Genomic DNA, 114,779 nt, shown 5'->3' with positions numbered 1-114,779 from the left:
GGGCCGGCAACGTGATGCCATTGATACATTGAATGCGCATCGTACACTGATACCCAATGGGGATTATGGGTTGGCAATTGCATTGGCCGGGCAAACGGAGCGCGGTGTGGACGTGTTGGTGCGTGAAGTGCGCAGCGGTGCAAACACCCCGAAAGTGCGTCAGAACCTAGCCATGGCATTTGCCCTGAACGGCAATTGGCGACAGGCCCGCGCCATGGCATTGCAGGATGTTTCGCCAGCCGAGGTTGGCGAGCGGTTATTGCAATGGGTGCAAATGTCACGCCCTGAACATTATCAGGTTCGTGTGGCTTCGATATTGGGTGTTACGCCGCGTGCGGATGCGGGGCAGCCACAGCGGCTTGCGCTTGCCAATACGCCTGATATGCCGGAGCTGGTTGAAAATATCGCGGATGACGATGCACAGACAGAGCTGTCATTCGTGGATTCACCTATAACCGAAGAATTCGCCATGGCGAGCGCTGCAGAAGCCAATAATACGGTTGCTCCGCTCATACCTGCGGTCAGGGAAGCGGTGAAGGTTGCACCTGCCGTGCAGCAATCGGCAAAGAACGCAGGAGTTCAGCGAGTACCCGCAAAAGCGGTCGAGGTTGAATCTACAGTACAGTCCAAAAAACAGCGCGTTGCACTTGCGAAGTCTGTGGCAAGCGCACCCGTATTTACACCGCGCAGGTCGGTAGCGAATGCGGATCGCGGAAATTATGTCGTGCAACTGGGCGCATTCTCCTCTCCGTCAAATGCAAAACGCGGCTGGGATATTTTGAGCAAACGCTACGGTAATCTGCGCGGCTTTAGCCATGCCAGCGCGACGGTCAATTCAAAGGGTCGTCAGCTTCACCGTCTGGCCGCAACCGGCTTTGGCAATGTGCAGGCGGCGCGTGCCATGTGTAACAGTATCAAGGCGCAGGGCGGCAACTGCTTTGTCCGTCATTCCGGCAGTTTCAAGCCTATGCGCATTAACGGCTCACGTCTGGCGATGCGCCACTAAAGCTGAAACTATTGAAACAGAGACAGGCCGGTTCAGCGCAATGCTGGGTCGGCCTTTCAGTTATCTTGGTATACCTGCTGTCCGCCCTTATAGACGGTTGTGACTTTACCCTGCACGGGCATGCCATCAAATGGTGTATTCCCGCCATGGGCAAGCATTTTGTCCGAATGGATCTGCCACGGGTCATCTGCGTTAAACAGGATGATGTCGGCGGCTATGTCTTTTGCCAGGCTGCCTGCAGACACGCCTAGTATCTTCGCCGGGTTGGCAGAGAGCAGATCAAAGAGCCTCCCCATCGAAACACAGCCATCCCGGACAAGACCTAATGATAGCGCAAGCAGGCTTTCGGCGCCTGCCATGCCCGGTGCGGCATCGGCAAAGGGAAGCCTTTTGTCTTCTGCGCCGCGCGGATCGTGGCCGGAACTGATGACATCGATTGTTCCGTCGGCAACGGCGGCAAGGCAGGCCTGCCGATCTGTTTCCGATCTTAGCGGTGGGGACAGGCGTGCGAAGGTGCGGAAATTGCCTATGGCAATATCAGAGAGGAAAAGGTGCGCAGGTGTGACGCCGCATGTAATGGCCAGACCGTCTGATTTGGCACGGCGGACATGTTCCAGTGCGGCCTTGGTCGTCACCTGCCGGAAATGCACTTTCGCCCCGGTCATCCGGGCGAGTTCTATGTCGCGCGCGACCGCAATAGCCTCGGCCTCGGCAGGGGCGCTGGCCAGGCCCAGCCTCGTGGCCATTTCGCCATCGGTGGCTACCGCATTGCCGGTGAGCCCGCTATCCTCACTATGCACAACCAGCGCAAGGTTCAGCGCGGCGCAATATTGCATTAACCGCCGCATCATGCCGCTATCGGTTATCCATGTGCGGCCTGTGCCGATTGCTTTTGCGCCGGCATCTTGCATAAGGGCAATTTCGGCCATTTCACTGCCATTCAAGCCGATTGTCGCTGCGCCAAGCGGGTGCACCCACAAATCGGGCTTTCCTGAATAGGCCGCGAAACGCACTCGTGCAGGATAATCGAGTGGTGGCGACTGGTCCGGCATCAATGCGGCGCGGGTAATGCCGCCAAAATGAAAGGCAGGTTTATCGATTGCAAATACGCCCAGATCGATAATGCCGGGCGCTATAATTGCGCCTTTGGCATCAACCGTATCCTTAATGTCTGTAATATCACCCACAGCGCTGATTGTATCGCCATCTGCCTGTATTCCGCCTGAAACAGGGGCATCCTGTCCAGGCAGGATCAACTGGCCATTTGTAATTGTCAGGTTCATGTCCAGCCCTCCACATTGCGCGATCTTCGCGTCAATATATCCAGACAGGCCATCCGCATGGCGACCCCCATTTCCACCTGTTCGGTAATGGTCGAACGTTCAGGATCATCGGCAATCGAACTGACAATTTCCACCCCGCGATTCATGGGACCAGGGTGCATCACCAATATATCACCACCCGCTTTTTCCAGCCTTTCCTCGGTGAGGCCATAGAGATGATGATATTCCGTAGGTGAGGGGATAAACTGCCCCTGCATGCGTTCATTCTGCAGGCGCAGCATCATGGCTACATCACAGCCTTTTAGCGCGGCATCAAAATCGGTGTACACTTCCACATCCAGCTCTTTTATTGCAGCTGGAAGCAGTGAGGGCGGCCCTACCACACGCACGATTGCCCCCAATGTACGCAGGCAGATAATATTCGAACGGGCCACACGGCTGTGCAGTATGTCGCCGCATATCGTGACTGTCTGCCCTGAGATATTACCCTTGCGGCGGCGGATGGTGAGGCCATCCAGCAATGCCTGTGTCGGATGCTCATGGCTACCATCGCCGGCATTGAGCACCGGGCAATCCACTTTGTCGGCAATTAACTGCACTGCACCCGAGCTGCCGTGGCGGATAACAATCGCATCGGCGCGCATGGCATTCAGTGTCACTGCCGTATCAATCAGCGTTTCGCCTTTTTTGATGCTGGATTGTGCGGCATGCATGTTCACCACGTCTGCGCCCAGCCGCTTGCCGGCAATTTCAAACGACAGCAACGTCCGGGTCGAGTTTTCAAAGAAAGCGTTGATGACGGTAAGGCCCGCGAGCCGGTCATCATGCTTGCTTGATTGCCTGTTCAAATCGACCCATTGCTCCGCCTCATCCAGAAGATATTCAATCTCCCAAGGCTGCAGGCCCGCTATGTCCAGCAGGTTATGGTGCGGAAACGCATCCGATCCATCCGGATAGGTGCGCGGCGAACTGTCGTTTGGCGATGTCATTAAAGGTGAGCGTGTAGGGTCAGAAGGGGGGAGGGGTCAAGATTTAATCGTGCACAGATACAGAGCTACACATTTACGAGCGCGTCAATTGCGCCCTGCAAAATATAAGCCGCTGCGCTGCTGTCTATCCGTTCCGCCCGTTTTCCCCGGCTCACATCCTGTTCGACCAGCGCGCGTTCCACCGCCTGCGTTGACCAGCGTTCGTCCCATAGCAGGATGGGCAGGCCCACGCCTTGCATATTTTGCGTGAATGAACGCACCGACTGCGTTTGCGGGCTGTTCGTACCATCAAGGTTGAGCGGTAGTCCGATGACAAGCCCTGTGACGGCCTGTTCCTGGATGAGCTGGACAATGGTTGCCCGATCCTGCCCAAACTTGCGCCGTTTGATGGTTTTAGCGGCGGTGGCAAAGGACCAGCCGGCATCGCAAAACGCCGTGCCGATTGTTTTGGACCCTACGTCAAGCCCCATTAACCGGCCAGCATCTGGCAATGCAGCGTAATATTCGCCTGTGTTTTCAGTGATCAGCGAGCTAGAAATGCGTCCACCCTCCGGTCTGCATCCGCGCGGGCATTGGCCCAGAACAGCGGATAGTCATAAACATGATAATTTTCACCCGGCAACACATAGGCACCAAGTTCAGGGGGATCGCCGATTAGCAGGAAACCGCGATCGTCACAGTGTGCAGGCACAGCAGCGGGCACAATCTTGCCATCTGTCAGTGTTTCGTTCGGGACAAGTGTGCCCAGGTTGGCACTGGCAGGAGCCTCACCGCCCATTTTACCCGTGAGCGGATTGGTGCACAGCATGGTGGAGCCCTTGCGCGGATTTCCATCAAAGCCGATGGTCGAATCATATGCCCTGATAACCATCGATGGATCCGCAGGTTCGCCATAGCTCTGCCAGCTTATGACGCAGCCTGTCTGTTCGGTATCGTCGCAAGCAGGCAGGCCGAGCGCTTCCAGATCGTTTTCCACCGAAACCGGCCAGCCAATAATATAAGCTGCGACGATGCGGTCTGCGAGCGGCTGGTTTTTAACAAATTCGCGCAGCAGTGAAGTGAGATGTAGCGCGCCCTGGCTGTGCCCAGCGAGTATAATGGGCCTGTCTTCCGGAATTTCAGCGATAAACTCTTCGAACGCAGTTTTGACATCCTGATAGGCGGCGTCAATTGCTTGCTGCCCCTCGGGTTTGTCGGTCAGAAATGCGCCCAGCACGGCCTGCCTGTAGCGCGGTGCCCAGATTTCGCCTGCACCGTTGAACACGCTGGCTTGGCTGCGCAGGAAAATCCTGGCACGTTCCTGCGATTCTTCATCGTCAAGCGGCGCATTCCAAAGCTGTGTGGTGGCAAAGGAAACAAAAGATGTCGGGTGCACATAAAAGACGGCAGCTTTTGGCTCTGCTACGGGTTCAAAGCCTTCGGGTGTCCATAGCGCTGGATTGCCCCCGACTGTACCGGGCCGTGAAAACCACATATCTGGCACGGCATAGGCGCTTTGTTCGACTTTTTCCTGTTCGACAAAATCTGCCCGTGGCACAAATGCCGCCTGTGTCGCTTCTTCCTGGAAAAATGCAAGTGCGGCCAGTGCGATTATCAGCGTAAAGACACAGAATGCTATGAAATAGAGAAACTTGCGGGCCAAATGTACCTCCGGCTTTGGGCATTGCAACACTATATCGATATATAGCGCAGCATAAATACAGGCTGAACCAGTGCGGCCTATACAGGCTATACCGGCAGGTGCAATGGTTTGCAGCCCGTAAGACAATAGCAAAAATTCGGTTTCGTCCACCTTCGCACTTGCCAGCTTTCGGGTGCAATGCTAGCGGCTAGGCCATGTCAGTAGATAGCAAAACAGTCAAGAAAATCGCCTCGCTCGCGCGCATCCAGATGGATGATGCCGAGGTGGAGGCTCTGGTGCCTGAGCTCAATAATATCCTGGGCTGGGTGGAACAACTAGGTGAAGTCGATGTGACCGGCGTTGAGCCGATGACAGCCGTTATCCCGAACACGCTGCGCCTGCGCGACGATGTCATTAATGCCGATCCGCTAACGGGCGGCGGTGTGCGCGACAAGGTGCTGGCCAATGCGCCTGCACCCGAACATGGTTTTTTCGGCGTTCCGAAGGTGATTGAATAGTGAGCAATATAACTGATCTGGGGATCAAGGCTATCCGCGACGGTGTGCGAGATGGCACATTTTCTGCACGCGAAGTGGCCGAAGCTTTCAACGCTAATGTGGCGGCGGGCAAGGAATTGAACGCATTTCTGGTGGAAACGCCTGAACATGCGCTGGCTGCCGCTGATGCAGCAGACAAGGCGCGTGCAGCGGGCGAAGAACTGGCCCCGATGGCGGGTGTGCCCGTGGGTATGAAAGACCTGTTTTGCACCGATGGTGTCGAAGCGACCGCGGGTAGCCACATATTGGAAGGCTTTACACCACAATATGAATCGACCGTGTCTGCGAATCTGTGGAAAGCGGGCGCGGGGATGCTCGGCAAGCTCAATATGGACCAGTTTGCCATGGGTTCGTCCAATGAAACCAGCGCATTCGGCAATGTGATTTCGCCGTGGCGGCGCAATGATGGTGGCAATACGGACTTAGCGCCCGGCGGTTCTTCAGGCGGTAGCGCTTCGGCTGTATCCGGGCGTTTATGCCCTGCGGCGACAGGCACAGATACAGGCGGCTCGATCCGCCAGCCAGCCGCATTTGTGGGCATTTCCGGAATTAAGCCTACCTATGGCCGCTGTTCACGGTGGGGTGTGGTGGCATTTGCCAGCTCGCTCGATCAGGCAGGTTCGATGGCGCATGATGTGACCGACTGTGCGATTATGCTGCAGGCGATGGCAGGGTTTGATCCGAAAGATGCAACATCGCTCGATCTGCCGGTTCCTGACTGGGAAAACGCACTTTCGGGCGATCTGAAAGGCAAGCGTGTCGGTATTCCGAAAGAATATCGCATCGACGGCACGCCGAAAGAAATTGATGATCTGTGGGAACAGGGGGCTGAGTGGTTGCGCGATGCAGGTGCAGAGATTGTCGAAATCTCACTGCCGCACACCAAATATGCGCTGCCCGCTTACTATATTATCGCTCCGGCGGAAGCTTCCTCGAACCTCGCGCGCTATGATGGCGTGCGTTATGGCCAGCGCGAACTTCCGGATGGCGCGGGGCTTCAGGATATGTATGCCGCGACCCGCGCGGAAGGCTTTGGCCCAGAGGTGAAGCGGCGTATCATGATCGGCACTTATGTTTTGTCTGCCGGTTTCTATGATGCCTATTACACACAGGCGCAAAAGGTGCGCAGTTTGATTGCACGCGATTTTGAGCAGGCTTGGGAACATTGTGACATGATCCTAGCCCCGACAGCGCCAAGTGCGGCCTTTGGGCTGGGTGAAAAGGCGGATGATCCCTTGGCCATGTATCTGAATGACGTATTCGCCGTGCCTGCCTCTCTCGCAGGTCTTCCGGCCATGTCGGTACCAGGCGGCCTGGACGGGCAAGGGTTGCCGCTCGGCCTGCAGATTGTTGGCAAGGCGTTGGATGAACAAAGCGTGCTCAATGCAGGTCTCGCAATCGAACAGCGCGCAGGGTTTACGGCACGTCCGGACAAGTGGTGGTAATATGACTGAATCAACATATCGCATACAGGGTGCAACCGGGGATTGGGAGGTCGTGATTGGCCTGGAGGTCCATGCGCAGATTACCAGTAGTGCCAAGCTGTTTTCGGGTGCCTCGACTGAATTCGGCGCGGAACCCAATACACAGGTGTCTCTGGTCGACGCGGCGATGCCGGGCATGCTGCCGGTACCGAACCAGGAATGCGTGCGTCAGGCGGTGCGTACTGGACTTGCGCTCAATGCCGAGATTCACAAATATTCGCGTTTCGACCGCAAGAATTATTTCTATGCCGATTTGCCGCAGGGGTATCAGATTTCGCAGCTTTACCACCCGATTGTGGGTGAGGGCGTGATCGAAGTCGCGCTCGATGAGAAGGACCCTGACAGCGAAGTCAGGCAGATTGGTGTTGAGCGTATCCATATCGAGCAGGACGCGGGCAAACTGATGCATGACCAGCACCCAACCATGTCCTATGTCGACTTGAACCGTTCGGGCGTGGCGCTCATGGAAATCGTGTCGCGGCCCGATATGCGCAGTCCGGTCGAAGCCGGTGCCTATGTCAAGAAACTGCGCTCGATCCTGCGCTATGTAGGCTCTTGCGACGGCAATATGGAGCAGGGTTCTATGCGTGCCGACGTCAATGTCAGCGTCCGCAAACCGGGCGATGAACTTGGTATTCGCACGGAAACCAAGAACGTAAATTCTGTCAGGTTTGTGCAACAGGTTATTGAAATTGAAGCTAATCGTCAGGTCGATGTTCTGGAAGCTGGCGGTGAGATCGTGCAGGAAACACGTCTTTACGATCCCGATCGCAATGAAACACGGTCGATGCGATCAAAAGAAGATGCGCATGATTACCGTTATTTTCCGGACCCCGACCTGCTGCCGCTTGAGCTGACGGATGATTTTATTGCGGACTGCAAGTCATCGCTCCCCGAACTGCCCGATGCCAAGCGCAAGCGCTATGAAACCGAACTGGGTCTCACCACCTATAATGCCGCTGTCCTGACAGCAGAGGCGGAGACGGCGCGGGCATTTGAAGTGTTGCTGAAAGAAACGGCGGGCAAGCAAGGCAAGGCCGAAACCGATGTGGCAACGCAAGTCGCTAACTGGTCGCTTTCGATTGCACCAGGTGTGCAAAAGGCGCTGGAAGTCACGGCAGATCACGAACACAATACGCCTGCCGCCAATGCAGCTATTTTGGCGATGGTGGCTGGCGGCTCGGTATCGGGCGGGCAGGCGAAAGAGATTTACGAGATTGCCCTGAAAACCGGTCGCGACCCCGAAGAAATTGCGGACACGGATGGCCTGAAACAGACCAGCGATACCGGTGCGATTGAAGAGGAAATCGAAAAGATTCTGGAGGCCAATGCGGATAAGGTCGAAGAATATCGCGGCGGCAAGGACAAGCTGTTTGGTTTCTTTGTCGGGCAAACAATGAAGGCCATGAAAGGCAAAGCCAATCCGCAGGTCGTGAATGAGCTGCTTAAAAAGAAGCTTGGTTGACCATTGCGGTATTTTCCAATCTATGGGTTGGAATAGTCATATCTCCCCTTGCCCTTTGGGTGGGCTTTGTATAGACGCACGCGCTTGACCGGGTGTAACTGATGTCCCAAGCGGGCGTGGCGGAATTGGTAGACGCGCCAGATTTAGGTTCTGGTATCGCAAGGTGTGGGGGTTCGAGTCCCTTCGCCCGCACCATCAGGCAGGCCGGTAGACACGAATTTATGTGCTCCATATGCGGGGTACGAAAAGCCTAACGACTGAAACGCTTTATAACTAGAGAGCAGACAAGCAGATGCAAACTTCCGAAACGCTGAACGAAGGCCTGAAACGCGCCTATAAACTGACCATAACGGCTGACGATATAAACAAACGTGTAGACGTTGAAGTCAAGAAACTCGCGCCACAGGTCAACATGCCGGGTTTTCGCCCTGGCAAAGTGCCTGCGAACCTGATCCGCAAGATGCACGGCGATGCCCTGATGCAGGACGCTCTGAATGCTGCGATTCGCGAAGGCGTTGACAAAACAGTAGCTGACAACAGATTGCGCCCTGCGATGCAGCCGAAAGTGGAAATGGCTGAAGGCTATGAGAGTGGCAAGGATGCTGAAATCACACTTGAACTTGAAGTCCTTCCTGAAATCAAAACGCCATCTGTCGATGGGTTGGAACTGGAACGTCTGACCGCCGATGTGCAGGACAAGGAAGTTGATGAAGCCGTTGAACGCCTGGCCGCGAGCCAGAAGAGCTTTGAAACCGCTGCCAAATCATACAAGGCCAAAATGGGTGACCAGGTCGTAATCGACTTTGAAGGCAAGGTTGATGGTGTACCATTTGACGGAGGCAAGGGTGAAGCCATGGCAGTTGAGCTTGGGTCAGGTCGCCTGATTCCGGGATTTGAAGACCAGCTTGTTGGTGTGAAAGCCAATGATGAGAAAGTGCTGAACGTAACTTTCCCAGATGATTACAATGTCGATGACCTGAAGGGCAAAGACGCGACTTTTGATATTGTCGTTGGCGAAGTTCAGAAACCAAAAGAGAATAAGGTTGACGATGATTTTGCAAAGTCTCTCGGCCTTGAGGGCATGGACCAGCTGCGCGAACTGCTGAAAGGCCAGATTGAGCAGGAGCTGAATGGCCTGACGCGTACGCAGATGAAGCGTGGTCTGCTTGATCAGCTGGCCGCCGACCATGACTTTGACGTACCGCCATCTATGGTGGAAGCAGAGTTTGACCAGATATGGCAGCAGCTGGAGCAGGAGTTGGTGGGCGAGGAAGATCCTGAAGCGGCCCGCAAGGAAATGGAAGCGGATAAAGATGAGTACCGTGACATTGCGGTGCGCCGTGTCCGCCTTGGCCTGTTACTGTCCGAAATTGGCCAGGCCAATGGTGTCGAGGTGACGCAACAGGAAATGAACATGCTGATCCAGCAGGCGGCCCAGCAATACCGCGCTGAAGATCGCGAACGTTTCATGCAATATGTGCAGCAGGAGCCTATGGCTGCTGCACAGCTACGCGCGCCTATGTATGAAGATAAGGTTGTCGATTTCCTGTTTGACAAAGCAGACGTTACAGACCGCAAAGTAACACGCGAGGAGTTGCAAGCAGCGATTGAGGCGGAAGAGACGCCAGCGCCAAAAGCAGCAAAGAAAAAAGCTCCCGCGAAAAAAGCTGCAGCTAAGAAGCCCGCTGCCAAAAAGACTCCGGCGAAAAAGGCGGCTGCAAAAAAAGCACCGGCTAAAAAAACAACGCCAAAAACCGCAGCTAAGAAGCCAGCAGCGAAAAAAGCACCGGTTAAAAAAGCAGCAGCAAAAAAGCCTGCTGCTAAAAAGGCACCTGCCAAGAAAGCGGCTGCAAAGAAGTAACCGCCTCGCTGAAATAGATCAAAATGTAAAAAAAGGCACTGGAGACATGCGCTCCGGTGCCTTTTTGGTTAATGCACTTGAACATTTATGACTTTGTCCCGATTTAGGGACAACGCCACTTGAAACAGGAAAGAAAGCCATTCCATGTCGAACCTCACGCACGATCCAATCCACGATGCCTTAGTCCCTATAGTTATTGAGCAATCAAACCGCGGTGAACGCAGTTTTGACATATTTTCCCGACTATTGCGTGAGCGGATTATTTTTGTGACCGGTCAGGTGGAAGACAATATGGCCGCACTCATCACCGCGCAGTTGCTTTTTCTGGAAGCCGATAATCCCAAAAAAGATATTTATATGTATATCAATTCACCGGGCGGTGTGGTGACAGCTGGCATGGCAATCCATGATACCATGCAATATATCCGCCCACGCGTGGGTACGGTGTGTGTTGGGCAGGCCGCATCCATGGGGAGCTTCCTCCTTGCTGCAGGTGAGCCAGGCATGCGCATTGCGCTCACCAACGCACGTGTCATGGTCCACCAACCATCAGGCGGTGCGCGCGGTATGGCGTCCGATATTGAAATCCAGGCAAAAGAGATCTTGCGTATCCGTACGCGCATGAACGAACTTTACGCGCAATATACCGGCCAGCCGCTTGAGAAGATTGAAAAGGCTATGGACCGCGATACTTTCCTGGAAGCGGACGAAGCCAAGGCATTTGGCCTTATTGATGAAGTTTTTGACAAGCGTCCGAAACCAGCTGACGACGAAAGTAAATAGAAACTATTTTTCTGTAAATAACAGGTTCAGCCAGCATGGATATTACCCGCATGCTGGCTGCTTTCTGTTTATAGCACAGGGGTTGTGTGGTTACGGCAAAGGGTTAACGGTTATTGAAAAATGACCATATGGCTCTACGATTATGAATTGGTGAAAGCCTAAAAGTGATTCCCGCAAGCTTTTCTGCGGGATTGAGGCGTAAGGAACGTTATGACGAAGTTAAGTGGTTCGGACTCAAAAAGCACGTTATACTGCTCATTCTGCGGCAAGTCGCAGCATGAGGTGCGTAAACTTATCGCCGGACCGACTGTGTTCATCTGCGACGAATGCGTTGAGCTGTGCAATGATATCATCCGTGAGGAAACCAAAGCGGGCATTGGCGGCAAGAAAGAGGGTGAAGTACCCACGCCTCAGGAGATTTTTGATACGCTCAATGCCTATGTGATCGGGCAGAACCGGGCCAAGCGCGTACTGTCTGTCGCTGTGCACAACCATTACAAGCGTCTTAACAATGCCAGCAAGAGCGATGGGGTGGAGCTTGCGAAATCGAACATCCTGCTGGTTGGACCTACAGGTTGCGGTAAGACGCTGCTTGCGCAGACTCTGGCACGTACATTTGATGTACCGTTCACCATGGCTGATGCGACAACACTAACCGAAGCCGGTTATGTGGGTGAGGATGTTGAGAATATCATCCTGAAACTTCTGCAGGCGTCTGACTATAATGTAGAAAAGGCACAGCGCGGCATTGTCTATATTGATGAAATTGACAAGATTAGCCGCAAGGCGGAAAACCCCTCCATCACCCGCGATGTGAGCGGGGAAGGCGTTCAACAGGCCTTGCTCAAGCTGATGGAAGGCACAACTGCTTCGGTCCCGCCGCAAGGTGGCCGCAAGCATCCGCAGCAGGAATTCCTGCAGGTTGATACGACCAATATCCTGTTTATCTGTGGTGGTGCCTTTGCGGGCCTTGAAAAAATTATCGGCGACCGGCTAGAGGCCAAGTCGATGGGCTTTGGTGCACATGTTGCATCCCCTGAAGAACGCAAGGTTGGTGAATTGTTGAAAGATGGTGAGCCTGAAGACTTGCTCAAGTTTGGCTTGATTCCTGAGTTTGTCGGCCGTCTGCCAGTTATCGCTACACTGGAAGATCTTGATATCGACGCGCTCATCAAAATTCTGCGTGAACCCAAGAATGCGCTGGTTAAGCAGTATCAAAAGCTGTTCGACCTTGAAGATGTGAACCTTACTTTCACTGATGACGCATTGGAGGCGATTGCGAAAAAAGCCATTGCCCGCAAAACGGGCGCGCGTGGCTTGCGCTCGATTGTGGAACGCATTTTGCTGGATACCATGTTTGACCTTCCTGGCCTCGATGGTGTTGACGAAATTGTAGTCGACAAAGACGTGGTGGAAGGTCGCAAGGAGCCAGTCCAGGTTTTCGCGAAGAAGGCCAAAGTGAAGAAAGATGATGCGGCCTAAGAATCGGAACATCCCCTCTTTTTCTGCACAAAACCCTAAGAAAACCGCGAGTCGCGATAAATTATAATTTGATTGCATGTGTGCCGCTCTTTTGAGTGTCGCTTTTTGGGCACAGTTGCCTGAAAAAATTATTTTATGCTGTCTGTATATTCCCTCCCTGTGGATAACCAATGATTGGCAATTTCATTTTATTTTAAGCAAAAACAAATGCTTAAATAAGAAAAATTATGATTGCGAAATATTGTTACAATATCAGGAATTTTCGTAACAAAATTGCAATAAAAATGCAGTTGCCCTGTCGCTCCAGAGCATTAGAGGCCTTCCCAACTCTTAGAGGAGTTTAAAGCTTTAGACCCGCACTAAGCCTATGGGGGCATGCGGACCAAATTTGAGGGACAAAGCAAAATGCAGCTTAAATATTTTCTCGCGGCGAGCGCCGCATCTCTTTCCATGGCAGTTGGCCTTGCGGCTCCGGCACACGCTCAGGAAATTACATCCGGCATCGAAGGTCGTGTTCTGGATGATAGCGGTTCTGCCATTCAAGGTGCGGCAGTTGTCGTGACTGATACACGTACCGGCAATGCACGGACATTGAGCAGTTCTAACGATGGTTCTTTTCGTACAGACAGTCTTGTTACAGGCGGTCCATACACTGTCACAGTCACAGCGGCTGGCTTTGAAGGGCAGACGGTTGAAGATATTAACATCAGCTTAGGCGGCAACACGTCACTGCGTTTTGAGCTTACTGGTGGTACTGCTGGTGATGTGATTGTTGTTACGGCAGCGCGTGCGAACCTAAGGCAGCTAGCAGTTGGTCCTGGGACCTCTTTTAGTCAAGAGACGCTTGAAGGCTTCCCATCAATCACTCGTGATGTTCGTGATATTATCAGGATTGACCCGCGCGTTAACCTGGACCGTGCCAATGCCGTAGATCGTATTAGCTGTCTTGGCGGCAATGATCGGACCAATACGTTTACAGTGGACGGTATCACGCAAGCTGATTCATTCGGATTGAACGGTACACCATTTGCCGCTCGTAACTCTCTTCCCATTCCATTCGATGCGATCCGCGAAACTTCGGTCGAGTTTGCGCCATTTGATGTAGAATACTCGGATTTCACCGGTTGTGCTGTGAACGTGGTAACAAAATCGGGTGAAAACAAGTTTCATGGTTCCGCATTCTATACATTCCGCAACGAGGATCTTCGCGGTGATACAGTTGACGGAATGTCTCGTGTCCCGGAAGCCTTTGAAGAAAAACGTTGGGGGGCGACGCTAAGCGGCCCAATTATTCCCGATAACTTGTTCTTTTTTGCAGGCTATGAGGAAACTGATCTCGGCGGTGCGAATGACTTCGGTCCCGCTGGCGGAGGATTTGCAAATAGTTCTAATTTCGTAACGCAGGGTCAGTTTGACCAATTCTCCAACATTGCTCAAAGTGTTTATGGCGTGGACATAGGCGGTTACCCACGCTCTCTTCCTGAAGCCAGCGTTCGGTATTTCGGCCGCCTGGATTGGTATGTGAATGATGATCACCGGATTGAGGCTACCTATCAGCGACTGGAAGAAACCAATGTTGAATCTGACACTGGTGATCAGGAACTGACTGGCCTTAACAGCTTTGAAGATGAAGGTACTGTTTCGGATTATTATTCGCTTCGCTTCTATTCAAACTGGTCAGATAATGTGTCCACAGAACTTCGGCTTTCGCGTTCTGATGTAACGGACGTGCAGGGACCAGTCGGCGGCGGTGAAGCGCAAGACGAAAACCCTATTCCCAGGTTGGTAGTAGGATTGACACCTGTAGCTGGTCAAACCACGCAAAACGGTATTCTTTCAACAGGCCCGGGCATTTTCCGTTCTGCCAATGCGTTGGAACAACGAGTTGATCAGGCAAAATTTCAGATGAACATCAGTTCCGGTGACCACAGCATCAAGCTGGGCGCTGAAATCAATGATCTAAGTGTGTTTAACCTGTTCGCAATTAACGCGACCGGCACTATCTATTTCCGCAACTTGACCGACTTCCAAAACGGTATCGCGGCAAGTGGTGGATTTAGTTCGGTATTTGGCGATATCGCAGATAATCTAGCTGGTGGCGGACTGGGCGGTGCTACAATTCGAGCAACACCTAGCGGTGACATCAACGAAGCTGCGGCAACCTTCGGCCGCCAGATATATTCCTTCTATGCGCAGGATGAGTGGCAGGCCACCGATAGGTTGAATCTGACCGGTGGTATCCGAATTCAGCTATATGATGGTGATGCGCCACGTCACAATCCGTTGTTCCAGCAACGTTTCGGTTTCACTAATGCTAACCCATTTAGCAAAATTGATCCGGTTGTTTTGCCACGCTTTGCGGCAACCTATGAAATGGACAATGACGGCTTCTTGTTCGGCACCAAACTTACCGGCGGTGTTGGCATGTTCTCGGGTGGTGATCCCGTGGTTTATTTCTCGAATGCTTTTTCCAACAACGGTTTTTCATCAGTTGATGGAAATACTTTTAGCAGCCAGTGTGCAGGTATAAGAAATGCCGATGGCAGCTTTAGTGTGTTGAACGGCGGTCAATTCAGTGGCTTCCCGCAATGTGCTGTGCAGGCAGCATCCGCACGGGCAGCAGCTGGTGCAGGCGATGTCCAATCCACGGACCCCAACTTCAAGAACCCTACAGTCTTGCGGGCTAACCTTGGACTCGACACCGGTTTTGGAACGGATGGCGGTTTCTTTTCAAACTGGAACCTGAAACTGGATTATATCTATTCCAGATTCCTGAATCCGCTCAACTTTGTTGACTTGTCACAGGTTGTTGATCCGAGCCGTGGTATTAGCGGATTTACCGTTGATGGACGTCCAATTTTCCGTCCTATTGATCCTAACAACACTGGTTGTAATGCGCAGCTGGTTGGCACAGGTGGAACGCCACCATCCTTTACAAATGTAACGGGTGCTTGTTTTGGAACGCGGATTGATGACTTTATTCAGCTGACCAATGGTCGGGATTATGACAGTCACGTATTCTCAATCGGCTTTGCAAAACGGTTTAACGAAGGTGTATTTACCGAAGGCGGTAGTGTGAACCTGAACTTCGGTTATGCATATATCGATTCCAACAACTTCAGGAATGCCAATAGCTCGACCGCGACTTCAAGCTTTGATGAAAGCGCTGCATTCAACCGGCAAAATCCGGCTAACTCGACGTCCAATTATGAAAATCGGCATAATTTTACGCTCGCGGCAAATTTCAAGGAAGAGTTTTTTGGAGACTTTGCTACGCAGTTGGGCTTCTTCTTTAGTGCTCGTTCGGGTCGTCCATACAGCCTGACCTTTGATGGCGGTGGAGTTTTTAACGACTCATCTTCTGGTAATGACAATGCGTTGTTGTATATTCCTACAGATGTGAATGATCCGAATATTGCGGCACCTATTTTCGATATGATGGGTGATCAGATAGGGGGATCAGACCTTGCGGCTGTGCAGTCATTGATTGACTATGCAGGTGCTTCGAATTGTGGCTTTACTCCTGGCAGGACGATCCGCCGCAATACATGCCGTGAAGATTGGTCGTTCGATCTGGACATGCGTATCAGTCAGGAAATTCCTGGACCTGGCCGTTTCTTTGGCGTGGAAGATACGATTGAGCTGTTTGCTGACATCGATAATGTTCTGAACTTGTTTGATAGCAGCTGGAACACCTTCTCACCGATCGGTGTGTTCGGCGATGGTCAGGTGGTTGATATTGTCGATCTGGGTAACAGGCTCCCGGATCCGGCTAACCCGGGGCAAACGATAAACGTCCCAGCAATCGACAGTGCAGGGCGTTATGTTATCTCTGGTTTCAATCCGGATGATCAACCGAATATCTCTACGTCGGCTTCGGCATGGAGGATTCAGTTGGGGGTACGTTACAACTTCTAACTGATTCAATAACAATAAGAAAAAGGGCGGAGCTGTGAGGCTTCGCCCTTTTTCTTTGTCATCTGCTATTTCACAATATCGACAACGCAGCCATCAAGCCCTTCATTTTGTACCACGCGGATGCGGGCGGCGATGGTGTTGCCATAACGGCGGACAAAGCCCGTGGGTGCTTTGACCGATCGTTTTTTGGGTAAGGGTAGGGCGGCGACAATACGGCCCGCTTCTATCCGGCTGAGTGATTGCGCGCTTTTGCCATAATAGCGCTGTGCGCCAGCCTCTACGCCATAGGTACCGATACCCGTTTCTGCGACGTTCAGGTAAACTTCCATAACCCGCCGCTTGCCCCAGATTTTCTCAATAAGGAAAGTGAACCAGGCTTCGAAGCCTTTGCGGACATAGCCGCCGCCCTGCCACAAAAAGACGTTCTTTGCGGTTTGCTGGCTGATGGTGGAACCGCCGCGTAGCGGGGCAGTGCCCTGTGCATTGCGCTTTAGTGCTTTTTCAATTGCCTGCCGGTCAAAGCCATTATGCGCGCAGAATTTACTGTCTTCGCCGCCAATTGCGGCGGAGATCATATCGCGGTCAATTTCATCAATGGCAAGCCATTCACGCTTTGCGCCATTTTCGTCCATCACCATGGTCACGGTTATGGGCGGATTGATATATTTATAGAGCAGCACAAAAGCCAGTGACAGCGCCACAAACCAAAGCAGCAGTTTGAAAAGAAAGAAGATAAGGCGTGCAAAAACGCCGCGTCGGGCCTTTTGCTTTCGTGATAAAGGTTTGGCCATGCCCTAAAATCTAGGGCACGGCCAAAAAATTGTCATTCATAAAATGCGTGCGCGGCGTTTAACCCGCAGGCAGCATGTTTTTCTCGCCGGCAATACGGTGCATCGCTTTTTGCAGTTTTTCAAACGCCCGTACCTCGATCTGACGGATGCGTTCGCGGCTGACGCTATATACCTGGCTTAGCTGCTCGAGCGTTTTCGGGTCATCAGTCAGGCGGCGCTCGGTCAGGATATGTTGTTCCCGTTCGTTAAGAGCTTCCATGGCTTCACCCAGCATCTCATGACGTACGTCGGCTTCCTGAGCATCGGCAATTGCCTTGTCCTGCAGCGGCTCATTGTCGGTAAGCCAGTCAAGCCACTGGCCTTCGCCGTCTTCGCGCATGGGTACGTTGAGCGATGCGTCACCGCCCATAGACATGCGGCGGTTCATGTTGACCACCTCATGTTCAGCTACGCCCAGTTTGGTAGCGATAGAATCTACATCATCAGGATGCAGATCGCCTTCTTCAAACGCCTGCAGATTGTTTTTCATGCGGCGCAGGTTGAAGAAGAGTTTCTTCTGTGCTGCGGTTGTACCCATTTTCACGAGCGACCAGCTGCGCAGGATATATTCCTGAATAGAAGCCTTGATCCACCACATTGCATAGGTTGCCAGACGGAAACCACGATCCGGCTCAAATTTCTTAACGCCCTGCATCAGGCCGACATTACCTTCGGAAATAAGATCCGATACAGGCAGGCCGTAGCCGCGATAACCCATGGCAATTTTCGCCACGAGACGCAGGTGGGATGTCACCAGCTGTGCTGCTGCTTCCGGGTCTTCATGCTCCTCATAGCGCTTGGCGAGCATATATTCCTGCTCGGGCTTGAGAATCGGATATTTACGGATTTCGCTAAGATATCGGTTGAGACTTGCATCACCACCCAAAGCAGGGATGGTGGTAGGCGCGGTACTAGATTTTGCCACTATGTATTTTCCTTTATTCGTCAACCCTTTACGCGAACCTCATCAAGCATTCACAGTCCGGGTCACATTACCATTTCTGGCCACTCAACTATTAAACACACAAGTGCGTTAAAAGTTCCTGCATATCAGCAGGAATTTTGGACTCGAAGAACATTTCTTCGTCCAAAGTAGGATGTATAAAGCCGAGCGTCGCCGCGTGCAACGCCTGCCGGGCAAATCCGGTCTCTTTCAGCAGCGCGCGATGCGCCTTGTGCGTGCGGGCATAATTGGGATCTCCCAGCAGGCTATGGCCTATGCTGGCCATATGCACACGCACCTGATGGGTACGCCCTGTTTCGAGCTGGCAGCGTACGAGTGCAGCCTCAGACAGTTTTTCCAACATTTCATAATGGGTGACGGCATGTTTCCCCTGGCCATCGGGTACAATGGCCATTTTTTTCCGATCACGGCGTGAACGGCCGATATTGCCTGTTACGGTGCCTTTGGCGGGATTGGGATAACCCTGCACGATGGCATAATATTGCCGCGTGACACTGTGGTCGGCAAACTGCTCGGCCAGCCCTACATGCGCCACATCGGTTTTGGCGGCTACCAGCAGGCCGGATGTATCCTTGTCGATCCGGTGGACAATACCGGGCCGGGCAACGCCGCCAATGCCGGACAATTGCCCTTCGCAATGATGCAGCAATGCGTTGACCAGCGTGCCATCTGCGTGACCGGCGGCAGGGTGCACCACCATACCTGCAGGCTTATCGAGCACGAGCAGCACTTCATCTTCATAAACAATGTTGAGAGGGATGTCCTGAGGGAGGGCTTTTGCAGCAATCGGAGCGGGTACGCCGAGGCAATAATGCGTATCTGTGCGTACTTTGGCCGATGACTGGGTTACGCTCTGCCCATCGATAGACAGTCTGCCGTCCTTGATCAGCGCTTTGATGCGTTCGCGTGACAGATCCGGGATAATATCGGCAAGTGCACTGTCGATGCGCTGCCCGGCATGGCTTTGTAAAAAAGTGCCTTCATATTTGGAAACTGGAACGTCCATGGTCTAACCTTGGGGCATGGCCGGACCCGTATCAAGAGCAGACATGCCCTGCGCAGCGGTTTACGTTGATGAATTGGTGTATGAACAGTTGCTTGCAGTTGCACACAGGTCAGGTGGGCAGGAATGTTGCGGGCTTTTGCTGGGCAGAGCCCCGGACCGGGTTGAAGAAATAATGATTTCCCGGAATATTGCGGAGGAACCCGAACGGCATTTTGAAATCCTGCCGCAAGACCTGATCGCAGCGGAAAAAGAGATGCGGCGCGGAGGCCGGCTGCTTCTTGGTTATTACCACTCACACCCTGTCGGTGAAGCTGTGCCATCACCAACCGATGCAGTGCTATCAGCAGGCGATGGCCGCATATGGGCTATTATCGCTGGAGCTACTGTGAGGTTGTGGCGGAACGAACCGGGAGGGACGCTGCATGATATGTTTACCGAAATCACCTGTCATGTCGGTGTGCCAGCTTCAGACGAGACTTGAATAAATTCATGTCTTTCGCCAAAGCATACTCGCGCTCCGATGAAACGGCTTCGGCCCCAGATTATGGATTGAATATGACCACACCTCCAGTCGAACTTGCCAGCCTGCTTTGCTCACGCCTTTGCCACGACCTGCTAAGTCCGGTGGGTGCGCTCAACAACGGGCTGGAACTGCTTGCAGACGAGACTGACCCGGAAATGCGGGCGCGCTGTTTTGAATTGCTGACCGACAGTGCTTCGGCATCGGCGCAAAAGCTGAAATTTTTTCGCCTGGCATTCGGCGCAGCGGGCGGTTTTGGCGAAAGCGTTGATAATCGCGAGCCCAAGGCACTTGTTGAGGGCCTACTTGCCGACAAGCCGCGCATCATGCTCAACTGGACACTGGATGAACAGACACTGCCCAAACCTGCAGTCAAGATCCTGCTGAACCTGGCGTTGATCGGCATCGAATCACTGGTGCGTGGAGGCCAGCTTGATATCGGCGCAGAATCGGGTGGTGGCCGCGCAGAAATTGTAGTGCGTGCGGCGGGCGAAAAAATTGCCATGGATGAAACCATTGGCCGTGCGCTTACTGGTGAATTACAGGACGATGAACTGAGTTCGCGCACCGCAGCGGCATATATGATTTCTGAACTGGCTGCATCAGCAGATGGCCAGATTCAGGTGGTTCTTGATGATGAATCACTCGTGATGGGCGCTGCACTCAACACATAAGCTATATCCTATACGCTTGGTGGTTTTTCCCGGATCAAGGTAAACAGGATTTTAACCATATTTTCCTATCACGGCTTTGAACAAGCCAAGAGCGGGACATATGGACGAGCTGATTCAGGACTTTATTGACGAAACATTTGAGACGCTGGACGCCCTTGGCGGGGAACTGGTGGCATGGGAAGCTAACCCTTCAGATGCTGAACGTCTCGATAATATCTTCCGTTTTTTTCACACCGTAAAGGGCAGTTGCGGTTTTTTGAATCTGCCGCGCTTCGAACGACTCAGTCATAGTGCAGAAGATGCACTGAGCAAGCTGCGGGATGGATCATTAGAACCATCGGCAGATTTAGTGACTGCCATTCTGGCAATCGTGGACAGGATTTCCAAACTTACCAGTGCACTTAGCAGCGGCGACGCTCTACCGGATGGCGAGGATCAAGAGGTGATTGTGCGTCTGGTTGAAGCATGTAGCGGCACAGTGTCCGGAGCATTGGAGAAAGCCAAGGCTATGCCGGAACCAGGGCAGGTTACCACTGATTCTCATCCGCAAACGCGTGCCATCCGTATCCCGCTGGACCTGATCGATCACTTGATGAACGGTGTATCTGATATGGTGCTGGCACGAAATGAAGTCGCCCGCAAGATGCGTGATGGCGGCGATAATCAGGCTATGAATGGTGCGTTTGAACGACTGTCTACCTGTATCGCAGACATGCGGGATATGATCGGCAAGACCCGCATGCAGCGCATAGAGCGTGTATTTTCTCCGCTCCCACGGCTGGTACGTGATCTGAACGCTGAACTAGGGAAGTCCGTCACGCTAAGCACAAACGGTTCAGAAGTGGAAATGGATCGTGAAATGCTGGAAATGATCCGCGATCCGTTGATGCACATTATCCGTAATGCGATCGATCATGGAATAGAAAGCGCTGACGAGAGGTCAGAAGCAGGAAAGAGCTCGGAAGGGCATTTGTCGGTCAATGCCCGGCAATCGGGCAACCAGATTTTGATTGAAATTGCAGATGACGGCCGCGGCATTGATGCCGATTCACTCATGACGCAGGCTGTGGCTGCGAAAATCATTCGCGGTTCGGAATGCGCAAAGCTGGACGAACAGGCGAAACTGAACCTTATTTTCGCACCTGGCCTGTCAACAGCGCGGAATGTTACGTCCATTTCCGGGCGCGGTGTGGGCATGGACGTGGTGCATGCAAATATAAAACGTATCGGTGGCTCGATAGACATCGAAAACAAACCGGGCCATGGCCTGAAAATAACACTATGCGTACCATTGACGCTTACAATCATTTCATGCCTGACGGTACAGTGCGGTGACAGTATGTTCGCACTACCGCGTTCTGCGGTGCAGGAGATTTTACAGGCTGACAACAGGCAGATCAAAGTCGAAAGGCTGGGCGGAACTGATATTGCCTCCATACGCGGTATGAAAGTTCCGCATGTCACGCTGGAGGAGATATTGGGACTTGATGAGGTCGATGGCGGCAAGGCTGAAAACCGTACTGTTATCGCCATTGATGCGGGTCCGAAGCAAAATTATGCACTTAGTGTAGCTTCGGTGCTTGATCATGAAGAACTCGTGATCCGTCCATGCCCGCCCCTGCTGATGGAAAATGGTTTGTATGCAGGGACTAGTTTACCTGACAATGGGCGGCCAATGTTGCTTCTTGATCCGGGCGGAATGGCGGCAAAGCTGGACATAAATACGCAAGCGGAGCTTTCTATCTTGCAGAGTGATGACACCCAGAACAGTGCAAAAGACACCATTTCAGTGCTTCTTTTCAAAGATATGGAGAAGCGAGCCCGGGTCATTAATCTGGGCGTTATAGAGCGGGTGGAAGATATTGACGCTGAGCGCGTGGCATTTTCCGCAGGGCAGATGCGGGTTAGCTGCGGAGATGGGACCCGTCCTATATTTGGGCTTAAGCAGGTGCCGGACAGTGAGAATATTAAAACTCTTATTCTCAGTGACGGTGATGCTGCAATCTATTACGCAATCGATGATATTGTTGATATTTTCCCTATGGACACGGAATTTGAAAAAGCGGCTGAACCCGGTCTTGTCGCTGGCGTGACAATGGTGGGAGGGCAGCAGGCTGAAGTAATCGATGCGTACTGGATTTTTGCCAGGCATGCTTCCGGTAGCACAGTATCATCTGCCGCCAGTCGGCCCAGATGCCGGGTTGTCGGGGGTGATGATATCTGGGCTCGGCATATCCTTGCACCGCTTGTAGAAGCAGCAGGCTATGAATTGGTTGCTGACGGGAAAGAGGGCTCGGCAGCGGATATCTATATTACGATGGAGGATAGCAACGACACGGGTGTTCTGCCCGCAGGCGCTCCGGTTATCCGTTTGGCCAGTAACCGGGCTGGTGAAACTGAAACAGGTGACGCCATTTACCGATATGACCGGGAAGCCCTTGTTGAGGCCCTGTCGAAAAATTTGAAGCAGAGGAAAAGTGCATGAATAGCCTGTATCTTATAGCCACCATGGCGGGCGAGGATATAGCCATTGCCGCCGACAAGGTGGAAAGCGTGGTGAAGGTGCGTGACATTGTGCCTGTGCCATCTGTTAATTCCTATGTTCGCGGGCTCTTTGCGCTGCGAAGTCGTGTACTCACTGTAATTGACAGCAGTCATTTTGTGACTGGAAAGCCTGGCAAAGTACATGATGCACACATGGCCGTTGTCACGCAGGTGGCAGGGCATTTTTATGGCCTTCTGGTCGATTCCGTACAGGATGTCTGTACCGCCGAAAGCACAGAGTCGGATTTGCCGGCAAACCTGCGCGGTATGTGGCGTGAAATAGGCACCGCGATGTTGCTGGTGGATGGCAAAACGATGCTGGTTGTAGATCCTGCCCGTTTTGTTGAAGCTGAATTTACCAAGGCGGCCTGAGCATATGGCAAAATTACCATCATTCTCGAAAAACAGAAAAATTAACCTTGTGCTTACTGCATCTCGATAAGGTGCAGGGCATATCCATTTGAACAAGGACCATTCACATGAAAACCTGTCTTGTAGTTGATGATAGCAAGGTCATTCGCAAAGTAGCGCGGCATATATTGGAAACACTTGATTTCAATGTCGAAGAAGCTGCTGACGGGCGTGAGGCACTAGATCGTTGCAGCAGTCAATTGCCCGATGTTGTCCTGCTTGACTGGAACATGCCGGTTATGAGCGGAATTGATTTCCTTACCGCATTGCGCCGGAGCGAAAACGGTGAAAAGCCCAAAGTTGTATTCTGCACGACTGAGAACGGTCTTGGGCATATTCAAGCCGCGATTGATGCGGGCGCGGATGAATATGTGATGAAACCATTTGACCGTGAAACGCTTCAATCAAAATTGCAGATCGTGGGCGCCGCCTGAGCGGTCTGCGTTTATTTCATGCACAATATTTCCCATAAAGATTCCTGTCAGGAAGAAGTTTTTTCTTCGCCTGTGAAGCAGGTGCGGGTGCTGGTTATTGATGACAGCCTGGTAGTTCGTTCGATACTCGAGCGGATAATTGGCGGGCATGATGGTTTTGAGCTTGCCGGATCGCTGGCGAGTGCTATCGATGCTGTTGAGTTTCTTAAGAAAAATAGCGTCGATATCATTTTGTTGGATATTGAAATGCCCGACCGCTGCGGGCTGGATGCATTGCCGGATATATTGGCCAAGTGCGGCGCGGCGCGGGTGATGATCCTTTCTTCCGCTTGTGAGGAGGGCGGCCCTGCGGCGGTGCGCGCATTGTCACTGGGCGCATGTGATACTATGGCGAAGCCGGGGCGCAGCAGCTTTGCGGGCAATTTTTCTTCTATGCTGATCGGCCGGATGCAGCAGCTTGTGCGTTCAAACCTTAATGAATGCACACCTGCAGAAACTATCGTCATGCCAGTCCCGCAGGTACCACAGGACCAGCCCGGCTGTATCGCGATCGGAGCATCGACGGGCGGAATTCCGGCAATCCACACACTTCTTGAAAACATCTCTCCCGCCATTGATGCGCCAATGCTGCTTACCCAGCATCTGCCCGAGACATTCCTTCCATTTCTGGTGCGGCAGCTGGAAAAATTCACCGACCGCCGCGTTGTGCTGGGACAACAGGGCATGGAACTTGAGCGTAGCCATATCTACGTTGCGCCCGGCCATGGCCACATGACGTGTGAGTGCATCGGATCGCAGGTGCGGCTCAGCATCGTTCCGGGTGCCATGCCGTCTGCCTATACTCCCGCTGTCGACCCTATGCTTGCGTCTGTCGCATCGGTCTTTGGCAGCGATGCGCTTGCCATCATCATGAGCGGCATGGGCCGGGACGGCTTGCTTGGTGCAGAAAAAATGGCGGCAGAGGGCGCGCAGATATTGGTGCAGGACCCCGAAACAAGTGTGGTTTGGGGCATGCCGGGCGTGGTTGCGCGTGCGGGCCTTGCAAATGCCATCATGCCGGTGGACAGAATAGCGCGGCATATTAACCAGTTACAGAAAGTCACTGCATGAGCATGGATGACGATAATGGCGGTGCAACGCAGATACTGGCGGGCTTGCTGCAGGCGCGCACGGGGCAGGTGATTTCACCGGGCCGTTATTGGCGTGTTGAAACTTCACTGAAATCGGTTCTCGCCGAGTATTGCATCCCCGATATCGACACACTTGTCGCGGCGTTGCTGGGCGCGGAGAATGACGAATTGGTGCAATCCTGTGTCGAAGCGATGCTGAACAATGAGAGCTATTTTTTCCGTGATACGGCGATGTTTACCATGATCCGCACCCAGGTGATGCCGGCGTTGCAAAAGGGACGTGCAGATAGCCGCAGGCTCAGGATATGGTGCGCGGGTTGCTCGACCGGGCAGGAAGCCTATTCGCTGGCGATGCAGTTTGCCGATGACCGGCAGAAATGGGCCGGGTGGGATATTGAAATAGTCGGTACGGATATATCGGAGAGCGTGCTCGAAAGAGCGCGTTCGGGCCGGTACAGCCAGTTTGAAATTCAGCGCGGCCTATCGGTGACACGTATGTTACGCTATTTCCAGCAGGATGGTGAGGACTGGGAAATCAGCCCGGATATCCGTGCCAAGGTAAAATTCCGCGCCGACAATATTACGCGGCCAAGCGGTGATATGGGGCAGTTTGACCTTATTTTATGCCGCAACGTGCTACTCTATTTTGCGCCCGAAACACGGCACATGGCATTTTCACGCCTGGCGCGTTCGCTTGCGAATGATGGCTATCTGATGCTGGGTGCTGCGGAAACCGTCATTGGCCAGACCACCAGCTTTAACGCCTGCCGGGAAATACGCGGCGTGTACACGCTTCGTGACGCGGCTACGCGTACAAACAGGCCCGTACTGGACGCCAATTGGCCGTTCGCACAGGAGGCCTGACGGATTCACTGGCGGCACCGGCATTGATTACACTCGCCAGCCTGTCTATCACAGAGCCACCAATGCGGAAGGATGAGAAACAGGCCGTTGAATCAGGAATATATTCAGACACCTTCGCCCAATTTTGATGAACGCACGTTGCCAGTCAGCATGCTGGTCTTGCACTATACAGGCATGCAGGACGCACCCTCTGCCATCAACTGGATGGCTGATTCGAAAAGCAAGGTTTCCGCGCATTATGTCGTGACTGAAGATGGGCAGATTGTGCAAATGGTGCATGAAGACAGCCGGGCCTGGCATGCGGGCCGTTCGCACTGGCGCGGCATTACCAATGTCAACAGTGCCAGTATTGGCATAGAAATCGTCAATCCCGGGCATGAATGGGGGTACCGGCCATTTCCGCAGGAGCAGATGGACGCGCTGGTGCCGCTCGTAGGCGGCATAGTGAAGCGTTATGACATTCAGCCAGTCAATATTGTCGGGCACAGTGACATTGCGCCGGCACGCAAACAGGACCCGGGCGAGCTGTTCGACTGGCCTTTGCTGGCCAAACTGGGTCTTGCGCTGCCCATTCCGGATGGGCAGCTGGTTGATCCCTATTGGAGCGACAGCGGTTTCTACCTCGCGCTTGAACGCTTCGGTTACGATATCAGCGACGGTGAGGCGGCAACGCGCGCGTTCCAGCGGCGTTTTCGTACCCACACGATTGACGGTGTGGTTGATGGCGAATGCCGTGCGATATTGTTTGCTTTATTGTTGGACCGCGACCGCAGAAATGGTAATGCGCCCTAGCCAGAGGATCGGGCAGCTGCGAAAGTAATTTCGAGGAAAGTCCGGGCTCCACAAAACAAGGATGCCGGCTAACGGCCGGCGGGGGTGACCCCAGGGACAGTGCAACAGAGAGTAGACCGCCTGCTTAGGCAGGTAAGGGTGAAAGGGTGCGGTAAGAGCGCACCGCGTGACCCGCAAGGGAAACGGCATGGTAAACCCCATCCGGAGCAAAACCGAATAGGGGCGGCGTTATGGACAGTTTTGGTCCGCTGCCCGGGTTGGTTGCTGGAGCATGGCAGCAATGCCATGCCGAGATGAATAGTTGCCAAACCTCCGCCCAGGAGGGGAACAGAACCCGGCTTACAGATCCTCTGGCAATTTAGCTGATATACTCGCCTGCCTTACTGCAGGCCAAGGAAGGGCAGGTCGGGCGTGGTCAGTGCGCTGCTGACACAGGCTTCCATATTGGCAATTGTTTTGCCTGCAGGGCCTGTCGCGGTTTCGGTGGAACCACGCAGCGCGCTATGTGAGGCAAATCCCGCCATCAGAAATAGCGATAATATCGCGGATAGTCTTAACTGTCTGCTCATTGCCATTCCCCAGAATACATGGAATCAGGCGTAATGCACTGAATCGAGTGAAAGCATATATAATGCGGTGCGCAACACGAGCCGCATTATATACAGCGCGGATAATTTTCGATGAATGACAATATATGGATGATTTATACATGTGGTTTTGGGAAAATGGTGGGCGTAGAGAGAGTTGAACTCCCGACCCCTTCGATGTCAACGAAGTGCTCTACCACTGAGCTATACGCCCATTTTCCTGCTGGCTACCCGAATTGAGGTTGGGCCAGAGGCGGTCGTTTAGCCGCCACGTCATGCAGTGGCAAGTGTTAAATGAGCCCCGATGCAGGGCCACGCTCAAAAATCCGGTCTACTTCCAGCACTAGGTCGCGCAGGTGAAATGGTTTTGACAGTATTTTTGCATCAGGAGCCGCTTGTCCGGCCTTGAGCGTCACCGCCGCAAAACCAGTAATGAACATAACTTTTGTGTCCGGTGACACCTCGGCGCATTTTTGGGCCAGTTCGATGCCGTCCATTTCCGGCATGACAATATCTGTCAGTAGCAGGTCGAAATGTTCGGTTTCGAGCAGCGGCAATGCCGCGGTGCCGCGATCAACATCGGTCACTTCATACCCCGCCTGTTCCAGCGCGCGTTTCAGGTAGGCGCGCATCGCGGTTTCATCTTCTGCAAGCAATATGCGGATTATCTTTACTCCAGGCGCTGTGCCGACAGGCTTTTTCACATTTTAGCTGCATTCATAGCACATGATATTGCGTGCTTGCCACAGCCGGGCTTGTCTCTATATCTTCAATTGGTTAACATTTTCTTCATAAATTGGCGACTTCAGGCGGTATTTTGGAAAAAGAGCATAAAAATTACCACCTGATACAGGCAGATAACCTGCGGTATCCGGTGTTGATATCCGTGCCGCATGCCGGCCGCCATTATCCAAGACAGATCACTGACAATTTGCGTATTCCCGCTGATGCGCTGCTGCGGCTTGAGGATCGTTATGTCGACATGCTGTCGCGCAGTGCGGCGGAGACTGGTTTTGCAGTGATTACTGCCAAGGCTCCGCGCGCATGGATTGACATGAACCGTGCACCTGATGACATTGACGCCGCGATGCTGGCCGATGCCGATTCCAGCCAGTTTCCGGGCATGAGCAGTAAAGCCAGGGGCGGATTGGGCCTGATCCCGCGGCGCTTGTCAGGATTTGGTGATATCTGGCATAATAAATGGCTGTGGCAGGATATCAGGACGCGGATAGCCGAGCATCACGCGCCCTATCACAGCGCGATAGCGGGTATATTACGCGCTATGCAGCGGCAATATGGTGCGGCTGTCCTGCTTGACCTGCATTCGATGCCCAGCCTGCCGGTGACACATGACGCAGCGCCCGCGCAGGTCGTGCTTGGCGATCGCTTCGGTGCGGCAGCATCATCGCAGATGTCGGAAGCTGCGTTGGCGGTGGCTGAACGACATGGTTTTACAGCGCAGCTCAATCATCCTTATGCTGGCGGGTATATTTTGCAGCGCCATGCTGCACCGATGGAGAATGTCCACGCACTGCAGCTGGAAATTGACCGATCGCTCTATCTTGACCTGACCGGACGTGAACCGGCGCACGGCGTACATGCCGTATCTGCCATGGTGCGCGAGATAGCGTTGGCAGTCGCCGATGAAGCCGGACGGCTTCCCGAGTTGGTCGCCGCAGAATAGATCATTGTTTTCGAGGTGGTAGAACCTTCCTAAAAAAATGGCCACCTCGCTTTGTTGCGAGATGGCCAAGTTCAGGGAGGAGGCGCATATCTGCACCTGTCAGGCCGCCGATAGAGAGGGGGAATGGCAACCTGATACAGGCTAGATAGACATGAATATTTTCGTTTCAATATAAAACTTTTAAAAATTTACCTGTGCGGCATAATATATTTGCAAATGAGAACTATTATCAATTACTCTCTCTTTCGACTCGGGCAAAGTTGGTAAGAAAAGGATTGGATATGGAGCAAGTGACCTCTTATGGCGCTGTGCAGAGCTTGCATGATACGACATGTGCAGAAATGCGCGTGATAACGAGTTTCCGGCTGGCGGCCGCTGCGGGAAAGGCGGGCCAGGACCCGGCAATGCATATTGCCCAGCGCCTGGGTTCTTACAGCCTGTCCAGCCAGCTTTCGCTTATTGTATCGGCAATTGGTGACGCATGGCCGGATAATTTCATGCTGTCGCGTCCCTGCTGCCCGCGGCTGACATTTGATGAAGTGACTGTCATCGCAATGCTGCGCAGTGCGGGCGCGGGGAACAGGGCAGTGTTTGACGAGCTATTACGCGATATGCTGCCGGGTGAAACGCGCGATTTTCTATATGGACTGTTGGGACGTTTTGCAGCGGAACTTGAAACCGCACCACGGCAATCGGCGGCATAAAAAAGGGGAGACGAAGCTCCCCTGATTCATTTGGTTGCTATCAGACTTAGCTGAGCTGTGCGTCAGGAACTTCCGGGAGCTCCGTCACCTGCGGCGCTTTGCCTGACTGTACCTGACGGCTGAATACTTCGCGCATGACCTGTAGCGAGAAGAGATGCGCATGGATTAACGGCAGCATGCCGTTCTGATTCATCTTGCGCAGTTCATCGCCGCGCAATTCGCGCAGTTTTTCTTCATTCACCATCTGGAAACCGCGATAGATAAACGGCTTTTCAACACCGTCCTGCTGAATGGCCACTTCACCGTCCATCAACAGGTCAAGTTTTTTCAACTCGTCCATAAAGACGCTAGTGCGCTGACCGGCCTGCTCAAAATTCTCACAGAACTTCAGGATATTCTGGGTTGTTTCGGTAGGGTTGCCATCCTTGTCGAACAGTTCGTCGCCTTCCTTGGATTCTCCAAGACCGCCAGCTGTCGGGTCAAAACAAAGTGACAACTCTTCTGAATCAGGGCGCAGCTTGGCAAGCATGAAGGGGTAACGACGTACATAAGCGGGCACATAGACAGGGTCGCTGAACTTGCCTTCACCGTCCATGTATACGTTCACGCCTTCATTCATACCCATCAGGATCAGCGGAACGGGATTGTCGCCGGCTGAAAAAACGATCGGATAATGGCGCTGTGCCTGCGGAAATTCTTCAACAGTGAGCGGAATGGCGTGCTGGTTTTCCATGAACTGGGCATTGTCCAGACCGGTGGATTTCCATGAGCTGTGTTCCTGGCTGTTGAGTGGAACCAAATCTTTGTAAAAAACTGGCAAACTTGCCTGCTGCGGCGCACTGGCCATCTTCAATCTCCAATATCTTCATGTGTCGGTAAAAATTAATTGCATTCCATTAGGTGGTATGCGGGGCGGACGCAAGGGGAATGAGCTTGCCGGGGTTCATTATTCCATAAGGGTCCATCGCGGCTTTAATGGCTATCAGGCTGTTGATACGGGCCGGACTGGATAATCTGGCGAGCTCACCCCGCTTCATCTGGCCAATGCCATGCTCTGCCGATATCGAGCCGTCCCATTTGACGACAAGGTCATGCATCATTGCGCTGATCTGTTTGCCTTGCGTCTCGTTCCAACTGGCGGCGTCAGACCCGGGCGGCGCCATGACATGAAAATGGATATTACCATCGCCCATATGCCCGAATGCTATGGCACGGGTTCCGACAAATTTTGTTTCCATCAGCGGTGCGACATGGTCGATAAACGCACCCATTTTTGCAGGTGGCACGCTAATGTCATGCTGCATGGCTGGACCTGCTGCACGCTCCGCCTCGGCAATGGAGTCGCGGATTTTCCAAAAAGCCTCTGCCTGCGCTTCGCTGGCGGAGATGACGGCATCCGATATCAGTCCGCGCTCCATCGCTTCGCCCATCAATATTTCTGCTGTTTGGGCAGGGTCAGGGCTGGAGGCATCATCGCGGACAAGCTCGATCAGCGCATGCCAGGGTGCCGCAGATGCAAGTGGCGCGCGGGTGCCAGGAATATGCGTCAGCACATTGTCGAGGCAGTGCTGCGGCAGTATTTCGAATCCTTCCATCGCATTGCCCGCCCTGCCTTGCAGGAACAGCAGCAGTTCGCGCGCTTTGGCCGTTGATTCCAGTCCGGTCCAGACGACGCTCCGGTCAATGAGTGATTTCACAAGTTTGAGCGACGCTGCGGTCACAATGCCCAAAGTGCCTTCCGCCCCGATCAGCAAATGTTTCAGGTCATAACCGCGATTGTCTTTTTTGAGCGCAGACAGCCCGTCATATATGCTGCCATCGGGAAGTACGGCCTCAACCCCGTGCACCAGCGCGCGCATCGTGCCATGGCGCAGCACCTGTGTACCGCCCGCATTGGTGGATATCAGCCCGCCGACGGTCGCCGATCCCTTACCGCCCAGTGTGAGCGGAAAGCGCAGTCCCTTTTCCTCTGCAACGCCATGCAGATTTTGCAGGATGACACCCGCCTCTGCGACGATTTGCCGGTCCTGCACATCAAAGCCGCGAATGGCGTCCATACGGCGCATGGACAGCAATATGGCATTGCCGCTGCCGTCAGGCGTCGCCCCGCCGACCATGCCGCTATTGCCGCCCTGGGGAACAATAGGGACGCGGTGTTCAGCAGCCAGCTTGACAATGCGTGCAAGTGTTTGCGTATCAGGTGGTGAGACCAGCGCCTGCGCAGAACCATGGTAGCGGCCGCGCCAGTCGGTCAGCCACGGCTCCATGTCGCTCGCATCGCATGTTATGGCACGCGCGCCGGCAATATCTTCCAGCGCCTTCAGGAAATCTGTCATCATGTCTATCTATGTATAGTGCGACATTTGCGCAACATCTGATGGCTAAATGATGGCAAAAGGCTCTACTATTGGCGGGTTAATCACCTGTTCAAATGACTTTTCTATAAGTCACAGCCAATCATTTGCCACCAGCCATGCTTTGGTTATAACAAAACCGATTCTGCCCAACGGAGCGTATCTGAAATCGCATGTCGATAGTCCACTCCCTAATTGCCCTTTCCATGCTTAGCATGGCACCGGCTGGCGATGCGTCCAGTTTGGATGAGGCGCTGGCTGCCGCAGAAGAGCAGCAGAGTATTTTCGCTCAGGAATGGTTGAATTCGGCGCTTTCACCGCACCCACAAATTACGTTTCAGGTGCGTATCGAACGGCGTATTCGTATCCGTATTCCGCGCTTGACGCCAGCGAACCGGCAACGCATGAGCAGTTTGCAAGCGCGTCCTGTCAGGAAATATAAGGCGAAGAAGATTGGCAAATGCGTGCCCATGAACGGCATTGCAGGTGTGCGCGTCGCGGCAAGCGAAAACCGGCTCCTGCTCTATATGCGTGATCGCCGGATTATCCGTGCAGACCTCGAGCGTGCCTGCCTTGCGCGTAGTTTCTATTCGGGTTTTTACCTGGAGCAGAGCAAGGACGGACAGCTATGCGTAGAGCGCGACCTGCTGTTGGCGCGTTCCGGCACCAAATGTGAAATTGACAAGATGCGTCAGCTCGTCCCGGACGATTGAGCTATGAGGCATATATTGACTTTTTCACTATAAGGCTTCAAAGCCCGCCCCAAGCGGTTCTGCAGTAAGGCAGATCTGCGGAAAAGCGCAATGTTGCAGTTCAATTTCCCGGATAGCTTATGAAATTTGCCGATATCGGCCTCTCAGATGAATTGTTAAAAGCCGTAGCTGATGCAGGCTATGAATCACCGACTCCGATTCAGGCACAGGCAATTCCATCTGTCCTCATGATGCGCGACCTGATCGGTATTGCGCAGACCGGCACCGGCAAGACAGCCAGTTTTGTACTGCCCATGATTGACATATTGGCTGCAGGGCGCAGCAAAGCCCGGATGCCGCGTTCGTTGATCCTCGAACCCACCCGTGAACTCGCGGCACAGGTGGCTGAAAATTTTGAGAAATATGGCAAGCACCATGATCTTTCCATGGCGCTGCTTATAGGTGGTGTGTCGATGGGGGACCAGGTCAAGGCGCTGGAAAAAGGCGTTGATGTACTGATCGCCACGCCCGGTCGTTTGATGGATCTGTTTGACCGCGGTAATATCATGCTGAATGATTGCAGCCTGCTGGTGATTGATGAAGCAGACCGCATGCTCGACATGGGATTCATTCCCGATATTGAATCGATTTGTGACAAGCTGCCGACCTCGCGGCAGACGCTGCTTTTTTCTGCAACCATGCCGCCACCGATCAAGAAACTGTCGGACAAGTTCCTGAGCAATCCGAAACATATAGAGGTTGCGCGGCCCGCGACCGCAAACAAGTCCATCCAGCAATTCCTGATCAATGTAGCGCCGCGCGGGAAAGAGGATCTGCTGATCCAGTTTCTTGACCATGGTGTCGACAGCGCTATTATCTTTTGCAACCGCAAGACACAGGTTCGCGAACTCAACAGGAAACTGCGCAGCATCGGTTTTGATTCAGGTGAGATACATGGCGATATCGACCAAGCGCAGCGCATCACCGAACTGGACAAGTTCAAGAGCGGTGAGATCAACATACTCGTTGCCTCTGACGTTGCCGCTCGCGGCCTTGATGTCAAGGATGTGAGTCATGTGTTCAATTATGACGCACCATGGCATCCCGATGATTATGTTCACCGTATTGGCCGTACAGGCCGGGCAGGGGCGACGGGCATTGCCTATACATTTGCCACCAATGCGGATGCCGAAGCCATCGAGAACATCGAAAAGCTAATTGGCGGTGCGATAAAGACCCTGAAAGCCTCCCGCAAGAAATCGGATAGCGGCAAAAAACAGTCCGCGAAAAAGGCACCTGCAAAAAAACAGTCTGGTAAGAAACAGCCTGAAGCGCCAAAAGAAGAAGTCAACACTGAGGACAATGCGGGCGAAACGTCTGATAAAAAGCCCGGCAAAGCGGCAAAAGACGCTGCCCCCAAAAAGGCGGAGCCGAAACCGCGCAAGCAGAAAGAGGCAAAGGACGATCCGCCTGATGAAGGCTGGAATGGCCCAATGCCCGACTTTCTTGCTTATGGTTTCAAAAAGTAACTTCCTGAGATCAGGACTCTAGAAACTCACTTTTGCTGACACCCGGAAGTCACGTCCAGACAGCGGGGCAAAATCTTTCGTGAAGCTGGCTGCGCGGCGGCCGATTACATCAAAAATATTGTTTGCCGACGCGATTAGTGTCAAACCGCCGCCCTTGCCAAAGGGCTTCCATGATGCACTGGCATTGACCAGCGTAAAGCCTTCGGTTTCAGTCTCAAAATTCGCATTGCGGTCCTGATCAGCGAACCATTCGACTTCGCCGCGCAGGGTCAATGCGCTGCTCTGCGCTTCAAGCGCGCCCAGCACGCGTAGCGGTGGAATCCGCGGTACAGGCCCTAGTCCGTCCAGCTTGGCATGAACATAATCCACCACCGTGTCAGCAATAAACCTGAAGCCACCTGCTTCTGCCAGTTTGGCGGAGCCTTCAAATTCAAATCCGTAATAGGTGGCGTCATTTTGAATATACTGAAATATGGGCAAGCCATCTTCTTCACCGCCAGTCGGAATGTCGATTATAAAGTCTTCAAAATCATTCACAAAAGCTGTTGCCGACAACTGAATGTCCGGACTGTCATAGCGGACATAAAATTCGCCGCCGATGCTTTTTTCGGTCGTGAAATCGGGGTTGCCAATCTCAAATGCCTGGGTGGCGATATGCGGTCCGTTGGACAATAGCTCTTCCGCCGCGGGTGCGCGTTCGGAACGGCTCAGGTTGACACCGATCTTGAGGTCAGTGGCTGTGGTGTAACCCGCACCTATGGCCGCTGAAAAGGAATTGAAGCTGCGCATTATGCCTAGTGTACGGGCATTGACATTGCTACGGTCATAGCGTGCAGCACCTTCGAAATCCCATCCACCGGATGAATATTCCTGTAGGGTGAAGATACCGAACTGGTTGGTGATGTTGGGCGGGACAAATGCTTCTGCTCCAGTTGCAACGAAATCGCGGAACACATATTGCACGCCGCTGGCGCCGCGCCAGCCGTTATTGTCCGTCTGGACCAGTTCCAGCCGACCTTCAAGGCCCTGGTTTTCAAACACGGTTCCGATTTCATCACCTTCAAATTCGGTGTGTGTGTAATCGGCATAGGCAGCGCGAACACGCAGCTTGTCGAAAAAGCCGGACATGTTTGCTTCGGCGCGCAGGTCAAGCTTGAATTGCTCGAGTCCGATGGTGACGGGACCTTCCTCTTCCTCTTCTTCATGATCCTCATCATGATCTTCGTCCCCGTGCTCTTCTTCCTCTTCCCCATGAGCATGTTCTGCGCCAGGACGGGCGGGGATGCCATAATTGCTGTCATAATAGCTGGCGGCTATACCGATGCTGCCGCCTTCATCGATAAAGGCGATGCCGGCGCCGAGCGTATATGTCCTGGTAGCCGTATTGGGAATAAAGCCGCGCAGGTTCGCCAGCTCTTCCGCTTCTGCGGCTTCTTCCAGATGACCTTCCTCGCGCTCTTCCTCGGCGATTTCCAGCTGTTCCGCGCGTAGCTCGGGTGACAGCGTAAAGCCGCCGACTTCAAGGTCATCGCTTTCACGGTAGCTGCCGTCAAAATGGACTACCAACCGGTCGGTGAGCGGGATATCCAGGCTGGCACCCGCGCTGTAGAGATCGCTTGCGGAGGCGTAATTGGCCGCGGCATCCAGGTGGAAGGCTTCATCAGGAATCGCGCGCGGGATACGCTTGTCGATGGCATTGACCGCACCGCCTACGGCCTGTCCGCCGAATAGCAGCACAGCCGGGCCACGCAGGACCTCGATACGCTCAAGAGTAAGCGGTTCGACTGTGACGCCATGGTCGGCGGAGGTGTTGGAGACGTCAATTGCGCCAATGCCGTCGGTAAGGACACGGATGCGCTCCCCCTGGAAGCCGCGCAGTACCGGACGTGAAGCGCCGGGCGTAAAAGATGTGGCGGAAACGCCAGGCAGTTTCGTGAGCGTTTCACCGATTTGTGGTTCCAGCTCGCGAGTCAGCGTATCGCCGGAAATGGCGGATGTACCTGCCAATATGTTGAGATTGGCAAGGAAGGGCGCCGTCACCACAATGGCTTCGTCACTGTGAAAATCATCATCCTGAACAGTCGTTTCAGCTTCTGTCCCAGCTTCCTGTTCCTGAGCGAATGCAGGCGAAGCAACGGCGAGCGATGATACAGTGAGCAAGAGGGTGGGAAGGGTTGTTTTGGTACGAACTTGCATGGGGATTTTCCTTTTGGCGGCTTTATCTTGTGCAGGTGTCTAGATGTAATGATATGATATATCAATAGCAATTATCGTGCATTTCATGCAATTCGTCGAACGGGCGACACGAAACATGTAAAACATGTCTGCCGTTTCCCTAAAATACACGCTATGACAGCGGCATGAACGCACAACCGAAAATCATGCTGCTGGGCTCGGGCGAACTGGGCCGTGAATTCACCATTTCCGCGAAAAGGCTGGGTGCCCAAGTGATTGCGTGTGACAGTTACGCGGACGCGCCCGCCATGCAAATGGCCGATAGCGCCGAGATATTTTCGATGCTGGACGCAGAAGCGCTGAAAGCCGCCATCGCAAGGCACAGGCCCGACCTGATCGTACCGGAAGTGGAAGCAATCCGTACCGAGATACTCGCTGATGCAGAGGCTGAAGGCTGTACAATCGTGCCGTCCGCGCTGGCGACACAGCTGACCATGAACCGTGACGCGATCCGCGACATGGCCGCCAATGAGCTGGGGCTGAAAACGTCGCGCTATGCCTATGCCGAAACGGCGGGGCAGGCAGAGGCTGCGGCGCGGGACATTGGCTTTCCCCTGGTCGTGAAACCAGTCATGTCGTCGTCCGGCAAGGGGCAGAGCGTGGCCAAAAGCGCTCAAGATGTTAAGGCATCATTCCGGTATGCCGCCGACAATATGCGCGGCGACCGCGTAAAGGTGATATTGGAGCAGTTTGTTGATTTTGATTATGAAATCACGCTGCTCACCGTGCGCACGCGCGATGGCGTGCATTTCTGCCCGCCTATTGGCCACAGGCAGGAACGCGGCGATTATCAGGAAAGCTGGCAACCCGCAGCGATGGAGACCGTGCACCTGCGCGAGGCGCAGGACATGGCGTGCAAAGTGGTAGACCGGCTGGGTGGTTATGGCCTGTTCGGGGTGGAATTTTTTGTGACCAGCGACGCAGTCATTTTTTCCGAACTCAGCCCGCGCCCGCATGATACGGGCATGGTGACGCTGGTCAGTCAGAATCTGAGTGAATTTGACCTGCATGCGCGCGCGATCATGGGATTGCCAATTCCTGAAATCACACTGCGCAGTGGCGGAGCTGCAAGCGCGGTCATTTTGGCAGATCGCGATGCCGAAAATTTCACTTTTGCCGGGCTGGCCGATGCGCTGGCCATGGGCGGAAAAGGGGAAGATATCGATATCCGCATATTCGGCAAACCGGTGACGCGGCCCTATCGGCGCATGGGTGTCGCGCTGGCAGCGTGCGATGATACGGATATAGCGCGCAAGGTCGCCAAAGCGGCGGCGGACGCAGTTACGATAGAATATGAGTGAGGAGAGAGCGATGAAATTCAAATGGAAACAAGTCTGGATCGTGCCATTGGCTGCGACGCTTTGCACGGCTTACCCGGTCCTGGCACAACCGGATGGATTTCATTCCGGCAAGGTGATACCGCAATTCGGCCCGGTGGCTACGGTGGAGCAGGATGTGGAAATCCCCGCAGATGCCCGCTTCAAGGTATTGTTCGATGTCAGCAAAGCCGCCAAGCCGGGTGAAGTTAACCGTACACTGGTGAGCGCGGCGCGTTTCATTAATATGCATGCCGAGGCAGGCGTCGACCCTGAAAATATAGAAATTGCTGTGGTGTTTCACGGCGGTGCATCGATCGACCTGACCCGTGCCGAAACTTACGGTGCGCGCAATGATGGCGCGGAAAATGCCAATGCAGCTGCTATCGAAACGCTGCGCGCCCATAATGTGCAGGTCTATTTGTGCGGGCAGAGCGCGGCCTATCACGGTATAGTCAATAAAGACCTGTTGCCCGGCGTAGACATGGCTTTATCTGCGATGACGATGCATGCTTTGCTGCAAAAGGATGGTTATACGCTCAATCCGTTTTGATGTGCTTAACTAAGCGTCGAGCGGCGTTTTTGTTTCATTTCACGGTCTATCGACATCAGCACACCGATACAGATCATGATGGTCATCATCGATGATCCGCCATAACTGAGGAACGGAAGTGGTATACCGACCACGGGGGCAAGGCCCATCACCATCATCAGGTTAATGGCGATATAGAAAAATATTGTGGTGCTAAGGCCCGCTGCGACCAGTTTGGAAAAACGTGTTTTTGCATTGACGGCAAGGCCAAAACCCCAGCGTAGCAGCAGGAAAAACGCAAAAATAACGGCAAAGCCGCCAATCAGGCCCCATTCCTCCGCCATGGTGGCGAACACGAAATCGGTATGGCCTTCGGGCAGATAATCGAGATGGCTTTGTGAGCCATTGAGGTAGCCCTTGCCTGTCATCCCGCCCGAACCAATCGCGATTTTGGACTGGGTGATATGATAGCCCGCGCCAAGTGGATCATTTTCCGGGTTGATAAAGGTCGTCACGCGGCGCTGCTGATATTCTTCCAGCCCAAAGAAATAGGCCAGCGGTGCAATCACCGCCATGGCGGCCGCGCCAATCACGAATAGCCGGAGCGGGAGACCTGCGAGAAAAGCAACCGCCATGCCGCCCGCCAATATTGTCAGCGTGGTACCGAGATCGGGTTGCAGCAGCACCAGTGATGCCGGAATACCCATCAACAGCAGGGCAGGCCAGATCGCACCCCATGTGCGTATCTGGCCAATGGGCAGCAGGTCATAAAACCGCGCTACAGCGAGGATGATGGCCGGTTTCATAAGTTCAGACGGCTGGATACGAATCAGGCCCAGATCGAGCCAGCGTTGGCTGCCGCCGCCTACTGCACCGATCAGCTCGACGCCCAGCAACATCAGCGCAATCACCACGTAAACCGGGAAAGTGAAGAATTTGAACACATTTTCGCTAAAGCGCGAAAGCACCAGCGCCATGACCAGGAACACGCCAAAGCGGATGGCATGACGTGACGCCCATGGCGACATGCTGCCGCCTGCGGCCGAATAAAGCACAACCACACCGAACCCGGCGATAATGCACAGCAGGAATATGACCTTCCAGGGTTGCTGGGCAATAGGGGCGGGGATGATGCCAGACATTACTCGTTGGCCTCCGCCGCGCTATCTGTTTCCGGCGCAGGCGCATTCTGGCTGGCTTTCTCGGCATTTTTGCGCGCGACATAGGCATTCATCTTGCTCGCCATACGTTGTTCGATTGTGCCACCCCATGACTGCTCAAGCGCTTCGAGCGCGCGCATCGCCTTGCGCCGGTCATACAGGAATGTCAGTACATCGCGCGCGACCGGATAAGCCGCGCTGGAGCCACCGCCATGCTCTATCACCACCGAAGCGGCATAGCGCGGGTTATCAAGCGGTGCGAAACAGACAAACAGGCCATGATCGCGGAATTTCCACTGCACATCGCGCCCGCCGCGTCCGAATTGCAGGCCAACCACCTGTGCGGTTCCGGTCTTGCCTGCCAGCTTGACGTTCGGGATATTCAGCTGCGCCCGCCGCGCCGTTCCAGGGCCATTTACCACATCGGACATGGCGTTGCGTATAATCTGTAGATGCTCAGGCGCTATGTCCAGGTTGGGGGCCAGCTTGTGCCGTTTTGGCATCAGCAACTTGGGCATGACATTGCGGCCCGAGGCTATGCGCGATGACATGACCGCAAGCTGCAGCGGATTGGATAGCATATAACCCTGACCGATAGTGGCGTTGACCGTGTCAAAAGCCTGCCATGACTGTTTATATTTCTTACGCTTCCATTCGGGGTCAGGGACGGTGCCATAAAACTGGCTGGTGACGGGCAGGTCGAAAGTCTGCCCCATGCCCAGTTTGCGTGCCATAGCGGCGATCGGGTCCATGCCGATACGTTGCGCAAAATAATAGAAATAGACGTCACAGCTTTGATAAATACCCTTGGCCATGTCGACCCTGCCATGACCCTGGCGGTTCCAGCAGTTGAAACGCCGGTTGCCAACGCGAAGCCCGCCATTGCAGACCACCGTCTCATCAGGAGAAAGGCCAGCCTCCAGAAAAGCGAGCCCGACCATCGGTTTGACGGTTGATCCGGGCGGGTACAGCCCCTTGAGCACCTTGTTGCGCAGCGGCACATGGTCATCATCGCGCAGCATGCCATATTCGTTGAACCCGATACCGTCTGAAAAGCTGTTGGGGTCAAAACTGGGCATGGAGGACATCGCCAGCAATTCACCGGTATGGCAGTCCATTACCACCACCGAACCCGATTCCGGGCCCAGTCGGCGCGCTGCGTATTCCTGAAGGTCGGCATTGATGGCGAGCTTCATTGGCTTGCCAGGTACATCCTCGCGCTTACTGAGTTCGCGGACAATCTTGCCGCGCGCGGTGACTTCGACGCGCTTGGCTCCGGGTTTGCCGCGCAGATCCTGTTCAAACTGTTTTTCCAGCCCGTCCTTGCCGATTTTAAAGCCCGGTGTGATGAGCAGGGGGTTTTTCTCTTCCTCATATTCCTCGGCCGAGACTGCACCGACATAGCCGAGCAGATGCCCCACGGCTGCGCCAGAGGGGTATTGCCGGCTGAACCCGCGCAATGGTGCCACACCTGGCATATCGGGCAGGCGCACGCTGAGCGCTGCAAATTGTTCATAATCCAGGCCTGAGGCAATTTCGATCGGCGCGAATCCGCGCGAATCTTCCAGGTCCTTCTTGATGCGCCCCACTTCGTCGTCGCTGAGCCGCAGCAGATCGGTGAGCTTGGCAATCGTGTCTTCCTTGTCCTTCATCCGGTCAGGAATGAGATCAACCCGGAAATCGGCGCGGTTATTGGCAAGCGGTTTGCCATTTCTATCAATAATCCAGCCGCGCCGGGGGGGAATGAGCGTCAGGTTGACGCGGTTGCTTTCTGACAGCATTTCCCAACGTTCATTCTCTGCCACTGCGATATAGGTCATACGTCCGGCCAGCAGCAGCCCGACCGCTGCCTGAGCACCGCCCAGAAACAGCGTGCGGCGGTTGAACGTAATATTCTGTGAGGCTGCGGTTATCAGCTTGCGTTTCTTGCGCGCCTTGTTTGCCTTGCGCTTCCTGTTCATGCTGGCCGTTCCGTCATGTTGTCAGCCGCTTTCGGTCAAGCCAGGCGACAATGCGCAACACAAGCGGATAGAGGAAAATGGAAAGTATGATTTGAGGCAGTAAAATAGTCAGATTCCCGGCATCCGCGATAATATTATTGATCAAAAGGCCTCCGATCAGCGCGAGCATAATCGAAACCGCAGCGATTAACCAGTCTTGCCAGAAACCGCGCCACAAAAAGCGGTTATCCATGATTTCAATGAATATCATCACCAGCGACCATAGAAAGGCGGCGCTGCCAAACGGCTGGCCGCTGAATATATCGTCAAACAGACCAAGCGGGAAACCGATCCAGATCGGCCAGAGGCCGGGACGTATCAATCGCCATGCTATCAGCATCATCAGCCCAAGCGGCGGCAGCAAAGGCATGGAGGCAATGTAGGGAATGAACAGGACCAGCATGGAACCGATCATGACCGAAAATATGGGGATCAGGCCAATGCGAATGGAGGAAGGCTCCCGGTCTATCCGTTTTTGATATACCGTATTCATTGCCCGCCTTCGGTGTCATCACCGCTGGCTTCGTCGCCTGCTTCACCGCCCTGTGCCTCTGGGACGAGTTCGGGTTGGTAAATTGGTTGCACAACAACAAAGTCTGCCGCTGCCGGATCGCTTAGCGGGCGGCCAACGGCCCCATCATTGGCGAGGCTGTCGACAATCGCAACCGGGATATTCGGGCTATACAGTCCGCCATTGCCCGATGTGACGAATATATCACCGGGTTTGACGTCATTCGCACCGATGTTGATCAGGCGGATATTGAGCAGGCCGTCACCGCGTCCTTCGGCAAATGCGACAGTTCCATCGCTGGCACGCTTGACCGGCACCACATTGTTTGTGTCAGTGAGCAGCAACACGCGTGATGTGTTGATCCCCGTGCTCAGTACCCGGCCAATCAAACCTCTTTGCTCGCGCACTGGTTGGCCCGCTTCGACACCCTGGCTGCGGCCCGCACCCAGTGTCGCAAACCGCCGTGTGCTTGAGGAAGTGGAGCTGATTAGCCGGGCGATTGCCACGGGCTCCCCCTCTTCTTCGACCAGCCCCAAAAGGCTCCTGAGGCGTTCATTTTCCTGTTTGAGCGCACGCGCTTCGATAAGCTGTGTCCGGCTCTGCTCCAGCTCACGCTGCATTGCTGCATTTTTGGAAGCCGCATCAAAATAGGCGGAGACTTCGCTGCTGCCCTTTTGCCCGGTGGAACGGGCAGCGGTAAAAAACTCGGTGACAGGGCGTGTCAGGTCTGCCGCACCGTGGCGGATGGCAGAAAACGCGGCGGGATCAAGATAGGATATGGCAAGCAGAAACAGCCCGCCAAAGGCGCCCAGAAAGGCGACCAGATAGCCGGTGAATATCTTATACTGCGCCTTGCGGGAAAAACCCGGACGCCGTTTATCCGGCGGCGCCATATCTCATTTCCTCCGTTAGGCGGCTGCCCCTCCGCCATTTCATCTTCGTCAACCCCAGTAACTTTCAGACCCCGGTAATTGCTAGGCCCGTTGGCAGCATGTATCAGGCGGTGTGAAGCACGCCGCGGAAAATCGGTTCTTCCATGGCCCGGCCTGTACCAATCGCGACACAGCTAAGCGGGTCTTCAGCGACAGTGACCGGCAGGCCGGTTTCCTCGCGGATAAACTCATCCAGACCGGCAATCAGCGCGCCGCCGCCAGTGAGCACAATGCCCTGGTCGACAATATCGGCGGCAAGTTCAGGCGCCGTGTTTTCCAGCGCGATACGCACGCCTTCGACAATGGTGCTGATAGGTTCGGCGAGTGCTTCGGCAATTTGCGCCTGATTAATGGTGATTTCTTTTGGTACACCGTTCACAAGGTCGCGGCCTTTGATCTGAATGCTGACGCCTTCACCATCAGCAGGTTTTTTCGCAACGCCAAAATCTTTCTTGATCCGCTCTGCGGTCGCTTCCCCGATCAACAGATTGTGATGGCGGCGAACATAGGACACGATCGCTTCATCCATCTTGTCTCCGCCCACACGGACTGATGTCGTATAGGCCAAACCGCGCAGCGACAGGACAGCGACTTCGGTCGTGCCGCCGCCAATGTCGACCACCATGGACCCGATCGGTTCGGTTACCGGCATATCGGCGCCAATGGCCGCTGCCATGGGTTCAAGGATCAGGTAAACTTCGCTTGCGCCCGCATTGGAGGCTGCGTCACGAATAGCGCGCCGCTCAACCGAAGTCGAACCGCTGGGCACGCAGATCACGATTTCAGGATAACTGAACAGGCTTTTGCGGCCATGCACTTTCTGGATAAAGTGCTTGATCATATGCTCGGCCACTTCGATATCGGCTATAACGCCGTCACGCAACGGACGGATGGCCTCTATCGAATCGGGTGTCTTGCCCATCATCATTTTGGCATCATCACCAACGGCGCGAACCTTCTTTATGCCGTTGATAGTTTCAATGGCGACTACAGAAGGTTCGTTGAGAACAACCCCCTGATCCTGGACATAAACCAGCGTGTTCGCTGTGCCGAGGTCGATAGCCATGTTGTGAGAGCCGAATTTCAACAGTTTAGAAAAAAAAGACATGTGTTCGATATTCCATTTTACCAGTCGGTCATGATGACGTGGGGGACGCCGGGTCATGCGCTAAATATAAAGCCGCACCCTTAGCCGAAATCCTCACGAAAAGGCAAAAATTTTCGTGGGGGTCAAAGCCGTGTGAAATAGGGGTCGCCTCACTGCTTCGCTTGGGCTAGGAAGCCGCATATGTCAATAAGAAGACTCCCGAATGCGTTGATAAACCGTATTGCTGCGGGCGAGGTGGTGGAAAGACCCGCCAGCGCGCTCAAGGAACTGGTCGAAAATGCGATAGATGCGGGTGCACAGCATATTTACGTAACTTTACAGTCTGGCGGCCTGGATGCGCTCGAAGTGGTCGACGACGGCTGCGGGATGAGCGCCGAAGATATGGCGCTGGCGCTTGAGCGTCACGCGACCTCCAAACTGCCCGACGAACATATCGAAAATGTCAGCACCATGGGCTTTCGCGGTGAGGCTTTGCCATCAATTGCCAGCGTGTCGCATTTCACCATTGAAAGCCGCACCGCAGACGGTGATGGATGGCGCCGGATCATTGACCATGGTGAGTTGATCGAGGAAGGTCCGGCGGCGATACCCAAAGGGACGAGAGTGCGGGTGCGTGACCTGTTTGCGAAAATACCCGCGCGGCGCAAATTCCTGCGCACGCCGCGCAGTGAATATGCCGCATGCAGTGATGTTATTCGCCGCCTTGCCATGGCCCGGCCCGATATTGCGTTTACGCTGGAGCACAAAGGGCGGCGATCCATTGCCGTACAGGGCGGTGACGATGTGCTGGCACGCGTTGCTGCGCTCACCAGCCGGGCACTGCAGGAAAACAGCGTGGCCGTAGATATGGAGCGTGAGGGCGTGCACCTGACCGGGATAGCCGGGCTTCCTACTTACAATCGCGGCGTGGCCGACCACCAGTTCCTGTTCGTCAATGGTCGTCCGGTGAAAGACAGGCTGCTTACCGGTGCAGTGCGCGGGGCTTATGCCGATATGCTGGCGCGTGACCGGCATCCTATCGTGGCGCTGTTTCTTGATGTGCCGAATGAGGCGGTGGATGTAAACGTACATCCAGCCAAGACTGAAGTGCGTTTCCGCGATGCGGCGATGATCCGCGGAATGATTGTCAGCGGCCTGCGCAAAGCATTGGATGAAGGCGGTTTTCGAAGCGTACAGCGTCCGGCGCAATCGGCTTTGTCCAATTGGCGGGCAGAGCCTGTGGAGCCAAAACACCCCGATATATTTACGCCGCAAGGCATAGTCCCGGCAATGGGACAAGCTGCCAACGCGGATCCCGTGCAGCCGCCAGTTGCTGTTGGTGAAGGCAGTGCTGGATATGCCCCGCCGCCAAATGCCGAAGATATTGCACCCATTATGGGCCGCGCGGCTGTCGCAGCAGAGCCTGTGCCATCAGGCAGTGAGCATCCTCTGGGCGTCGCGCGGGGGCAGGTGGCCAAAACCTATATTATTGCCGAAGCCGAAGATGGCCTGGTGATTGTTGACCAGCATGCCGCACATGAGCGGCTGGTGCTTGAACGCATGCGCCGCGCGGTGGAGGCCAGCGGTGGCGGCGTGGCGTCACAGGCACTGCTGATGCCTGAAGTTGTCGAACTGGATGAAACGGCCTGCGACCGGCTGGAGGAACGCGCAGGCGAACTTGCCGAGTTTGGGTTGGAACTTGAACGTTTTGGCCCTTCCGCCGTACTGGTGCGTGCAACGCCCGCCATGCTGGGCAGCGGTGACGTGACGGGGCTGGTCACGGATATCGCGGATGAGCTGGCCGCCTATGATGAAAGTCTGTCATTGAAAGAACGGATTGACCTGGTGGCCGCAACCATGGCCTGTCACGGGTCGGTCAGGGCAGGGCGCGTACTGAATGTGCCTGAAATGAACGCCCTGCTGCGTGAAATGGAAGTGACCCCGCATTCAGGACAGTGCAATCATGGCCGCCCTACATGGGTCAAGCTCGCACACGGCGATATCGAAAAACTGTTTGGGAGGAAATGATGCGCAAATGGGTGGCATTAGTGGCATGTCTGGCGCTTGCCGCGTGTAACAATGCCGGCAACGACGATGCTGGGGACAATAATCTGGCCAATCAGGGCAGCGATCCTGCGCCAGGCGAAAAAATGATTCCCGTCGAGCCAGATGGCGGTATTGGGGACGGCCCGGATGGTGGACCGCTGGCGGGAGACAATGGCTCCGGTGCTTCCGGTCCGCGGCCCATGCTGCAAAATATGGAGTATCAGGATTTTTCAACTGCCATTGAAGCAGGGCTGGGCTGCAGTTTTCAGTCCGAGCCTGATGGCGGGACTCTATTGGTGGCCACGGCTGATCCGATGACAGACAAAAAGGGTGAAGCTGTCGTTAAAATCAATGACACACCGGTCATTCTGCAATTTGAAGGCAGCGATTATGATACGCTTGCAAAAGGCGGTAATTTCACATCCGAAGCATTAAGCGTGACGGTCAAGCGTGCAGATGGTGATGGAAAACGCATTGGTGTCGAAACAATGGGCTGGCCTGCTACAATGCAGGTGGCACAGGATGAAGGCGGCTCTAACAGCTATGAAGGCACTTATGCCTGCGGCGCATGATTAAGCGCTAAACACATGGTATGTAATGCCTTAAGATATTGAAGAAATATTTACCTCTTTCTTTTAGAATCGTGCGTCAATGTGCATGACTCCGCGCGAAGAAAGAGAAAATATCATGAAGCATCTTTATGGCTTGTCCGCTGCGCTTATGGCGTCTGCCCTGCTTGCGGGTTGTGGTTCGAGCGAACCGATGACGGACAATGCGAGAGTATCCTGGTCCGATGATGGCCGTGCAGGCAAACTGGTCGGTGAAGATAATCGCATCATTCCGGTACGCAATATCCTGGCGAGTGAAGATAATATCAGGCTCACCCCAGTCATGCTGGAAGATTTCCAGGAACTGATCGGTCCACTCAAGGGCTGTAGCTTCAAGATGAAGGGTGAAAAGGATTCGCTGCTCGTCGCGAATGCGCCCTCAAGCTCCCGCGGCAGGCCCAAGGCGATTGTCCGTATGGGCGGAGATGCGATCGACCTCACTGCGTCAAAAGCGGGACGTATGGGCTATCTTGCCGCGGGCCCCGAATTCAGAGGCCCCGATTTTGCAATTGAAATCACGCCTGATCGCGGGAGCGGCTCCAAGCGAAATGTGAAATCGCTGGTCTGGGATGCTGCCATGGTGGTGCGCGGTGAAGGGGACCAGGTGCGTGTCTATCGCGGCGGGGAGTATAGCTGCAACCTGTAAAGCCTGGTGAGCCCGTATCTTCAGGCGGCATCTGCGCGTACGCGCATCAGTGCAATTGAAACCATGGTCATGACCGGTTCGTTATTCTGGTTATAGACAGTCATTTCGCTCTGAAAACTGCCCATTTGAGGCTTGCTTTCCGACTGCCGTTTCGAAAGCACCTCGCTTTCGACGCGCAATGTATCGCCAGGATAAACGGGCTGGAGCCAGCGCACTTTGTCGACGCCCGGCGAACCCAGGCTTGCGGCTTTCCTTTCCATCATGGAATCAACCAGCATACGCATTGTCATTGCGCATGTGTGCCAGCCGCTGGCGGACAAGCGCCCGAAATAGGTTTGTGCTGCTGCCTCGTCGTTGAGGTGGAAAGGCTGCGGGTCATATTTTGACGCAAAATCAATCACTTCTTCGCGAGTTACTTCATACGATCCGAATGATTGGGTGGTGCCTACCTCAATGTCTTCAAAATAGATCATGGCTGTTCCTGACTATTGTTCTGTCCGGGCTTTGACCGCATCGCCAAATGGCGCGAGACTGCCCTGGTTCGCTTTGGGGGTAATGCCCGCAAGGCGTGCTATCAGGGGATAAATGCTGACATTATCGAACGGGGCAATGCCGCCTTTTGCGGCGATGCCCGGTCCGCTGGCGATAAACAGTGCCGCCATGTCGGGGTCGGCATTGTCATAGCCGTGGTCGCCGCCAATGCCGGTCATCCATTCCGGTTTGTCCTGATAGATTTTCCAGCCGGTTTCCGGGAGGCAGATAATGGCTGGAACGCGCGGGTTCTCACCATATTCCAGGCGTGCCGGGATATTGCCTTTTTCCCAGCATTGCATGTGTGCATGCGTACGCACAAATGCGGCCCGGATGCTGCCTATATCGCCGTTCAGCGGGTCTATGCCTGCATAGGTACCATCGGTAACCAGCACGTATTTGTCACGCGCCAATATGCTGTCCATATATATCACCCGGTCAGGATGCGTTTCGGCCATACCGTGGTCCGAAGTAATGACGAAATTTGCGGGTTGTCCCATTTTGTCGAGCGCGGATTTGAGCGCGCCAATCTGTTTGTCCGCATCGGCAATCGCCGCGTTCAGTTTTTCCGAAAGCGCGGGTCCATAAAAATGTCCGGCGGTATCCACCGTGTCGAAATAGAGTGTCACCAGCTTTGGCCGTGTTTCTGCCGGACGTCGCATCCAATCCAACACGGCTTCCACACGGCGATCGTTGCTGAGATCCATCGAAAAAGGCCACCAGTTTGCAGGACGCGTGCCCGCAAAAGCGACTTCCGATCCCGGCCAGAACATTGTACCAGTGTGCACACCCTGTTCCTCCGCCGTGATCCAGATGGGTTCAGCCTGTTGCCACCAGAATATGTCTTTGTTGGCCATGGTGAACACTTCACCGGGCCGTGCTGCATCGCGCATTGTGTTGCCGACCACGCCGTGCCTGTCAGGGCGCAGGCCGGTGACCAGCGTGTAATGATTGGGGAATGTCTTGGTCGGGAAACTGGGCCGCATCGCTGCGCTGATGCCGCTTTCGGCCAGCGCATTGAGGTTAGGTGTAATTCCTCGTTGCAGATAATCTGGGCGGAAGCCGTCGATCGAAACCAATATTGTGACAGGCGCGTGCGCTTCAGGCGATGCTTGACCTGCTACGCCCGGCTGCACAGAAATGGGTTGGTTAACGGTACAGGCTGCCAGCGCCATACACATGGCGGGCAGAATCGTGCAGGATATTTTTTTCAGCATGGCGCTTTCTAACAGCGCATCTGCCAAGCTGCTAGCTGAAAATCAGACGTTGAATTTGAACAACATGACGTCGCCATCCTGCGTTACGTATTCCTTGCCTTCCTGACGCAATTTACCTGCGTCACGCGCGCCGCTTTCGCCGCCCAGTTCGATATAGTCGTCATAAGCGATGGTTTCTGCACGGATGAAACCGCGTTCGAAGTCACTGTGGATTGCACCTGCCGCCTGTGGGGCTTTTGAACCCTTTTCGACCGTCCAGGCACGCGCTTCCTTGGGCCCGCAGGTGAAAAAGGTAATCAGGTGAAGCAGCTCATATCCTGCGCGAATAATCCGCGCGAGGCCGGTTTCTTTCAGGCCAAGATCGGACAGGAATTCCATTTTTTCATCGAACGACATGCCGACAAGGTCTGCTTCAATCGCGGCGGAAACGATTACCGCTTCTGCGCCTTCTGCGGCGGCTTTTTCAAACACCTTGACGCTAAATTCATTACCTTCGGCGGCGCTGTCTTCATCGACATTGCAAACGTAAAGAACGGGTTTCGACGTAATAAGTTGCGCCTGTGCAAACAGCCGCTCTTCTTCCTCGCCATCAGGCTCGGTAAGGCGCGCAGGCTTACCATCACGCAGCAGGTCGAGCGCTTTGCCCAGAACGGATGCAGATGCTTTGGCTTCCTTGTCGCCCTGCTGCGCTTTCTTGATCAGGTTCGGGACGCGCTTTTCCAGGCTTTCCAGATCGGCGAGCAGCAATTCGGTTTCGACAATTTCGGCGTCTGAAATCGGATCAACCGTATTGCTGACATGCTGGATATCGTCATCCTCAAAACAGCGCAGAACATGCACAATCGCGTCAACTTCGCGGATATTGGCAAGAAACTGGTTGCCCAGGCCTTCGCCCTGTGACGCGCCTTTGACAAGGCCCGCGATATCGACAAAGCCAAGCTGTGTTTCGATGATTTTGGCACTGCCGCCAATTTCCGCAATCTTGTACAGACGTGGATCAGGTACAGCGACCTGACCAACATTGGGTTCGATCGTGCAGAACGGATAATTGGCCGCCTGCGCTGCCTGTGTCTCGGTTAGCGCGTTGAACAGTGTCGATTTACCTACATTGGGAAGCCCCACAATGCCGCATTTGAAACCCATGATATGTCCTTAATCTCGTCCGGCGGCCATATGCCGCGCCTCGCCAGCGTCCTTTAGCGCCAGTTTGCTCAAGATGCCAGTGCTGATGCGGTTCTTTTGCTTCTAGTCATGAACCGCATTGACAAGCGGACCATAAGGCGACCTGCCAAGCCAGTCCTGCTGCACCTTGGCGCAGACTTTATTGATAGGTAGCTGCGGCTTGCCGCCAGGATGTACTGCACGGCGCAGCGGGCGCTTGCCGACGGGCAAGGCGATGATATCGGTCATCGCGCGTGGCACGTCCATTGGGTCAGCGCTGCGCCCGCTGCCATCTTCCTTGCCCATACCAGCCGCCATCGCGCCATATCCTTCCAGCCTGTTCGTCGCAGTGCGCTCTTTAAGTGCAGCAGTATAGCGGTTGCGGTTAACCCAGACCTTGGTTGGGTAGCCACCGGGCTGGATGATGGTGACATCAATGCCAAACGGAACCAGCTCATAGGCCATCTGTTCGCTCAGTGCCTCTAGCGCGAATTTGGTGGCGCTATAGTGGCCAGCACCTGGCACGATCACGCGGCCAAGCTGCGATGAGATATTGAATATCTGCCCCGACTTTGCCTTGCGCATGGCGGGCAGAGCGGCGCGGAGGATGCGCTGTACGCCATAGACATTGGTATCGAAAATAAGCTGTGTGGCTTCCATGTCCTGAACCTCGACCGGGCCGGTAATGCCAATGCCTGCATTGTTAACCAGCACGTCGATTGCGCCGCCTGCGATGCGTTCGGCTTCGGCGACGCCTTCGCTGACGGATTCATCGGACAGCACGTCAATTTCCACGATATGCAGGTCCAGGCCGTCCGCTTCAGCGCGTAATTTATCCGCCTCACCGCGTGGCAGGTTGCGCATGGTGGCAATAACTTTCGCGCCTGCTCGCGCAAAATGCAGCGCGCTCAAATAGCCAAAACCGGACGAGCAGCCCGTGATAATTACAGATCTACCGGACATATCTGCTTTTTTTGCCGACTGGCTGGCAATGGCGGGAATAGCTGCAGCAGTTCCCACTGCGGCTGTGCCAGCAAGTATCTGGCGGCGAGAAAGTGGGGGTGATTTGGGCATGGGGTGGCTCCTTTACATCTAGTCAGGAGTATATACGCACCCGTTGGCGATGCAACTCAGCAGCTATTCTTGCATGCGAAGCGCCACGTCGCTCATAAAGCGTGGATCATTGTCTTCGGCCAGCCAATGCGCTTCAGCAGCAATTGCACCGAGCATATGTGCGAGATCGTCCATTTCGGTTTTGGCATAATTGCCCAGCACATGGCCGTGGACGCGATCTTTGTGGCCAGGGTGACCAATGCCGATACGTACACGGCGAAAGTCGGGCCCCAGATGTGCTGCGGTGGATTTAAGGCCATTATGCCCGGCTAAGCCGCCACCACACTTCACCTTGATCTTGAATGGTTCAAGGTCAAGTTCGTCGTGAAAAACGGTCACATCCTGCTCGGTGAGCTTGTAAAAGCGCATGGCCTCGCCAATTGCCTGTCCGCTTTTATTCATAAACGTGGCGGGTTTCAGGATAATGACCTTTTTGCTTCCAAACCGACCTTCCGTAGCCCAGCCGAGAAATTTCTTTTTATAATCAGGAAAATCATGCACTTCGCACAGCGCGTCCATTGCCATAAATCCGACGTTATGACGGTGCAGCGCATATTCAGCACCAGGATTACCAAGGCCTACCCATAATTGCATAGTGTCTGTTTCTCTCCTTGCGCTGCCCCCAATATGTACGCATCGCTACCAGAATACAAAAAAGGCGCGGATTGCAAGGTTGCAAGCCGCGCCTTTTTAATAGATTCCAAAGAAATTAATCTTCGCTGTTTTCACCTTCAGTTGCTTCACCTTCTGCGCCTTCAGCTGCTTCTGCACCTTCTTCGCCTTCGGTTTCTTCTTCATCTTCATCGGTTTCGCTGTCTGATTTCTTCAGAGCGGATGGAGCAACAACCGTTGCGATCGTATAGTCGCGGTCGGTAATCGCGCTCTCGCTGCCTTCCGGCAGGCTGACGGCGGAAATATGGATCGAGTCACCCACTTCAAGGCCGGTTACGTCCAGCTCGATTTCGTCGGGAATGCGTGCTGCATCACAGACGAGGTCAAGCTCGTGGCGGACCACGTTGAGAACGCCGCCACGTTTCAGGCCAGGCGATTCTTCCTGGTTAACAAAGACAACAGGTACGGCAACTTCAACCGTGGCACCTTTGGCCAGGCGCAGGAAGTCGGCGTGGAGCGGACGATCAGAAACGGGGTGCAAAGCGACGTCTTTTGGCAGGGTACGGATCTTGTCCTTGCCAAGGGTGATTTCCACCAGTGAATTCATCATATGGCCGGTGTGCAGGAGTTTGGTCAGTTCGCGCTCTTCCACATGGATGGGTTGTGCGTCCTGTTTGTCTCCGTAAATCACGGCGGGGATGCGGCCTTCACGACGTAGCGCACGAGAGGCTCCCTTGCCTGCTTTTTCGCGTGTCTCGGCCGACAGTGTAAGCTGATCGCTCATAGTCAGTCTCCAAATAAAAATAAGTGTTTCATGTGTTTCCCGCCACACCTCCAGGGATGAACATGGCCGGGAAGCGGGCGCTATAGGGGGGGAGAGGGGATAATGCAAGCAGAGTCTTGACCCATCTGCTGCTATTGCAGGCGTTTCACTGTATATCCTTTTTCAGTGAGCAGCTTCTGCAGGCTGTCAGGCCCGGTAAAATGACCTGCGCCCACAGCAATAAAATATATACTGCCGCCGCTTTCCAATTTACCCGCAATCTGCTCTGCCCAGTCCCGGTTGCGGGCCGTAACTACGGCTTTGCGAATGGATGGACGACTGTCAAAACCTTGTGCCAGAATAGTTTCCAGCATTTTCGTATCGCCTGTAAGCCAGCTTTCGAGCAGGCGTTTGTAATTGGCAGCAGACTCGTCTGCACCGTCAATCACGGCTTCCAGCATGGCGCGCTGATCGCTTTCAGAAAGTCCATCGAAATAGCCAAATTGCTGTGTGGCGCTTTCCAGGCCGGAAATATGCCTGCCATTTTTCCTGAAAGCGCTGGTCAATATTTCTTCCACGCCAAATTCGCCGCGCGCACCGGTTTTGCCTGAAAGGCTCGATGATATCATTAACGCTGCGCCCCAGCTTTCCACATTGGCAAAAAGGGATGCAGGCAGGCTGTATTCCTGCATGATGTCTGCGGCTTCATCATGCAAATCTGTATCAATGCGGTTTTTTAGCGGCGGTTGGCCTGGCGTGGTTGCCATAACGGTGAATATGTCACCAATCCTCTCCGGCGTTTCGGCAGGATCAAGCTCCAGGATCAGATGGTCTGCACGGGCAATTGCAGCATCCACAACATTGTCCTGCCACGCGATGTTTTCGGGCAAGATATGCACTGTGCCGAACAGATAAGAAGGTTGCCCCTTGCTGCTTATTTCCCAAAGCGCAGGGCTGGGGTCGTCGGGCTGCACGATATCCACCGGCGCTGTATTGGCACTCTGGCCGCATGCGGTAAGAAAGACAGCCGTAAAAATTGGTAGGATCAATCTATGTAGCATAGCCATGACCATAATGCGTTACGGCTTGAATGGAAACTGCCTTGAAAATAGAGTCTCTGAGCTGACAGGAGACACACTTAATAACAGCAAGGGCCGGAAGCAGCCTTGGCTACTCCCGGCCCCCTATTGAAACAGAATTGCTTGGGGAGCGTCTGCTTCAAATCTGTGTACTATGCATTTTAATAGTTGATACGGGCAGTATCGATACCGCGTAGTTTCAGCTGTTCCTGCACACTCCCATCACCGGCCAGGTGGCCCGCGCCGACAGCGATGAACACTGTGCCCGGCTGGTCAAGCCGTTCATCAATCCAGCGTGACCACGCGGCATTGCGGCGGGTCAGGAAAGTGTCATACATTCTACCATTCAATATGTTGGCATTCATTATCTCGGCAAGGTCATCAGGTTTACCTTCGCTCCATGCTGTCACCATACCATCGATCGTAGGGACGGCCTTGTCGACATTCTGCACGGTGTAGTTCAAGCCTTTGATCTGGTCCTCTATATTGCTGCCTGCCAGCATGTTCATCTGGAATGCAACAGTTTCCAGCTCGCTCAGCTTCTTACCTGATTCTTTGGCTTTGGTGATCAAGATTTTATCTGCACCACTGTTCGGATTATAGCCGCTTTTTAGCGCTGGCAGCAGGCCCAGATTAAGAGACGCGAACCACGGTTTGAACTGGTCAAATGCCTGTTCCGGTAACCCGAGTTTTTTCATCGCGGCTTCATATGCAGCCCGATCTTCGCTCTCCAGCTTGTCGCGTAGTGAAGTTCCGCTTGTGTCGGTCGCCAGTTGCATGACCATCTGCTGCGCATCAGGGCCGTCAGGAGATAAAATCTCAACAACAAGCTCGTCTGACTGGTCAAAAGAGGTTTTGACAGCTTCGTCAAACCAGCTGAGCCCCGGACGTAAGAAGTGCACCGTACCGAACATGTAAATGGTGGTGTCTTCGTCCTTGACGACCCACAATGCGGGATCAACGTCGACAGTTTTTGTATCTTCGGTGGCGGCCGGTGCGGCCGCTTCCTGGGCCAGCGCTGTATTCATCGTGGGCGATGCAACGCTGACGATGCCAAGAGTAAGTGCGCCAAGTGCGGTATTAAGCAGTAGTTTCTTCATGTATATTCTCCTTGTGTTTAGTATTTGAATTTAATTGATAACTTGGTTATGGGCGAAATTTAAGCCACAGATAGGATACGAAACCTGATGCCATGGCGATCAGAAACATTCCATAAGCAGTGGGGTGGGGAAGCAGTCCGCCAATGGCGAGCAGCAACCAAACTGGAAAAGCTCCGAGCACTGCCAGTCCTGAAATAGCGGTGGCGTTGATATTGATACGCCGCTCCAGTTCGTCGACATGACGCAGCGAATAAAGTGGGAAACCAATCAGGCCGATAAATATTGCTGCTGCAACGAGGATAGCGGTGAGTGGATTCAGTGAGATATTCTCGGTATTGCCTGTGAGCAAATTAACAGCACCGCCATCAATATTCCTAAGAAGCGTGCCGATAACGCCTCCGATAACGAGTGAAAAAGCTACCATCTTCAACATTTTGCGGTTTTGATTCTTAACTTTTTGCTCACCGTAATTTTTGTCAGTATCGTTCATTAAACCAATCCTTTAGATGCAGTTCAGGTGTTGTTTTTAGTGGAATTTTTTCCAGGAAAAGACGATGGCATTTACAATCATGCCTATTGCAAAAATACCCATGACATGTGCTTCTGGCCAGATGCCAGCCCAGGCGAGCACCCACCAAACCGGTGCAATGATCACCATGGCGTACCAGCCGATAAGTCCGGCCCACAGAAAAGCGTGCTCTTCCTGCTCATCAACATTCTTGTGATAAAGAATGCACAGCAGTGGCAGGGCTACGCCCCAGATAAGGGCAATGATAACTGCCGTGGTGGAATCGATCGGAGCCTCGAACCAGCTTCCGGCCGGCATTTCGCCTGAACCTGCAGCCCGGCCCAGCTCATACCCGATCGGGTAGATTAGAAAACCGCCAATCAGGCCAAGCGCACTAGCAGCGATAAGACTGAGCCAGTATTTTTTTGCGCGCGGTGACATGGGTGTTTTTGCAGGTGATTGTGTTTTTGATGTATCGGTCATGATAATTTCCTGATCCGGTTGACTATGTATCTATTGGTTAAAACTAATGGCGGTACTTGAGGAAAAGGTAAGAGAGAAAACCACCGCAAAAGATTATCAGGAACAATCCTACCGCTGTTGGAGCCGGCAGGAGGCCTCCGAGCGAGAGCAGATGCCATGCCGGGAAAGCCGTGATACCATAAAGGCCAGCCAGTGCACTTGCATTGACATTATGACCGCGTTCCAATTCGTCCATCCTGAATAGACCAAGCACTGGAAATACGATGAAGCCGGCTAGCACCAATATTGTGAGGCCGATAGCCAGGGCCGGGCTTATGGACATTGTATCCGGCGATGCAGTGAATATACTGCCACTGTCGCCCTGCGCATATTTCAGCGCGGCGGCTATAATGATGCCAATGATGGCCGATATAGCTAAAGCATTGTTAAACTGACGTTTACTTGCCTTTTCTTTCTCTTCGCCATACCCTGGTCTTTGATCTGTCATGTTATTCTCCATCAAATTCGTCATCGAAAATCTCTTCGATGGGTTGGCTGAACAGGCGGCCGATTTTAAAGGCGAGGGGAAGCGAGGGGTCGTATTTCCCGGTCTCGATGGCATTCACTGCCTGACGGGAAACATCCAGCCGTCCGGCGAGTTCCGCCTGTGACCAGTCGCGTTCCGCACGCAGGACTTTGAGGCGGTTCTTCATGATTTGATTCCGCGGATTCTGTAGATGGCATAGCCTGCGGCCCAGCTGAGCACGAGAACACCAATGATTTGGCCTGAAGATGGCTTGGGCAATCCCATGTCATTAAGAACGCTCATATCCCAGATAACATGGGTGAACATCGTTGTTATGACTGCGATAACCGCAGCGTTGGCAAGCATCTGAAAGGCATATTCTTCAGCGCACCTTCGGTCCAGGTCGGCAGCCTTCGTGGCAATTAAGCTGAACAGAAGGGTTGCACCTATACCTATCGCCGCCATAACATATTGGCCAAAAACAGGAGGGATTTCTGCATTTTTCGGCGGTCCATCAGCAAACAGGAAGATGCTTACCGGTGCAAGAAATGCGAATAGAATATCCAGTTTTGTAGTCGTGTATCGATAAGAACTTCTGGCCATTGAGACACCTCTTAAATCTGTAACCTGCTTTTCCGCTGTGCATGACTGCATTATACTCACTTTGCAATGCTAGTGGGGCGGACTATGCCGCCCCCTTACTCCAGCAAGCTTACCCATTGGCTGGACGCGTCGCATAACTGTTCAGTGCAACTCGTGTAGCAGCTTTGGAAACGGCCAATTCAACCGTGGGTTGGGCATTTGAAACAACCTGTGCAATGCATTCTTTATGGATTTTTGATGCAGCAATTGAACGACTTGCATTTTCTCCGCAAATCTTCCGGGCTGCCGATTTGATACGGAAATCCAGACGCGAACGGTCTTTGGCATTGGCGAGATCAAGGTCATTGGTCTGTACAGTTACGCTGACTGTGTCATTGGTTTGCGCAGCAACCATAGCTGGTGATACAGCCATGCATGCGGCGGCGATGGTAAAGGCGGTTTTCTTAAACATGATTTATTCCTTTCAAACGGTTCAAATTGTCCCTGTGGGGTGGGAGGTATGTAACTTGAAACTGACACAATGTCATGCTTCCCTTACTTTATGTCTTGATTCGCTGACTATGTCAACAACACCTGACTAAATGACATGGTTAAATGACTTAATGTCATGTTTAAATAGCGAAAAAATTTTCAAAAAGGTCTTTTTGCCCTTCATATGGACGCATTAAAAAGCATGCCGGCATGAAAGAATCGCAGATTTATCACCAAGCTTTCTTGACCCACGCGGTATCATCCGCCATTGCATTTTAAAATTGTTGCAAGTGCGAAGGCGGACTTAGATGGGCAATGCGCAGCCAGCGGGACAACCCGCGCAAAAGAGCGGAAAAATGAGCTTTCAGGACATGATCCTGACGCTCCATAATTACTGGAGCGATCATGGCTGCTTGATCCTGCAGTCTTATGACATGGAAATGGGTGCGGGCACGTTTCACACCGCGACAACTTTGCGCGCTCTTGGGCCGGAGCCTTGGAACGCCGCGTTTGTGCAGCCTTGCCGCCGTCCGACCGATGGCCGTTATGGCGACAATCCGATGCGGCTTCAGCATTATTACCAGTATCAGGTGATACTCAAACCTTCACCCGCCAACCTGCAACAGCTGTATTTGGGCAGCCTGGACGCAATCGGCATCGACCCGCTACTGCACGACATCCGTTTTGTGGAGGATGACTGGGAAAGTCCCACGCTGGGCGCTTGGGGCCTGGGCTGGGAAGTGTGGTGTGACGGGATGGAAGTCACGCAGTTTACCTATTTTCAGCAAATGGGCGGGTATGACTGCAAGCCTGTTGCGGGCGAGCTGACATACGGCTTGGAACGTCTGGCCATGTATATTCAGGGTGTCGACAGTGTTTATGACCTTGATTTCAACGGCAAGGGCGTCACGTATGGCGACGTGTTCCATGAAAATGAGGTACAGCAAAGCACCTGGAATTTTGAGGTGGCGAACACTGAAACGCTGTTCGACCTGTTTAAAAAAGCAACCGCGGAATGCGAGAATTGCCTGGAACATAAATTGCCACTGCCTGCGTATGAGCAGGCAGTGAAAGCCAGCCATATCTTCAACCTGCTACAGGCACGCGGCGTGATTTCGGTTGCCGAACGGCAAGCCTATATGGGCCGTGTCCGCGACTTGGCCAAAGGGTCATGCGAGGCGTGGATCGATAAAAATAAAGAACGCTGGGCCGCCGAGTATGAAGGATGGAGCGTATAATATGACCGACTTCCTCCTTGAAATCCTCAGCGAAGAAATTCCCGCACGTATGCAGGCAAAGGCGCGCACGGACCTTGAGAAGCTCTTTGCTGCGCAGCTTGGCGATGCCGGGCTGAAGTCCGAAGACATCACCGTTTATTCGACACCCCGCCGCTTGGCCTTAATTGCAAAGGGTCTACCCGTCGAAACCGAAGCGGTTAGCGAAGAAGCCAAAGGGCCGCCCGAGGGTGCGCCCGATCAGGCTGTTGACGGGTTTTGCCGCAAAAACGGTGTGACGCGTGACCAGCTTGAGGTGCGTCATGTCAAAGGGCGTCCGACATATTTTGCCGTGGTTGATACGCCGGGCCGCGCGACCAGGGATGTTCTGGCCGAAGCCATCCCCGCGATCATCAAAGCCTTCCCATGGCCCAAGTCACAGCGCTGGGGTGATGCGAGCGCCACCACCGAAAGCTTGCGCTGGGTGCGGCCGTTGCAAGGCATCGTCGCGATATTCGGCGATGATCTTGTCGAATGTGAGATTGGCGACGTGGCCTCCTGCTATGACACGGTGGGGCACAGGTTCCATCATGATGGGGCCATCACTATCGGCGGCGTTGATGACTATGTGGAGAAACTGCGGGCCTGTCATGTAATTGTCGATCATGCGGAGCGTGAAGCGATTATCCGTGAGGGCGCGGTCAAAGCCGCCGCTGATGCAGGACTGGCCCTAATCGAAGATGAAGGGCTAGTGATCGAGAACGCCGGCCTGACCGAATGGCCGGTGCCGCTGCTGGGCCGGTTTGACGAAGCGTTCCTGGATGTGCCCGAAGAGGTGATCCAGCTTACCACGCGCATCAACCAGAAATATTTCGTAGTGCGTGATGATGCGGGCAAGCTCACCAACGCGTTTGTCTGCACGGCCAATATAGCGGCGCATGACGGTGGCAAGGCGATTGTGGCAGGCAACGAAAAAGTGCTCGCGGCGCGGCTTGCCGATGCAAAATTCTTCTGGGAACTTGATCAAAAAACTATGCTGGAACAGCATGCCGAGAAGTTGAAAGATATCGTTTTCCACGAAAAGCTGGGCACGGTCGCAGACAAAGTCGAACGTGTGGCGAAGCTTGCACGGTGGTTGTGCGAGGAAGGCATTGTCAAAGGCGACGCCGACATGGCCGAGCAGGCCGCGTGTCTGTGCAAAGCCGATCTCGTCACCGAAATGGTCGGCGAGTTTCCCGAGCTACAGGGCCTGATGGGCGGCTATTATGCGGAAAAAGAAGGCCTGCCGACCGAAGTCAGCGATGCTATTCGCGATCATTACAAACCAGTTGGGCAGGGTGATAATGTGCCGTCTGCGCCGGTAACGGTAGCGGTGAGTTTGGCGGATAAGCTGGATACTTTGGTCGGTTTTTTTCAGATTGATGAAAAGCCGACAGGCTCGAAAGATCCGTTTGCGCTTCGGCGTGCTGCAATAGGAATATTAAGCCTTATCCTGAATAACGATATCCGGGTTTCAATACGCGACCTCATCACCGCTGCTGCGCATGAAGGTGGCTTGGATGCAGGTCGTGATATCGCAACTTTCTTTATCGACCGGCTTAAAGTTCAGCAGAAAGATGCTGGAATCAAGCATGACATGATTGATGCGGTCGTCGTTGTTGAAACCGATGGTGACAACGTGCGTATGGTCAATCGTGTGAAGGCACTTCAATCGTTCGTTGAAACCGAGGACGGCACCAATTTACTGGCGGGATATAAGCGGGCTTCGAATATTTTGAAGAAGGAAGCGCCAGAGGATGTTGTTGCGGATGCGGATGCACAAAAAGCACTGTCTTACACGCCTGAAAAGGCTGAGGCGGGCCTCATTGCGGCACTTGATAGTGCCGAACCCAAAGCGGCCGCTGCTATTACAGCGGAGGATTTCGAAGGCGCGATGGCAGCATTAGCCAGCCTGCGTGGGCCGATTGACAGTTTCTTTGAAGATGTAACAGTGAACGATGCCGACCCCGTAAAACGCGAAGCGCGGCTAGGCCTGTTAATGCGGGTACGAAATGCCGTGCATACAGTTGCAGATTTTTCCAAGATCGAAGGATAAGCCAATAGCATGACCCAATATGTATTTCGTTTCGGCGGCGGTGTTTCGGATGCGCAGGAAGACGATAAGCTGGCGCGTACCAACCTGCTCGGCGGTAAGGGCGCGAACCTTGCGGAAATGGCGTCGATTGGCCTGCCGGTTCCTCCGGGATTCACCATTTCGACCGAGCTGTGCACACGCTATTATGCCGATGGCGAAACATATCCCGATAGCCTGATCGGTGAAGTGGCGCAGGCCATCGCGCATATTGAAAGCGTGACGGGTAAGACATTTGGGGATGCGGCCAATCCGCTGCTCGTTTCAGTGCGCTCCGGTGCGCGGGTGTCGATGCCGGGCATGATGGACACGGTGCTCAACCTGGGCCTTAACGATGCGACGGTCGAAGGCCTTGCCAAAGTCAGCGGTGACGAACGTTTCGCATGGGACAGCTATCGCCGTTTTATTCAGATGTACAGTGATGTCGTGCTGGGTCTTGACCATGATGCATTTGAAGAGGCGCTCGAAATCGTCAAGGAAGACAATGGTTTTTATAACGATACCGAGATGGAAGCTGAACATTGGAAGGCGTTGGTCGCCGAATATAAAACGCTGGTTGAGGAGCAGTGGGCCAAGCCGTTCCCGCAGGATGTGAATGACCAGCTATGGGGCGCGATCACCGCTGTCTTTGGAAGCTGGCAGGCGGAACGTGCCAAGGTTTATCGCCGATTGAATGACATTCCGGGCGACTGGGGTACGGCGGTCAATGTGCAGGCGATGGTGTTTGGTAATATGGGCGAAACCAGCGCGACGGGCGTTGCGTTTACGCGCAATCCGTCCGATGGCAGCAACGCCTATTACGGCGAATATCTTATCAACGCACAGGGCGAGGATGTGGTTGCGGGCATCCGCACGCCGCAATATCTCACCAAGGCTGCGCGCGAGGAAGCGGGTGCCAAGCCGCTGAGCATGGAAGAGGCGATGGGGGAGACCTATGCCGAGCTGGCGGGTGTGTTCGACCTGCTTGAGAAACACTACCGCGACATGCAGGACATTGAGTTCACCGTTGAACGCGGCAAACTTTGGATGCTGCAGACACGCAGCGGCAAGCGCACGGCAAAGGCAGCGCTGAAGATCGCGGTGGATATGGCGAATGAAGACCTGATTACTCAGGAAGAAGCAGTACAGCGGGTCGATCCGATGGCGCTGGATCAGCTGCTCCACCCCACACTGGACCCGGACGCTGTACGTGACGTGCTGACACGCGGCCTTCCGGCATCCCCGGGCGCTGCGGCGGGCGTGATCGTATTTGACGCCGATACTGCTGAACGGCGCAAAGGTATGGGTGAGCATGTCATCCTCGTGCGCATGGAAACTTCGCCCGAGGATATTCACGGCATGCATGCCGCAGAAGGCATATTGACCGCCCGAGGTGGTATGACCAGTCACGCCGCCGTGGTAGCGCGCGGTATGGGGCGGCCATGTGTATCGGGCGCGGGTGAACTGGTGATCGATAATGAAACACGCAGCATGACAGTCGCGGGCCGTACTTTGAAAGAGGGTAACATGCTGACGCTCGATGGTTCCACTGGTGAAGTGATGGCGGGTGAGGTTGCCACCATTCAGCCTGAACTGGTCGGAGATTTCGGCACGCTGATGGAATGGGCGGACCGTTCACGCAAGCTGAATGTACGCACCAATGCCGAAACGCCTGCCGATTGCCGCGTCGCGCGCGATTTCGGCGCGGAGGGCATTGGCCTGTGCCGCACCGAACATATGTTTTTTGACGCCGCACGTATCACCGCGGTGCGGCAGATGATTCTGGCGGAAAACGAAGCAGGCCGCCGTGTGGCGCTCGACAAGCTACTCCCTGAACAGCGACAGGATTTTACCGAGATTTTCGAAGTGATGGTGGGGCTTCCCGTCACCATCCGACTGCTTGATCCACCGCTGCATGAATTCCTGCCACACAGTGAAAACGAGTTCAAGGATGTGGCCGAAGCGACGGGTATAGGTATTGAGGCGCTGAAACGCCGGGCAAATGAGCTGCACGAATTTAACCCGATGCTTGGTCATCGTGGTTGCCGTCTTGGTGTCACCTATCCTGAAATATATGAAATTCAGGCAAAGGCGATATTTGAAGCGGCCTGTGACGTGCTCGAAAAATCGGGTAAGGCACCAATCCCTGAAGTGATGATTCCGCTAGTGGGCACGAAACGTGAGCTGGATTTGATGAAAGAGGTGGTCGATGGCGCGGCAAAGGCGGTATTTGCCGAGCGCGGACAAAGCGTTGACTATCTTGTCGGCACCATGATTGAGCTGCCGCGTGCGGCGCTGATGGCCGGTGAAATCGCGGCAAGCGGTGAGTTTTTCAGCTTTGGCACCAACGATCTGACGCAGACCACGTTGGGTGTGTCACGTGATGATGCGGCACGGTTCCTGGGCCAATATGTCGACAAGGGCATTTATGCGCGCGATCCGTTCGTTTCGCTTGATATCGATGGTGTCGGACAGTTGATCGAGATTGCGGCTGAAAAGGGCAGGGTCACCCGGCCTGACATCAAACTTGGCATTTGCGGAGAGCATGGCGGCGACCCGGCGTCGATCGCGTTTTGCGCCAAAACAGGCCTCGATTATGTCAGCGCCTCGCCTTACCGTGTACCGATAGCCAGATTGGCAGCGGCGCAGGCTGCTCTCGCCAATCAGTAATGCAGAGCTTGATTTATATATCAAAATATTGATTTATATTAAAAATATTTAATCTTCAGGCTGTTTTATTGTGACGGCTTGAGTAATTGTGCATGGTTTTGCCTCATCTGAAGGAGAAGAAGCATGAAACGTTTAACAATCGCGGCTTTAAGTTCGATTTTCCTACTGTCAACTGCCAATACAGGGCCGGGATCCTCGCCGAATATTAGATATGAGACGCTGTATTTCTCGCAACCTGGTGGCAATATGGCTTATCACACAGGCCACTTCATCCAGTATTGCGATGATACAGTGGATTTTGTGGGCACATTTGACATTCATAGCGAGAATTACTCATACGCCTGCTAGTCGGCCCTGAAAGGTGGGGCTTCGCCGCCCAATTACACGGCTATTGACGACCAGTCGGCTTTAGTGTCGATGCTAGGGAAACCTTCCCGCTCCCGCGCCTTGCGGGTTTGGGCTGGCTGGCATCGGGTGCCCAGCCGCTCAGATATATGAGTTCGAATATCTCGCTGGTCTTGCCGTCATTGTCAGCAGATTCTGCAAAATGATTGGCAGCGGCCAGCAGGCCCTGCTTGCCGATATAGGGCGGCTTGGATGCGAGTACATTATGTGCCCCCATGCCGCGCAGGTCGCGCACCAGCGAAGGCAGGTCGGAATAGCGCACTGTTAGCCGCTCGCCATCGGCCACGGGCATTGTAAAGCCCGCACGTGTGAGGAGATCGCCCGCAGCACGCACGTCGATTTGCGGATGGATATGCGCGGCCATCGTTTCACTGTTCTTGGCGCTATCGGCAGCCATCATCGCGGCTTTCAGCTGTGGTAGCGAGCCTGCGCCCACAAAAGCGGCGAGAAAAAGCCCGTCTGGCCGCAATATGTGCTGCATCTGGATCAGTGCACCTGGCAGGTCGTTCACGCTGTCCAGAACGCCATTGGAGATTATCAGGTCAAAACTGTGCGCTTCAAATGGTAATCTGTCTTCTTCGCAATGCACACCTTCGTGGCGCGCGCAACATGCCGCACTGCTATCTGCGTATGTTAGCGCCATTCCCTGCGCCTTAAGCCCGGAAATAAGCTGCCCCGGTGCACTGCCGATGACAAGTACATCATTGAAATCCCGTTTCACCCATTGCAGCCGCTCGAGCATTTCTTCGGCCATATGCGCATGCAGGAACTCATGGGAAGCATCGCTGCGCGTGGCGCGGTCACGCGCAAGCTGCCGCCGCTTGCGATCAAAAATATCCGCGGGCCGTGCGGATGAATCGGATACGGTCTGGACCATTGGAGCCTTGTGCCTTGGACCGCATCCTGCGACAAGCTTAAAAAATGGGGGCGTTTAAAAGCTTTTATGACCAGGTGGTAAGGCCGGTGCTGGACATCATCATCCCGCCGCGTTGTCCGTCCTGCGGCGATATGGTGGAGAATGACCTGCAGTTTTGCGGTACATGCTGGCCACAGCTTAAATTCATTACCGATCCATGCTGCAGCGCCTGTGGCCGCCCTTTCGATGTGGCGCGCGATGATGAACTGCTATGCGCCCCGTGTCTTGCCAGGCCGCCAAAGCATGACGGGGTAAGGGCAGCGGTCGTTTATGATGAGCTGTCACGGCAGATACCGCTCAAGCTCAAATATGCGGGCCGGATTGGCCTTGCAAAACTGATCGCGCGGTTTCTGGGGCGTCATATGCCAGATGATTGCGATAATCTGCTGTTGGTGCCTGTGCCGCTGCACCGCGGCCGCATATGGCGGCGCGGGTTTAACCAGGCGGCACTGATTGCACAGGCACTGCACGACAGCCATGAAATTGATATTCTCCTTGATAGCCTACTTCGTACGAGGGCGACACCGCCGCTCAAAGGCATGACCGCGCAGCAGCGCCGTAAAATCCTGCAGGGAGCGATAAAAGTGAATCCCAAATATCTGGATGACATAAGGGGACGTGACATCATGCTGATCGATGATGTCTATACCAGCGGTGCAACAACCAATGCCTGTGTGATACAGCTCAAAAAAGCAGGTGCACAGACAGTGACCATATATTGCTGGGCACGGGTATTGCGCGATGGAGAAGAGGGCGGCGGTGGGCATTGATGCCACACTTGTTTTCTGCCGAACAGTACCCCATTTCTACGATGAACAGGATGTAATCCATCAAAGGAAGAAGCATTGGCGAAGGTTGAAATATATACGAAATTCTATTGCCCCTATTGCGTAAGGGCGAAAAGCCTTTTGAAAGGCAAGGGTGCGGAATTCGAAGAGTTTGAGATCAGCATGGGCGGGCCGAAGCGTACCGAGATGCTGGAACGTTCAAATGGCAGCACGACTGTGCCGCAGATATTCATTAACGGTCAGCATATTGGCGGCTGTGATGACCTGTATGCGCTGGATGCCAAAGGCGGGCTTGATCCGTTGTTGAGCACATAGGCGCAAAAGACAGGTATGAAAATCGCGCTTTTGCAGATGAATGGGGGGATCGATCCCGCGGTTAATGCGGCTGTGGTGGTGTCTGCTGTTGCAGATGCGGTTGGGCAGGGTGCCGAGGTACTTTTTACGCCTGAAATGTCGAATATGCTCGACCGTGACAGAAAGCGCGCGGCAGAGAAGATTGCGTGTGAGGAAGATGATGTTTTTCTGGCGGAGGTCCGTAAGGCTGCACGCCAACATGGAATCAGCGTCCATATTGGTTCGCTTGCGGTGGACCATGGAGATGGAAAATGGCGCAACCGCTCCATCCTGATTGACAACACCGGTAAGGTCCGTGCTCATTATGACAAGATACACCTGTTCGATGTCGAACTGGGCGGCGGCGACAATTGGCGTGAATCCAGTGTTTATAAAGCGGGAGCGCATGTTGTGCTGTCCGATATTGCGGGACAAAGACTGGGTTTCAGCATCTGCTATGATATCCGTTTCCCGGCACTTTATCGCAAGTTAGCCGAAGCAAAGGCTGATATTATCGCCATACCAGCGGCATTTACCGTACCAACAGGTGAGGCACACTGGCATGTGTTGCTTCGTGCCCGTGCCATCGAAACAAGCAGCTTTGTCATTGCCGCGGCCCAGTGCGGAATGCACGAGGATGGGCGCAAAACCTATGGTCATAGTCTGGTGGTCGACCCATGGGGCAGGGTGCTGCATGACGGGGGGCAGGAACCAGGGCTTGCTGTTGTGGAACTTGATATGGAACAGATTGAAAAAGTGCGGCAAAGGTTGCCATCTCTTGCCAATGCAAGGGAAATAGAGGATTATACCGTCTCATGATTGTATTTGATCTTGTCTGTCGCTCTGGCGGCCATGTTTTTGAAGGGTGGTTTGCGTCCAGTGAGGCTTTTGCCGAGCAGAAGCGGACCGGTCTGCTATGCTGTCCCACATGCGGCGATCATGACATCCAGAAAGCTGTGATGGCTCCTAATGTCGGTGCCAAGGGTAATCAGGTGCAGGAAGTGGTCGCTACGGCCTCTGCTGCGGGAAGTCAGGTTGAAGCGCCTGCAACTGAAGATGCTGTGGCCATGCAAAATGTGCCAGAAATCAACCAAAAGATGCAAGATATGATTGGTGCACTTGCCAAGGCGCAGTCACAGATGCTTGAAAAATCGACCTGGGTCGGCAGTGATTTCGCGCGGCGCGCACGTGATATCCATTATGGCGAAGTTGAGCAGGAGTTGATCCATGGTGAAACCAGTGAGGAAGAAGCACAGGATTTGATCGACGAAGGCATATCAGTGGCGCCGCTGCCGCTCCCCGTCGTCCCGCCAGAGGCGAAAAATTAGAGTTAACCAAGCTTGCGTCAGATAAGGTTTGAAAACCACTGATATCCACATTAGAGCATGGCTGCGATATGTGCGCACCCGTAGCTCAGTCGGATAGAGCACCAGATTCCTAATCTGGGGGCCACAGGTTCGAATCCTGTCGGGTGCACCATTTTGATCTGACTTTCACGAACGCCGCCAAGGCCTCTGATGGGCATGAACGAAGAATATGAAGGTGCGCGCCTGAACCATTTCTCTATTGTCTCCGGCCGAACGAAAAAGTCTCTGAGCCTTGTTCTGAAAGTCTTTTCTCGTATCACTTGGTTACTATTTACCACTCATAAATATTTACTATTCAATGTCTTGCAAAATTTTCATTGCCCAAATCGATTTTTGAATTGGCGATGTGTTGTGAATATCTGCCATTAATACTTATGCCAAAAAAACAGGGAGATGAAATTGCTGCGCCAACAGTCATCGAAGCGGTCTAGGTTTTTTGCCGGATTAGCGGTTGTAGTCTTCCAGTTCACTAATTTGGCGCAAACTGTCAGCGCGACAGGACAAGAAGAAGAGGAACAGGCTGCAGCCACTGGCTTCGATCCTGTTGCATTCGTCGAAATTCCACGACTGAGCGATCCGGTTTTATCTCCAGACGGCAAGAAACTCCTGTTCAAACGGACAGCAGTCGATTGGTCGATCAATAAAAAGGTTGATCATTATCAGATTATTGACGTTGAAAGTGGTGCTATCGAAAACCTCAAACAATGGGAGGAAAAGGGTCAGAGATTGTCTGAAAGCGTCTGGTCACCGGATAGTACAGGGTTTTTGACTATACTTGAGCTGAAAAAAGACAAAAAGGACGCTGCCTATTTCTATAATATAGAGTCATCAGAACTCCAGAAAATTACAGATCATCCCGAGGACATTAATGACGTAACCTGGGGACTGAAGGGCGATATACTTTTCTTTCGTGCCCGCCGTCACGACCCACGTTCAAAGCGAGAAAAGGCTCTGGAGATTAAGGAATATGATGTCTCTGCGCCTTACGAGCTTTGGAAATATGATCTTGAGAAAGCGCGAAGTGAAAAGGTTCTGTCAGGCCGTTTTTCTGTAAGGGGTTATGACCTTTCAAAAAATGGTGCGCAGATACTGTACAGCCGGCAGCCTGAGGGCGCGCAATATGACAGCCATCATCGCGAACTATGGCTGCATGACCTAAACAATGGAACGGATCAACGACTGACCGTTAATGGATACCGGGAAGCCCAAGCTAGGCTTTCTCCTGACGGATCACGATTTGCATATATCGCAACCGTGAATGAACGCGGTGAAGGCTATTATGAGGACAATTTGTTCATTCAGGATGTCGATTCATCCAAGCCGCGCCTTCTAATGCCTGACGAAGCGATGGAAGTGGTTGACTTTGCATGGGGTAAAACCGGTAAAAATTTGTTTATTCTAGGCAATATTGGAATTCGGACGGAACTGTTTCGGTTGGACCTTGATACCGATCAACTTGAACGACTGACCGAAGGTGATCATGCGATCACAGGTTGGAAATATTTCCCGGAAACAGGTCGGCATGTCGCCCGCATAACCGATGCCCGGTCACCAGGGGAAGTTTACCTTGCAAAAGGCTCCGATGTCTCTTTCCGTAAGCTTACGTCAGAATATGGTGAATGGCCGGCTATGTACCGGCTACCCAGGCAAAGCCGGTTCCAGTGGCGAGGCCGCGATGGAACAGCGCTGGACGGAATTCTTGTGTATCCGGTCGATTATAAACCGGGTCAGGCTTATCCAATGGTCACGATTACTCATGGAGGGCCGCGGTCTTCCTCACAATTTGGAAGCTGGAATTCTTCCCGTCATGTGCCAGTGCTGGCGGCGCAGGGATATGCTATTTTCCTGCCCAACCATCGGGGAGGGACCGGATATGGGGATGCCTTTATGCGTGATATGGTTGGAAGCTATTTCAACAATGCACACCTTGATGTACTTGACGGTATCGATGCGCTGGTGACCAAAGGAATAGCCGATCCGGACCGGCTTATCAAAATGGGCTGGAGCGCTGGCGGCCATATGACCAACAAGCTTATCACTGTCACGGACCGATTCAAGGCAGCTTCTTCGGGCGCGGGGGCATCAGACTGGATTTCCATGTATGGTGAAAGCGATGTCCGGCACAACCGCACACCGTGGTTCGGTGGCTCACCCTGGCAGGAAAATGCTCCAATCGGAAGTTTCACGGCACAATCGATGCTGAAAGATGCCTGGCGGGTAAAAACCCCAACGCTTTTCTTCAATGGTGAACGGGACGTCCGGGTTCCGCCGACGCAGGGGATCATGATGTATCGGGGTGTGAGGGCAACCGGCACACCGACGAAACTGTATCTGGCTCCTGGTGAACCACATGGTTTCCGCAAACCGCTGCACCAGCTTTTCAAGATAAATACCGATCTGGGATGGTTTGCCAGATATGCCTTGAACAAAGAGTATCAACCCGTTCTACCGTCGGTAAAGATGAGGAAAAACATCGAGGATCAGGATTGTGACTGTGAGAAGCAATCCGATCCAGATAAAAAGCCGAATGGCGGAGGGAATTCTGAATGACTGCAGCAATATTTCCACTGGATAACGTAGGCAGCTTTGGCGTACTTTGCGCAGTTTTGGGGTTGCTTTTTTACCTGAAGAATCGTGGTGGTTTCTGGGATCGCTTCTTTACTTTCATTCCCATTATTCTGCTTTGCTATCTTATCCCGTCCCTGTTGGCGAGTTTTGGGTTCGTTGCGCAGGCAGGCGACGGTTTGTGGCAGGCGGCCAAAGATTATTTCCTTCCAGCTGCGCTGATCCTGATGACACTCAGCATCGACCTCAAGGCCATTATGGGGCTGGGTTCCAAGGCGCTGATAATGTTTTTCACAGCCACTATCGGTATTGTCATTGGCGGTCCGATTGCTGTTCTTATCGTCGGTTCATTCAGCCCCGAAACTGTTGGTGGTGAAGGGGCTGATGCGGTTTGGAAAGGGCTAGCGACACTGGCGGGAAGCTGGATTGGGGGCGGCGCGAACCAAACGGCAATGCTGGAGGTCTACGGGTTCAACAAAGAGCGCTACGGCGCGATGGTTGCAATTGATATCGTGGTTGCGAATATCTGGATGGCATTTCTCCTGTACGGTGCCGGGAATGTGGAAAAAGTCGACCGCTGGCTGAAAGCCGATTCCAGTGCCATTGAGCGGTTGCGCGAAAAAATGGAAAACTTCACGCTCTCCGTTGAGAGGAAGTCAACTATACCGGAATTGATGCTTTTGCTTGCAATTGCGTTTGGCGGAGTATCACTGTCCAACATTTTCGGCGGCATATTCTCTGATTTTTTCACACAGCTGCTGACCGCACCAGATGGTTCGGTATCTGAGCAGTTCGGTTTCATGACCGGCAAGTTTTTCTGGATTGTAGTGATCGCGACCACAATTGGGGTTGGGTTGAGTTTTACCAAGGTCAGGGATCTGGAAGGGGCGGGTGCGTCGAAATTTGGTACGGTCCTGATCTTCCTGCTTGTTGCGATAATCGGGACAAAGATGGATGTTTTCAAGATGGCGGAAGCGCCGATGCTCTTTCTGGTAGGGTTCATCTGGATGCTGGTGCACAGCATATTACTGATCGCGGTTGCCAAGATCATTAGAGCGCCATTTTTCTTTGTCGCCGTAGGCAGCAAAGCAAATGTCGGAGGCGCAGCGTCGGCTCCAGTGGTTGCGGCCGCATTCCATCCTGCGTTGGCACCTGTTGGCGTCTTGCTTGCGGTTCTGGGATATGCACTGGGTACATATGGCGCCATATTATGTGCGCAACTGATGCAAGCTGTAGCACCATGACGTGTAAGATTTTCGGAATGAGCGATTCTGCATCTTTGTTTGCTGATGAGGGCCAGGATCCGTTGCTGGGCAAGAAAATAGTTGAAGTTTCTGGTAAGCAGCAACCGACAATTTGCTATATCGGTGCCGCCAAAGGCGATAATCCTGACCGAATTTCCCAATTCCGGCGGCTGGCCGAACGCATTGAAGCCAAAGCCAGAATACTTAGTCTGTTCGACCCGCCGACGGGCAATGCGGATGATTTTTTTGACGGTGTGGATATCATCTACATAGATGGCGGTTCAACGCGCAATCTGTTGGCCCTGTTTCGGGAATGGGGAGTGGTCGGAGCTCTTCGGATGGCTTACAGCAACGGTGTGTTATTAGCTGGTGCCAGCGCCGGCCTCAACATCCTGTATAATTGGAGCATCACCGATTCTATCAAAAGCAGTCTGAGACCGATTGAGGGCCTTGGAATTTTGGATGGAAGTGTTTGCGTGCATCATGACGCGCATCCCGAGCGGCCAAAGATTTTTAGAGAATTTCTCAGGCACAACAGATATTGCAGTTTCCCCGCTTTCTCCCTGGATGATGGTGTTGCCGCGTATTTTGAAAATGAGCAGATAGCGAAAATATTCAGCCTGTCGGAAAACGCGCATCTCTATAGCTTGTCGAAAGAGGGGGGACAGATCATCCGCCACCCTTGCAAGCGGTCCATATTGCGACCTGAAAAGCTGCCTACGCAAAACCCGGTACCAGCAAGACCATGACATGAGCCGTCAATCTGACTCCTCATCTATTAGCACGAAAGTACGAACGGAACACGACTTCCTTGGAGAAGTGGAGGTGCCTGCGGACCGGCTTTTTGGTGCCGAGACACAGCGGGCTGTTGAAAATTTTCCTATTACAGGTATCCCGCTGTCCAAAATGCCGGAACTTATTAAGGCGCTGGCATGGATCAAGCTGGCGGCGGCCCAGACCAACTTAGATGCACGTGATCTGAGCCGTGAAAAAGCCGATGCTATTATGGTTGCTTGCAGGGAAATATTATCTGGTGAGCATCACGGGGAATTTTGTATCGATGTCATTCAAGGAGGAGCGGGCACCTCCACCAACATGAATGCCAATGAGGTGATTGCAAATCGTGCACTGGAGCTTATGGGACACAGGCGCGGCGAGTATGAGCAGCTGCACCCAAAGGATGACATCAACAAATGCCAGTCAGCTAATGATGTCTATGCGACGGCCATTCGTCTCACAATTGTGCAGTTGAATGTAAAACTCAACGCGGCCACCAGAAAATGTGTCAAAGCTTTTGAACGCAAGGCTCGAGAATTTAAACATGTCATGAAGCTGGGCCGGACCCAGATGCAAGATGCCGTACCGATGTCAGTGGGTCAGGAAATGCAGGCATTTGCCGATTCTCTAGGTGAAGATATTGATCGTATTGAGGAAATGCAGAAACTGTTTTTGGAAACCAATCTGGGTGGTTCTGCGATTGGCACGGCCGTTGGTGTGAGCCCCTATTATTTGGAAAATATTGTTGGCAATCTCGCTAAGGTTTGCGGATTGCCGGTGACTTCTTCTGCCAATCGGATTGAAGCAAGCTGGGATACGGGCATATTTGTTTACTATAGCGGTCTTTTGAAAAGATTGGCCACCAAGCTTGGCAAAATTTCCAACGACTTGAGACTGCTGTCTAGCGGTCCGTTGGGCGGGATTGGTGAATTAAAGCTTCCGCAAAGGCAGCCTGGATCGTCGATCATGCCAGGCAAGATAAACCCTGTCATTCCTGAAGTCATGAATCAAATCTGTTACCGGGTTTTCGGTGCAGATACGACAGTGACCTTCGCCGCTGAAGCGGGGCAGTTGCAGTTGAACGCCATGGAACCGGTAATCATATGGTCGCTTCACGATAGCTGTACTTCATTGATATCGGGTATGAATACTTTAGTGGAAAACTGCATCAACGGTATAGAAGTAGATGAAGCACGCACTGCCGAGCTGCTTAATGCAAGCACCGCGCGTGTAACCTCGCTAATGCCGATTATCGGGTATTCTGCTGCAACTGAAGTTGCTCGTAATATCATCGAGAACCGCGAAACTCTCGCACAATCGCTCCGCAGGGTTGTGCCGCTCAAAGCGGACTGTCTGATCGCCGAACTGGACCTATGACCGATAGTTATTTGCGATTTGCAGTTGTTCCCAAATTTTAGTGACCAACGGGTTGGTGTTACTGGCTGATCGATACACTCTTATCTGTAACGACGTCTGGAAGTTATCTGATACGAGTCTCAATCCATGTTCACCCGGATCACCTGACACGACTGTTTCAGGCAGCCATGTTAAACCAAACCCATGCTGGGCAGCAACCATCATGCTTTCTACGAGTGATGCCCGGTAAACCGTTTGCAATCTCTTTCGGAATGGAGCCTTTTGCAACAACTGTTCAAAAACACGAGACATGAACGAGGTACCGGAATATTCGATATAGGGTATAGGGTTGGTCGAATTTTCGTCCAATATTATTGGTTCAACTTTGTCACTCTGGTACGGACGAAGGTGATGGGATGCGATTTCAATATGCGGGAATTGCATCGGACCCACATCGAACGGAATGGATACGTGATTGTAGCTGATAAAAAAATCACATGCTCCTGTATAAAGTGAGTTGAGATACTCCTCGACCGTCTTTGCATCAGCAACAATGGTTGCAGAGAAAGAACCAATCTTGTTCTGAAGGTCACTAATGACATCAGGAATGAATTTTAGTGCCAGAGTATGCAGACACGATATCTTGATGCTGTTCTCGCCAATTTTTGAATATTCATTGGCAATAGCCCGCGCTTCATAGGATTGCTCAACGATATGGCGTGCAGTTTTTATAAATTCCACCCCTGCAGCAGTCAGTTTGATTGGATGCTCGGTCCTGTCAAATAACGGGGTGCCGATCCACAGTTCCAATGCCTGAATACGACGACTCAAGGCAGATTGAGTAACAAACCGGATCTCGGCTGCTTGGGCAAAATGTCCCTTTTCGGCAACACAAATGAAATCTTCTAACCATTTCAGTTCCATGAAATCTCTCTATTTCAAATATTTGCGTTTTTTGCATCGCTTCATTCCAATTAGGAACTGGAGCTTTTTTACGGTCAGGTCAACAAGTGAGTCAAAGCTTACAAAATAGAGAGCTGAATAGTATTTAAATATTACAGGTGGGGAGTATCGTATGATAAAGTTTCAAAAAATTCTGTTACACTCAACAATGCTGGTGCCGATTGCAGTTGCTGCTACGGCTACCCCCATTCATGCGCAGGATGTAGCGCAAGAGGAACAGTCAACCTCCTCACAACAAAATGATGGATTGATTGTTGTCACCGGGTCTCGGATTGAGAAACGCGCTGAAGAGTCATCGGTACCGCTTCAGGTATTCACATCAGATGATATTGAGGAAAGCGGCAAGACCGACCTGGCGGAAATTGTGACGCAGCTCCCTGGCGTGGGCGACGGTATATCTGTTCAAAACAGTAACAACAGCATTCAGAATAATGGCCTCTCAACCGTTAGCCTGCGCAGGCTGGGGGACAACCGGACGCTTGTGTTGATCAATGGTAAGCGTGCCGTTTCGAACTCCGGTAACGGTGATCGTGTCAGCCTTGGCACCATTCCTGCCGGATTCGTAAAACGCGCAGAAATTACTACGGGCGGCGCATCGGCTATTTATGGCTCGGATGCGATCGCTGGTGTCGCCAATTTCATCCTTGAGGATGACTTTGAAGGCGTTGACCTTGACGTACGATTCTCTGCTCCTGAAGCAAGTGGGGGCGAAGAATTACGACTGGAGGGGCTTTACGGAACCAGGTTCGCCGATGATCGCGGTTATGTGTTGCTGGGCGCCAGTTACCGCGATGAGAAAGAGATTCGGATAGATAGCAGTCGTCCTCTGGCAATTCTGCCGGTTGAGTTTGATGATCCCGCTGACTCGTCTCGTGATTCGTTTGCCAACGAAGTAAATGCGCCAGGCTGCGATCCGAACAATACGAACAGGCACTGTATTTTGCCTTCGTTTGATTCGGATTTGCCCGGCGGCGTTTTTGAAGGGGATGCATGGTTCAGGGATGGCCGCTGGTTTAACGACAAAAGCCTGCGTCCGACCTTGCCAGATGGCTCGTTTGACCGTGCGTTGAATCAGGATTTTCTGGGTGACTTTGATGGATATAACGACCGTATCGGTCAGTCGCTACGCAGCAAGCGTGAAGTGCTGAATTTGGGATTCCATGGAACATTTGAGTTTTCTGACGCTCTCACGGCGTCCCTGACAGCGCTTTACTCGGATGTTGACACGTTGAACCACAATGGCCTTGAAGATGGCGGCAGCGGTGAGACATTTGGTATCCTGGACGGTGTTCCGGACGTGTTCGAAGTTCGCAGAATGTCATCCAGCCACCCCTTCATTCCGCCCGAGGTCGAAGAAACCCGTAGCGGTACAGTATCCTGGATCAGGTCTTTCCCCGAACTTGGAGAAGAACAGCGAATCAACAGCCGGGAAACGATCCGTGTTATGGCCGACTTCGATGGCCAACTGACCGATGCGATCAGGTGGAACGCATTTGCTACCTATGGTGAATGGAAACAGCGCGCGATTAATAATGGTGAGATAAACCTTCAGAATCTCGATTTTGCGCTGAATATTGAAGATGATGGCAATGGCGGTTTCCAGTGTGTGGACGCAGCAGCCCGCGCAAATGGATGTGTGCCGATCAACCTATTTGGTGAAGGCAGTGTGACGGCTCAAGCTGCCGACTATATCAGTTATACCGGGGATGCCTCCCAGAAACGTGACCAACTTACGGCTGGGGCATCCATTAATGGCGACCTGTTCAGCCTTGGCGAACGCGATATCAAATTTGCCCTGGGTCTGGAATATCGCCGTGAAGGCCAGGAGACACGAGGTGATCGTGACGGCGACCTTATCGGCGGTGTTGACGGAGACCCGACGACCAATGATGTTTTTGTCACAACCCACTCCACATTCCCAAGCCTTAAGGCAAATTATGATGTGATCGAAGGGTTTGCGGAGATTGATGTTCCCGTCATTGTTGACAGGTTAAATGTCAGTGCGGCGGCGCGTATAGCAAATTATTCAACCATAGGCACCATTTTCAGCTTTAATGCCGGTGCCGTGTGGCAGATGAATGATGCACTGCGTCTTCGTACGCAATATTCCCGTTCGCAACGTGCGCCTACTATAACCGAATTTTTCTCACCTCCCCGTCCGGACGCGGATGATCTTCAGGATCCTTGCGAAGGCCTGAACCCGGATGGAACGGGAATCGTTGCGCCATCGAGCCCTGGCGGAGAAAATGCCAACCTTACAAATATTGCTACAAACTGTTTGGCAGAGCCAGGTATTCAGGCATTTTTTGCTGATCCAGACAATGCAGGTGATCCATTCGATGGCCCTGGTGGCACACAGGGACCAAATGCCGGTAACCAGAACCTTAAGGAGGAAACGGCAGAAACATTCACGGCCGGCTTTGTCCTGACACCAAGCGTCATTCCGAACTTTTCACTGGTTGCTGACTATTACCGTATCGACATCAAGGATGCGATTGGTTCGGTGAGCACGCAGGATACAGTCGATCTATGCTATGCAGCAGATGACTTTCCGAATAATAAGTTCTGTGATGTCATAACGCGGAGCAGGACAGACGGCAGTGTTGACCAGGTCATCAATTTCCAGGAAAACCTGAACAACGAACTGGTGGAAGGTATTGATGCAACCCTCCGTTGGAGTCGGATTGAATTGCCGGTTATTCCAGGTCAGTTTGATATTGACTTCCGCTACTCACATTATTTTAAGCAGCAGACCGAATTTGTCGGACTGGGCGGAGTTTCTATCATAACTTCACCACTGGGCGAGATTGAGAACGGCAAGGATGAGCTTCGTTTTCGGGCTGGTTACCGCAACGGTGGTTTCCGCCTGACTTATACGCTCAACTTCGAAGCTGGCGGTGTTGACAGCAATGATGCTGCAGATCCGAGTGATGACCGCTATTTCCGTGTTGGTAATGAAACCTATCATGATATTTATGCGCGTTACCGCTTCGGTTCCGATGCCCGCTTTACGATTACTGCCGGCATCAACAATATCTTTGACAATTACGGACCGATCATTCCTTCAGGTACCGATACAGGTAGTTCCCGTAATATCGTTTCCGACCTTAACGATGCGGTTGGACGTGAGTTCTTTGTCGGGGCAAGCATAAGGTTCTGATAGTCCAGGGTCGCGCCGGGCCGGTTTTTCGGAAATATTCCAAAAGCCGGCCTTTCACCGCCAGGCTCCATATGTGCGGGCATGGATTTTAATGAAATAGTGACTGCCAGGAAACTCATATGAACATGCGATATCTCAGTGTGCCTACTGTACTGTTAAGTCTGGCTGCATGTCAGGCATTACCGCTGGAAAGCATTGAGCGGCCTGCCACCAGCAATGTGCCGGTCCAGATAGCCAGCCAGTCTCTTCACAATATTACTTCTCCTAATATCTCGCATAGCCGTGAATTTGCAGTTGGCTCTATTAATCGCTTCATGTTCACCAAATGGGCAGGCCCTGATCTTCCGGTCTGGATATATGCGCCTGATAATATTGATGTTCATAAGGCTCCTATCCTGTTTGTTATGCACGGCACCAAGCGGGACCCTCACCGTTATATCCGTGAATGGGTAGAGCCAGCACGAGCGAATGGCCTGATTATTATTGCACCGGAATTTAGCAAAACCGATTTCCCGAAGTCAGCTGGCTATAATCTTGGCAATGTGTTTCGCAAGGAAGGGAAAGGCCTTCAGGATGAGGCCATCTGGTCATTCTCGGCAATTGAACCGATATTTGATGTTGTCCGCCGCGCGGTGGATAGCAGGCAGGAAAAATATTCCATTTACGGACACTCAGCCGGTTCGCAATTTGTGCACCGGTTCCTTTATTACAAGCCCAATGCCAGGGCGCATCAGTACCTCTCTGCCAATGCCGGGTGGTACACAGTTCCCGATATGACGAAATCCTATCCTTACGGGCTGAAAGGGGCAGGTGTTTCGGAGGAAATGCTGAAAAAAGCGCTATCCAAGAATGTCCTCATATTACTTGGTGACAAAGATAATGATCCCAACCACAAAAGCCTGCGCCGCACTGATGAAGCGATGCAACAGGGGCCTCACCGTTATGCACGAGGTTTGAGCTATCATATGGCGGGACAGAAACAGGCAGATAAATACGGTGTCAATTATCACTGGACTATCCAAATAGTCCCAGGTGTCGCGCATAAGAACGGACAAATGGCAGTGGCGGCCGCTTCTTCCGTTGATTAACTTAGTATAATGAAAATAAATGACAGTCCGATTTTAACCGGATAGGTTATCAGTGTTTGCGATTTCTTATCCATTCTTAACGAAATTCGCTGCTCACGAGCCTTCGGTCACCATATCATTCAAAACAGGTTACGTCGCCACGCCTGGGTGATATATCAAGTTCCAGGTCCGTGCTGCGCGGCATAATCATATAAAACGCATTATAGATCGAAATCCATGCGTGATGTGACTTCCAGTGCCTTGTCGGTATAATTGCTCTCAGTCAGCGCTTTGTCGCGCTCTTCAAGCATTTCTATGAGCGGGTCATGAAAGACCTGAACCGCGGCGGTGAGCCAGTCATTGACCAGTGGATCACCGGGGGCGTCCGTCATGTCAAATTCTTTCAGGTATTTGGCAATCTCGGTTGCCGGCATCATATACTCATGCGTGACCCAGTAATTGGTTGTGAACCAGTAACTGGGCATGCCGTCTGTGCCAAAGGCCAATGCAGCGAAATGCACGACCTGAGCCGGTTTATTGCCTTTTACGTTTTTTTGAGGTGGCCCGATCAACGGCTTTGTATCGCCGAACAGGTGGCGCGGCAGGAATATATGGAAATGCCCGTGCTCGCCTTCTTCACGTTCTTCGGGAGGGTGCGCGTGGTAAAACCAGCGCGATTTGTTTCCCGGGGCGATGCAATCATCCTTGGGATAATGTTCCAGCTGAACAAAAAGGGCGTCCGGCGGCACCACACGGGGTACCAGCGAGACGCCCTCTTCAGCTATCTGGCCCGTTAGGGCAAACAGCTTTTCAAGTGCTTGTGTCAAGCGAAACTGGTCGGCTTATTCAGCAGCAGCTTCAGCAGCACATTTAGCTTCAACAGCTGCACACTGTGCAGAACATTTAGCTTCACATGCAGCGTCAACAGCTTCAGCGTCACCAGCTTCAGCAGCGGCACATTTAGCTTCACAAGCGGCACATGCAGCTTCTGTAGCTTCTTCAGCAGCTTCACAAGCAGCTTCAACAGCTTCTTCCTGAGCGGTTTCAGGTGTACATGCTGCTGTAGCAAGAGCGAGACCGCCGGTTACTGCAAGCATTGAACGCAGGTTTGTTTTCTTCATGGTACTTTTCCCCTTCTGGTTTGGAATAAGAATTTGCCATTTACCTGCATGTCTACCGGTCTTGCAAGAATTTTTCGCAAAAATACGGTAAAACACCAAATTCACCTGTCTGTGCTGCGTGCTTTACCCCATTGCCGTGCGACAGTGTATCCTAGGTATCCTGTGCCAAACAGCGCATAGAGAGGCTCTGGAATGCCGGCCAGATAGGCATTCATACCGTTGGCAATCGCATGGGCCGTATCTGGCTTCATGCTGGCAATCAGACCCATGGGAATCGCCCATAGAATCATCGCATACATGACATAAAGGAAGCTGGGTCGTGCGCGACTCGTCCACGGATCTACTGATTTTGCTTCGGCAATGATGGCTGACATGCGGGTTTGCAACTGTTGCATTTCCTGTGAGCCTTCCAACTTGATGAGTTCCAGTTTCGCCCGGTTCCGCGCTTCGGGATCCGGAATGATTTTATCGATGATTTTGGCTATTGGGCCAATTATGCCTTCAAGTAGTGACATAGTCATATCCTTTGGTTTGGTTTATTCCCCTGAAATTGTGTAGCGGCGTTAGTTACCAATCCTGTTGGCGAGCCATCCATATAAAAAGGCTTCATTTGCAGGGCGCTTTTCGGCAAGGCGCAGATATTTTGCGCCCTGCAACGCTTCCACGGCTTTCAGCAGGATTGATTCCGCCTGCGCGCCGCGCGTGGTAATAAAAGCATCAAGTGCAGCCAGCGTGCGCGGGCCGATTTGCCGATCGACCAAAATATCGTTGTAATCACGCTCATTGCGGTTGAGTACATTAAGCGCACGTTGCAGGAAAGCCGATGCAGTGGCGGGACCCATGTTCACCGCAGTGTCGAATAACTCAGCCGCAAGAGCAGGGGCTTGTGCCGCGACCATATTGAAAGAGGGATCATCCCAATAGATGTGGCGATAGATATCTGCAGCCTTTGACCGGCTTAACTGACGCATGGGTCCATAGAAACCATTGGTGCGTGCAACCCGGTGCGTGATCCCCCAGTTGGTTTCCCCGCCGCGATCTGCAGGATGGTTGCTATATCCTCCTTCGCGGTCGATAACTTCATCAATCAGCTTGTATATATCCATAATGACTCTCCAATATTAAGAATCACCACTAACCTATTTGGTTATTTGTAGGACAGTATTGTTTTATACGGAAATTTGCCTGTTTTACACAGGATTCTCTGTTGAAGTATCGGTTCTCTTGCTAGAAATAATTGGTCGGGACGATAGGATTCGAACCTACGACCCCCACACCCCCAGTGTGATGCGCTACCAGGCTGCGCTACGTCCCGACCGGAATGAGGGCGTATATTGCCCCGCACTGCATTTGGCAAGCGGTGCGGGGCAATAATTTGTTTTACGACGTGAATGTCATTGCAGTCCGCATCATAACGCTTTTTGCCACCCGAGCGTTAGCACCCAGTCACCCTTCATCTGCGGACCGTTCAGGTCTTGATAGACAGGCTTGCCGATTTCCAGACCCAGCCTGTGTCCGGCCAGTGCGCCATGGGTGGCAACGAAGTTGGCCCCGGCGATCAGGTCGATACGCTCGCCGCCCTGAAAATCAGGATTGGCGGTCTGCACTGGACCCATGATAGCCGGATCAATGCCGCCGATCCGGCCCATGGCACGGAATTTTGCACGCGCGGACAGACTGACCCATTGTGCAGGGCGGTAGCTGGTCCAGGCGGTCGCTTCATACACATTGCCAAGACGGTAATCCTGATCATTGCGTTCCAGGCTAATTTTCGCGCTGCCCTGCATGCCAAGGCCCAATTTGCCGTGCCGCATTTTATAGGTGAGGGCGGGCTCAAAATCCCAGCTGCCTGACCCGATTTGCATCATATAGGGCGTGCGAACCGTTGGCGTGCCGCCCATGGGGGCAAGAATCTGGGCTCTCTTGGTGGTTGACCCTGTCGGCGCACTGATGCCGACTTTCAATGTGAGTTCATCACGTGCATCTGATTTGGCATCAGGATGACCCAGTAACGGAAATAAAGCCGCGACCTTGATATCGCCAAGGCCTTTGGGATTGGTGGTAAATTCACCAAGCCTGTTTGTGCCCATGCCGCCCTGAAATGTGACAGGGTCCATTTCTTTTTCACTATAGCTGCCCATCACCATTAACGTCACGGCATCGCTGGGGGCATACATGGCGCCCAGCATCACCATGTCGGTGCGCATTTCCGTGGGAACAATACGCAGTGTAGGCGGCTGCATGGGAGTACCAAAAAAACGATTCGGCACGGTGGTGACAATTTCTTCGGGTGTAGCATTGTCAGCACCGATCTGGTTGCCCCGCATTGCCATGTGCATGTACCGCGCAGAGAACATGACTTCACCCATTTTATGGGCATGGTCGGCCATGATACCTATGGGTGCATGGTCATCGGCATAGACATCATGTGCATGGGCAGGGGCCGCCATAGTCATGGCAGCGGTGAGAGATACCGCAACAATGCGGCGTGTTAAATATATGCTTTTCATTAGTAATTCCTATCGAACAGGAAAATGTCATCCGAACAGCATGGCGCACGGAAACTTCCCGAGCGTGCATATGTCCGGAATGCTGATTTACTGGGGCTAAAAAGGCCGTTCAACTATGGATAGGAGGGCCTGTTGATGGCGGCAGACGTAATGCATGTCCGCTATATTGCCGTACACGGGGAATGGCGGAAACGAAGGCCGGATGTCGTACAATCTCGGTCGCTACGGTTGGCGGAGGTGTGAGGGCCAGGCCCGCACCGGCCGAAAAGGCGCAGTCCTGCATTTCTTCTGTATCCGAACCACGGTCTGTATCGGTTTGCGTATTGATACCGTTGACCAGCGCCAACAGTTCATATTGCGGATTGTTTCGGTCTATAACCAGCTTTGCGTCCTGAATGCCTGAACACAGTTTTATACTGAAACTGCCGTCTGAATGGTCTGGCATGAAGCCGCTGGGAACGAGTAGCGACAAAAGCATGGCGCACGAAAGCAGAGCCGCCACCATGCGGTGCATTTTATTTATGTGGCTGCTTACGGACCCCATGCCGTGCCGGATATGCGCGTGCACGCCAAATGGCAAGGTTTCATGTTATGCACATGCTATATAATTGCCTTTCCCCATTGAAGGTGATAGGCGCGCGCACATATATTTTTGGGAGATGCTGCAATAGCTTTCTCCATACATTCTAGATGAAACAGGTTCTTGACTATGGATAGTGTAATTTTTTCCTTCATTATTGCCGCAGCTGCGGGTGAACAGCCACCATTTCTGCTCAGCATGCTGCCGCTCGTCGCGATTTTCGTGATTTTCTATTTCTTGCTGATCCGTCCTCAGCAAAAGCGGATGAAAGAGCACCAGGCAAAAATCGACAGTGTCAAGAAAAACGACAAAGTTGTCACAGGCGGCGGTCTGGTCGGCAAAGTGACCAAGGTTGATGATGATTATGTTGATATTGACCTCGGCGGCGGCTTGAAAGTTAAGGCTGTCAAATCTACCTTGTCTGATATCGTGCCTCCGGGTGGTTCAAAGCCGGCTAACGACTGAGCTGGCAGGCGCCTGAGGCGCTCCGGCCGTATTCACGTGCTCTAATGTAAGGATTGCACACGCATGCTTGAATTTCCGCGGTGGAAAATTGTTTCCCTGTCCCTGCTGCTCTTTTTTGGTGCGCTGGTTTCGATACCCAGCCTGCTACCTGGTCAGATGCGCGACTATTGGCCATCCTTCCTGCCGCAAGAAACTGTCAATCTGGGCCTCGATCTGTCTGGGGGCAGCCACATTCTGCTGGAGGCAGACCCGGAAGATGTGCGCGCACAGAACATGGAAAATATGGAAGAAAACGTGCGTGCCGCGCTGCGCAATGCCAATCCACGGATTGAGATAGGCAATATCTCCCACGAAAACGACACGCTGTCATTTCTGGTCCGTGATGTGAATAAGGTGGATGCCGCACGTGAGGAAATCCAACGTTTCACCAATGGTGTCGGCCTGACCGGTCAGCGCGACTGGAATGTCGAGGTGCGTGATACGACGCGGTTTGTCCTGACACCGACCGATGCGGGGGTTGACGAAGCGCTGGATCAGGCAATGAACACTGCCACAGAGGTTATCCGCAAGCGTATTGACGAGATGGGTACGCGCGAACCCACTATTATCCGCCAGGGTGACGAGCGTATCGTTGTGCAGGTTCCGGGTCTGGACGATCCTGAAGCTCTCAAAGAGCTGCTTGGTAAAACGGCGGAACTGGAATTCAAACTGGTGGATGCTACGGCCGACCCCAACAATACAGCCGCAGGGCAGGCCAATATTGGCAGTCAGGTATTTCCCTATGCCGAAGGTGCAGGCTTTGATGGACAGAATGAAGCCGTTATCCGCTTGGGTGGAATTAAAGGTGACAGCCTGACCGATGCGCGCCAGGCATTTGACCCGCAGACCAACGAACCGGTTGTGACCATCGCGTTTGATAGTGAAGGTGGCCGCAAATTTGCAAAGCTCAGTACCGAAAATGTTGGCCGCCGTTTCGCCATCATCCTTGATGGTGAAGTGATTTCCGCGCCCAGTTTCAACGAACCTATCTTGGGCGGCACCGCGCAGATTTCTGGTAATTTCACGGTGGAAAGCGCGAACCAGCTCGCGATTGCGCTGCGTTCGGGCGCATTGCCGGTTGAGTTGCAGGTTGTCGAAGAACGCACTGTTGGCCCTGACCTTGGTGCGGATTCGATTGAAAAGGGCTTGATTGCGGGGCTGATTGGTACGGTCGCCGTGCTGGCGTTCATGATCGCCGTTTATGGACGGTTTGGTGTGTACGCGAATATCGCATTGATCCTGAACCTGTTCCTGATCCTCGGCATCATGGCGATGCTCAATGCGACGCTGACATTGCCGGGCATTGCTGGCTTTATCCTGACAGTGGGTTCGGCTGTTGATGCCAATGTGCTGATCAACGAACGTATCCGAGAAGAGCGACGGGCGGGTAGGCGCATTATTCAAGCGATTGAGGTTGGGTACAAGGAAGCCAGCCGGGCAATTTATGATGCGAATATCACGAATGTGATCGCAGCGATCCTGCTGTTCCTGTTTGGCTCTGGCCCAATCCGCGGTTTTGCAGTGGTCTTGCTGATCGGCATCTGTACCTCGGTCTTTACTGCAGTGTTCGTAACGCGCATGTTTGTCGCGATCTGGCTGAAGAATAAACGGCCGAAAGAGTTGGTGATCTGATATGAAACTTATGAAACTCGTTCCCGACAACACGAACATTAAGTTCCTGAAATGGCGCCATGTGGCGCTTGGTATAAGCACACTCATGATTATCGCGTCGATTGTTTTGGTGGCGACGCGCGGGCTGAATTTTGGTGTTGATTTTGTTGGTGGCCAAATGATTCAGGCGACCTTTGAAAAAGTGGAAGAAGCGCCGATTGAAGAACTACGGACCGATATTGCTGCACTGAATCTGGGTGATGCCAATATTCAGCGCTTCGGCGATCCCAATGTCGTATCGATCCGTATGCGTTTGAGTGCGGATGAGGGTGATGGTTTGCAGGAAGCCGATACTGCTACGATACAAATCACCAATATGATTGAAGAAAAGTATGCCGATCAGGGTGTGCGTATTGATGGCGTTGATGCAGTGTCGGGCAAGGTGTCCGAAGAACTCCTCAGCACTGGGATATATTCTTTGATTTTCGCTTTGCTGGCTATCTCTGTTTATATCTGGTTCCGATTTGAATGGCAGTTCGGGGTAGGGGCATTGTTCGCGTTGTTCCATGACGTTGCGCTGACTTTCGGCTTTTTCGCGCTGACGCAGCTGGAGTTCAACCTCAACATTATTGCCGCGTTGCTGACCATTATCGGCTATTCGCTTAACGATACGATCGTAGTGTTTGACCGTGTACGCGAAAACCTGCGCAAATATCGCAAGATGGATATTGTGTCTTTGCTTGACCTGTCGACCAATGAAACGCTGGCACGTACCATCATGACCAGTCTCACTATGGTTATTGCGCTGGCAGCGCTTGTGACGTTGGGGCCAGACACGATTTTCGGCTTCACTGCTGCGATGCTGCTCGGTATTTTTATTGGTACCTATTCGTCCATCTATATGGCGAACCCGGTGCTGATATGGTTGGGTGTGGGCCCTGATAGTTTTATTCCGCCCACGACCGATGCCGACAGGCAGGTACAGTCGATGAATGAAGGTTTCGATGGTGCACAGCCATAAGGCAGAGCCCGGCTGATGGAACTTTTCAAGGATGATGTGCCGGAAGGGCCCGTAGTTTCGGGCTTTTCCGGCATTGGCTTTCGGGTCGGCAACCGGCAAGTTAATGGCGGCCTTTTGCTGACACCTTCCAATGCGCTGGACTGGTTTCCGCCAGCTATGGACAATATGGACATAACCAGCCTAGCGGTCATCTTACCATGTGATCCACTACCGGAATTCTTACTATTCGGTACAGGCCAGTCCCTTGTACATCCGCCGCACCACTTTGTGCGCGAGGTTGAAGCTATGGGCCTGGGCATAGAGGTGATGGACAGTAAAGCAGCGGCGCGTGCCTGGGGCATGCTGCGGCAGGAAGATAGGCAGATTGTCGCGGCCTTTATGCCGCTTGCCTGAAAGCAGCCTAAAGGCTGCGTATTAGCGTTTCTGCCATGCCGATCCATGCTGGATCACTTACCACCTGCTGGCGTGTGCCTGCACCTAGTGGCAGGATATGCAGTTTCTCACCTTCGCGTCCGATAAGCCTGCCAAATAGAAATCGCCCGGCAGGGCGGGGGACCAGCACATCGCGGTTCAATGCGCTGACATAGTTTTCAGGTGTCAGTTGCCGCAGCCAGATCGTGTCATGCGCGCGGTAATCGCCAACTCCGCTTTGTACATTTAGGGCGACCATCTGCTCTCCCGGTTTCGGGACATAGGCATGTTCGGTGCTGGATAGTGCCTGCGCGCCTTTGTGAGTCAATCGCGCCGCCACCGGAATATTCTCCGCCTTGCCGCCCTGAACCAGTTCATTACTGTCTACGTCCAGCGCATCGGCTATCCGGTTGAGCCAGTCCAACGACAATGTGCGGGTGCCGGTTTCCAGTCTGCCAATGGTTTGCGCTGTTGTGGATGGAGCACATTTTGCGGCAACATCGGCCAGTGTCAGCCGTTTTGCGCGGCGTACATCACGGATACGGTTAATCATTAAAAACTCCAGATAAAACCTATATGGTTTTTACTTTCCTACAATATCACCAAAATGGCAAGAAGTTTCTTTATATTGGAGGAACCGTTGATGCGCAAAAGAACACCTGTCAAACCTCAGGCACGCAATCGTATGCTGTCAGAGCAGCCATTATCCGACGGGCACATTGTGTGGGCAAGTCGAGGCGAAAACTCAAAGCCATTGAACGTGAAGCGTTCCGTCACAGTGAACCTGGCTGAATCACCTCTTGCATGGCTGCATGCGCGGGGATATCTGACCGATCGTCAGTTTGATGCGGGGGAAAGACTGCGTATGGACTGGGAGCGTGCGAACCTGTCACCACGTGTCACAATGAGCTGGGATCCGGTACGGCATAAGGGCAGTGGGTCACAAGGCCTGACGCCAACCGAAATGCAGATTGCCGCCAAGGACCGGTTCCAGAAAGCTGAAAGCTATACCGGACGTGATCTGAATGACATTGCCTGGCGCGTTATTTGTGCGGGCGAATCTGTTCCGGTTGCGGAAAAAGAGCTGGGATGGCCAAACCGTTCGGGCAAACTGGTACTGCGTATCGCGCTTGACAGGATAGCCGATTTCTACCGTTTGCCCGGTGAAAGCGGCTAAGCGAGGCTTTCGACCTGCTCGGCAAGCTCCAGCCACCGTGTCTCAGACGCATCTTTTTCGGTGCGCGCATCTTCAATGGCTTTAGAGAGTTCAGAAAAACGCGCTGGGTTTTCGGTAAACAAATCAGGATCATTCAGTTCTGCCTCATGTCTGGCGATGACCGTATCAAGTTCTTCGATACGCGCCGGCAAGCCATCATAATCACGCTGATCCCTATAACTCAATTTGCGCTTGGGCTGGCCGGACGCTTTGGCTTTTTGTGCAGTATTTTTCGCCTTTTGCGCCGCCTTGCTTTTGTCCGGCGCAGATTTGCGTTTTGCTTCCCAGTCAGCATAGCCACCCGCGACAATATCCACCTTGCCTGACCCATCGAGGCCGAGTGTAAGCGTGACAGTGCGGTCCAGGAAGTCGCGGTCATGACTGACAATCAGGACCGTACCATCATAATCGGCAATCACTTCCTGCAACAGGTCGAGTGTTTCCAGATCGAGATCATTGGTGGGCTCGTCGAGCACCAGCAGGTTCGATGCCCGCGCAAATTCCCGGGCAAGCAAGAGGCGCGAGCGTTCGCCGCCTGACAAAGTGCCCACTTTGGTATCGACCATGCTGGGATCGAACAGGAATTCTTTCAGATAGCCTTGCACATGTTTGCGTGTGCCGCGCACATCAATCCAGTCACCACCTTCGGCCAATATGTCACGCACACGCTTGCCCGGCTGCATCAGGCTGCGCTGCTGGTCGATGATGACGCCATCAAGCGTTTTTGCGAGTGTTACCGTTCCTGTATCCGGTGCGATTTCGCCGGTTAGCAGCTTGAGCAGAGTCGTCTTGCCCGCACCGTTATGGCCGACAACACCGATCCGATCCCCGCGTTGGATACGTAAAGAAAAATCACGAATTATCGTACGTTTTTCTCCGTCTGTTCCGAAACTCTTGCTGATATTTTCTGCGGTGATAACCGATTTGGTGCGGACATCATCGCTCACAACTTTCAGGCTGGCTGTGCCTGCAGGACCCATCATCGCCGCGCGGGTGGCACGCATTTCATAAAGCTTCTGCAGCCGCCCCTGATTGCGCTTGCGCCTTGCAGTCACACCGCGTTCCAGCCAATGCGCCTCGATTTTCAGCTTGGCGTCCATTTTCTGCACGGCTTGCGCTTCATCAGCATAGATTTTTTCCATCCAGGCTTCATAGCCGCCAAAACCCACCTCCTGTCGCCGCAGACTTCCGCGGTCGAGCCACAAAGTCTGTTTCGTGAGCCGGGTAAGGAATGTCCTGTCATGGCTGATTGTAACGAATGCCCCCTTATAACGGTTCAACCAGCTTTCCAGCCAGTCAATGGCGCTGAGATCAAGATGGTTGGTGGGCTCGTCCAGCAGTAGCAGGTCCGGCTCCTGTGCAAGCGCACGGCATATGGCGGCACGCCTTTTCTCGCCGCCACTCGCACTCACGGCTTCACGGTTCAGGTCAATACCAAGTTGGTCGGCAATCGCTTCGACGCCATGACGCTCGGGTGCATCATCGCCGTTAAGCGCAAAGCCCATAAGTGTTTCATATTGACTGACATCAGGCTCCTGCTCAAGCATCACCACCTTTGTACCGGGCTTGATTGAGCGCGTTCCCGTATCTGCCTCTATCTGGTCTGCAATTAGCCTGAGCAGAGTTGTCTTGCCAGCACCGTTGCGTCCGATAAGCGCCAGCCTGTCGCGGGGACCGATATGGATATCCATATCACGAAACAGCCAGCCGCTGCCCTGTATCAGGCCTAGATTTTCATAGGACAGTATCGGTGGTGCACTCATGCTTGAGCAGTTAGGCTGCCAGTACATGGCTGGCAAGGGGGCATGGTGCAATTCATGGATATTCAGGCAAAGCTAATATAGGGTCATCTAAACGCCCGTGAAAATATTACATCAAGGAGTTTATATGATGAAAAGGTTCAAAAATCTTCCCGCAGCACTGATTTCCGCTTCGGTATTTACCGCAACTACGCTGACAACAGCACCTGCCGTAGCGGCCGATGTAGATATTGATGCCAAAGGGCCGGTCATCGAGCTTAGCATTTCGGAACGCATTGACAGTGTGCCAGACACGGCACGTATGAGCACAGGTGTTACAACCAAGGCGCCGACAGCGCAGCAGGCATTGCGCGACAATGCCCGTAAAATGGATTCGCTGATCAAGCAAATCAAGGCACTTGGAATTGAAGACAAATATATTCAGACCACCGGTATCAATATTAATCCCGAATTTGACTATCAACGGGGTGAAGAACCAAGGCTAACCGGCTATCGTGCATCGAACCAGGTGCAGATTGAAGTGCGCGATATTGAGCGGCTGGGCGAAATGATTGACGCCCTGGTATCAGCGGGTGCGAATAACCTTAACGGCCCCTATTTCAGCCTGACCAACGATGGTAAAGTGAAGGCCATGGCGCGCAAGCGGGCTATGGAACGCGGCCGTGAACAGGCACTCGATTATGCAAAGCTTGCCGGTTATTCCAATGTTCGCATTTTGGCGATTAGCGAACATATTTCGGGATCGTCGCCTGTTCAAAAACGTGTCATGGCCCGCGCTATGTCGGCAGACATGGCCGAGTCCACTCCGGTACAACCGGGGCAGGTGGGAACGGGTGTCACTGTGCATGTAACCTATGAAATGGTGCAATAATAACGGTTTGACAAAGCTGAACGGCTGCTCCACCAGTCGTTCACGCGATATTAAAACCCGTATAGCTAGTAATTGAGCATGATGAAAATACCCGCTTTGATCACATCTGCGCTTATTGTCCTGTCGCTTGTCGGCATGCCTGCGCCTGCCGAGGCGCGGCGTGATAATCAGGATGACGCGCGCAAACAGATGCGCTCGGGTGAAATTAAGTCCCGGTCTGAGATAGAAAAACGGGTTGTCCCGAAGATGAAGGGCATGCGCTATCTGGGCTTCAGCTATGACCCGGACACTCTCGTTTATACCTTGCGCTTCATCAAGGGCCAGCGCGTGGTTGATGTTTTTGTCGATGCCCGTAGTGGCGCCATATTGCGCCGTCGGTGATCCACCTGTGAATAATGGGGGCAATTCCAGCATATCCCTTGACCGGGGCTTCCATGTCTTTCATGCATATCCATGAGATAATTTCCATGCGGCACGCTTTGCGGCTGCCATGAGACAGAAAGGGAATAGTCATGCGTATCCTGATTGTTGAAGATGAACCGACGCTTGGCCAGCAGCTGAAATCTACTCTTGAAAATACTGGCTATGCCGTTGACCTTTCGACAGATGGCGAAGACGGCCATTTTCTGGGATCGACCGAAGATTATGACGCTGTCATTCTTGATCTGGGGTTACCGGAAATTGACGGTCTGACCGTATTGGGCATGTGGCGCAAGGAAGGCCGCAAGTTTCCCGTGCTGGTGCTGACTGCGCGTGACAGCTGGTCAGACAAGGTCGCAGGGCTGGATGCGGGGGCGGATGACTATCTTGCCAAACCGTTCCAGACAGAAGAGTTGATCGCACGTCTCCGTGCGCTTATCCGCCGTGCATCGGGCAATGCGAGTTCAGAGCTGACAGCGGGTGAAATCCGGCTCGACACACGTTCCGGCAAGGTTACGCGGGCAGGGGAGCCAGTAAAGCTTACTGCGCAAGAATATAAGCTGCTTTCCTACCTCTTGCACCACAAGGGCAAGGTTGTGTCGCGTACCGAACTGATCGAACATATTTATGATCAGGATTTTGACCGTGATTCCAACACGATTGAAGTGTTTGTGACGCGTATCCGCAAGAAGCTGGGCAGCGATGTTATCACCACCATTCGCGGGTTGGGATATAGCTTGGAAGATCCGGAGGATCGTGACGAGGGCTGACTAGCCATGGTTACGGCATCGCGCCATGACGGATATCCAGACCAGCAGCGAAACAGCCCCCGATACCATCGATGATCCGGTAGCGTCTCCCGCGCATTCGGGGTCACTCAGCCGCCGGATGATCCTGATTGCTACAGTCTGGATTTCATTGCTCTTGTTGGGTGGCGGCATAGCGCTGGACCGGACCTTGCGTTCAATCATCACCAATAACTTCGATGAGCAGCTCGAATATGTGCAGACGGCGATGGTTGCTTCGGCGGAAATTGGGCCGGACGGGGAAGTGTTTTTTAACCGCCCGCTGGGGGATCAGCGCTTCCTGGAGCCTAATAGCGGGTTTTATTGGCAAATTAGCGGTGAGGGGCACGATGATTTTCCTTCGCGTTCGTTGTGGGACCGGGCGTTGGAAGTTCCTGATAATCATCAGGATGCCGAACCGCATATTTATGATTCGAACCAATTTGGCGATGAACAGTTGAGGGTTATCGAGCGTGCGGTATACCTGCCAGGATCTGAGACCCGCTGGTGGGTTATTGTAGCACAAGATCGTGGCGGATTGGATAAACAGCTTGCGCAGACACGCTCCACCCTGACCAAGAGCTTTGCCTTGCTGGCGCTGGGCCTGATCGTATTGGCGGCGCTGCAGACACTTTACGGTCTCTGGCCGCTGCGCCGTGTACGCCAGGCGATTGTGCAGATGCGTACGGGGCGCAAGAACCGCGTTACCGAAACATTGCCATTGGAAGTCATGCCGATGGTGGATGAGCTGAATGCGCTACTCGCACATAATGAAAAGCAGGCCGAGGAAGCGCGCCGCCATGCAGGAAACCTCGCCCATGCTCTCAAAACCCCGCTCACCGTGGTTATGAACGCTGCCACGGCAAAAGCAGATGATCTTTCCGATACGGTGATACGCGAAGCGGCTGTCATGCGGCGCCAGGTCGACCATCATCTTGCGCGTGCGCGCGCCGTCGGTCGCCGCGGGCAGGCGCTCAGTGTTGCCAGTGTATGGGAAAGCGTTGAGGCAGTCGAACGCGCCGTGACCCAGCTTTATCCGCATGTTCGCTTTGACCTTGATGGCAGTAAGAAAGCCCGTGTTGCAGCCGAACGGCAGGACTTGGACGAAATGCTAGGGAATCTGATTGAAAACGCCGCGAAATATGGTGGCGGGAGTGTATTTGTGACCATAGATACTGGACGTCAGGCAGGCGTAGAAGAACCAAAAATGGTTGAAGTCTGGGTCGAGGACGATGGTATGGGCATTCCCGAAGAAGAACGGCAGCGTATTTTTGACCGTGGCGCTCGGCTGGATACAGGCAAGCCGGGGACGGGATTGGGCCTGGCTATTGTTCGCGACGTGGCGGAAATTTATGATGGTAATGTCTCGCTTGACGAAAGCGAGGATTTAGGCGGGTTGTTGGTGCGGTTGCAGCTTCCGCGCGTGCCCGATGAGATAGAGGTCTAATTCGGTTTTTTAGCCGCCATCCCTGATCTGTTCGTGATGGCGGATCACTTCATTGATGATGAAACGTAGGAATTTTTCTGAAAAATCAGGATCAAGATTGGCGTCTTCGGCAAGTGCTTTCATCCGCGCAATCTGTTTTTCCTCACGCTCAGGATCGGCCGGAGGCAAGGCATTTTGCGCCTTATGCTCACCCACTGCCTTGGTAATACGAAAACGTTCGGCTAGCATATAGATAAGTGCGGCATCGATATTGTCGATGCTCTGGCGATAGGCGGAAAGCTGTTGGTCCATGTCCATAATGTGGGCAGATTAAACACAAGTTGCGCAACATCAAACCGTTTTCTGCGCGCTTTGCACTTGCCAATTGGCGCGGGTCTTGCCACATGCTGAAACTATGAGCGCAACGGTGCACCATATTGGCCGCAAGGGGCCGCCCTCGCTGGATCCAATCATGTCACTGGTTGCACAGGACATGAATGCGGTGAACAGTGTGATACTGGACCGGATGCAGTCCGACATTCCTCTCATTCCCGAACTCGCTGGGCACTTGATCGCAGGCGGCGGCAAACGGATGCGGCCAATGCTGACACTGGCCTGCGCAAAACTGCTCGATTATCCGGGCACACGACATCACAAGCTGGCAGCTGCGGTGGAATTTATCCATACCGCTACATTACTGCATGATGATGTGGTGGACGGCTCTGACCTCAGGCGCGGTAAAACTACGGCCAATCTTGTATTTGGCAACCCTGCGACTGTCCTGGTGGGCGACTTCCTGTTTTCGCGCTCGTTTGAATTGATGGTTGAGGACGGATCGCTCAAGGTTCTTAAAATCCTGTCGGGCGCGTCTGCCGTTATCGCCGAAGGCGAAGTGGACCAGCTTACCGCGCAGCGCAAGATTGATACCAGCGAAGAACGCTATCTCGACATTATCGGTGCCAAGACAGCCGCATTATTTGCCGCCGCCTGCCGGATTTCCGCTGTTGTTGCGGAACGCAACGAAGAAGACGAACTGGCTCTGGACGCATATGGGCGCAACCTTGGCATAGCATTCCAGCTGGTCGATGATGCGATTGACTATGTGTCCGACGAAGAAACCATGGGCAAGGGTGTCGGTGACGATTTCCGTGATGGCAAAGTAACTTTGCCTGTCATTCTTGCCTATGCGCGCGGCAACGAAGAAGAACGCAAATTTTGGCAGGATGCCATTATCGGTCACCGCACATCGGATGCCGACCTTGCTCATGCTACAGACCTGATGCGCGCCCATGGGACGATTGACGATACGTTGGAACGGGCCCGTCATTTCGGGCAACGGGCTATTGATGCGATTGCCGGTTTTGGTTCTGGTAAAGCGAAATCTGCGCTCATAGAAACTGTTGAATTCGCGATAGCGCGGGCGTTTTAAGCGCGGCCGTATCATGGCTGTACCCCATAACTTACCCATTGAAGCTGTCCTGCCGGAATTGATCGCAGCACTTGCGGGTGGACCAAATGCCGTCCTGATTGCACCGCCGGGTGCAGGCAAGACGACAGCTGCGGCACCCGCCCTGCTGGATGCGCCATGGTGTGATGGACAGATATTGCTGCTCTCCCCGCGCAGGCTTGCGGCCCGTGCTGCGGCCGAACGTATGGCTGAGCTGGCCGGGGAAAAGGTCGGGGAAACCATTGGCTACGCCACCCGTATGGACACACGCTTGTCTGCGAAAACGCGTATATTGGTTATGACCGAGGGAATATTTCTGAACCGGATACAGGATGACCCTGAGCTTTCCGGTGTGTCTGCCGTTTTGTTTGACGAAATACACGAACGCAGTCTGAACAGTGATTTTGGATTAGCACTGGCACTCGAGGTGCAGGGAGCGTTCCGGCCTGACCTCAGGCTAGTAGCCATGTCTGCCACGCTGGATGGCAGCCGTTATGCCGAACTGATGGACGCGCCGCTTATTGAAAGCGATGGGCGCAGTTACCCGTTGGAGCACCGTTATATCAGCAGGAGCGGAGACACGCCCGTGCCGACAGCGATTGCAAGTGCTGTGCGCAGGGCAGTGGCAGAGGAGCGGGGGGATATCCTTGCGTTTTTGCCGGGGGTTTATGAAATTGAACGCGCGGCAGATGCACTGGCATCATTGCCCGATGATATTGCGCTGCACAGGCTGTATGGTGCGATGGAGGCTACGGATCAGCGCGCGGCCATCCGCCCTGATCCACAGGGCCGACGCAAGGTTATCCTAGCCACCAGTATTGCCGAAACCAGTCTTACAATTGATGGTGTGCGTGTCGTTGTCGATGGCGGCATGGCACGCAGGCCGCGCTTTGACCGGGTGGCAGGTGTCACAAAGCTTGTAACTGAACGCGCCAGCCAGGCCGCTGTAACGCAGCGTGCAGGGCGCGCCGCACGGCAAGGATCGGGTGTGGCGTATCGGTTGTGGGAAGAAGCAGCCACCAAGGGCATGCCGCCTTTTGATCCGCCTGAGATACTTGAAAGTGATCTAGCACCATTATTGCTGCAAAGCGCGGCATGGGGGGAAGCGGAACCGGAAAAACTGCGCTGGATTGATACTCCACCTGAAGCGGGGTTGTCGGTGGCACGCATGCAATTGCGAAGGCTGAATGCGCTGGATGAAGATGGTTATATTACCGCACACGGACGCCTACTGGTGCAATTGCCACTGCCACCGGGGCTGGCGCATATGCTGATTGTTGGTGCAGAACATGGTGTTGCCGAGTCCGCGGCGCAGATCGCGGTGCTGCTACAGGAGCGCGGCCTTGGCGGGCGCGAAGAGGATTTGGAGCAACGCCTGGCCCGCTGGAAGCGCGAGAAAGGTAAACGCGCGAAATCTGCAATGAATATGGCACGGCGGTGGGCCGCACAGGCGGAGGAAATCGTGGAGAGCAAGGCGAATGGCAATATTTCTGTAGGTGCATTTCTTGCCCATGCCTATCCCGACCGGATATGCCGCCGCCGTAATTTTGATGGCACCGATTGGCAAAGCAGCGGTGGACGCGGCTTTCGGTTGGATGCGGCCTCATCGCTCGCTGCGCAGGAATGGCTCGCAGTGGGGGAAGTGCAGGGCGCAGCGTCCAATGCGCGTATCCTGTCAGGCGCAGCGCTTAGCCTGACGGAAATCGAAACACATTTCGCGCATATGATTACGGAGCAGGCACGTGCCAGCTATGATCCGAAAATGGATCGGGCCGAGGCGGTTACCGAAACGCGGCTGGGACAGATCAGGCTCAAGAAAAGCGTTGAAGGGGTGCCAGATAATGATGCACTGGCCAATGCTATGCTCAGTCATGTGCGCAAGGCAGGACTGGAGGTATTGCCATGGAGCAAGGCCGCACGTTCACTGCGCACACGCGCCGGTTTCGCGAGAATAAAAGAGTTATCGGATAGCGTATTGATCGATGATATGGCGTCGTGGCTGCAACCATTATTGGATGGCCGCACGGCGCTTGGCTCGATTCCGCCCGGTAATCTTTTGCAGGCACTTGTGAACCGCATTGGCTGGGACCGGCAGCAGGAACTGGCAAAATATGCACCTGAAAAGTTCGTGTCTCCGGCCGGAACCAGCCACGATATCGACTATGCCGCCGAAGCCGGACCGACGGTAACAGTCAGGGTGCAGGCGCTTTACGGGCTTTCCGAACATCCTGTGATTGGCAGTGAGCGTATTCCGCTTGTGCTCAGCCTGACGTCGCCTGCGGGCCGCCCTGTACAAACTACGCGCGACCTACCGGCATTCTGGGCGGGCAGCTGGGCTGATGTTGCGCGCGACATGCGCGGGCGCTATCCTAAACATGACTGGCCTGATGATCCGGCGAGTGCGACAGCCAGTCTGAAGACTAAAAAAGCGCAGGCACGGCAGGGATGAATGCAGTCTTCCCTTGACCCGTCTTGTTATTTTGCGGCATTGGGATAGGGACACAGGAACAGGATGCACCCATGCCCGCACGTATTTTCCAGACACCGAAAAATGCCATGCAATCCGGTCGCGCTTTGACTGATCGCTGGGTGTTGCAATTTGAACCTAGTGAAGCCAAACATCCAGATCCACTGATGGGTTGGGCAGGCTCCGGCGATACGATGCAGCAGCTCAGCCTGAAATTTCCAAGCAAAGAAGCCGCGCTGACCTATGCCGACAAGCATAATATTGATGCGCATGTTGTGGAAACGCCGGCACGCAAGCTGAAAATTCAGGCCTATGCGGATAATTTCCGCTAAGCTTTAGCTTAAGAAACCGCCTGCCAATAGCAGTAGCATTTTTACATCGATGCCGCAGCCTGCAGCGCGCTTTTCCGCAATAAATGTCTCAACATTGTTCAACGGCACTCGGTGTACCGTGATATTTTCGCCTTCCACGCCGCCGCCTTGGCCTGTTCTGGTGAGGTCATGCGCCTTCATCAGGCGGAAACTTTCCGACACCATTCCAGGCGAGCTGTAATATTCCCCCAGATCCTCCATGCGCGTCGCGAGATAGCCAGTTTCTTCTTCCAGCTCGCGTATGGCAGCGATGGCCGGTTCTTCGCCAGCAGTTTCATCACCAATCAGGCCAGCGGGAAGTTCGATGCAGTTTTTACCGATCGGCACACGGTATTGTTCGGCCAGCAGGATATGGCCGTGATCTATTGCCAGAATGACTGCCGCGCCAATACCGCGACTGCGGGAGACATATTCCCATTTTCCGTCACGTTTGGCCGTGATAAAACGGCCCTCCCACATGATTTCCACGCCATCAGCGCTATTGATCATAATTCTATAAGCCGGTCAGGAAGTTCGTTGGTATTGTCCACGCTTTTCGGGAAATACACGGCCAGCACTTCACCGACTTTCTCGACAGCCGCGACCATACCGTCACCAGGGCGACCCGCCTTCACTTCTGTGAGCAGTACAGCCATGGCATCGCCCCATACTTCGGGGTCGACCTGTGTCGCAATGGCTTCATCGGCTACGATTTCCGCGCGATGTTCACGGATCGAAAGGTAAATGAGAATGCCTGTCAGGCCCAGTGTTCGCCGCTCTGCACCCACTTTGAAAAACTGGATGGCGCGGTGGCGCACACGGATTTCCTTGGTACCGCCTGGCGTAATCGCCATGCGCAGCGCGGGGATGGTAAAAAGATAACGTATTGCCAGGAACAGCACTGCGCTCACAACCAATATCATCGAAAGATACTGTGCGGTAGTGAAGTCATGCTGCCACCCGCCTGCCAGAAAGTTGACGATACCACGAAAGAAACTGGGAAAAACAGCCAGCGCAGAGAGGAACAAGAACATGGCAGCAATCGCCATATGCAACGCGACATCATTATAATGGTCCGACTGTTCGGTGACGATTGTGACAATCTCACCATCGGTGCCTTTCTCGGCTTCGGCCACTGCTGTGGTGATACGCTTATGGTCTTCGGCGCTAATGTTAATCGCTTTGCTCATTTACTCTATGTCCCGTTTTCTACCAGCCGCCCGAAGCGCCGCCGCCGCCAAAGCCGCCGCCTCCACCACCGAAACCACCACCGCCAAAGCCGCCGCCACCGAAGCCGCCTCCGCCAAAACCGCCGCCGCTGCCGCCCCAACTTGAACCTGTGCCGGGCCCCCAGATAATGATGGGGCCGGAGCCGCCGCGATAGCGTTTACCTTTGCGTGAAGAAAAAATGGCGGGTAGCACGAAGAATATAAGGATGAGCGCCCAAAAAATGAGCATGCCGTAATTGCCTTCGCTGTCACGGTCGCGCTGCTGCCGTTCAAGTGATTGCGCATAGGCGCGGGCTTCATCTTCGGGCAAGGTCAGCTGTGTGTTGATTGTATCCACGCCAGCGATAATCCCTGCGGCCATATCGCCATTGCGGAAATTGGGCAGAATGTCATTCTGGATGATTATGCTCGATAACGCATCAGTCATGATGCCTTCCAGCCCGTAACCGACTTCAATCCGCACCTTGCGTTCATTGGGCGCGACCAGCAATATAGTGCCATCGTCACGCTCGGCGCTGCCAATACCCCATGTACGGCCGAGCTGATAGCCATAATCTTCGATGGGATAACCCTGCAGATCGCTCACCGTGGCCACGACCAGCTGCCGACCCGACTGGTCTTCCAACGCTTGCAGTTTCTGGGTCAGCTGGGCTTCCTGCCCCGCAGAAAGTAGCCCTGCCTCATCAACAACGCGGCCTGTCAATTCGGGAAATGTCTGCGCCTGAAGCGGCGACAGCATGAAGAATATCGCTAGAAAAATAGCCATATATCTCTTCATACCGCTTTATCCTTTAGTTAGTCTGCCAGACTTGTCACGCATCGCCTTGATGCGTGCGGACAAGTGAGCATTGAAAAAAGGCCAGCACCGTTCGGCACTGACCCGTATCATTATCAGAATTTGACTTCAGGGGCTTCTTCAGCGCCTTCGGTCGTTGCTTTGAATGGCACCATTGGTTCTGCACCATGAATGATGTTTGCACCGATGATATCCGGGAAAGTGCGGATAGTGGTATTATAACCGCGCACCGCTTCATTATAGTCCCTGCGTGCGACAGCGATCCGATTTTCCGTACCTTCCAACTGGCTTTGCAGCGCCAGGAAGTTCTGGTTCGACTTGAGCTCGGGATATGCTTCAAAGCTAGCGAGCAGGCGGCCCAGGCCGGAACTGAGCTGAGTCTGCGCATTGGCATATTCGGCCATTTTTGATGCATCACCCAGGTCATCGGCATTAACCTGTATCGATGTTGCTTTGGCACGCGCTTCAACCACGGCTGTAAGCGTTTCTCTTTCCTGATCGGCAAAACCTTTGACCGTTTCGACCAGATTGGGGATTAGATCAGCACGCCGCTGGTACTGGCTTTCTACATCGGCCCATTTGGCTTTCGCATTCTCTTCTGCTGTTGGCACGCTGTTGATACCGCATGCCGAAAGTGAGAGCGCTACGCCCACCACCATCAAATATTTAACAATCCGCATTTTTGATTTCCTCCACTGCAAAAAATTCAAACTTAACCGTAATATAGTGTTAATACACTCTCTTTCAATCGGCTATGCTCCCATTTTTTACTCGACAGCCCCGCGATTCCAAGTAAAAACGCGCTTTTTGGAATAATTTAGGGGAGAAACAGCTATATGTTATCAGAATTCAAGGAATTTATCGCCAAGGGAAACGTGATTGATCTGGCCGTTGCCGTGATTATCGCGGGGGCGTTTGCCACAATCACCACGTCACTGACCGAAGATATTATCATGCCTATTGTGGGTGCGATCTTTGGCGGCGCTGATTTTGCCAATTATTTTATGATGCTGGGCCCTGTTCCTGAAGGCTATGAGGGATCACTGACCAGTTATACTGAATTGAAAGAGGCAGGCGTTCCGTTGCTCGGGTATGGCCAGTTCCTGACCGTGCTCATCAATTTCATCATCCTGGCCTTCGTAATTTTCCTGCTGGTGCGGCAGGCGAACAAGATGATCAAGAAACGCGAAGAGGAAGCGGAAGATAGCGGTCCGAGCGAAATCGACCTGCTCACGGAAATTCGCGATAATCTGAAAAAGTAACAAAAACAGATAGATATACTTAGTTTTTGTGGATGGAGCCGGTTTTTTGGCTCCATCCACTTTTTATTCATGTGGACCCTGCTATATAGGCTCTGCTGGTTTCGGCCAGATATGACGATAAATTGCACTGTGTAATAGATGCAGCGGACCCGGGGGCAGTACCCGGCGGCTCCACCATATATCCCACAAAGCTGTAATGGCGATGGGACATTTGACGGGGCCGAACCAGGATCGACGTGTGTTGAAAGACTTTGTTTTCGTCCGGGCTGAGTATCCCGTAAAAACGCTTAAAACTCATAAGTGCTAACGATAATGACGCACTCGCAATGGCTGCCTAATTCACCGGGCCTCACGGTCCAGAATTAGAAAGTTAAAAGCGCGGTTGGACCGACCGGGCAACAGAACGGATTCCCGCGGCTTGAGGCGTGCCGGCCAACAGAAACGCCTCACCTATCTTTCGGATAGGCGCATACGATGATCTAGATGTAATGGTTCTCGCCTCAACACATCCCAAACTTGTGTGCCGGCCAATAGAAACCCTCCACTTCAACTCTTCAAATAAGCGCTGACTAAAGGACTATAAGCGACGGTCCTCGCCTTCTAAAGCAAGGACTTCGTGCCGGCGGGCAAAAAGCCTTACCTTATCCGTCCTCATTCCCGTATGCGCGTTGGTAATCAATGGCATCAAGGATTTTGGCCCCTGCCATAAAAACCGCACCGGTACACGCCAAGAATAGCATCCATCCACCTGTGCCGGGATATTGGTGAAGGTAAGCTTCCCCACGCTCAATTGCACCAAGCGACAGGGCATAGATAATCAGATAGGCTTCGAACTTGGTTTTGATCAGGAACAGGCGGCGTAGCTTTTTTAACATATTGTTAACTAAGCAAGGGGCATGCCAATCCCTGATTTACGTGGGTAATGATGGTTACCAAACGGTTAATGTCAAAAATTCCGACAGTTTGTGTCAGTCAAGTTCCTGCAAATCCAATGCATTCAACAGCGCTGTGCGTGCGGTTTGCACTGTCTCAGTGAGGTCCGGCTTAGCTAAGTCATCGGGGTGGATTGCTTCGGGCCAGCGCGCGCTTACCACCTCTTCGATGGCTGTCAGTTTATCCTCGGTAGCGATAAAGCGCGAATCAACCTGTGCTGGATCTGCCACGATACGCAGCCTGAGACAGGCCGGGCCGCCGCCATTGGCCATGGACTCGCGCACATTCACGGGGATCAGTTTGCGGATTGGGCCATTGCCCGCCACCATCTGTTCTAGCCAGTTCCAGACCGCGGGTGTCTCCTGCGCTTCGGTGGGCAGGATTAATGCCATACCCCCGCCATCCATGCCACCACCGGGCAACGTAACAAGCTGCGCGTTGAACAGATAGCTTTTGATCGCATCGGAGAGACTGACAGCAGCTGCAGGCACTTCTACAATTTGCACATCAGACATTTTCTCACGAATGGCGATATAACTGCCTTCGCGGTCTTGAAACGCGAGTTCGTGGGTGAACAGAACATTTTCATTGGCGACAGCCACTACGTCGTTATGAAATGCGCCGCCCGCAATGGCGGTTTCGGATTGCTGGATAAACAGTACGCGGTTATGATCAAGGCCATGCGCGCGCGCTATCGCCTTGCTGGCCTCAATATGCTGGCGCGCGGGGAAAGGGCCGCCAGATGTACCATATACGAATATCTCAAGACCCGCGGTGCCATGAGTATCGCATAGCCGCATGTGGTTGGCCGCGCCTTCATCGCCAAATGTTGGTGGCACTGCGTCATGCACAGTAAAGGCATCACTATTCCCAAAGGCCAGCTTTAGCTGCGCCAGCGTACCGTGCCATTCATGGCTGCGATGCGCCATGGTAATCAGATTGGCAGGGGTAAGATGACATTTGCCATCTTTGGTATCAGGGGCAGGGGACACGGTCGCCGCATTGGCCGCCCACATGGATGATGCCGAATAGGCAGCGGCGCGCATGTGCGGCTCTGCTTCGGCTATATCGGTACCCAGCGCCTCCAGCCAGCTATGGTTGGGGCGGTCAAGCGGCATGAAGAATCCCTGCGTTAGACCAAGCTCTATGTTGGCCCGCATCTTGGCCACACCCTGGAGAGCCGCTGCACGCGGGTGCGATGTCGCACCTGCATTGGAGGAAGATGCAATGTTGCCCAGGCTAAGCCCCGCATAATTGTGGCTTGGGCCGATAATGCCGTCAAAATTGATTTCGCCTATTGTCATGTCACCGCTCTATATAAAGAATTTCGTCACCGACATCGACGTCGAGTGTTTTGGCGCCTTCTGCGTCTATCTTCAGGCCGCTGTCACCATTTTCGATAAAGGCATATACACAGCGGAAATCAGTCAATTCACCACAGGCGGCCAGTGATTTTGCGCCGCCATCGCCAATGCTGGCAATCTTTGCATATTGTGCGTTTTTGACGCTGCCGACATTGTCGGTGCGTGCCACCATGGTCGGGCCACCATCAAATATGTCGACATAGCCATTATAGCGATACCCTTCATTTTCCAGCATCCGCATCGCCGCGCGCCCGCTAGGATGGGGTAGGCCAATGACCGCACGTGCCGCTTCGCTCAGCATCGCGGTATAAATGGGATGTTTGGGCATCAGGTCGGCAATAAACTGGTTACCGTTGAGCGCGTTGAAATAGTCGGCTTCCTGGAAGCTCATACCGAAGAACCGGCCCGCAAGCCCATCCCAAAAGGGTGATCCGCCGGCTTCATCAATTATACCGCGCAGTTCCGCGAGGATACGGTCGCCAAAATGGCTGCGATGCTGCCTGATAAACAGATAGCGGCTGCGTGCCAGCAGCAGGCCAAGCCCGCCCGCCCGTTCGCCGGGGTGCAGGAACAGTCCGCCAACTTCGCTGGATCCTTCCAGATCGGTGGTCAGGCTTAGCATTTCGGCCCGAAAAGTCCGGTCGAGTTCCTGGCTATGCTGGGTCAGCGTGCTGAGCCGGTAGGAATAAAATGGCCATTTCTGGCCAACTTTCGTGAAAAGCTGGGATGTGCCGCGCACTTCACCTGTCTCGGTATTTTCCAGGACAAGTACAAAAATATGATCGCTCACTTCCTCATCGCTGCTCGCATAAGCCTCTGCCGACCGGTCCAGCTTGGCCGTCAGGGATTTTTTGTCCGCGGGCAGGTTCGTAAAGCCGCCGCCGGTGAGTTTCGCCATCTCATATAGATGCTGCAAGTCATCGCTGCGTGCAGCGCGTATCCTGAAACTCATAATCCCCCCTTTTGTGCGATGCGCATTATAGTAAGCGCAGAAAGCCTTGCACGTTCGGACAAGCTGTCCGTAATCAGAAATTCGTCGGCGCTGTGAATGGAGCCCCCGCGCACACCCATAGTATCGACAACCGGCACTCCGCAAGCCGCGATATTATTGCCATCGCATACACCGCCGGTTGATTTCCAGCCTATATCAAGCCCAAGGTCGCTGCCACATTTTTTGACCAGTTCAAAAAGTTTGCCCGCCTGGCCGTCAATCTCCTTAGGCGGGCGGCCAAAGCTGCCATGACAATGCACGTCCAGGTTATGCGTCTTGGCGATGTCAGCAATCAGAGCATCAAGTGCATTTTGCGCCAGTGCCTGCATTGCAAGCGACTTTGGCCGGAAATTGACGCGTAATATCGCATGGTCGGGCACGACATTATTTGCAGCGCCGCCCTCTATCTTAGCCGGATTGACCGACAGGCCATCGCGGGTGAGTGCTTTGAGTTGCACCGCCATATCGGAAGCGGCGACAATGGCATTGCGGCCATCCTGCGGATTACGGCCGGCATGGGCAGATTTACCGCTGAAAATAATCGAAAAGTTGCCGCTGCCGCCACGTGCGCCCGCCAATGTACCATCGGGCAGGGCGGCTGGTTCATATGTGAGTGCAGCTGTTTTACCCGCAGCGAGTTTGGCTATGAGTGCAGCCGAGGAGGGGGAGCCGACTTCTTCATCGCTGTTAATGAGTATGTCATAACCTAGGTTGCTCGCATATTTGCTGGCTTCCAGCGCTTGTAGCGCGGCGATCATGACGGAAATACCGCCTTTCATGTCGGCCAGGCCAGGGCCACCCAGCACGCCGCCCTGCTTCTCATCGCCCTCTAGCCATGTGAGGGTCTGAAAATCACTATCAATTGGGAACACAGTGTCCATATGACCTGTGAGAATCAGGCGAACAGGGGCCTCTGGTCGCACCGATACGGTCAGATGCTGACCATGTGCGATCTCGGCAATGCTGCCATCGCCGCGTACGGCATCGACTTTGGCTGGATCGTGCAGGACAATATCACCGGGAAGCACGGAAAAAGCCTCACGAAGTGCTTCTGCCATCTTCGCGAGCCCATCCAGATTGCGTGACCCGCTATTGATCAGTGCCCATGTCTGTGTCTGGGCCAGCATATGGTCGTTATTAATGATAGAGAGTGCAGAGGTTTCAGCAGGAGATAATTGTTTCATAGGCGGCTATCTCTAACGCGTAACATCACGCTTAGCCAGCCCGAGATTTTTTCATTGAGATTTTTCATTTTGGGGCATTTACAAAACCATGGCTGCTGGCCATATAGCCATTACCTCCTCCCCAGGATTTCGATTTATAAACTATGTGCTGCCCGTGTGATATTCAGGTGGACAGGGCTGTCGGACCTAATATGTGAGGATTTATGAGCGATATTACCCCAAAAGCCGGTTTGAAAATTGACACTGCATTACATGATTTTGTGATGGATGAAGTGCTGGCGCCAATTGGCCTGGATGCCGATAAGTTCTGGATCGACTTTGCGGCTTTGCTGCAACGCTTTGTCCCGCGAGGCCGTGCCTTGCTTCAACGCCGTGAAGAGTTGCAGAAACAGATTGATGATTGGCATATTGCCCGTGCGGGTAAGTCAGTTAATAGCGATGAATACCAATCATTTCTATGCGATATCGGATATCTTGTCGAAGAACCTGCACCGTTTGCAATCACCACACAAAATGTGGATCCGGAAATTGCCACCATGGCGGGGCCGCAACTGGTGGTGCCTTCGCTGAATGATCGCTTTGTATTGAACGCCGCCAACGCGCGCTGGGGCAGTTTATATGATGCACTCTATGGTACCGATGCATTGGATGCGCCGCCGGCCAAGCCGGGTGGTTATGATGCAGTGCGTGGTGCAGCCGTGATCGCTGCTGCCAAGGCGTTTCTGGATGAAGCTGTACCACTGGAAACTGGCACATGGGCGGATTTAGGCTCTGCTGAAAATGGCATCGCGATTGCGGATCCGGACCAATATGTGGGCAAGAGCGATAAAGGCCGCCTTTTTCGCCATAACGGTCTGCATATAGAGGTTATATTTGATGGCGAGCATCCAATTGGCTGTGATGATCCGTCAGGTATTGCCGATGTTGTGCTTGAATCTGCGCTCACCACTATCGTGGATATGGAAGATTCGGTGGCCGCGGTTGATGCGGAGGACAAGCTACTTGCCTATCGTAACTGGCTGGGGCTGATGCGCGGCGATTTGGCGGCAAGCTTTGATAAAGGCGGGAAAACCGTTACCCGCGCCCTGAACGCGGATCGTGTCTATCATGATGCGGATGACGGGAAAGTCACTGTACCGGGCCGCAGCCTGCTATTTGTCCGCAATGTCGGGCATTTAATGACCAATCCTGCGATTACGCTTGCCGATGGTAGCCAGATTCCTGAAGGCATTATGGACGCCGTCATGACCAGCGCAATTGGTTGCCATGATCTGAAACAGCTGGGTACGCTGAAGAACAGCCGTGCCGGTTCCATTTACATTGTGAAGCCAAAAATGCATGGACCCGAAGAATGCGGCCTTACCAATGACCTGTTCGATGCAGTCGAGGATATGCTCGGGCTGGACCGCCATACGGTGAAAGTGGGTGTGATGGATGAGGAACGCCGGACATCTGCCAATTTGGCCGCATGCATCCATGCCGTGAAGGACCGGATTGTCTTCATCAATACCGGTTTTCTTGACCGTACGGGTGATGAAATCCACACTTCGATGCGCGCAGGCGCGATGATCCGTAAGGACGATATCAAGAATAGCGACTGGATCGCCGCCTATGAAGCGCGCAATGTCGGTATCGGACTTGCATGCGGACTTTCGGGCAAGGCACAGATCGGCAAGGGTATGTGGGCCGCGCCGGATATGATGGCCGATATGATGGAGCAGAAAATCGGGCATCCCAAAACAGGGGCGAATACCGCATGGGTACCAAGCCCGACAGCGGCGACTTTACATGCTATCCACTATCACCGGCTGGACGTATTTGCGCGCCAGCAAGAGGTGGCGAGTGAGACTGTTGCAGGGCTGGATAAGCTGCTTACCATTCCACTGGCCGACGGGCATAATTGGTCCGAAGAGGAAATTACGCAAGAACTCGACAATAATGCGCAAGGCATATTGGGTTATGTCGTGCGCTGGATCGATCAGGGCATTGGCTGTTCCAAAGTACCGGATATCCATGATGTCGGTCTGATGGAAGATCGGGCTACACTGCGCATCTCTTCACAGCATATGGCAAACTGGCTGCTGCATGGCGTGTGCAGTGACGAGCAGGTTGATGCGGCTTTGTTGCGCATGGCGGTTAAGGTGGATGCGCAAAATACAGGTGATCCGCTGTATAAACCGATGGCAAACGATCCTGAAGCGAGCTTAGCGTTCCAAGCAGCACGTGATCTGGTGTTCAAGGGTGTGGAGCAACCAAGCGGCTATACCGAACCTTTGCTGCATGCATATAGACTGAGGTTAAAGGCCAGCGTCTAATACTTGCGCCACCTGCACAAACTCATCAACACTGATAGTTTCCGCGCGGCGTGTTGGGTCGATGCCGACTGTCTCCAGCGCATCCAGGGCGCCGGACAGGGCTTTCAGGCTTTGCCGCAACATTTTGCGGCGTTGGCCAAAGGCGGCGGCGGTCAGCTTTCCTATGGTGCGCGGTGAAACGCCTTCTGGTGCTTTGTTCGGGATAATATGGACAACGGCCGACATGACTTTGGGCGGTGGGGTAAATGCGCTGCGGTGTACTTTCATCGGCATGGTTGCCTTTGCTCGCCATTGCGCCAATACGGCGAGCCTTCCGTATGCTTTGCCGCCGGGCTGCGCTATAATGCGTTCTGCGACCTCACGCTGAAACATCAACGTGAGTGATTTCCATTCCGGTGGCCATTTGTCGGCTGATAGCCAGTTCACCAACAGCGCAGTACCAACATTATAGGGCAGGTTGGAGAGAATATGGAATGGTGCGCTGATCTCCTGCACAGGATCAATCTGCATCGCATCACCTTCAACCACACGAAGTTGATCGGGAAATGCTTTTCCCAATTCTATCAGCGCAGGAAGACACCGGGCGTCACGCTCAACGGCGGTTACTTTCGCCCCTGCCATAAGTGCTGCGCGGGTCAGCCCGCCAGGGCCAGGCCCAACTTCAAACACATGTTCTTCGCTCAGGCTCCCCGGAATTCCGGCGATCCGCTCCAAAAGCTGCGCGTCGAGCAGGAAATTCTGGCCCAGAGCCTTGCTTGCCGACAGGCCGTACCGGGCAATCACATCACGCAGCGGTGGTAGTTCAGGCTCGCTCATTCGTTCTCAGGCCGGTTCGACATAATTCTGCCGGTGGTGACGTGCCGTTTCGGCCATCTGAATGGCTGCAATCATCGAATTGGCATTGGCAATACCTTTGCCAGCAATGTCAAAAGCAGTACCGTGATCAGGCGATGTACGGATGATCGGCAGGCCTAGTGTCATATTGACCCCATCATCGAAATGCAGCGTCTTGAGAGGGACCAACCCTTGATCATGGTAACAGCACAGGGCAAGGTCATATTTGGCGCGTGCACTGCAGTGGAACATGGTGTCAGCGGGCAGGGGGCCGATAATATCCATACCCTCGCTGCGCAGTTCTTCGAGTGCGGGAATAATCACATCTAATTCCTCACGCCCCATATTGCCGTTTTCTCCGGCATGCGGATTTAGCCCCGCTATCGCAAGCCTTGGTTGCTCTATCCCGAAATTACGGGTCATGCCCTTGGCTGCCACGCGCGCGCGCGCCTTGATGAGTTCGTTCGTCAGTGCGGAGGGGACATCGGTAAGCGCGATATGCACGGTTATCGGCACGACGCACAGCGAAGGCCCCGCCAGCATCATCACTGCATTGCTTTTGGCCACACCGCAGCGTTCAGCGATAAATTCAGTCTGTCCAGGGTGTGTAAAACCAACATTTTTAAGTAATGCCTTTGACACAGGTCCGGTAACAACGCCTTTTGCTCCCCCTGAACGAGCCAAACCAACCGACATTTCCAATGCCTGTAATGCGCACCGCGCGCCTTCTGCATCAGGTTCGCCTGGCGTGACATTGCCGCAGTCATGGACATGCAGGACAGGAAGAGCGTTAGCAAATACCTGTCCTGCCTCTTCAGGTGCTTCAATTGCCTGGATACGATTACCGTATAATGCGGTAAAAGCGTTTTTATCGCCCACCGCAAAAAATGGCGGCAGGTTGCTTTCTTCACGGCTGCTCCAGCTTTTCCAGATAATTTCCGGGCCTATGCCTGCAGGATCACCTGACGAAATGGCAAAGGCAGACGCCATGAATTATCCTTTAGTTATAACTAATTACTGCATCACGCCGTAAATCACGCAGGTATGTTTGCGCGCGCTTGTTGATGCGCTCATCTTCAAGCTGCCGGGTTAATTGCTCGGCCGTAGGACCTGAATTGACTTTCGGATCATCGCGCCCGCAAAGAACGAGTATGCGAATACCCTGCTCGATAGATCCAAATGGTGGTGTCGATTCACCAATTGACATTTGCAATACTGTATCCTGCAGCGCGGACGGGAGGCTGCGCACCGTGACCTGATCATTATCCACGACTGAAGCGCCAAGGCCAGCGGCAACACGGTTCGCATCGCCGCAGCCACGTATCTGACGTGCTGCATTTGCAAATTCACCGGCCCGTGCAGCCGCTTGTTCCTGTGTCACGCCAGGCGGAAATGAAATTGATAACTGTTTAAGGCTGAGAAGTGCATCTCGTGGATCTGCTGTCAGGATCTGCCTTTTATCAATAAGGTACACGATAACAAATCCGCCAGGAATCTGGACCGGGCCGACAAGCTGGCCAATTTGCATCTGGCGTGCAGCAGTTGCCATCTCAGCAGGAAGTGTTTCAAGCCGCACATACCCTAAATCGCCGCCCACAGGGGCTGTGGATGCTTCAGAGAACTGCCGGGCGTAACCTGTAAAATTGGCACCTTGCTGAATCTGCTGGATCAGGCGGCTCGCATTTTCAAAGACCTGTTGCGCGTTTTCTTGTGTAGCAGAGAGGTAAATTTCACCAATCCGATATTCTTCTACGCCCTTGGATTCTTCCAGGCGCTTCATAATATCTTTCACTTCTTCTTCGGCGACATTCACAAAAGGTGTTACATTGCGTCCAAGCAGGCGTTGCCATGCCAGTTCACCATGTATCTGTTGCCTCAGGGAGGCAGGCGATGAGCCTATACGTGTCAGATAGGCATCCATGGCAGACGGATCCTGACGGAAACTCTCATTGGCTACCCGTGTATATGTCTGATTGATTTCAGCTTGCTTGACTTCAATCTCATTGGCTTTAGCTGCCTGAATCTGGAGCGTTTCGTCAATCAGGTTGCGAAGAACCTGCAGTCGAAGTGCCTTGGTCTCTTCGGCTGCAAGAGTGCCATCATTGGCGGCCAGCAAAAGAGCCATACGCTGATCAATATCGGTACCTGTAATAACCTTGCCGTTCACAATAGCTGTAGCGCGCCGGATGTTAGGATTATTCTCACCGAAAACAGTGAGCGCTTGCGATTCAGCCGGATTTGCTTGTGCAGAGGAGGCTTCATCAATGCTTTGCGCTGCTGCAGGAGCAGTGAATGCGCATAATGCGGCAGCAAGAACTGATGAAGACAGCAGCTGCTTGAAAGAAAGTCCGAAAGCCATCGATTTCATTTTAAAATTAGTCATATATTCCTGTGAATTTTCCGTAAAATATGCGCCGAATTGCCATAACAAGGCTGAACCCAAGCTGAGCAAATTGACCGATAGGACTTTTCCTTCCAAAAGCCAAGAAATGATGTGTCGCGTCTAAAATCCCAAATTGCGAAACGATATCCGAAATAGGAAGGTATTACCCTGCTCAGCATCGCCGGTGGCAACAAAATCGCGGCGCCATGTTACCCCCATGTCCAGATATTCATCGGTATACGCAACGCCCAGGCGCGTACGTATGGGTTCAAAACCATCCGATTGAGACAGGTTACTTTCTGCAGCATCCGTCAGGTCAACGACGGCAGAGCCGAAAACGGACCAGTATTTTGCCACCTGGACGCGCCCCGCCGCACGGATTTCTTCGCGATCTTGCAAATCTTCTATGTCCGCGGAAATATCGCGGTTTAGGCGCAGATAACCAATGGTACCATATGTTCTGCGTGTGCCGACGGTGGCATCAATTTCGTTACGCCTGACAGCAAGATTGTCTTTGTCCAACCGATACCGGTGGGTGAATTTCACAAAGTCACGAAACCTCACTTCTGTCCGGCCCACAACATCGGATGTGGTGTTGGAAAGGCCCGTTCCGTCAGGAAGGATGGTTTCCTTGTCATTGAACCGATAGCTTTGGCCGACAACGGCGTTGATGGTCATACCGGGCCGGCGCAGTTGCCATTCGACGCCGTATACCAGCCGCAACCCGTCCTCGACACGATCGTAACCGGGGAAACGGTTAAGCGCGAACAGGTTGCTATCTTCGAGTTCGACAGCACGTGCATCTTCATTTGGGATGCTCAGATTTTTCGTTGGTGGTGTTGCAACGATCTGAAAACGGGGTGTAATGGTCTGCGTGCCGCCGAAAGCTTCCCCAACAAACGGCCAACGCATATCGACTGCAAGACTTGCGACGCCGCGTGTTTCAAACCCGGAATTGCCCCGATAGATTTCGGTTGGGGTCAGCGCATTTGAGCTGCTGTGATAGATATCGCCGCGGCCATAGGCGGTAAAGGTCAGTTCCTGACCCCAGGACGTCAATTTGCGCAAGTCCCATCGCGCTGAACCAAATGCACGCTGTGTATCCTGTCCGTTTGTGCGGCCTATAGCGAGTGAATTCAGCTGAAATTCGAATTTCCCGCCAAGCAACGGGTCATCCATCCGCCGCCGGTAGTCAAATATGGGTAGGGCGATGGGAACCTGACCCTGCGGATCATTGACACGAAGCGTTTGTGTTGCCCATCCAGTCAGGGAAAAATAACTGTTTTCATCAATTCGTTGTGCTTGGAAAGTGGAGCGTAACCGATCATCGCGGCTAATATCATAGCGGCGCAGGAATGTGCGGTCCGATGCGAGGCGCAGCGATGCGCTGATGTCCCATTCAGGCGAAAGCTGGAATTTGCCGCTGGCATCAAAATAGCCGCGAAAGTCCCGTTCAGCCGATAACGGTGTACTTTGTCCAACTGGAATACGAGAGCTGGCCGTGGCATAGCCGGTTACCTGATAGGCACCAGTTTCGTTGAGCGCGCGATACTGCGCTTTCAACATGGGCAGAACGTCGGTATAAACGCTTCCGGTCAGGGTCAGGTCGCGATTGGGCGCAAGCGAAATATAATAAGGTTGCTCATACTCAATACCATTAGCCTGGCTGAAGCGAACATTGGGCACCAGCAAACCGCTGCGCGAGCGGTTGTTGATGGAATGTGACAAGCCGGGCAGCGGGACGAGCGGGACACCAAACAATTCCATCCGGGCGCCCCTGTAAGACAGTTTTTCCTTGTTGGGATCATAGACGACTTTCACCGCTTTGATCTGCCATGTCGGCCGACGCGGTGTGCCGTCAGGATTTTCGATTGGATAAGGCGAATATACCGCACGGTTCAGCGTGATGAAACCATCTTCACGTTCTCCGCTCATTGCGGCGATGCGGCCGCCTTCGTCCAGCACGACCAGGATATTTTCAATGGCGCCATCGCGCAAGTCATCGGTGAGCGTTATATTCTCACCATATATGACATTGCCGTTTGCGTCGGAAACACGTACGTTGCCTAATGCCTCGACTTTGCCAGTCTTTCTGTTCCAGACGATTTTGCCGGCCCGAACTTTCTGGGTAGCGCGGGTGAGAATGACATTGCCGGTTGCGGTGACAATCTGCGTCTGTTCGTCATATTCCAGCTTATCGGCAAGAAATTCAACACGCTCGGCCGTTACCTGTTGATTGGTTTTTACGGCTTCGGAAATTATCTCGGCGTCGTTTTTCTTGTTTGGATTTTTCGCGTCTGCGTTCTTCCCAGGCGTCTTTTCTTTTTCTGGATATTCACTGTCTTGAGCTTGAGAGGCAGGTGTTATCTGACTGCTTGTCTCAGCGGTAAAGGCAAAAGCAGTAGCGGGCAGCAGCATGTATGCAAGAAAAGCTGTGCCGCCCAGCAGGCCGCGTTTTACAAACCGCCCGGTTTGTCCGGTCTGCAAGCCATTAACGGCATGCCCATCGCTATTCAAACCGCTTCGCATGTCACGCCTATCGCACCAGTTACCATTGGCTGTAAACCCATTTGGCGCTATTGATGGCATAGATAAAATAAATTTTTCGATTGTGGGACGCGGTGCAGTTTCTATATCGGAAGCAAGGAAACATAAAACACGACTTAATGCAGGAAAGATGAACCTTATGAAAATACAGTTCCAACCCAGTACCGACAATGCAGACACAATCTGTTTTCCAGTAAGCAAGGGAGGGTTGGACAGCGCGAACATAACATTGGCGCAAAGTGACCTGGTGCGTAAAGCTGCTGTAACTGCCCGATTTAAGGGCAATACCGGACAGGTATTTGATACGTTTGTCGAAGAAAACGATAAACCGGTGCGTGCCATATTACTGGGTATTGGCGAAAAAAGTGCGGATACTGCAGAGCGTGATTTGGAAAAAGCAGGCGGTGCTCTCACCGCGAAATTCCTTACCTCTGGCGTGGAAGAATTGACGGTAGACCTGTCAGGTGCTGATGTGAATGGCGAAGCCGCCTCAAGCCTGCTGTCGGGCATTATGCTGCGGGCGTGGCGGCATGACCAGTATCGGACAAAGCTGCCCAAAAACCAACGTCCTTCGCTTGAAGCCGTAAATATCGCAGGTGCGGACGACGCGCTGCAGGCCGCATGGCCTGTACACCAGGCCGTGGCCGAGGGTGTTGCACTTACACGCGAACTGGTCGCAGAGCCTGCTAATGTGATTTATCCTGAAACTTTCGTGCAGCGCTGCCAGCACCTCACGGACCTGGGTGTGGAAATTACCGTGCTGGGTGTGGAGGAAATGGAAAAACTCGGCATGGGCGCTCTGCTTGGTGTGGGGCAAGGTTCTGTCAAGCCATCTCGCATCCTGGCGATGCGCTGGAAAGGCGAAGGAGCAGATGACAAGCCGGTTGTGTTTGTCGGCAAGGGTGTAACATTTGACACGGGCGGCATCTCGCTTAAGCCCGGTGCCGGCATGGAAGATATGAAATGGGATATGGGCGGCGCGGGCGCCGTTGCAGGTGCTATGAAAGCGTTGGCGGGCCGTAAGGCGAAGGCGCATGTCGTGGGCGTGTGCGGCCTGGTTGAAAACATGCCTGACGGCAATGCGCAGCGTCCCGGTGATGTTGTGACTAGCATGTCGGGCCAGACCATTGAAGTTATCAACACCGATGCCGAAGGGCGGCTTGTGCTGTGTGATGCATTGCATTGGGCACAGGAAGAATATGATCCTGAATATGTAATTGATCTGGCGACGCTGACCGGTGCGATCATTATTTCACTGGGCCATGAACATGCGGGTATGTTCACCAATGACGATGGTCTTGCAGACAAGCTGAACGCAGCTGCCAAATCATCGGGTGATCCGCTCTGGCGTTTCCCGATTTCCAAAGCCTATGACAAGCTGATCGACAGTCCGATTGCTGACATGAAAAATGTGGGTCCACGCGGAGCAGGGTCGATTACGGCGGCGCAGTTCCTGCACCGTTATATCAAGGATGGCGTGAAATGGGCACATCTGGATATTGCCGGCATGGTATGGGCTGACAAGCCCGGCCCGCTATGGGACAAGGGCGCGACCGGTTTTGGTGTGCGTCTGCTTGACCGGTTTATCGCCGATAATTTTGAGAAATAGGCTGACTTGATGGTTCAAGGGTCTCAGCTTTACACGGGCGGTTGTCTTTGTGGCAATATCCGGTTTGAGGCTGTTGGGCCCATTGATCGTCCACACAGCTGTTCCTGTAAGATGTGCCGTTTGCATAGCGGCGCGTTTACTGTCACATGGGCTGAATTTTCCGCGGAATCTGTGAACTGGACAGGTAAAGGCGAAAGTCCCGCACTCTATCGTTCTTCGGAAGGATCCAGACGCGCTTTTTGCAACATATGTGGCAGTTCAATAGGCGCCGTGGACGATAAGCCTATTATTGCCTTGCTATTGGGCAGTTTCGACAAGCCGGACCAGGCGGAACTTGTCCCCCAGTCTGAGTCATATAAGTCAAGCCGGCCACAATGGTGGCATCCGGAAGTGCACAGCTGATGCAGGTCGATTTCTACCAGCTCACCCATGATCCTGCCGAAAAGGTGCTTGCTCTATTGGCGCAAAAGACGCTGGACAGTGGCAAGCGGCTGCTGGTCGTTTCGGCGC

The 114,779-nt window shown here is 53.3% G+C and carries 108 protein-coding genes, 4 tRNA genes and 2 other RNA genes (2 of these 114 cut by a window edge); 58 read left to right on the top strand and 56 right to left on the bottom strand.

Annotation, left to right across the window (positions count from 1 at the left end):
• Positions 1-1,006: the 3' portion of an SPOR domain-containing protein gene (locus G6Q15_RS06335; protein ID WP_164116823.1), read on the top strand. The gene continues 338 nt to the left of window position 1, outside the view; the window shows 1,006 of its 1,344 coding nt (coding positions 339-1,344); its start codon lies beyond the left edge, outside the window; its stop codon occupies positions 1,004-1,006.
• A gap of 56 nt (positions 1,007-1,062) precedes the next feature.
• Here the strand turns inward: G6Q15_RS06335 and G6Q15_RS06330 are convergent, their stop codons facing one another.
• The 4 genes from G6Q15_RS06330 to G6Q15_RS06315 all read right to left on the bottom strand — a co-directional run bounded on the left by G6Q15_RS06330 (position 1,063) and on the right by G6Q15_RS06315 (position 4,920).
• A complete protein-coding gene (locus tag G6Q15_RS06330; RefSeq protein ID WP_164116821.1) occupies positions 1,063-2,289 on the bottom strand; it encodes a dihydroorotase in 1,227 nt (408 codons plus the stop codon).
• Complete coding sequence (locus G6Q15_RS06325) at positions 2,286-3,278, bottom strand: aspartate carbamoyltransferase catalytic subunit (protein ID WP_164116820.1); 993 nt, start codon at positions 3,276-3,278, stop codon at positions 2,286-2,288. The genes G6Q15_RS06330 and G6Q15_RS06325 overlap by 4 nt, the downstream gene beginning before the upstream one ends.
• Positions 3,279-3,343: 65 nt before the next feature.
• Positions 3,344-3,805: a Holliday junction resolvase RuvX gene (ruvX, locus tag G6Q15_RS06320; protein WP_164116991.1), complete on the bottom strand. Its 462-nt coding sequence runs from the start codon at positions 3,803-3,805 to the stop codon at positions 3,344-3,346.
• On the bottom strand, positions 3,802-4,920 hold the full coding sequence (locus G6Q15_RS06315; protein ID WP_205518107.1) for a DUF3089 domain-containing protein: 1,119 nt from the start codon (positions 4,918-4,920) through the stop codon (positions 3,802-3,804). Before G6Q15_RS06315 ends, ruvX begins: the two co-directional genes overlap by 4 nt.
• A gap of 194 nt (positions 4,921-5,114) precedes the next feature.
• Between G6Q15_RS06315 and gatC the strand changes: the two genes are divergently transcribed.
• The 8 genes from gatC (at position 5,115) to G6Q15_RS06275 (ending at position 16,449) form a co-directional block, all read left to right on the top strand.
• Complete coding sequence (gatC, locus tag G6Q15_RS06310) at positions 5,115-5,417, top strand: Asp-tRNA(Asn)/Glu-tRNA(Gln) amidotransferase subunit GatC (protein WP_164116818.1); 303 nt, start codon at positions 5,115-5,117, stop codon at positions 5,415-5,417.
• The gene (gene gatA / locus G6Q15_RS06305) at positions 5,417-6,901 is read left to right on the top strand and encodes an Asp-tRNA(Asn)/Glu-tRNA(Gln) amidotransferase subunit GatA (protein WP_164116816.1); all 1,485 of its coding nucleotides are present in this window, start codon (positions 5,417-5,419) and stop codon (positions 6,899-6,901) included. Before gatC ends, gatA begins: the two co-directional genes overlap by 1 nt.
• Position 6,902: 1 nt before the next feature.
• Entirely contained in the window at positions 6,903-8,405 is a 1,503-nt protein-coding gene (gene gatB / locus G6Q15_RS06300; protein ID WP_164116814.1) for an Asp-tRNA(Asn)/Glu-tRNA(Gln) amidotransferase subunit GatB, read from the top strand.
• A 110-nt stretch (positions 8,406-8,515) separates the two neighbouring features.
• Positions 8,516-8,600, top strand: a tRNA-Leu gene (locus G6Q15_RS06295).
• 97 nt (positions 8,601-8,697) lie between these two features.
• The gene (tig, locus tag G6Q15_RS06290) at positions 8,698-10,266 is read left to right on the top strand and encodes a trigger factor (RefSeq protein ID WP_164116812.1); all 1,569 of its coding nucleotides are present in this window, start codon (positions 8,698-8,700) and stop codon (positions 10,264-10,266) included.
• A 144-nt stretch (positions 10,267-10,410) separates the two neighbouring features.
• Entirely contained in the window at positions 10,411-11,049 is a 639-nt protein-coding gene (locus G6Q15_RS06285; protein WP_164116810.1) for an ATP-dependent Clp protease proteolytic subunit, read from the top strand.
• Between the two features lie 210 nt (positions 11,050-11,259).
• Positions 11,260-12,531, top strand: coding sequence for an ATP-dependent Clp protease ATP-binding subunit ClpX (gene clpX, locus G6Q15_RS06280; protein WP_164116808.1), 1,272 nt, complete (start codon positions 11,260-11,262; stop codon positions 12,529-12,531).
• Positions 12,532-12,906: 375 nt separating this feature from the next.
• On the top strand, positions 12,907-16,449 hold the full coding sequence (locus G6Q15_RS06275; RefSeq protein ID WP_240330785.1) for a TonB-dependent receptor: 3,543 nt from the start codon (positions 12,907-12,909) through the stop codon (positions 16,447-16,449).
• A 65-nt stretch (positions 16,450-16,514) separates the two neighbouring features.
• Here G6Q15_RS06275 and mtgA read toward each other — a convergent pair whose 3' ends face one another.
• From mtgA to G6Q15_RS06260, 3 genes are all read right to left on the bottom strand, one after another.
• A complete protein-coding gene (mtgA, locus tag G6Q15_RS06270; RefSeq protein ID WP_164116805.1) occupies positions 16,515-17,240 on the bottom strand; it encodes a monofunctional biosynthetic peptidoglycan transglycosylase in 726 nt (241 codons plus the stop codon).
• A 58-nt stretch (positions 17,241-17,298) separates the two neighbouring features.
• Entirely contained in the window at positions 17,299-18,204 is a 906-nt protein-coding gene (gene rpoH / locus G6Q15_RS06265) for an RNA polymerase sigma factor RpoH (protein ID WP_164116803.1), read from the bottom strand.
• A 91-nt stretch (positions 18,205-18,295) separates the two neighbouring features.
• The gene (locus G6Q15_RS06260; protein WP_164116801.1) at positions 18,296-19,249 is read right to left on the bottom strand and encodes an RluA family pseudouridine synthase; all 954 of its coding nucleotides are present in this window, start codon (positions 19,247-19,249) and stop codon (positions 18,296-18,298) included.
• Between the two features lie 16 nt (positions 19,250-19,265).
• On the opposite strand from G6Q15_RS06260, the gene G6Q15_RS06255 reads away from it, so the two are divergent.
• The 9 genes from G6Q15_RS06255 (at position 19,266) to rnpB (ending at position 26,976) form a co-directional block, all read left to right on the top strand.
• The gene (locus G6Q15_RS06255; protein WP_240330784.1) at positions 19,266-19,730 is read left to right on the top strand and encodes a M67 family metallopeptidase; all 465 of its coding nucleotides are present in this window, start codon (positions 19,266-19,268) and stop codon (positions 19,728-19,730) included.
• A gap of 74 nt (positions 19,731-19,804) precedes the next feature.
• Positions 19,805-20,443 carry a histidine phosphotransferase family protein gene (locus tag G6Q15_RS06250; RefSeq protein WP_164116799.1) on the top strand — a complete coding sequence of 213 codons (639 nt, stop codon included), beginning with the start codon at positions 19,805-19,807 and terminating at the stop codon, positions 20,441-20,443.
• A gap of 100 nt (positions 20,444-20,543) precedes the next feature.
• Positions 20,544-22,928, top strand: coding sequence for an ATP-binding protein (locus G6Q15_RS06245; protein WP_164116798.1), 2,385 nt, complete (start codon positions 20,544-20,546; stop codon positions 22,926-22,928).
• Positions 22,925-23,359 carry a chemotaxis protein CheW gene (locus G6Q15_RS06240; protein ID WP_164116796.1) on the top strand — a complete coding sequence of 145 codons (435 nt, stop codon included), beginning with the start codon at positions 22,925-22,927 and terminating at the stop codon, positions 23,357-23,359. The genes G6Q15_RS06245 and G6Q15_RS06240 overlap by 4 nt, the downstream gene beginning before the upstream one ends.
• 107 nt (positions 23,360-23,466) lie before the next feature.
• On the top strand, positions 23,467-23,832 hold the full coding sequence (locus G6Q15_RS06235; protein WP_164116794.1) for a response regulator: 366 nt from the start codon (positions 23,467-23,469) through the stop codon (positions 23,830-23,832).
• Positions 23,833-23,850: 18 nt separating this feature from the next.
• Positions 23,851-24,942: a chemotaxis protein CheB gene (locus tag G6Q15_RS06230; protein WP_164116792.1), complete on the top strand. Its 1,092-nt coding sequence runs from the start codon at positions 23,851-23,853 to the stop codon at positions 24,940-24,942.
• On the top strand, positions 24,939-25,826 hold the full coding sequence (locus G6Q15_RS06225; RefSeq protein WP_164116790.1) for a CheR family methyltransferase: 888 nt from the start codon (positions 24,939-24,941) through the stop codon (positions 25,824-25,826). The genes G6Q15_RS06230 and G6Q15_RS06225 overlap by 4 nt, the downstream gene beginning before the upstream one ends.
• Before the next feature lie 72 nt (positions 25,827-25,898).
• The gene (locus G6Q15_RS06220) at positions 25,899-26,618 is read left to right on the top strand and encodes an N-acetylmuramoyl-L-alanine amidase (protein WP_164116787.1); all 720 of its coding nucleotides are present in this window, start codon (positions 25,899-25,901) and stop codon (positions 26,616-26,618) included.
• Positions 26,619-26,976, top strand: an RNA gene (rnpB, locus tag G6Q15_RS06215) — RNase P RNA component class A.
• Between the two features lie 22 nt (positions 26,977-26,998).
• Here the strand turns inward: rnpB and G6Q15_RS06210 are convergent.
• The 3 genes from G6Q15_RS06210 to G6Q15_RS06200 form a co-directional block, all read right to left on the bottom strand.
• Positions 26,999-27,187: a hypothetical protein gene (locus G6Q15_RS06210; protein WP_164116785.1), complete on the bottom strand. Its 189-nt coding sequence runs from the start codon at positions 27,185-27,187 to the stop codon at positions 26,999-27,001.
• Between the two features lie 157 nt (positions 27,188-27,344).
• Positions 27,345-27,419: transfer RNA gene (locus G6Q15_RS06205), tRNA-Val, on the bottom strand.
• Between the two features lie 76 nt (positions 27,420-27,495).
• Positions 27,496-27,873 (bottom strand): response regulator, encoded by a 378-nt coding sequence (locus G6Q15_RS06200; protein WP_164116985.1) that lies wholly within the window; start codon positions 27,871-27,873, stop codon positions 27,496-27,498.
• 149 nt (positions 27,874-28,022) lie between these two features.
• Here G6Q15_RS06200 and G6Q15_RS06195 point away from each other — a divergent pair, with 149 nt between their 5' ends.
• Together G6Q15_RS06195 and G6Q15_RS06190 are read left to right on the top strand one after the other, a co-directional pair.
• The gene (locus tag G6Q15_RS06195) at positions 28,023-28,889 is read left to right on the top strand and encodes an N-formylglutamate amidohydrolase (RefSeq protein WP_164116783.1); all 867 of its coding nucleotides are present in this window, start codon (positions 28,023-28,025) and stop codon (positions 28,887-28,889) included.
• Positions 28,890-29,170: 281 nt separating this feature from the next.
• Positions 29,171-29,593, top strand: coding sequence for a hypothetical protein (locus G6Q15_RS06190; RefSeq protein WP_164116781.1), 423 nt, complete (start codon positions 29,171-29,173; stop codon positions 29,591-29,593).
• Between the two features lie 46 nt (positions 29,594-29,639).
• Here the strand turns inward: G6Q15_RS06190 and G6Q15_RS06185 are convergent, their stop codons facing one another.
• Both G6Q15_RS06185 and G6Q15_RS06180 read right to left on the bottom strand, forming a co-directional pair.
• On the bottom strand, positions 29,640-30,440 hold the full coding sequence (locus G6Q15_RS06185; protein WP_164116779.1) for a SapC family protein: 801 nt from the start codon (positions 30,438-30,440) through the stop codon (positions 29,640-29,642).
• A gap of 49 nt (positions 30,441-30,489) precedes the next feature.
• Positions 30,490-31,929, bottom strand: coding sequence for an FAD-binding oxidoreductase (locus G6Q15_RS06180; protein WP_164116983.1), 1,440 nt, complete (start codon positions 31,927-31,929; stop codon positions 30,490-30,492).
• 224 nt (positions 31,930-32,153) lie between these two features.
• On the opposite strand from G6Q15_RS06180, the gene G6Q15_RS06175 reads away from it, so the two are divergent.
• Both G6Q15_RS06175 and G6Q15_RS06170 read left to right on the top strand, forming a co-directional pair.
• Positions 32,154-32,660, top strand: coding sequence for a hypothetical protein (locus tag G6Q15_RS06175; protein WP_205518106.1), 507 nt, complete (start codon positions 32,154-32,156; stop codon positions 32,658-32,660).
• A 119-nt stretch (positions 32,661-32,779) separates the two neighbouring features.
• Entirely contained in the window at positions 32,780-34,168 is a 1,389-nt protein-coding gene (locus tag G6Q15_RS06170; RefSeq protein ID WP_164116774.1) for a DEAD/DEAH box helicase, read from the top strand.
• An 18-nt stretch (positions 34,169-34,186) separates the two neighbouring features.
• On the opposite strand, the gene G6Q15_RS06165 is transcribed toward G6Q15_RS06170, so the two are convergent.
• Positions 34,187-36,364 carry a TonB-dependent receptor gene (locus tag G6Q15_RS06165; RefSeq protein ID WP_164116772.1) on the bottom strand — a complete coding sequence of 726 codons (2,178 nt, stop codon included), beginning with the start codon at positions 36,362-36,364 and terminating at the stop codon, positions 34,187-34,189.
• 164 nt (positions 36,365-36,528) lie between these two features.
• On the opposite strand from G6Q15_RS06165, the gene purT reads away from it, so the two are divergent.
• Positions 36,529-37,704, top strand: a complete 1,176-nt coding sequence (gene purT, locus G6Q15_RS06160; RefSeq protein WP_164116770.1) for a formate-dependent phosphoribosylglycinamide formyltransferase — start codon at positions 36,529-36,531, stop codon at positions 37,702-37,704.
• Positions 37,697-38,272, top strand: coding sequence for a DsrE family protein (locus G6Q15_RS06155; protein ID WP_240330783.1), 576 nt, complete (start codon positions 37,697-37,699; stop codon positions 38,270-38,272). The genes purT and G6Q15_RS06155 overlap by 8 nt, the downstream gene beginning before the upstream one ends.
• Positions 38,273-38,277: 5 nt before the next feature.
• On the opposite strand, the gene rodA is transcribed toward G6Q15_RS06155, so the two are convergent.
• From rodA to G6Q15_RS06130, 5 genes are all read right to left on the bottom strand, one after another.
• Positions 38,278-39,393 carry a rod shape-determining protein RodA gene (gene rodA, locus G6Q15_RS06150; RefSeq protein ID WP_164116768.1) on the bottom strand — a complete coding sequence of 372 codons (1,116 nt, stop codon included), beginning with the start codon at positions 39,391-39,393 and terminating at the stop codon, positions 38,278-38,280.
• Positions 39,393-41,372: a penicillin-binding protein 2 gene (gene mrdA / locus G6Q15_RS06145; protein ID WP_164116766.1), complete on the bottom strand. Its 1,980-nt coding sequence runs from the start codon at positions 41,370-41,372 to the stop codon at positions 39,393-39,395. The genes rodA and mrdA overlap by 1 nt, the downstream gene beginning before the upstream one ends.
• Positions 41,373-41,385: 13 nt before the next feature.
• A complete protein-coding gene (mreD, locus tag G6Q15_RS06140; RefSeq protein WP_164116764.1) occupies positions 41,386-41,904 on the bottom strand; it encodes a rod shape-determining protein MreD in 519 nt (172 codons plus the stop codon).
• Positions 41,901-42,815 (bottom strand): rod shape-determining protein MreC, encoded by a 915-nt coding sequence (gene mreC, locus G6Q15_RS06135; RefSeq protein WP_164116762.1) that lies wholly within the window; start codon positions 42,813-42,815, stop codon positions 41,901-41,903. The genes mreD and mreC overlap by 4 nt, the downstream gene beginning before the upstream one ends.
• Positions 42,816-42,918: 103 nt before the next feature.
• Positions 42,919-43,962, bottom strand: coding sequence for a rod shape-determining protein (locus tag G6Q15_RS06130; protein WP_164116760.1), 1,044 nt, complete (start codon positions 43,960-43,962; stop codon positions 42,919-42,921).
• A gap of 180 nt (positions 43,963-44,142) precedes the next feature.
• On the opposite strand from G6Q15_RS06130, the gene mutL reads away from it, so the two are divergent.
• From mutL to G6Q15_RS06115, 3 genes are all read left to right on the top strand, one after another.
• Positions 44,143-45,969, top strand: coding sequence for a DNA mismatch repair endonuclease MutL (gene mutL / locus G6Q15_RS06125; RefSeq protein ID WP_164116758.1), 1,827 nt, complete (start codon positions 44,143-44,145; stop codon positions 45,967-45,969).
• Positions 45,966-46,559 carry a hypothetical protein gene (locus G6Q15_RS06120; RefSeq protein WP_164116756.1) on the top strand — a complete coding sequence of 198 codons (594 nt, stop codon included), beginning with the start codon at positions 45,966-45,968 and terminating at the stop codon, positions 46,557-46,559. The genes mutL and G6Q15_RS06120 overlap by 4 nt, the downstream gene beginning before the upstream one ends.
• Before the next feature lie 115 nt (positions 46,560-46,674).
• Entirely contained in the window at positions 46,675-47,241 is a 567-nt protein-coding gene (locus tag G6Q15_RS06115) for a hypothetical protein (protein ID WP_164116754.1), read from the top strand.
• A gap of 20 nt (positions 47,242-47,261) precedes the next feature.
• On the opposite strand, the gene G6Q15_RS06110 is transcribed toward G6Q15_RS06115, so the two are convergent.
• The 14 genes from G6Q15_RS06110 to G6Q15_RS06045 all read right to left on the bottom strand — a co-directional run bounded on the left by G6Q15_RS06110 (position 47,262) and on the right by G6Q15_RS06045 (position 57,367).
• Positions 47,262-47,714, bottom strand: a complete 453-nt coding sequence (locus tag G6Q15_RS06110) for a MaoC family dehydratase (protein ID WP_164116752.1) — start codon at positions 47,712-47,714, stop codon at positions 47,262-47,264.
• Positions 47,715-47,726: 12 nt separating this feature from the next.
• Entirely contained in the window at positions 47,727-48,989 is a 1,263-nt protein-coding gene (locus tag G6Q15_RS06105; RefSeq protein ID WP_240330782.1) for an ectonucleotide pyrophosphatase/phosphodiesterase, read from the bottom strand.
• 42 nt (positions 48,990-49,031) lie between these two features.
• Positions 49,032-50,132: a redox-regulated ATPase YchF gene (gene ychF / locus G6Q15_RS06100; protein WP_164116750.1), complete on the bottom strand. Its 1,101-nt coding sequence runs from the start codon at positions 50,130-50,132 to the stop codon at positions 49,032-49,034.
• A 102-nt stretch (positions 50,133-50,234) separates the two neighbouring features.
• Positions 50,235-51,224: an SDR family oxidoreductase gene (locus G6Q15_RS06095; RefSeq protein ID WP_164116748.1), complete on the bottom strand. Its 990-nt coding sequence runs from the start codon at positions 51,222-51,224 to the stop codon at positions 50,235-50,237.
• Between the two features lie 63 nt (positions 51,225-51,287).
• Positions 51,288-51,857, bottom strand: coding sequence for an aminoacyl-tRNA hydrolase (gene pth / locus G6Q15_RS06090; protein WP_164116746.1), 570 nt, complete (start codon positions 51,855-51,857; stop codon positions 51,288-51,290).
• A gap of 115 nt (positions 51,858-51,972) precedes the next feature.
• A complete protein-coding gene (locus G6Q15_RS06085) occupies positions 51,973-52,659 on the bottom strand; it encodes a 50S ribosomal protein L25/general stress protein Ctc (protein WP_164116744.1) in 687 nt (228 codons plus the stop codon).
• 131 nt (positions 52,660-52,790) lie between these two features.
• The gene (locus tag G6Q15_RS06080; protein WP_205518105.1) at positions 52,791-53,705 is read right to left on the bottom strand and encodes a TraB/GumN family protein; all 915 of its coding nucleotides are present in this window, start codon (positions 53,703-53,705) and stop codon (positions 52,791-52,793) included.
• A 173-nt stretch (positions 53,706-53,878) separates the two neighbouring features.
• Positions 53,879-54,817, bottom strand: a complete 939-nt coding sequence (locus tag G6Q15_RS06075) for a TraB/GumN family protein (protein ID WP_164116740.1) — start codon at positions 54,815-54,817, stop codon at positions 53,879-53,881.
• A 46-nt stretch (positions 54,818-54,863) separates the two neighbouring features.
• Positions 54,864-55,307, bottom strand: coding sequence for a hypothetical protein (locus G6Q15_RS06070; RefSeq protein WP_164116738.1), 444 nt, complete (start codon positions 55,305-55,307; stop codon positions 54,864-54,866).
• 36 nt (positions 55,308-55,343) lie between these two features.
• The gene (locus tag G6Q15_RS06065; protein ID WP_164116736.1) at positions 55,344-55,808 is read right to left on the bottom strand and encodes a hypothetical protein; all 465 of its coding nucleotides are present in this window, start codon (positions 55,806-55,808) and stop codon (positions 55,344-55,346) included.
• A 43-nt stretch (positions 55,809-55,851) separates the two neighbouring features.
• Entirely contained in the window at positions 55,852-56,319 is a 468-nt protein-coding gene (locus tag G6Q15_RS06060) for a hypothetical protein (protein ID WP_164116734.1), read from the bottom strand.
• Complete coding sequence (locus G6Q15_RS06055) at positions 56,297-56,500, bottom strand: helix-turn-helix transcriptional regulator (RefSeq protein ID WP_164116732.1); 204 nt, start codon at positions 56,498-56,500, stop codon at positions 56,297-56,299. Before G6Q15_RS06055 ends, G6Q15_RS06060 begins: the two co-directional genes overlap by 23 nt.
• A complete protein-coding gene (locus G6Q15_RS06050; protein WP_164116730.1) occupies positions 56,497-56,916 on the bottom strand; it encodes a hypothetical protein in 420 nt (139 codons plus the stop codon). Before G6Q15_RS06050 ends, G6Q15_RS06055 begins: the two co-directional genes overlap by 4 nt.
• A 109-nt stretch (positions 56,917-57,025) precedes the next feature.
• Positions 57,026-57,367 (bottom strand): UrcA family protein, encoded by a 342-nt coding sequence (locus G6Q15_RS06045; RefSeq protein WP_164116728.1) that lies wholly within the window; start codon positions 57,365-57,367, stop codon positions 57,026-57,028.
• Between the two features lie 328 nt (positions 57,368-57,695).
• Between G6Q15_RS06045 and G6Q15_RS06040 the strand changes: the two genes are divergently transcribed.
• From G6Q15_RS06040 to ppdK, 3 genes are read left to right on the top strand one after another with little or no spacing between them, the layout of a single operon-like run.
• The gene (locus G6Q15_RS06040; RefSeq protein ID WP_164116726.1) at positions 57,696-58,625 is read left to right on the top strand and encodes a glycine--tRNA ligase subunit alpha; all 930 of its coding nucleotides are present in this window, start codon (positions 57,696-57,698) and stop codon (positions 58,623-58,625) included.
• A 1-nt stretch (position 58,626) separates the two neighbouring features.
• Complete coding sequence (gene glyS / locus G6Q15_RS06035; RefSeq protein WP_164116724.1) at positions 58,627-60,696, top strand: glycine--tRNA ligase subunit beta; 2,070 nt, start codon at positions 58,627-58,629, stop codon at positions 60,694-60,696.
• 9 nt (positions 60,697-60,705) lie between these two features.
• Positions 60,706-63,381 (top strand): pyruvate, phosphate dikinase, encoded by a 2,676-nt coding sequence (ppdK, locus tag G6Q15_RS06030; protein WP_164116722.1) that lies wholly within the window; start codon positions 60,706-60,708, stop codon positions 63,379-63,381.
• A gap of 388 nt (positions 63,382-63,769) precedes the next feature.
• Here the strand turns inward: ppdK and G6Q15_RS06025 are convergent, their stop codons facing one another.
• Positions 63,770-64,663, bottom strand: coding sequence for a methyltransferase domain-containing protein (locus G6Q15_RS06025; RefSeq protein WP_164116720.1), 894 nt, complete (start codon positions 64,661-64,663; stop codon positions 63,770-63,772).
• A 44-nt stretch (positions 64,664-64,707) separates the two neighbouring features.
• Between G6Q15_RS06025 and G6Q15_RS06020 the strand changes: the two genes are divergently transcribed.
• The 9 genes from G6Q15_RS06020 (at position 64,708) to G6Q15_RS05980 (ending at position 73,153) form a co-directional block, all read left to right on the top strand.
• Complete coding sequence (locus G6Q15_RS06020) at positions 64,708-65,472, top strand: ComF family protein (RefSeq protein ID WP_164116717.1); 765 nt, start codon at positions 64,708-64,710, stop codon at positions 65,470-65,472.
• A 75-nt stretch (positions 65,473-65,547) separates the two neighbouring features.
• Positions 65,548-65,805 (top strand): glutaredoxin 3, encoded by a 258-nt coding sequence (gene grxC / locus G6Q15_RS06015; protein WP_164116714.1) that lies wholly within the window; start codon positions 65,548-65,550, stop codon positions 65,803-65,805.
• 15 nt (positions 65,806-65,820) lie between these two features.
• On the top strand, positions 65,821-66,642 hold the full coding sequence (locus G6Q15_RS06010) for a carbon-nitrogen hydrolase family protein (protein ID WP_164116712.1): 822 nt from the start codon (positions 65,821-65,823) through the stop codon (positions 66,640-66,642).
• Positions 66,639-67,151 (top strand): DUF1178 family protein, encoded by a 513-nt coding sequence (locus G6Q15_RS06005; RefSeq protein WP_164116710.1) that lies wholly within the window; start codon positions 66,639-66,641, stop codon positions 67,149-67,151. Before G6Q15_RS06010 ends, G6Q15_RS06005 begins: the two co-directional genes overlap by 4 nt.
• Before the next feature lie 74 nt (positions 67,152-67,225).
• A tRNA-Arg gene (locus G6Q15_RS06000) sits at positions 67,226-67,302 on the top strand.
• Positions 67,303-67,664: 362 nt separating this feature from the next.
• Entirely contained in the window at positions 67,665-69,740 is a 2,076-nt protein-coding gene (locus G6Q15_RS05995) for a S9 family peptidase (protein WP_164116708.1), read from the top strand.
• Positions 69,737-70,999: a DUF819 family protein gene (locus G6Q15_RS05990; RefSeq protein ID WP_164116706.1), complete on the top strand. Its 1,263-nt coding sequence runs from the start codon at positions 69,737-69,739 to the stop codon at positions 70,997-70,999. Before G6Q15_RS05995 ends, G6Q15_RS05990 begins: the two co-directional genes overlap by 4 nt.
• 17 nt (positions 71,000-71,016) lie before the next feature.
• On the top strand, positions 71,017-71,748 hold the full coding sequence (locus G6Q15_RS05985) for a Type 1 glutamine amidotransferase-like domain-containing protein (RefSeq protein ID WP_164116704.1): 732 nt from the start codon (positions 71,017-71,019) through the stop codon (positions 71,746-71,748).
• Between the two features lies 1 nt (position 71,749).
• Positions 71,750-73,153, top strand: a complete 1,404-nt coding sequence (locus G6Q15_RS05980; RefSeq protein ID WP_164116702.1) for an aspartate ammonia-lyase — start codon at positions 71,750-71,752, stop codon at positions 73,151-73,153.
• Here G6Q15_RS05980 and G6Q15_RS05975 read toward each other — a convergent pair.
• The gene (locus G6Q15_RS05975) at positions 73,148-74,056 is read right to left on the bottom strand and encodes a LysR family transcriptional regulator (RefSeq protein WP_164116699.1); all 909 of its coding nucleotides are present in this window, start codon (positions 74,054-74,056) and stop codon (positions 73,148-73,150) included. The two genes, G6Q15_RS05980 and G6Q15_RS05975, sit on opposite strands and share 6 nt — an antisense overlap.
• A 151-nt stretch (positions 74,057-74,207) precedes the next feature.
• Between G6Q15_RS05975 and G6Q15_RS05970 the strand changes: the two genes are divergently transcribed.
• Together G6Q15_RS05970 and G6Q15_RS05965 are read left to right on the top strand one after the other, a co-directional pair.
• Positions 74,208-77,255: a TonB-dependent receptor gene (locus tag G6Q15_RS05970; protein WP_164116697.1), complete on the top strand. Its 3,048-nt coding sequence runs from the start codon at positions 74,208-74,210 to the stop codon at positions 77,253-77,255.
• Positions 77,256-77,374: 119 nt separating this feature from the next.
• The gene (locus tag G6Q15_RS05965; RefSeq protein ID WP_164116695.1) at positions 77,375-78,343 is read left to right on the top strand and encodes a hypothetical protein; all 969 of its coding nucleotides are present in this window, start codon (positions 77,375-77,377) and stop codon (positions 78,341-78,343) included.
• A 200-nt stretch (positions 78,344-78,543) separates the two neighbouring features.
• On the opposite strand, the gene G6Q15_RS05960 is transcribed toward G6Q15_RS05965, so the two are convergent.
• The 7 genes from G6Q15_RS05960 to G6Q15_RS05930 all read right to left on the bottom strand — a co-directional run bounded on the left by G6Q15_RS05960 (position 78,544) and on the right by G6Q15_RS05930 (position 82,497).
• Positions 78,544-79,149 carry a hypothetical protein gene (locus G6Q15_RS05960; RefSeq protein WP_164116693.1) on the bottom strand — a complete coding sequence of 202 codons (606 nt, stop codon included), beginning with the start codon at positions 79,147-79,149 and terminating at the stop codon, positions 78,544-78,546.
• Positions 79,150-79,164: 15 nt separating this feature from the next.
• Positions 79,165-79,539 (bottom strand): hypothetical protein, encoded by a 375-nt coding sequence (locus G6Q15_RS05955; RefSeq protein WP_164116691.1) that lies wholly within the window; start codon positions 79,537-79,539, stop codon positions 79,165-79,167.
• 5 nt (positions 79,540-79,544) lie between these two features.
• A complete protein-coding gene (locus G6Q15_RS05950; RefSeq protein ID WP_164116689.1) occupies positions 79,545-79,958 on the bottom strand; it encodes a holin family protein in 414 nt (137 codons plus the stop codon).
• 48 nt (positions 79,959-80,006) lie between these two features.
• Positions 80,007-80,549: a glycosyl hydrolase 108 family protein gene (locus G6Q15_RS05945; RefSeq protein ID WP_164116687.1), complete on the bottom strand. Its 543-nt coding sequence runs from the start codon at positions 80,547-80,549 to the stop codon at positions 80,007-80,009.
• 132 nt (positions 80,550-80,681) lie between these two features.
• Positions 80,682-80,758: transfer RNA gene (locus tag G6Q15_RS05940), tRNA-Pro, on the bottom strand.
• A 94-nt stretch (positions 80,759-80,852) separates the two neighbouring features.
• Positions 80,853-81,953 (bottom strand): transporter, encoded by a 1,101-nt coding sequence (locus tag G6Q15_RS05935; protein WP_164116685.1) that lies wholly within the window; start codon positions 81,951-81,953, stop codon positions 80,853-80,855.
• A gap of 109 nt (positions 81,954-82,062) precedes the next feature.
• Positions 82,063-82,497: a hypothetical protein gene (locus G6Q15_RS05930; protein WP_164116683.1), complete on the bottom strand. Its 435-nt coding sequence runs from the start codon at positions 82,495-82,497 to the stop codon at positions 82,063-82,065.
• Positions 82,498-82,662: 165 nt separating this feature from the next.
• Between G6Q15_RS05930 and yajC the strand changes: the two genes are divergently transcribed.
• The 4 genes from yajC (at position 82,663) to G6Q15_RS05910 (ending at position 86,062) form a co-directional block, all read left to right on the top strand.
• Positions 82,663-82,998, top strand: a complete 336-nt coding sequence (yajC, locus tag G6Q15_RS05925) for a preprotein translocase subunit YajC (RefSeq protein ID WP_164116681.1) — start codon at positions 82,663-82,665, stop codon at positions 82,996-82,998.
• A 63-nt stretch (positions 82,999-83,061) separates the two neighbouring features.
• Positions 83,062-84,669: a protein translocase subunit SecD gene (gene secD / locus G6Q15_RS05920; RefSeq protein WP_164116679.1), complete on the top strand. Its 1,608-nt coding sequence runs from the start codon at positions 83,062-83,064 to the stop codon at positions 84,667-84,669.
• Between the two features lies 1 nt (position 84,670).
• Complete coding sequence (gene secF, locus G6Q15_RS05915; RefSeq protein ID WP_164116676.1) at positions 84,671-85,669, top strand: protein translocase subunit SecF; 999 nt, start codon at positions 84,671-84,673, stop codon at positions 85,667-85,669.
• A 15-nt stretch (positions 85,670-85,684) separates the two neighbouring features.
• Complete coding sequence (locus G6Q15_RS05910) at positions 85,685-86,062, top strand: Mth938-like domain-containing protein (RefSeq protein WP_205518104.1); 378 nt, start codon at positions 85,685-85,687, stop codon at positions 86,060-86,062.
• Positions 86,063-86,069: 7 nt separating this feature from the next.
• On the opposite strand, the gene G6Q15_RS05905 is transcribed toward G6Q15_RS05910, so the two are convergent.
• Entirely contained in the window at positions 86,070-86,633 is a 564-nt protein-coding gene (locus G6Q15_RS05905) for a helix-turn-helix transcriptional regulator (protein ID WP_164116674.1), read from the bottom strand.
• Positions 86,634-86,723: 90 nt separating this feature from the next.
• Between G6Q15_RS05905 and G6Q15_RS05900 the strand changes: the two genes are divergently transcribed.
• Positions 86,724-87,257 carry a DUF6456 domain-containing protein gene (locus tag G6Q15_RS05900; protein WP_164116672.1) on the top strand — a complete coding sequence of 178 codons (534 nt, stop codon included), beginning with the start codon at positions 86,724-86,726 and terminating at the stop codon, positions 87,255-87,257.
• Here the strand turns inward: G6Q15_RS05900 and G6Q15_RS05895 are convergent.
• Positions 87,254-89,059: an ABC-F family ATP-binding cassette domain-containing protein gene (locus G6Q15_RS05895; protein WP_164116670.1), complete on the bottom strand. Its 1,806-nt coding sequence runs from the start codon at positions 89,057-89,059 to the stop codon at positions 87,254-87,256. The genes G6Q15_RS05900 and G6Q15_RS05895 overlap by 4 nt on opposite strands.
• Before the next feature lie 124 nt (positions 89,060-89,183).
• Between G6Q15_RS05895 and G6Q15_RS05890 the strand changes: the two genes are divergently transcribed.
• The 4 genes from G6Q15_RS05890 (at position 89,184) to G6Q15_RS05875 (ending at position 92,579) form a co-directional block, all read left to right on the top strand.
• A complete protein-coding gene (locus tag G6Q15_RS05890) occupies positions 89,184-89,927 on the top strand; it encodes an SIMPL domain-containing protein (protein ID WP_240330781.1) in 744 nt (247 codons plus the stop codon).
• Between the two features lie 78 nt (positions 89,928-90,005).
• The gene (locus G6Q15_RS05885; RefSeq protein ID WP_164116668.1) at positions 90,006-90,308 is read left to right on the top strand and encodes a PepSY domain-containing protein; all 303 of its coding nucleotides are present in this window, start codon (positions 90,006-90,008) and stop codon (positions 90,306-90,308) included.
• A gap of 131 nt (positions 90,309-90,439) precedes the next feature.
• Positions 90,440-91,117: a response regulator transcription factor gene (locus tag G6Q15_RS05880; RefSeq protein WP_164116667.1), complete on the top strand. Its 678-nt coding sequence runs from the start codon at positions 90,440-90,442 to the stop codon at positions 91,115-91,117.
• Between the two features lie 118 nt (positions 91,118-91,235).
• Positions 91,236-92,579 carry an ATP-binding protein gene (locus G6Q15_RS05875; RefSeq protein ID WP_164116973.1) on the top strand — a complete coding sequence of 448 codons (1,344 nt, stop codon included), beginning with the start codon at positions 91,236-91,238 and terminating at the stop codon, positions 92,577-92,579.
• A gap of 9 nt (positions 92,580-92,588) precedes the next feature.
• Here G6Q15_RS05875 and G6Q15_RS05870 read toward each other — a convergent pair whose 3' ends face one another.
• Positions 92,589-92,870 (bottom strand): chorismate mutase, encoded by a 282-nt coding sequence (locus tag G6Q15_RS05870; protein WP_164116971.1) that lies wholly within the window; start codon positions 92,868-92,870, stop codon positions 92,589-92,591.
• A gap of 103 nt (positions 92,871-92,973) precedes the next feature.
• Between G6Q15_RS05870 and G6Q15_RS05865 the strand changes: the two genes are divergently transcribed.
• The 3 genes from G6Q15_RS05865 (at position 92,974) to G6Q15_RS05855 (ending at position 96,804) form a co-directional block, all read left to right on the top strand.
• Positions 92,974-93,987, top strand: coding sequence for a polyprenyl synthetase family protein (locus G6Q15_RS05865; protein ID WP_164116665.1), 1,014 nt, complete (start codon positions 92,974-92,976; stop codon positions 93,985-93,987).
• A gap of 13 nt (positions 93,988-94,000) precedes the next feature.
• Positions 94,001-96,454, top strand: a complete 2,454-nt coding sequence (hrpB, locus tag G6Q15_RS05860) for an ATP-dependent helicase HrpB (protein ID WP_164116662.1) — start codon at positions 94,001-94,003, stop codon at positions 96,452-96,454.
• 71 nt (positions 96,455-96,525) lie between these two features.
• On the top strand, positions 96,526-96,804 hold the full coding sequence (locus G6Q15_RS05855; RefSeq protein ID WP_164116660.1) for an ETC complex I subunit: 279 nt from the start codon (positions 96,526-96,528) through the stop codon (positions 96,802-96,804).
• 3 nt (positions 96,805-96,807) lie between these two features.
• Here G6Q15_RS05855 and G6Q15_RS05850 read toward each other — a convergent pair whose 3' ends face one another.
• From G6Q15_RS05850 to G6Q15_RS05835, 4 genes are all read right to left on the bottom strand, one after another.
• Complete coding sequence (locus G6Q15_RS05850; protein WP_240330780.1) at positions 96,808-97,332, bottom strand: NUDIX hydrolase; 525 nt, start codon at positions 97,330-97,332, stop codon at positions 96,808-96,810.
• Complete coding sequence (locus tag G6Q15_RS05845; RefSeq protein WP_164116657.1) at positions 97,329-98,012, bottom strand: hypothetical protein; 684 nt, start codon at positions 98,010-98,012, stop codon at positions 97,329-97,331. The genes G6Q15_RS05850 and G6Q15_RS05845 overlap by 4 nt, the downstream gene beginning before the upstream one ends.
• Positions 98,013-98,031: 19 nt before the next feature.
• Positions 98,032-98,829, bottom strand: a complete 798-nt coding sequence (locus tag G6Q15_RS05840; RefSeq protein WP_164116655.1) for a YgcG family protein — start codon at positions 98,827-98,829, stop codon at positions 98,032-98,034.
• Positions 98,830-98,942: 113 nt separating this feature from the next.
• Positions 98,943-99,527, bottom strand: a complete 585-nt coding sequence (locus tag G6Q15_RS05835) for a LemA family protein (protein ID WP_164116654.1) — start codon at positions 99,525-99,527, stop codon at positions 98,943-98,945.
• 156 nt (positions 99,528-99,683) lie between these two features.
• Between G6Q15_RS05835 and mscL the strand changes: the two genes are divergently transcribed.
• Together mscL and ssrA are read left to right on the top strand one after the other, a co-directional pair.
• Positions 99,684-100,109: a large conductance mechanosensitive channel protein MscL gene (mscL, locus tag G6Q15_RS05830; RefSeq protein ID WP_164116651.1), complete on the top strand. Its 426-nt coding sequence runs from the start codon at positions 99,684-99,686 to the stop codon at positions 100,107-100,109.
• A gap of 56 nt (positions 100,110-100,165) precedes the next feature.
• Positions 100,166-100,560: a transfer-messenger RNA gene (gene ssrA, locus G6Q15_RS05825) on the top strand.
• 190 nt (positions 100,561-100,750) lie between these two features.
• On the opposite strand, the gene G6Q15_RS05820 is transcribed toward ssrA, so the two are convergent.
• The 4 genes from G6Q15_RS05820 to G6Q15_RS05805 all read right to left on the bottom strand — a co-directional run bounded on the left by G6Q15_RS05820 (position 100,751) and on the right by G6Q15_RS05805 (position 104,581).
• Positions 100,751-100,984: a hypothetical protein gene (locus tag G6Q15_RS05820; protein ID WP_164116649.1), complete on the bottom strand. Its 234-nt coding sequence runs from the start codon at positions 100,982-100,984 to the stop codon at positions 100,751-100,753.
• A 93-nt stretch (positions 100,985-101,077) separates the two neighbouring features.
• Positions 101,078-102,346: an N-succinylarginine dihydrolase gene (locus tag G6Q15_RS05815; protein WP_164116647.1), complete on the bottom strand. Its 1,269-nt coding sequence runs from the start codon at positions 102,344-102,346 to the stop codon at positions 101,078-101,080.
• Position 102,347: 1 nt separating this feature from the next.
• Entirely contained in the window at positions 102,348-103,358 is a 1,011-nt protein-coding gene (locus tag G6Q15_RS05810; protein WP_164116645.1) for an arginine N-succinyltransferase, read from the bottom strand.
• A complete protein-coding gene (locus G6Q15_RS05805) occupies positions 103,355-104,581 on the bottom strand; it encodes a hydrolase (RefSeq protein ID WP_164116643.1) in 1,227 nt (408 codons plus the stop codon). Before G6Q15_RS05805 ends, G6Q15_RS05810 begins: the two co-directional genes overlap by 4 nt.
• 203 nt (positions 104,582-104,784) lie before the next feature.
• On the opposite strand from G6Q15_RS05805, the gene G6Q15_RS05800 reads away from it, so the two are divergent.
• Positions 104,785-106,896 carry a malate synthase G gene (locus G6Q15_RS05800; RefSeq protein ID WP_164116641.1) on the top strand — a complete coding sequence of 704 codons (2,112 nt, stop codon included), beginning with the start codon at positions 104,785-104,787 and terminating at the stop codon, positions 106,894-106,896.
• Here the strand turns inward: G6Q15_RS05800 and rsmA are convergent.
• The 4 genes from rsmA to lptD form a co-directional block, all read right to left on the bottom strand.
• Positions 106,879-107,712, bottom strand: coding sequence for a 16S rRNA (adenine(1518)-N(6)/adenine(1519)-N(6))-dimethyltransferase RsmA (rsmA, locus tag G6Q15_RS05795; protein WP_164116639.1), 834 nt, complete (start codon positions 107,710-107,712; stop codon positions 106,879-106,881). The genes G6Q15_RS05800 and rsmA overlap by 18 nt on opposite strands.
• 6 nt (positions 107,713-107,718) lie before the next feature.
• Positions 107,719-108,720, bottom strand: coding sequence for a 4-hydroxythreonine-4-phosphate dehydrogenase PdxA (gene pdxA / locus G6Q15_RS05790; protein ID WP_164116637.1), 1,002 nt, complete (start codon positions 108,718-108,720; stop codon positions 107,719-107,721).
• A gap of 10 nt (positions 108,721-108,730) precedes the next feature.
• Positions 108,731-110,113: a peptidylprolyl isomerase gene (locus G6Q15_RS05785; protein WP_240330779.1), complete on the bottom strand. Its 1,383-nt coding sequence runs from the start codon at positions 110,111-110,113 to the stop codon at positions 108,731-108,733.
• 120 nt (positions 110,114-110,233) lie between these two features.
• Entirely contained in the window at positions 110,234-112,642 is a 2,409-nt protein-coding gene (gene lptD, locus G6Q15_RS05780; protein WP_240330778.1) for an LPS assembly protein LptD, read from the bottom strand.
• A 157-nt stretch (positions 112,643-112,799) separates the two neighbouring features.
• Here lptD and G6Q15_RS05775 point away from each other — a divergent pair, with 157 nt between their 5' ends.
• On the top strand, positions 112,800-114,269 hold the full coding sequence (locus G6Q15_RS05775) for a leucyl aminopeptidase (RefSeq protein WP_164116635.1): 1,470 nt from the start codon (positions 112,800-112,802) through the stop codon (positions 114,267-114,269).
• 401 nt (positions 114,270-114,670) lie between these two features.
• Positions 114,671-114,779, top strand: partial view of a DNA polymerase III subunit chi gene (locus G6Q15_RS05765; RefSeq protein ID WP_164116962.1) — the beginning only. The gene runs 329 nt beyond the window's last position; the window shows 109 of its 438 coding nt (coding positions 1-109); its start codon is at positions 114,671-114,673; its stop codon lies off the right edge, out of view.

It is taken from the genome of Sphingorhabdus sp. Alg239-R122 (assembly GCF_900537065.1).
Lineage (GTDB): Bacteria > Pseudomonadota > Alphaproteobacteria > Sphingomonadales > Sphingomonadaceae > Alg239-R122.
Note: the sequence above shows the minus strand (reverse complement) of the source record. Positions and strands in the feature narration are given on the sequence as shown.

Bases quoted from the DNA above. Each gene is read 5' to 3' on its own strand.
- G6Q15_RS06330 (WP_164116821.1), bottom strand. From the start codon at position 2,289: ATGAACCTGACAATTACAAATGGCCAGTTGATCCTGCCTGGACAGGAT.
- G6Q15_RS06325 (WP_164116820.1), bottom strand. From the start codon at position 3,278: ATGACATCGCCAAACGACAGTTCGCCGCGCACCTATCCGGATGGATCG.
- gatC (WP_164116818.1), top strand. From the start codon at position 5,115: ATGTCAGTAGATAGCAAAACAGTCAAGAAAATCGCCTCGCTCGCGCGC.
- gatB (WP_164116814.1), top strand. From the start codon at position 6,903: ATGACTGAATCAACATATCGCATACAGGGTGCAACCGGGGATTGGGAG.
- tig (WP_164116812.1), top strand. From the start codon at position 8,698: ATGCAAACTTCCGAAACGCTGAACGAAGGCCTGAAACGCGCCTATAAA.
- G6Q15_RS06285 (WP_164116810.1), top strand. From the start codon at position 10,411: ATGTCGAACCTCACGCACGATCCAATCCACGATGCCTTAGTCCCTATA.
- clpX (WP_164116808.1), top strand. From the start codon at position 11,260: ATGACGAAGTTAAGTGGTTCGGACTCAAAAAGCACGTTATACTGCTCA.
- G6Q15_RS06275 (WP_240330785.1), top strand. From the start codon at position 12,907: ATGCGGACCAAATTTGAGGGACAAAGCAAAATGCAGCTTAAATATTTT.
- mtgA (WP_164116805.1), bottom strand. From the start codon at position 17,240: ATGGCCAAACCTTTATCACGAAAGCAAAAGGCCCGACGCGGCGTTTTT.
- G6Q15_RS06260 (WP_164116801.1), bottom strand. From the start codon at position 19,249: ATGGACGTTCCAGTTTCCAAATATGAAGGCACTTTTTTACAAAGCCAT.
- G6Q15_RS06255 (WP_240330784.1), top strand. From the start codon at position 19,266: ATGGCCGGACCCGTATCAAGAGCAGACATGCCCTGCGCAGCGGTTTAC.
- G6Q15_RS06250 (WP_164116799.1), top strand. From the start codon at position 19,805: ATGACCACACCTCCAGTCGAACTTGCCAGCCTGCTTTGCTCACGCCTT.
- G6Q15_RS06245 (WP_164116798.1), top strand. From the start codon at position 20,544: ATGGACGAGCTGATTCAGGACTTTATTGACGAAACATTTGAGACGCTG.
- G6Q15_RS06240 (WP_164116796.1), top strand. From the start codon at position 22,925: ATGAATAGCCTGTATCTTATAGCCACCATGGCGGGCGAGGATATAGCC.
- G6Q15_RS06235 (WP_164116794.1), top strand. From the start codon at position 23,467: ATGAAAACCTGTCTTGTAGTTGATGATAGCAAGGTCATTCGCAAAGTA.
- G6Q15_RS06230 (WP_164116792.1), top strand. From the start codon at position 23,851: ATGCACAATATTTCCCATAAAGATTCCTGTCAGGAAGAAGTTTTTTCT.
- G6Q15_RS06225 (WP_164116790.1), top strand. From the start codon at position 24,939: ATGAGCATGGATGACGATAATGGCGGTGCAACGCAGATACTGGCGGGC.
- G6Q15_RS06220 (WP_164116787.1), top strand. From the start codon at position 25,899: ATGAGAAACAGGCCGTTGAATCAGGAATATATTCAGACACCTTCGCCC.
- G6Q15_RS06210 (WP_164116785.1), bottom strand. From the start codon at position 27,187: ATGAGCAGACAGTTAAGACTATCCGCGATATTATCGCTATTTCTGATG.
- G6Q15_RS06190 (WP_164116781.1), top strand. From the start codon at position 29,171: ATGGAGCAAGTGACCTCTTATGGCGCTGTGCAGAGCTTGCATGATACG.
- G6Q15_RS06185 (WP_164116779.1), bottom strand. From the start codon at position 30,440: ATGGCCAGTGCGCCGCAGCAGGCAAGTTTGCCAGTTTTTTACAAAGAT.
- G6Q15_RS06180 (WP_164116983.1), bottom strand. From the start codon at position 31,929: ATGACAGATTTCCTGAAGGCGCTGGAAGATATTGCCGGCGCGCGTGCC.
- G6Q15_RS06175 (WP_205518106.1), top strand. From the start codon at position 32,154: ATGCTTAGCATGGCACCGGCTGGCGATGCGTCCAGTTTGGATGAGGCG.
- G6Q15_RS06170 (WP_164116774.1), top strand. From the start codon at position 32,780: ATGAAATTTGCCGATATCGGCCTCTCAGATGAATTGTTAAAAGCCGTA.
- G6Q15_RS06165 (WP_164116772.1), bottom strand. From the start codon at position 36,364: ATGCAAGTTCGTACCAAAACAACCCTTCCCACCCTCTTGCTCACTGTA.
- purT (WP_164116770.1), top strand. From the start codon at position 36,529: ATGAACGCACAACCGAAAATCATGCTGCTGGGCTCGGGCGAACTGGGC.
- G6Q15_RS06155 (WP_240330783.1), top strand. From the start codon at position 37,697: ATGAGTGAGGAGAGAGCGATGAAATTCAAATGGAAACAAGTCTGGATC.
- rodA (WP_164116768.1), bottom strand. From the start codon at position 39,393: ATGTCTGGCATCATCCCCGCCCCTATTGCCCAGCAACCCTGGAAGGTC.
- mrdA (WP_164116766.1), bottom strand. From the start codon at position 41,372: ATGAACAGGAAGCGCAAGGCAAACAAGGCGCGCAAGAAACGCAAGCTG.
- mreD (WP_164116764.1), bottom strand. From the start codon at position 41,904: ATGAATACGGTATATCAAAAACGGATAGACCGGGAGCCTTCCTCCATT.
- mreC (WP_164116762.1), bottom strand. From the start codon at position 42,815: ATGGCGCCGCCGGATAAACGGCGTCCGGGTTTTTCCCGCAAGGCGCAG.
- G6Q15_RS06130 (WP_164116760.1), bottom strand. From the start codon at position 43,962: ATGTCTTTTTTTTCTAAACTGTTGAAATTCGGCTCTCACAACATGGCT.
- mutL (WP_164116758.1), top strand. From the start codon at position 44,143: ATGTCAATAAGAAGACTCCCGAATGCGTTGATAAACCGTATTGCTGCG.
- G6Q15_RS06120 (WP_164116756.1), top strand. From the start codon at position 45,966: ATGATGCGCAAATGGGTGGCATTAGTGGCATGTCTGGCGCTTGCCGCG.
- G6Q15_RS06115 (WP_164116754.1), top strand. From the start codon at position 46,675: ATGAAGCATCTTTATGGCTTGTCCGCTGCGCTTATGGCGTCTGCCCTG.
- G6Q15_RS06110 (WP_164116752.1), bottom strand. From the start codon at position 47,714: ATGATCTATTTTGAAGACATTGAGGTAGGCACCACCCAATCATTCGGA.
- G6Q15_RS06105 (WP_240330782.1), bottom strand. From the start codon at position 48,989: ATGCTGAAAAAAATATCCTGCACGATTCTGCCCGCCATGTGTATGGCG.
- ychF (WP_164116750.1), bottom strand. From the start codon at position 50,132: ATGGGTTTCAAATGCGGCATTGTGGGGCTTCCCAATGTAGGTAAATCG.
- G6Q15_RS06095 (WP_164116748.1), bottom strand. From the start codon at position 51,224: ATGCCCAAATCACCCCCACTTTCTCGCCGCCAGATACTTGCTGGCACA.
- pth (WP_164116746.1), bottom strand. From the start codon at position 51,857: ATGCAATTATGGGTAGGCCTTGGTAATCCTGGTGCTGAATATGCGCTG.
- G6Q15_RS06085 (WP_164116744.1), bottom strand. From the start codon at position 52,659: ATGAGCGATCAGCTTACACTGTCGGCCGAGACACGCGAAAAAGCAGGC.
- G6Q15_RS06080 (WP_205518105.1), bottom strand. From the start codon at position 53,705: ATGGCTATGCTACATAGATTGATCCTACCAATTTTTACGGCTGTCTTT.
- G6Q15_RS06075 (WP_164116740.1), bottom strand. From the start codon at position 54,817: ATGAAGAAACTACTGCTTAATACCGCACTTGGCGCACTTACTCTTGGC.
- G6Q15_RS06070 (WP_164116738.1), bottom strand. From the start codon at position 55,307: ATGAACGATACTGACAAAAATTACGGTGAGCAAAAAGTTAAGAATCAA.
- G6Q15_RS06065 (WP_164116736.1), bottom strand. From the start codon at position 55,808: ATGACCGATACATCAAAAACACAATCACCTGCAAAAACACCCATGTCA.
- G6Q15_RS06060 (WP_164116734.1), bottom strand. From the start codon at position 56,319: ATGACGAATTTGATGGAGAATAACATGACAGATCAAAGACCAGGGTAT.
- G6Q15_RS06055 (WP_164116732.1), bottom strand. From the start codon at position 56,500: ATGAAGAACCGCCTCAAAGTCCTGCGTGCGGAACGCGACTGGTCACAG.
- G6Q15_RS06050 (WP_164116730.1), bottom strand. From the start codon at position 56,916: ATGGCCAGAAGTTCTTATCGATACACGACTACAAAACTGGATATTCTA.
- G6Q15_RS06045 (WP_164116728.1), bottom strand. From the start codon at position 57,367: ATGTTTAAGAAAACCGCCTTTACCATCGCCGCCGCATGCATGGCTGTA.
- G6Q15_RS06040 (WP_164116726.1), top strand. From the start codon at position 57,696: ATGGGCAATGCGCAGCCAGCGGGACAACCCGCGCAAAAGAGCGGAAAA.
- glyS (WP_164116724.1), top strand. From the start codon at position 58,627: ATGACCGACTTCCTCCTTGAAATCCTCAGCGAAGAAATTCCCGCACGT.
- ppdK (WP_164116722.1), top strand. From the start codon at position 60,706: ATGACCCAATATGTATTTCGTTTCGGCGGCGGTGTTTCGGATGCGCAG.
- G6Q15_RS06025 (WP_164116720.1), bottom strand. From the start codon at position 64,663: ATGGTCCAGACCGTATCCGATTCATCCGCACGGCCCGCGGATATTTTT.
- G6Q15_RS06020 (WP_164116717.1), top strand. From the start codon at position 64,708: ATGGGGGCGTTTAAAAGCTTTTATGACCAGGTGGTAAGGCCGGTGCTG.
- G6Q15_RS06010 (WP_164116712.1), top strand. From the start codon at position 65,821: ATGAAAATCGCGCTTTTGCAGATGAATGGGGGGATCGATCCCGCGGTT.
- G6Q15_RS06005 (WP_164116710.1), top strand. From the start codon at position 66,639: ATGATTGTATTTGATCTTGTCTGTCGCTCTGGCGGCCATGTTTTTGAA.
- G6Q15_RS05990 (WP_164116706.1), top strand. From the start codon at position 69,737: ATGACTGCAGCAATATTTCCACTGGATAACGTAGGCAGCTTTGGCGTA.
- G6Q15_RS05985 (WP_164116704.1), top strand. From the start codon at position 71,017: ATGAGCGATTCTGCATCTTTGTTTGCTGATGAGGGCCAGGATCCGTTG.
- G6Q15_RS05980 (WP_164116702.1), top strand. From the start codon at position 71,750: ATGAGCCGTCAATCTGACTCCTCATCTATTAGCACGAAAGTACGAACG.
- G6Q15_RS05975 (WP_164116699.1), bottom strand. From the start codon at position 74,056: ATGGAACTGAAATGGTTAGAAGATTTCATTTGTGTTGCCGAAAAGGGA.
- G6Q15_RS05970 (WP_164116697.1), top strand. From the start codon at position 74,208: ATGATAAAGTTTCAAAAAATTCTGTTACACTCAACAATGCTGGTGCCG.
- G6Q15_RS05965 (WP_164116695.1), top strand. From the start codon at position 77,375: ATGAACATGCGATATCTCAGTGTGCCTACTGTACTGTTAAGTCTGGCT.
- G6Q15_RS05950 (WP_164116689.1), bottom strand. From the start codon at position 79,958: ATGTCACTACTTGAAGGCATAATTGGCCCAATAGCCAAAATCATCGAT.
- G6Q15_RS05945 (WP_164116687.1), bottom strand. From the start codon at position 80,549: ATGGATATATACAAGCTGATTGATGAAGTTATCGACCGCGAAGGAGGA.
- G6Q15_RS05935 (WP_164116685.1), bottom strand. From the start codon at position 81,953: ATGAAAAGCATATATTTAACACGCCGCATTGTTGCGGTATCTCTCACC.
- G6Q15_RS05930 (WP_164116683.1), bottom strand. From the start codon at position 82,497: ATGGGGTCCGTAAGCAGCCACATAAATAAAATGCACCGCATGGTGGCG.
- yajC (WP_164116681.1), top strand. From the start codon at position 82,663: ATGGATAGTGTAATTTTTTCCTTCATTATTGCCGCAGCTGCGGGTGAA.
- secD (WP_164116679.1), top strand. From the start codon at position 83,062: ATGCTTGAATTTCCGCGGTGGAAAATTGTTTCCCTGTCCCTGCTGCTC.
- secF (WP_164116676.1), top strand. From the start codon at position 84,671: ATGAAACTTATGAAACTCGTTCCCGACAACACGAACATTAAGTTCCTG.
- G6Q15_RS05910 (WP_205518104.1), top strand. From the start codon at position 85,685: ATGGAACTTTTCAAGGATGATGTGCCGGAAGGGCCCGTAGTTTCGGGC.
- G6Q15_RS05905 (WP_164116674.1), bottom strand. From the start codon at position 86,633: ATGATTAACCGTATCCGTGATGTACGCCGCGCAAAACGGCTGACACTG.
- G6Q15_RS05900 (WP_164116672.1), top strand. From the start codon at position 86,724: ATGCGCAAAAGAACACCTGTCAAACCTCAGGCACGCAATCGTATGCTG.
- G6Q15_RS05895 (WP_164116670.1), bottom strand. From the start codon at position 89,059: ATGAGTGCACCACCGATACTGTCCTATGAAAATCTAGGCCTGATACAG.
- G6Q15_RS05890 (WP_240330781.1), top strand. From the start codon at position 89,184: ATGATGAAAAGGTTCAAAAATCTTCCCGCAGCACTGATTTCCGCTTCG.
- G6Q15_RS05885 (WP_164116668.1), top strand. From the start codon at position 90,006: ATGATGAAAATACCCGCTTTGATCACATCTGCGCTTATTGTCCTGTCG.
- G6Q15_RS05880 (WP_164116667.1), top strand. From the start codon at position 90,440: ATGCGTATCCTGATTGTTGAAGATGAACCGACGCTTGGCCAGCAGCTG.
- G6Q15_RS05875 (WP_164116973.1), top strand. From the start codon at position 91,236: ATGATCCTGATTGCTACAGTCTGGATTTCATTGCTCTTGTTGGGTGGC.
- G6Q15_RS05870 (WP_164116971.1), bottom strand. From the start codon at position 92,870: ATGGACCAACAGCTTTCCGCCTATCGCCAGAGCATCGACAATATCGAT.
- G6Q15_RS05865 (WP_164116665.1), top strand. From the start codon at position 92,974: ATGAGCGCAACGGTGCACCATATTGGCCGCAAGGGGCCGCCCTCGCTG.
- hrpB (WP_164116662.1), top strand. From the start codon at position 94,001: ATGGCTGTACCCCATAACTTACCCATTGAAGCTGTCCTGCCGGAATTG.
- G6Q15_RS05855 (WP_164116660.1), top strand. From the start codon at position 96,526: ATGCCCGCACGTATTTTCCAGACACCGAAAAATGCCATGCAATCCGGT.
- G6Q15_RS05850 (WP_240330780.1), bottom strand. From the start codon at position 97,332: ATGATCAATAGCGCTGATGGCGTGGAAATCATGTGGGAGGGCCGTTTT.
- G6Q15_RS05845 (WP_164116657.1), bottom strand. From the start codon at position 98,012: ATGAGCAAAGCGATTAACATTAGCGCCGAAGACCATAAGCGTATCACC.
- G6Q15_RS05840 (WP_164116655.1), bottom strand. From the start codon at position 98,829: ATGAAGAGATATATGGCTATTTTTCTAGCGATATTCTTCATGCTGTCG.
- G6Q15_RS05835 (WP_164116654.1), bottom strand. From the start codon at position 99,527: ATGCGGATTGTTAAATATTTGATGGTGGTGGGCGTAGCGCTCTCACTT.
- mscL (WP_164116651.1), top strand. From the start codon at position 99,684: ATGTTATCAGAATTCAAGGAATTTATCGCCAAGGGAAACGTGATTGAT.
- G6Q15_RS05820 (WP_164116649.1), bottom strand. From the start codon at position 100,984: ATGTTAAAAAAGCTACGCCGCCTGTTCCTGATCAAAACCAAGTTCGAA.
- G6Q15_RS05815 (WP_164116647.1), bottom strand. From the start codon at position 102,346: ATGACAATAGGCGAAATCAATTTTGACGGCATTATCGGCCCAAGCCAC.
- G6Q15_RS05810 (WP_164116645.1), bottom strand. From the start codon at position 103,358: ATGAGTTTCAGGATACGCGCTGCACGCAGCGATGACTTGCAGCATCTA.
- G6Q15_RS05805 (WP_164116643.1), bottom strand. From the start codon at position 104,581: ATGAAACAATTATCTCCTGCTGAAACCTCTGCACTCTCTATCATTAAT.
- G6Q15_RS05800 (WP_164116641.1), top strand. From the start codon at position 104,785: ATGAGCGATATTACCCCAAAAGCCGGTTTGAAAATTGACACTGCATTA.
- rsmA (WP_164116639.1), bottom strand. From the start codon at position 107,712: ATGAGCGAGCCTGAACTACCACCGCTGCGTGATGTGATTGCCCGGTAC.
- pdxA (WP_164116637.1), bottom strand. From the start codon at position 108,720: ATGGCGTCTGCCTTTGCCATTTCGTCAGGTGATCCTGCAGGCATAGGC.
- G6Q15_RS05785 (WP_240330779.1), bottom strand. From the start codon at position 110,113: ATGACTAATTTTAAAATGAAATCGATGGCTTTCGGACTTTCTTTCAAG.
- lptD (WP_240330778.1), bottom strand. From the start codon at position 112,642: ATGCGAAGCGGTTTGAATAGCGATGGGCATGCCGTTAATGGCTTGCAG.
- G6Q15_RS05775 (WP_164116635.1), top strand. From the start codon at position 112,800: ATGAAAATACAGTTCCAACCCAGTACCGACAATGCAGACACAATCTGT.